General features: G+C 45.1%; 96 protein-coding genes, 2 tRNA genes, 1 other RNA gene and 1 pseudogene (1 of these 100 running past the window's edge). 57 read left to right on the top strand and 43 right to left on the bottom strand.

The window, feature by feature from the left end; all coding sequences use genetic code 11:
* Positions 1-314, top strand: the 3' portion of a protein-coding gene (locus tag QT998_RS00500; protein WP_333113642.1) for a diacylglycerol/polyprenol kinase family protein. The gene continues 385 nt to the left of window position 1, outside the view; only the last 314 of its 699 coding nucleotides appear in the window; the start codon falls outside the window, past its left edge; it ends in the stop codon at positions 312-314.
* A 366-nt stretch (positions 315-680) separates the two neighbouring features.
* On the opposite strand, the gene QT998_RS00495 is transcribed toward QT998_RS00500, so the two are convergent.
* Complete coding sequence (locus tag QT998_RS00495; RefSeq protein ID WP_333091302.1) at positions 681-830, bottom strand: isochorismate synthase; 150 nt, start codon at positions 828-830, stop codon at positions 681-683.
* Between the two features lie 541 nt (positions 831-1371).
* Between QT998_RS00495 and QT998_RS00490 the strand changes: the two genes are divergently transcribed.
* The 7 genes from QT998_RS00490 (at position 1372) to crn3 (ending at position 8031) form a co-directional block, all read left to right on the top strand.
* The gene (locus QT998_RS00490) at positions 1372-2775 is read left to right on the top strand and encodes a nicotinate phosphoribosyltransferase (protein ID WP_333113645.1); all 1404 of its coding nucleotides are present in this window, start codon (positions 1372-1374) and stop codon (positions 2773-2775) included.
* 104 nt (positions 2776-2879) lie between these two features.
* A complete protein-coding gene (locus QT998_RS00485) occupies positions 2880-3479 on the top strand; it encodes a nicotinate-nucleotide adenylyltransferase (RefSeq protein WP_333091299.1) in 600 nt (199 codons plus the stop codon).
* Positions 3440-4189 carry an NUDIX hydrolase gene (locus tag QT998_RS00480; RefSeq protein ID WP_333091296.1) on the top strand — a complete coding sequence of 250 codons (750 nt, stop codon included), beginning with the start codon at positions 3440-3442 and terminating at the stop codon, positions 4187-4189. The genes QT998_RS00485 and QT998_RS00480 overlap by 40 nt, the downstream gene beginning before the upstream one ends.
* 404 nt (positions 4190-4593) lie before the next feature.
* Positions 4594-4887, top strand: a complete 294-nt coding sequence (locus QT998_RS00475) for an isochorismate lyase (RefSeq protein ID WP_194012145.1) — start codon at positions 4594-4596, stop codon at positions 4885-4887.
* Between the two features lie 88 nt (positions 4888-4975).
* The gene (locus QT998_RS00470) at positions 4976-6709 is read left to right on the top strand and encodes an NAD+ synthase (RefSeq protein WP_333113648.1); all 1734 of its coding nucleotides are present in this window, start codon (positions 4976-4978) and stop codon (positions 6707-6709) included.
* Positions 6710-6728: 19 nt separating this feature from the next.
* Positions 6729-7658 carry a DUF192 domain-containing protein gene (locus tag QT998_RS00465; RefSeq protein ID WP_333091293.1) on the top strand — a complete coding sequence of 310 codons (930 nt, stop codon included), beginning with the start codon at positions 6729-6731 and terminating at the stop codon, positions 7656-7658.
* Between the two features lie 43 nt (positions 7659-7701).
* Positions 7702-8031 carry a CRISPR-associated ring nuclease Crn3/Csx3 gene (crn3, locus tag QT998_RS00460; protein ID WP_333091291.1) on the top strand — a complete coding sequence of 110 codons (330 nt, stop codon included), beginning with the start codon at positions 7702-7704 and terminating at the stop codon, positions 8029-8031.
* Positions 8032-8192: 161 nt separating this feature from the next.
* Here the strand turns inward: crn3 and QT998_RS00455 are convergent, their stop codons facing one another.
* Positions 8193-10592, bottom strand: coding sequence for an ATP-binding protein (locus QT998_RS00455; RefSeq protein WP_333113735.1), 2400 nt, complete (start codon positions 10590-10592; stop codon positions 8193-8195).
* 342 nt (positions 10593-10934) lie between these two features.
* On the opposite strand from QT998_RS00455, the gene QT998_RS00450 reads away from it, so the two are divergent.
* Positions 10935-11198, top strand: coding sequence for a hypothetical protein (locus tag QT998_RS00450; RefSeq protein WP_333091290.1), 264 nt, complete (start codon positions 10935-10937; stop codon positions 11196-11198).
* A gap of 429 nt (positions 11199-11627) precedes the next feature.
* Here the strand turns inward: QT998_RS00450 and QT998_RS00445 are convergent, their stop codons facing one another.
* The 4 genes from QT998_RS00445 to ndhL all read right to left on the bottom strand — a co-directional run bounded on the left by QT998_RS00445 (position 11628) and on the right by ndhL (position 14519).
* Positions 11628-12275, bottom strand: a complete 648-nt coding sequence (locus tag QT998_RS00445; RefSeq protein WP_333113650.1) for a DUF6658 family protein — start codon at positions 12273-12275, stop codon at positions 11628-11630.
* A gap of 609 nt (positions 12276-12884) precedes the next feature.
* A complete protein-coding gene (gene trpA, locus QT998_RS00440) occupies positions 12885-13676 on the bottom strand; it encodes a tryptophan synthase subunit alpha (protein WP_333091286.1) in 792 nt (263 codons plus the stop codon).
* Between the two features lie 321 nt (positions 13677-13997).
* Positions 13998-14303 carry a DUF3007 family protein gene (locus QT998_RS00435; RefSeq protein ID WP_333091284.1) on the bottom strand — a complete coding sequence of 102 codons (306 nt, stop codon included), beginning with the start codon at positions 14301-14303 and terminating at the stop codon, positions 13998-14000.
* Positions 14304-14519: an NAD(P)H-quinone oxidoreductase subunit L gene (gene ndhL, locus QT998_RS00430; protein WP_193972727.1), complete on the bottom strand. Its 216-nt coding sequence runs from the start codon at positions 14517-14519 to the stop codon at positions 14304-14306. It lies immediately after the preceding gene.
* Between the two features lie 198 nt (positions 14520-14717).
* On the opposite strand from ndhL, the gene QT998_RS00425 reads away from it, so the two are divergent.
* Positions 14718-14802: transfer RNA gene (locus tag QT998_RS00425), tRNA-Leu, on the top strand.
* 215 nt (positions 14803-15017) lie between these two features.
* Here QT998_RS00425 and QT998_RS00420 read toward each other — a convergent pair.
* The gene (locus QT998_RS00420; RefSeq protein WP_333091283.1) at positions 15018-15296 is read right to left on the bottom strand and encodes a hypothetical protein; all 279 of its coding nucleotides are present in this window, start codon (positions 15294-15296) and stop codon (positions 15018-15020) included.
* A 45-nt stretch (positions 15297-15341) separates the two neighbouring features.
* On the opposite strand from QT998_RS00420, the gene QT998_RS00415 reads away from it, so the two are divergent.
* The 7 genes from QT998_RS00415 to ureC all read left to right on the top strand — a co-directional run bounded on the left by QT998_RS00415 (position 15342) and on the right by ureC (position 22074).
* Positions 15342-16265: an SPL family radical SAM protein gene (locus QT998_RS00415; RefSeq protein WP_333113653.1), complete on the top strand. Its 924-nt coding sequence runs from the start codon at positions 15342-15344 to the stop codon at positions 16263-16265.
* On the top strand, positions 16258-17571 hold the full coding sequence (locus tag QT998_RS00410; RefSeq protein WP_333113655.1) for a photosystem II assembly protein: 1314 nt from the start codon (positions 16258-16260) through the stop codon (positions 17569-17571). Before QT998_RS00415 ends, QT998_RS00410 begins: the two co-directional genes overlap by 8 nt.
* A gap of 73 nt (positions 17572-17644) precedes the next feature.
* Complete coding sequence (locus QT998_RS00405; RefSeq protein ID WP_333091279.1) at positions 17645-18520, top strand: urease accessory protein UreD; 876 nt, start codon at positions 17645-17647, stop codon at positions 18518-18520.
* A gap of 112 nt (positions 18521-18632) precedes the next feature.
* A complete protein-coding gene (gene ureA / locus QT998_RS00400; RefSeq protein WP_015179363.1) occupies positions 18633-18935 on the top strand; it encodes an urease subunit gamma in 303 nt (100 codons plus the stop codon).
* A gap of 33 nt (positions 18936-18968) precedes the next feature.
* Positions 18969-19280 (top strand): urease subunit beta, encoded by a 312-nt coding sequence (locus QT998_RS00395; RefSeq protein ID WP_333113657.1) that lies wholly within the window; start codon positions 18969-18971, stop codon positions 19278-19280.
* A gap of 50 nt (positions 19281-19330) precedes the next feature.
* Positions 19331-20341, top strand: a complete 1011-nt coding sequence (locus QT998_RS00390; protein WP_333113658.1) for a DUF91 domain-containing protein — start codon at positions 19331-19333, stop codon at positions 20339-20341.
* The gene (gene ureC / locus QT998_RS00385) at positions 20338-22074 is read left to right on the top strand and encodes an urease subunit alpha (protein ID WP_333113661.1); all 1737 of its coding nucleotides are present in this window, start codon (positions 20338-20340) and stop codon (positions 22072-22074) included. The genes QT998_RS00390 and ureC overlap by 4 nt, the downstream gene beginning before the upstream one ends.
* Positions 22075-22167: 93 nt before the next feature.
* Here the strand turns inward: ureC and QT998_RS00380 are convergent, their stop codons facing one another.
* The 3 genes from QT998_RS00380 to QT998_RS00370 form a co-directional block, all read right to left on the bottom strand.
* The gene (locus QT998_RS00380) at positions 22168-22803 is read right to left on the bottom strand and encodes a hypothetical protein (protein ID WP_333113664.1); all 636 of its coding nucleotides are present in this window, start codon (positions 22801-22803) and stop codon (positions 22168-22170) included.
* Positions 22804-22953: 150 nt separating this feature from the next.
* Positions 22954-23949, bottom strand: coding sequence for a pentapeptide repeat-containing protein (locus QT998_RS00375; RefSeq protein ID WP_333091270.1), 996 nt, complete (start codon positions 23947-23949; stop codon positions 22954-22956).
* Between the two features lie 221 nt (positions 23950-24170).
* A complete protein-coding gene (locus tag QT998_RS00370; RefSeq protein WP_333113666.1) occupies positions 24171-25856 on the bottom strand; it encodes a hypothetical protein in 1686 nt (561 codons plus the stop codon).
* Positions 25857-26305: 449 nt separating this feature from the next.
* On the opposite strand from QT998_RS00370, the gene QT998_RS00365 reads away from it, so the two are divergent.
* Positions 26306-27805: a phytoene desaturase family protein gene (locus QT998_RS00365; RefSeq protein WP_333113668.1), complete on the top strand. Its 1500-nt coding sequence runs from the start codon at positions 26306-26308 to the stop codon at positions 27803-27805.
* A 245-nt stretch (positions 27806-28050) separates the two neighbouring features.
* Here QT998_RS00365 and QT998_RS00360 read toward each other — a convergent pair whose 3' ends face one another.
* A complete protein-coding gene (locus tag QT998_RS00360) occupies positions 28051-29064 on the bottom strand; it encodes a leucine-rich repeat domain-containing protein (protein ID WP_333113671.1) in 1014 nt (337 codons plus the stop codon).
* 350 nt (positions 29065-29414) lie between these two features.
* Here QT998_RS00360 and QT998_RS00355 point away from each other — a divergent pair, with 350 nt between their 5' ends.
* Positions 29415-29885, top strand: coding sequence for an ABA4-like family protein (locus tag QT998_RS00355; RefSeq protein WP_333091266.1), 471 nt, complete (start codon positions 29415-29417; stop codon positions 29883-29885).
* A 214-nt stretch (positions 29886-30099) separates the two neighbouring features.
* Here the strand turns inward: QT998_RS00355 and QT998_RS00350 are convergent, their stop codons facing one another.
* A complete protein-coding gene (locus tag QT998_RS00350) occupies positions 30100-33018 on the bottom strand; it encodes a sensor histidine kinase (RefSeq protein ID WP_333113673.1) in 2919 nt (972 codons plus the stop codon).
* A gap of 235 nt (positions 33019-33253) precedes the next feature.
* On the opposite strand from QT998_RS00350, the gene QT998_RS00345 reads away from it, so the two are divergent.
* The gene (locus QT998_RS00345; protein WP_333113675.1) at positions 33254-34417 is read left to right on the top strand and encodes a quinone-dependent dihydroorotate dehydrogenase; all 1164 of its coding nucleotides are present in this window, start codon (positions 33254-33256) and stop codon (positions 34415-34417) included.
* Between the two features lie 109 nt (positions 34418-34526).
* Positions 34527-35345 carry an FkbM family methyltransferase gene (locus QT998_RS00340; RefSeq protein WP_333113677.1) on the top strand — a complete coding sequence of 273 codons (819 nt, stop codon included), beginning with the start codon at positions 34527-34529 and terminating at the stop codon, positions 35343-35345.
* An 87-nt stretch (positions 35346-35432) separates the two neighbouring features.
* Here QT998_RS00340 and ygfZ read toward each other — a convergent pair whose 3' ends face one another.
* The 4 genes from ygfZ to QT998_RS00320 all read right to left on the bottom strand — a co-directional run bounded on the left by ygfZ (position 35433) and on the right by QT998_RS00320 (position 38619).
* Positions 35433-36479, bottom strand: coding sequence for a CAF17-like 4Fe-4S cluster assembly/insertion protein YgfZ (ygfZ, locus tag QT998_RS00335; protein WP_333091260.1), 1047 nt, complete (start codon positions 36477-36479; stop codon positions 35433-35435).
* A gap of 116 nt (positions 36480-36595) precedes the next feature.
* A complete protein-coding gene (locus QT998_RS00330) occupies positions 36596-36979 on the bottom strand; it encodes a hypothetical protein (protein WP_333091258.1) in 384 nt (127 codons plus the stop codon).
* Positions 36980-37047: 68 nt separating this feature from the next.
* Positions 37048-38304, bottom strand: a complete 1257-nt coding sequence (locus QT998_RS00325) for an RNA-guided endonuclease InsQ/TnpB family protein (protein WP_333091256.1) — start codon at positions 38302-38304, stop codon at positions 37048-37050.
* 243 nt (positions 38305-38547) lie between these two features.
* Positions 38548-38619, bottom strand: a tRNA-Val gene (locus tag QT998_RS00320).
* A 71-nt stretch (positions 38620-38690) separates the two neighbouring features.
* On the opposite strand from QT998_RS00320, the gene QT998_RS00315 reads away from it, so the two are divergent.
* Both QT998_RS00315 and mazG read left to right on the top strand, forming a co-directional pair.
* A complete protein-coding gene (locus tag QT998_RS00315) occupies positions 38691-39320 on the top strand; it encodes a metal-binding protein (protein ID WP_333113679.1) in 630 nt (209 codons plus the stop codon).
* Between the two features lie 172 nt (positions 39321-39492).
* Positions 39493-40320: a nucleoside triphosphate pyrophosphohydrolase gene (gene mazG / locus QT998_RS00310; protein WP_333113681.1), complete on the top strand. Its 828-nt coding sequence runs from the start codon at positions 39493-39495 to the stop codon at positions 40318-40320.
* Positions 40321-40447: 127 nt separating this feature from the next.
* Here the strand turns inward: mazG and QT998_RS00305 are convergent, their stop codons facing one another.
* Entirely contained in the window at positions 40448-40849 is a 402-nt protein-coding gene (locus tag QT998_RS00305) for a helix-turn-helix domain-containing protein (protein WP_172192721.1), read from the bottom strand.
* 323 nt (positions 40850-41172) lie between these two features.
* Between QT998_RS00305 and QT998_RS00300 the strand changes: the two genes are divergently transcribed.
* Complete coding sequence (locus tag QT998_RS00300; protein WP_333113683.1) at positions 41173-41457, top strand: hypothetical protein; 285 nt, start codon at positions 41173-41175, stop codon at positions 41455-41457.
* 128 nt (positions 41458-41585) lie between these two features.
* On the opposite strand, the gene QT998_RS00295 is transcribed toward QT998_RS00300, so the two are convergent.
* Positions 41586-42071 (bottom strand): allophycocyanin subunit alpha-B, encoded by a 486-nt coding sequence (locus QT998_RS00295; RefSeq protein WP_293336342.1) that lies wholly within the window; start codon positions 42069-42071, stop codon positions 41586-41588.
* 83 nt (positions 42072-42154) lie between these two features.
* The gene (locus tag QT998_RS00290) at positions 42155-42520 is read right to left on the bottom strand and encodes a hypothetical protein (RefSeq protein WP_333091248.1); all 366 of its coding nucleotides are present in this window, start codon (positions 42518-42520) and stop codon (positions 42155-42157) included.
* Positions 42521-42543: 23 nt separating this feature from the next.
* Between QT998_RS00290 and rlmD the strand changes: the two genes are divergently transcribed.
* The 4 genes from rlmD (at position 42544) to lpxD (ending at position 47576) form a co-directional block, all read left to right on the top strand.
* Entirely contained in the window at positions 42544-43956 is a 1413-nt protein-coding gene (gene rlmD / locus QT998_RS00285; RefSeq protein WP_333113685.1) for a 23S rRNA (uracil(1939)-C(5))-methyltransferase RlmD, read from the top strand.
* Between the two features lie 456 nt (positions 43957-44412).
* On the top strand, positions 44413-45528 hold the full coding sequence (locus QT998_RS00280; protein ID WP_333113687.1) for an SPFH domain-containing protein: 1116 nt from the start codon (positions 44413-44415) through the stop codon (positions 45526-45528).
* A gap of 549 nt (positions 45529-46077) precedes the next feature.
* Positions 46078-46392 carry a YkvA family protein gene (locus QT998_RS00275; RefSeq protein ID WP_333091243.1) on the top strand — a complete coding sequence of 105 codons (315 nt, stop codon included), beginning with the start codon at positions 46078-46080 and terminating at the stop codon, positions 46390-46392.
* A 143-nt stretch (positions 46393-46535) separates the two neighbouring features.
* Positions 46536-47576, top strand: a complete 1041-nt coding sequence (lpxD, locus tag QT998_RS00270; RefSeq protein WP_333113689.1) for a UDP-3-O-(3-hydroxymyristoyl)glucosamine N-acyltransferase — start codon at positions 46536-46538, stop codon at positions 47574-47576.
* A gap of 277 nt (positions 47577-47853) precedes the next feature.
* Here lpxD and QT998_RS00265 read toward each other — a convergent pair whose 3' ends face one another.
* Together QT998_RS00265 and QT998_RS00260 are read right to left on the bottom strand one after the other, a co-directional pair.
* On the bottom strand, positions 47854-53919 hold the full coding sequence (locus QT998_RS00265; protein WP_333113690.1) for an nSTAND1 domain-containing NTPase: 6066 nt from the start codon (positions 53917-53919) through the stop codon (positions 47854-47856).
* Positions 53916-55265 carry a P-loop NTPase fold protein gene (locus tag QT998_RS00260; protein WP_333113691.1) on the bottom strand — a complete coding sequence of 450 codons (1350 nt, stop codon included), beginning with the start codon at positions 55263-55265 and terminating at the stop codon, positions 53916-53918. The genes QT998_RS00265 and QT998_RS00260 overlap by 4 nt, the downstream gene beginning before the upstream one ends.
* A 293-nt stretch (positions 55266-55558) precedes the next feature.
* On the opposite strand from QT998_RS00260, the gene QT998_RS00255 reads away from it, so the two are divergent.
* A complete protein-coding gene (locus QT998_RS00255; RefSeq protein ID WP_333113694.1) occupies positions 55559-56428 on the top strand; it encodes a CPBP family intramembrane glutamic endopeptidase in 870 nt (289 codons plus the stop codon).
* Positions 56429-56571: 143 nt separating this feature from the next.
* On the opposite strand, the gene cbiE is transcribed toward QT998_RS00255, so the two are convergent.
* Positions 56572-57873: a precorrin-6y C5,15-methyltransferase (decarboxylating) subunit CbiE gene (gene cbiE, locus QT998_RS00250; protein WP_333113697.1), complete on the bottom strand. Its 1302-nt coding sequence runs from the start codon at positions 57871-57873 to the stop codon at positions 56572-56574.
* Positions 57874-58244: 371 nt separating this feature from the next.
* On the bottom strand, positions 58245-58985 hold the full coding sequence (locus QT998_RS00245) for a DUF1868 domain-containing protein (protein WP_333091350.1): 741 nt from the start codon (positions 58983-58985) through the stop codon (positions 58245-58247).
* A 179-nt stretch (positions 58986-59164) separates the two neighbouring features.
* Here QT998_RS00245 and holA point away from each other — a divergent pair, with 179 nt between their 5' ends.
* The 4 genes from holA to QT998_RS00225 all read left to right on the top strand — a co-directional run bounded on the left by holA (position 59165) and on the right by QT998_RS00225 (position 61758).
* The gene (holA, locus tag QT998_RS00240) at positions 59165-60142 is read left to right on the top strand and encodes a DNA polymerase III subunit delta (RefSeq protein WP_333113699.1); all 978 of its coding nucleotides are present in this window, start codon (positions 59165-59167) and stop codon (positions 60140-60142) included.
* Between the two features lie 75 nt (positions 60143-60217).
* A complete protein-coding gene (locus QT998_RS00235) occupies positions 60218-60379 on the top strand; it encodes a hypothetical protein (protein ID WP_333091231.1) in 162 nt (53 codons plus the stop codon).
* Between the two features lie 136 nt (positions 60380-60515).
* Positions 60516-61529 (top strand): hypothetical protein, encoded by a 1014-nt coding sequence (locus QT998_RS00230; protein WP_333091229.1) that lies wholly within the window; start codon positions 60516-60518, stop codon positions 61527-61529.
* 100 nt (positions 61530-61629) lie between these two features.
* Entirely contained in the window at positions 61630-61758 is a 129-nt protein-coding gene (locus tag QT998_RS00225; protein WP_333091228.1) for a hypothetical protein, read from the top strand.
* A 308-nt stretch (positions 61759-62066) separates the two neighbouring features.
* Here the strand turns inward: QT998_RS00225 and QT998_RS00220 are convergent, their stop codons facing one another.
* The 6 genes from QT998_RS00220 to rpmI all read right to left on the bottom strand — a co-directional run bounded on the left by QT998_RS00220 (position 62067) and on the right by rpmI (position 66847).
* Positions 62067-64259 (bottom strand): sensor domain-containing diguanylate cyclase, encoded by a 2193-nt coding sequence (locus QT998_RS00220; protein WP_333091226.1) that lies wholly within the window; start codon positions 64257-64259, stop codon positions 62067-62069.
* Entirely contained in the window at positions 64256-64864 is a 609-nt protein-coding gene (locus tag QT998_RS00215; protein ID WP_333091225.1) for a chemotaxis protein CheC, read from the bottom strand. The genes QT998_RS00220 and QT998_RS00215 overlap by 4 nt, the downstream gene beginning before the upstream one ends.
* Complete coding sequence (locus QT998_RS00210; RefSeq protein WP_194009996.1) at positions 64861-65238, bottom strand: response regulator; 378 nt, start codon at positions 65236-65238, stop codon at positions 64861-64863. Before QT998_RS00210 ends, QT998_RS00215 begins: the two co-directional genes overlap by 4 nt.
* A 239-nt stretch (positions 65239-65477) precedes the next feature.
* Positions 65478-66008: a tetratricopeptide repeat protein gene (locus QT998_RS00205; RefSeq protein ID WP_194009997.1), complete on the bottom strand. Its 531-nt coding sequence runs from the start codon at positions 66006-66008 to the stop codon at positions 65478-65480.
* A gap of 265 nt (positions 66009-66273) precedes the next feature.
* Positions 66274-66630, bottom strand: coding sequence for a 50S ribosomal protein L20 (gene rplT, locus QT998_RS00200; RefSeq protein WP_333091222.1), 357 nt, complete (start codon positions 66628-66630; stop codon positions 66274-66276).
* A 19-nt stretch (positions 66631-66649) separates the two neighbouring features.
* Positions 66650-66847: a 50S ribosomal protein L35 gene (gene rpmI, locus QT998_RS00195; RefSeq protein ID WP_194009999.1), complete on the bottom strand. Its 198-nt coding sequence runs from the start codon at positions 66845-66847 to the stop codon at positions 66650-66652.
* 262 nt (positions 66848-67109) lie between these two features.
* On the opposite strand from rpmI, the gene QT998_RS00190 reads away from it, so the two are divergent.
* Positions 67110-68108 carry an MrcB family domain-containing protein gene (locus tag QT998_RS00190; protein ID WP_333113702.1) on the top strand — a complete coding sequence of 333 codons (999 nt, stop codon included), beginning with the start codon at positions 67110-67112 and terminating at the stop codon, positions 68106-68108.
* A gap of 79 nt (positions 68109-68187) precedes the next feature.
* Here the strand turns inward: QT998_RS00190 and ssrS are convergent.
* The 3 genes from ssrS to QT998_RS00175 form a co-directional block, all read right to left on the bottom strand.
* A non-coding RNA gene (gene ssrS, locus QT998_RS00185) (6S RNA) lies at positions 68188-68375 on the bottom strand.
* A 50-nt stretch (positions 68376-68425) separates the two neighbouring features.
* A complete protein-coding gene (locus QT998_RS00180) occupies positions 68426-69742 on the bottom strand; it encodes a 5-(carboxyamino)imidazole ribonucleotide synthase (protein ID WP_333091219.1) in 1317 nt (438 codons plus the stop codon).
* Positions 69743-69824: 82 nt separating this feature from the next.
* Positions 69825-69962, bottom strand: coding sequence for a hypothetical protein (locus QT998_RS00175; RefSeq protein ID WP_333091218.1), 138 nt, complete (start codon positions 69960-69962; stop codon positions 69825-69827).
* A gap of 117 nt (positions 69963-70079) precedes the next feature.
* On the opposite strand from QT998_RS00175, the gene purD reads away from it, so the two are divergent.
* The 3 genes from purD (at position 70080) to QT998_RS00160 (ending at position 73938) form a co-directional block, all read left to right on the top strand.
* Positions 70080-71363 (top strand): phosphoribosylamine--glycine ligase, encoded by a 1284-nt coding sequence (purD, locus tag QT998_RS00170; protein WP_333091216.1) that lies wholly within the window; start codon positions 70080-70082, stop codon positions 71361-71363.
* 58 nt (positions 71364-71421) lie between these two features.
* Entirely contained in the window at positions 71422-71589 is a 168-nt protein-coding gene (locus QT998_RS00165; RefSeq protein ID WP_333091215.1) for a hypothetical protein, read from the top strand.
* Positions 71590-71772: 183 nt separating this feature from the next.
* Positions 71773-73938, top strand: a complete 2166-nt coding sequence (locus QT998_RS00160; RefSeq protein ID WP_333091213.1) for an ATP-binding protein — start codon at positions 71773-71775, stop codon at positions 73936-73938.
* A gap of 247 nt (positions 73939-74185) precedes the next feature.
* On the opposite strand, the gene QT998_RS00155 is transcribed toward QT998_RS00160, so the two are convergent.
* Positions 74186-75532, bottom strand: coding sequence for an O-antigen ligase family protein (locus tag QT998_RS00155; RefSeq protein WP_333091212.1), 1347 nt, complete (start codon positions 75530-75532; stop codon positions 74186-74188).
* Positions 75533-75566: 34 nt separating this feature from the next.
* Here QT998_RS00155 and QT998_RS00150 point away from each other — a divergent pair, with 34 nt between their 5' ends.
* Together QT998_RS00150 and QT998_RS00145 are read left to right on the top strand one after the other, a co-directional pair.
* Positions 75567-76997 (top strand): SLBB domain-containing protein, encoded by a 1431-nt coding sequence (locus QT998_RS00150; protein ID WP_333091210.1) that lies wholly within the window; start codon positions 75567-75569, stop codon positions 76995-76997.
* Positions 76998-77018: 21 nt separating this feature from the next.
* A complete protein-coding gene (locus QT998_RS00145) occupies positions 77019-79256 on the top strand; it encodes a GumC family protein (protein WP_333113705.1) in 2238 nt (745 codons plus the stop codon).
* A gap of 305 nt (positions 79257-79561) precedes the next feature.
* On the opposite strand, the gene QT998_RS00140 is transcribed toward QT998_RS00145, so the two are convergent.
* The 3 genes from QT998_RS00140 to QT998_RS00130 all read right to left on the bottom strand — a co-directional run bounded on the left by QT998_RS00140 (position 79562) and on the right by QT998_RS00130 (position 84000).
* Positions 79562-80461, bottom strand: coding sequence for a S1 RNA-binding domain-containing protein (locus QT998_RS00140; protein WP_333091208.1), 900 nt, complete (start codon positions 80459-80461; stop codon positions 79562-79564).
* 166 nt (positions 80462-80627) lie between these two features.
* Positions 80628-81374 (bottom strand): dienelactone hydrolase family protein, encoded by a 747-nt coding sequence (locus QT998_RS00135; protein ID WP_333091205.1) that lies wholly within the window; start codon positions 81372-81374, stop codon positions 80628-80630.
* Positions 81375-81543: 169 nt separating this feature from the next.
* Positions 81544-84000 (bottom strand): ATP-dependent helicase, encoded by a 2457-nt coding sequence (locus QT998_RS00130; protein ID WP_333113707.1) that lies wholly within the window; start codon positions 83998-84000, stop codon positions 81544-81546.
* A 165-nt stretch (positions 84001-84165) separates the two neighbouring features.
* On the opposite strand from QT998_RS00130, the gene QT998_RS00125 reads away from it, so the two are divergent.
* The gene (locus QT998_RS00125) at positions 84166-85182 is read left to right on the top strand and encodes a DUF4349 domain-containing protein (protein ID WP_333113709.1); all 1017 of its coding nucleotides are present in this window, start codon (positions 84166-84168) and stop codon (positions 85180-85182) included.
* A gap of 448 nt (positions 85183-85630) precedes the next feature.
* Here the strand turns inward: QT998_RS00125 and QT998_RS00120 are convergent, their stop codons facing one another.
* The gene (locus QT998_RS00120) at positions 85631-86725 is read right to left on the bottom strand and encodes a RuBisCO accumulation factor 1 (protein ID WP_333091201.1); all 1095 of its coding nucleotides are present in this window, start codon (positions 86723-86725) and stop codon (positions 85631-85633) included.
* Positions 86726-86881: 156 nt separating this feature from the next.
* Between QT998_RS00120 and QT998_RS00115 the strand changes: the two genes are divergently transcribed.
* From QT998_RS00115 to QT998_RS00085, 7 genes are all read left to right on the top strand, one after another.
* Entirely contained in the window at positions 86882-87826 is a 945-nt protein-coding gene (locus QT998_RS00115; protein WP_333091200.1) for a response regulator, read from the top strand.
* A gap of 309 nt (positions 87827-88135) precedes the next feature.
* On the top strand, positions 88136-88837 hold the full coding sequence (gene ubiE / locus QT998_RS00110) for a bifunctional demethylmenaquinone methyltransferase/2-methoxy-6-polyprenyl-1,4-benzoquinol methylase UbiE (protein WP_194066205.1): 702 nt from the start codon (positions 88136-88138) through the stop codon (positions 88835-88837).
* A 143-nt stretch (positions 88838-88980) separates the two neighbouring features.
* Positions 88981-90213 (top strand): DUF445 domain-containing protein, encoded by a 1233-nt coding sequence (locus QT998_RS00105; RefSeq protein WP_194010015.1) that lies wholly within the window; start codon positions 88981-88983, stop codon positions 90211-90213.
* A gap of 202 nt (positions 90214-90415) precedes the next feature.
* The gene (locus QT998_RS00100; RefSeq protein ID WP_333091197.1) at positions 90416-90721 is read left to right on the top strand and encodes a DUF3493 domain-containing protein; all 306 of its coding nucleotides are present in this window, start codon (positions 90416-90418) and stop codon (positions 90719-90721) included.
* Between the two features lie 453 nt (positions 90722-91174).
* On the top strand, positions 91175-91750 hold the full coding sequence (locus tag QT998_RS00095; protein WP_333113714.1) for an alpha/beta hydrolase: 576 nt from the start codon (positions 91175-91177) through the stop codon (positions 91748-91750).
* Between the two features lie 614 nt (positions 91751-92364).
* Positions 92365-93573 carry a DegT/DnrJ/EryC1/StrS family aminotransferase gene (locus QT998_RS00090; RefSeq protein WP_333113715.1) on the top strand — a complete coding sequence of 403 codons (1209 nt, stop codon included), beginning with the start codon at positions 92365-92367 and terminating at the stop codon, positions 93571-93573.
* 497 nt (positions 93574-94070) lie between these two features.
* The gene (locus QT998_RS00085) at positions 94071-95198 is read left to right on the top strand and encodes a glycosyltransferase family 4 protein (protein WP_333091192.1); all 1128 of its coding nucleotides are present in this window, start codon (positions 94071-94073) and stop codon (positions 95196-95198) included.
* 109 nt (positions 95199-95307) lie between these two features.
* Here the strand turns inward: QT998_RS00085 and QT998_RS00080 are convergent.
* Positions 95308-95989: pseudogene (locus QT998_RS00080) on the bottom strand (IS1 family transposase).
* A gap of 170 nt (positions 95990-96159) precedes the next feature.
* Positions 96160-99039, bottom strand: a complete 2880-nt coding sequence (locus QT998_RS00075; RefSeq protein WP_333113717.1) for a CBS domain-containing protein — start codon at positions 99037-99039, stop codon at positions 96160-96162.
* Between the two features lie 559 nt (positions 99040-99598).
* On the opposite strand from QT998_RS00075, the gene psbZ reads away from it, so the two are divergent.
* The 5 genes from psbZ (at position 99599) to QT998_RS00050 (ending at position 105510) form a co-directional block, all read left to right on the top strand.
* Positions 99599-99790: a photosystem II reaction center protein PsbZ gene (gene psbZ / locus QT998_RS00070; RefSeq protein ID WP_333091190.1), complete on the top strand. Its 192-nt coding sequence runs from the start codon at positions 99599-99601 to the stop codon at positions 99788-99790.
* A gap of 220 nt (positions 99791-100010) precedes the next feature.
* Positions 100011-100595, top strand: coding sequence for a 6,7-dimethyl-8-ribityllumazine synthase (gene ribH / locus QT998_RS00065; RefSeq protein WP_333091188.1), 585 nt, complete (start codon positions 100011-100013; stop codon positions 100593-100595).
* 426 nt (positions 100596-101021) lie between these two features.
* Positions 101022-101645, top strand: coding sequence for a Uma2 family endonuclease (locus tag QT998_RS00060; RefSeq protein ID WP_333091187.1), 624 nt, complete (start codon positions 101022-101024; stop codon positions 101643-101645).
* A 160-nt stretch (positions 101646-101805) separates the two neighbouring features.
* A complete protein-coding gene (rimO, locus tag QT998_RS00055) occupies positions 101806-103122 on the top strand; it encodes a 30S ribosomal protein S12 methylthiotransferase RimO (protein WP_333091186.1) in 1317 nt (438 codons plus the stop codon).
* Between the two features lie 933 nt (positions 103123-104055).
* The gene (locus QT998_RS00050) at positions 104056-105510 is read left to right on the top strand and encodes a DEAD/DEAH box helicase (protein ID WP_333091184.1); all 1455 of its coding nucleotides are present in this window, start codon (positions 104056-104058) and stop codon (positions 105508-105510) included.
* A gap of 335 nt (positions 105511-105845) precedes the next feature.
* Here the strand turns inward: QT998_RS00050 and QT998_RS00045 are convergent, their stop codons facing one another.
* A complete protein-coding gene (locus tag QT998_RS00045) occupies positions 105846-106406 on the bottom strand; it encodes a hypothetical protein (RefSeq protein ID WP_333091183.1) in 561 nt (186 codons plus the stop codon).
* A 215-nt stretch (positions 106407-106621) separates the two neighbouring features.
* Between QT998_RS00045 and QT998_RS00040 the strand changes: the two genes are divergently transcribed.
* Positions 106622-107821, top strand: coding sequence for a Coenzyme F420 hydrogenase/dehydrogenase, beta subunit C-terminal domain (locus tag QT998_RS00040; protein ID WP_333113720.1), 1200 nt, complete (start codon positions 106622-106624; stop codon positions 107819-107821).
* Between the two features lie 95 nt (positions 107822-107916).
* Positions 107917-109197 (top strand): leucine-rich repeat domain-containing protein, encoded by a 1281-nt coding sequence (locus tag QT998_RS00035; RefSeq protein WP_333113723.1) that lies wholly within the window; start codon positions 107917-107919, stop codon positions 109195-109197.
* 119 nt (positions 109198-109316) lie between these two features.
* On the opposite strand, the gene QT998_RS00030 is transcribed toward QT998_RS00035, so the two are convergent.
* Together QT998_RS00030 and QT998_RS00025 are read right to left on the bottom strand one after the other, a co-directional pair.
* Positions 109317-109688, bottom strand: coding sequence for a DUF2237 family protein (locus QT998_RS00030; RefSeq protein ID WP_333052718.1), 372 nt, complete (start codon positions 109686-109688; stop codon positions 109317-109319).
* Between the two features lie 52 nt (positions 109689-109740).
* Positions 109741-110301: a GNAT family N-acetyltransferase gene (locus QT998_RS00025; RefSeq protein WP_333217884.1), complete on the bottom strand. Its 561-nt coding sequence runs from the start codon at positions 110299-110301 to the stop codon at positions 109741-109743.
* A gap of 82 nt (positions 110302-110383) precedes the next feature.
* Between QT998_RS00025 and QT998_RS00020 the strand changes: the two genes are divergently transcribed.
* Entirely contained in the window at positions 110384-111016 is a 633-nt protein-coding gene (locus QT998_RS00020) for a Vat family streptogramin A O-acetyltransferase (RefSeq protein WP_333091175.1), read from the top strand.
* Between the two features lie 174 nt (positions 111017-111190).
* Here QT998_RS00020 and QT998_RS00015 read toward each other — a convergent pair whose 3' ends face one another.
* On the bottom strand, positions 111191-112423 hold the full coding sequence (locus QT998_RS00015; protein WP_333091174.1) for a methionine gamma-lyase family protein: 1233 nt from the start codon (positions 112421-112423) through the stop codon (positions 111191-111193).
* Between the two features lie 81 nt (positions 112424-112504).
* Here QT998_RS00015 and QT998_RS00010 point away from each other — a divergent pair, with 81 nt between their 5' ends.
* Both QT998_RS00010 and QT998_RS00005 read left to right on the top strand, forming a co-directional pair.
* Positions 112505-113317: an acyl-CoA desaturase gene (locus QT998_RS00010; protein ID WP_333091172.1), complete on the top strand. Its 813-nt coding sequence runs from the start codon at positions 112505-112507 to the stop codon at positions 113315-113317.
* 641 nt (positions 113318-113958) lie between these two features.
* A complete protein-coding gene (locus QT998_RS00005) occupies positions 113959-114774 on the top strand; it encodes an acyl-CoA desaturase (protein ID WP_194070899.1) in 816 nt (271 codons plus the stop codon).
* Positions 114775-115343 lie beyond the last annotated feature (569 nt).

The raw sequence follows: 115343 nt of genomic DNA, 5'->3' as shown, positions 1-115343 counted from the left end.
TGATGGCTTGGGGGGACGGATTGGCTGCTGTCATCGGTCAAAAATACGGCAAACATATTTATCGAGTTTGGGGAATCCAGAAGAGTTGGGAAGGTTCTGCAACTATGTATTTGGTGAGTTTTGCAGTTAGCAGTTTGATTTTGCTAACTGCTGGCGGCAATATTTGGCAAACTTTGGTTGTGTCGGCTATTGTGGCTTTGGTTGCTGCTACTTTGGAGTCGGTTTCTAAGTTGGGAATTGATAATTTGACTGTACCGATTGGCAGTGCGGCGATCGCCTTTTTCCTCAATCAATTTTGGGTAATTGGTTCCTAGTCAGGACTTGGGTTCCGATCGAACTCAAAACACCAACGCCACCAATAAGCTGTTGCTCATATAGATTGTGTATAGCGATTGAGGGGAGAGGGGGAGAAGGGGAGAGGGAGAGGGGGAGAGGGGGAGAAGCGCCCTTCGGCTTCGCTCAGGGTAAAGAGGGGGAGAGGATTTGACTATTTTTGATTGTCATCAAAATATACAATGTTTATTTGCACAACAGCTTATCTATTTTTCACAGCAAAATCCCAGCCAAACACAGTTTAGCTGGGAAAAATTGAACATATTTAAAAGTAGTCGAAAAACTTGGCGCTGTTGATTGAGGCAAATGTCTTTGCTTACCTCGCTAGAAACTACCCGCTCGCCCGATCACGGGTCTTTTTTATGGCCTTTGGGTGGGGTACCTTCAAAAGGCTGAACTCCTGTATTGGGATAATCGTCATCGTTCCGTTTAAAAATTCTCATCGCGGCTTCGGAAACGTAACGCATCGCATCTGCCAAAGATTTAGAAAGATTCATTACATCCGCCTCTCTTGTCATTGCTTCTGATACTTTTTATATTACTATTAATTTCGGTCTTGGGGTTTCTTTAGCAATATTTGTTTGAATTACTTATTAGTCCGCAACATCGAAGCAACCTGAAGCTTTTAAGATAGTCCAAGACGCAAAAAACGCGGTTTCTCTGAAAAATCTTCGCTCGATCCGAGAAATGCTTGATTCAGAAACCGGGTTTTTGACCCCGCATGCGTCCAGGAATGTAAAAATTGCGGAGCTTGGACGATCGCCCTCAAACCCCAAAAATACTTTCCCAAAAACTCCCGATGCACCCGCGCCTTTCTAAATCAACACGATCGCGCGCTGCACACCCTACAAACTCAAATTGGCTGTTTTTATTAAAAATACCATAATCTTAATCCGCAAATTAACCTGAAACCCTCTATGCAAGAGCGCAATCAAGAAAAAAGCAATATAGTATCAGCAATCTTTATCAAAGATTTACAAAAAGATATGGTGTTTATCACTATAATTAAATAAATAAGTTTGTCCGGGGTTTTTCGCTATGAAAACTGCGACAGAAAGCCTGCACCTCACAGGTTTTGAGAAAATCTTAGAAGACCAGGAACTGACCGTTTCCCCAGCAGATTACAGCCTGTTGACCGATCTCTACCAGCTAACGATGACGGCTTGTTATGTCGGGGAAGCGATCGACGATCGCCCTGCGAGTTTTGAATTATTCGCCCGCCGGCTACCAGAGGGTTTTGGCTATGCGATCGCGATGGGCTTGGCTCAAGTTCTCGACTATCTGGAGAAATTTCGGTTTTCCCAGTCGCAAATTCAAGCTTTGCAGTCCACTGGGATTTTTGCAGGTGCGCCGGAGCGATTTTGGACACTGCTCGCCACAGCTCGCTTTACTGGGGATGTTTGGGCGGTTGCGGAGGGGACGGCGGTATTTGCCAATGAGCCGCTGCTGCGAATTGAGGCTCCTCTGTGGCAGGCTCAGTTGGTGGAAACTTATTTGTTGAATGCGATAAATTATCAAACTTTGATTGCGACGCGGGCTGCACGGCTCCGGGATGTGGCGGGCCCTGACGCTAAGTTGCTGGAATTCGGGACGCGCAGGGCTTTTGGGCCGCAAGCTGCTGTGTGGGCGGCGAGGGCTGCTCTGGCTGCTGGGTTCGACGGAACTTCTAATGTTTTGGCTGCTTTGAAGTTGGGCCGCAAACCTGTAGGTACTATGGCTCATGCTTTGGTAATGGCTGTGGCAGCCCTCGAAGGTAGCGAGAATCAGGCGTTTGCAGCTTTTCACCGCTGTTTTCCGGGGGCACCACTCCTGATCGATACTTATAATACTGTGGCAGCGGCGCGGATCTTGGCCGATCGAGTAAACAGCGGTGAAATGCAGTTGGAAGGCGTGCGGCTGGATTCGGGTGATTTGGCGGTGCTGTCTCGGGAAGTTCGATCGATCCTGCCTGGGGTTCCAATTTTTGCTAGCGGCGATTTGGACGATCGAGAAATTGCTAAATTAAAAAGTGCGGGTGCTTGCATTGACGGTTACGGTTTGGGAACCAAGTTGGTGAGCGGTTCCCCTGTGAACGGTGTTTATAAGTTGGTGGAAATTGACGGGATTCCGGTGATGAAAGAGGCAAGCGACAAGGTAACATATCCCGGAAAAAAGCAAATTTTTAGACATATTGAAAATGGGCAAATTCTCGGAGATTGTTTGGGATTGTCGGGAGAAAATATTAATAATTGCGATTCTCATATACCATTAATGAAATTGGTTGTCAAGGACGGCAAACGAGTGCAAAAGCCTGAAAGTTTGGACGATATCGCGAAACGAACTGCTGCTTCTGTCGCCAGTCTTCGCCCCGAAACTCGCCAACTTGACAACCCGATTTCGCTGCAGGTGGAAATTTCTACAGATTTGCAGAGTCTCACCCAAAAAACGAAAAAGAGTCATTAGTCATTAGTCAGTAGTCAGTAGTCAGTAGTCATTAGTCAACAGTCATCAATCAACAGTCAACAGTCAACAGTCAACAGTCAACAGTCAACAATTACCGATTCCCTATGCAGAAGATTGCTCTTTTTGGAACCAGTGCCGATCCACCCACAGCAGGACACAAAACAATTCTGAGTTGGCTTTCTCAACATTTTGATTGGGTAGCAGTTTGGGCATCGGACAATCCTTTTAAGTCGCACCAAACTTCTCTAGAACACCGATCGGCAATGCTGCTGTTAATGATTCAAGAAATTAATTCGCCGAGACACAATCTTTGTTTGCATCCAGAACTCAGCAGTCCGAGGACGGTGGAAACCGTGGAACAAGCAAGATTGCTGTGGCCTAATGCAGATTTGACACTGGTAATCGGTTCTGATTTAGTGGGGCAACTGTCTCGCTGGTACAAATTTGAAGAATTGTTAAAACAAGTTGATCTGCTGATAGTACCGCGACCCGGTTATCCATCAGAGCAAATAGATTTGTGGCAGTTGAGGCGCATGGGTGCAGAGGTGGCGATCGCATCTTTGAGTGGTCCCAATGTTTCTTCTACCTTCTATCGCGAAACAGGAGACACCCAAGCCCTGACTCCGACCATCGAAGATTACATAAATAGGGAGCATTTGTACGCATGGCACGAGGCACAAAAAAGAGCGAAGGTTGCTCATTAGCTGACTTTAAAGTAGGAGTAGATAATGTGATTTTCTCCGTCGATACCGTGCAGAACCGCTTGTTGGTGCTGTTGGTAATGCGGCAAGACGAACCGTTTATCGACTGTTGGAGTCTTCCCGGTACTTTGGTGCGACACGGAGAGTCTCTCGAACAAGCAGCTTACCGAATTTTGTCTGAAAAAATCCGGGTTAAAAATTTGTATTTGGAGCAACTGTATACTTTTGGAGAAGCGGGGCGCGATCCTCGGGAATTTACCAGGGGCGATCGCTATCTTTCGGTGAGTTATTTTGCTTTGGTTCGGTTTGAAGAAGCTGAATTAATTGCTGGGAGTGTAGTTGCCGGTGTCAGCCACCGCGTCGGCGGCATTGCTTGGTATCCCGTCCAACAAGTTCCTAAGCTAGCTTTCGATCACAATCAAATTCTCGAATACGGATACCGGCGACTGCGTAACAAACTTGAATACAGTCCCGTAGCTTTTGAAGTTTTGCCGGAGCTTTTTACCTTGAGCGATTTGTATCAACTCTATACTACTATTTTAGGAGAAAATTTTTCGGATTATTCTAATTTTAGAGCTAGATTGTTGAAATTGGGTTTTTTATGCGACACCAAAGTTAAAGTTTCGCGGGGGGCCGGCCGCCCTGCTAGTTTGTACCGCTTTGATGCGGCAGCTTTTGCTCCTTTCAAAAATAAGCCACTGGTGTTTATCTAAATGTTTCTTGGATGACAAAGCCCAAAAACGACAGCCCCCGACTTATAGCCTTTTTCAAAAAGGTGAGAAGTATTTGTATGGTGTGTGGCTATCCAAAATTATGCCGTTCGTAATGCGGGCGACCGTCCGCACTGCGAACCTTTAGGAACCTTGCTGATTGCGGTCAATCGAACGGACAGGATATTACTTATCGGGAAGAATAAACGAGCCTAACAATTGTTTTGTTCCGCGAGTTTTGAAAAATGATATTAAGTAGTGGAAAGCCTAATTTTCAATTCTTGTTCAATGTCCCAGATTCATCTATGGAATCAATCTAAAATTCTTCAATCTAAAATCTAAAATAGACTGACATTCGGGGATCGATTTAGTAAGATAAGAATAGAAGCTATGAAGGAGTGACGGTTATGAAAGACCCTGATGAATGCGCCAATATTCACGAAGTGCGGGAGGAAATCGATATTATCGATCGAGAAGTGATCGACGCTTTGAGCAAGAGATTTAAATACGTCATCGCAGCAGCAAGGTTCAAAACGAGTGAAGCTAACGTTAGAGCAGCCGATCGCTTTCATGATATGTTACAGCAGCGGCGCGAGTGGGCTAAAGAATCGGGTTTGAACCCTGATGTGGTAGAAAATATTTACCGCGATTTGGTAAATTATTATATTGAAGAAGAGTTGAAACATTACAAGTCTGACTAATGCTTCCCTAAATTCACATCTAGAACTATTAGGAAATTGAGTCCGCGCCGGCGGACTGTTAGCAATATTTATGAGGTGAATTGGTAATATGAAAATTGCGATCGCACAACTCAACCCTACTATTGGTGATATCTTGGGCAACTCCAATCTAATTCTGGAGTGTGCGAAAAAAGCCAGGGTGGAAGGTGCAAATTTATTGCTAACACCGGAACTTTCTCTGATTGGTTATCCGCCGCGCGATTTATTGATCGAACCGAGTTTTATTGCAGCCGCCGCCGCACAGTTGCAGCACCTGGCGCGGAATTTGCCGCCGGATTTGACGGTTGTAGTCGGTACTGTCGTACCTAATGCTCATGCTGTTCAATTAGGCGGAAAAGCATTGTTTAACAGCGCTGTTTTGTTGCAAGATGGTGCTATTAAACAAGTTTTTCATAAACGCTTGTTGCCTACTTATGATGTATTTGATGAAGATAGATATTTTGAACCGGGAGAAAGTAGCAATTACTTTACTATTGGCGAGTTGAAAATTGGCGTGACAATTTGTGAAGATTTGTGGAACGATCGGGAGTTTTGGGGTAAACGCAGTTACTCGGGCGATCCGATTGCTGATTTGGCAAAAATGGAGGTGGATTTGGTGGTAAATTTGTCGGCATCGCCATATTCTGTTGGGAAGCGGAAAGTGCGATCGGCGATGTTGCAGCATAGTGTCATTCGCTGGGGAATACCGATTGTTTACGCTAATCAGGTAGGGGGAAATGATGATATTATTTTTGATGGCAGCAGTTTGGCGGTGAATCGAAAGGGTGATTTGATTCAGGTGTTGAATTCTTTTGAAACGGATTTTGCCGTGCTGGAATATCACGAAAAAAAACAAGATTTAATTAGCAGCGGGAAGGGGCAAAATTCCAGTTTTGCAACTGATTTAAGTTTCGATCCGCCCTTGGAAGATCCAGAAATTTGGGCTGCTTTGGTTTTGGGAGTGCGAGATTATGTTCGCAAGTGCGGTTTTTCTAAGGTTGTACTCGGTTTGAGTGGCGGGATAGATTCGGCTTTGGTGGCGGCGATCGCCTGTTGCGCGATCGGGCCGGAAAATGTGCTGGGGGTATTAATGCCTTCTCCTTACAGTTCGGATCATTCGGTTAATGATGCTTTGGAATTAGCCCAAAATCTGGGTATGGCGATCGAACTGTTGCCGATCGGCGACTTGATGAAATCCTACGATCGCACTCTCGCCGATTTGTTTGTCAATACAACTTTCGGGATTGCTGAGGAAAATATTCAATCCCGGATTCGAGGTAATCTGTTGATGGCAATTTCTAATAAGTTCGGACATTTGCTGCTTTCCACTGGTAATAAATCAGAAATGTCGGTGGGCTACTGCACTCTCTACGGCGATATGAATGGCGGATTGGCGGTAATTTCTGACGTGCAGAAAAGTCAAGTTTATTCGCTTTGTCGGTGGCTGAATGCTGGCGGATATGCAGGAAAAGTGCCTCCGTCTCCTTCCCCTAGCAAGGAGATAATTCCGGTTAATATTATTAGTAAAGCCCCTAGTGCTGAACTGAAACCTGGACAAGTTGACCGAGATTCTTTGCCGGATTATGATATTTTGGATGATATCTTGCAGCGATCGATCGAATATCACCAATCTGTCTCAGAAATTGTGGCGGCCGGACACGATGCAGCGGTGGTTAAATTTGTAGTAAAATTAGTCAGGCAATCGGAGTTTAAACGGCGACAAGCAGCCCCTGGCTTGAAAATTAGCGATCGAGCTTTTGGTACCGGTTGGCGAATGCCGATCGCCAAAGCTTCCTTTTATTAAAGCCATCATTAAAAACTAAATGGTTAACATCGGCGGTACTTTCGGCTTCGATTTTCTCCTAGGAAGCCCCAGCAGCGATACGATTAGAGGATTTGCAGGTAATGATACGATTCAAGGTTTGGCGGGAAATGACCTGATTTTTGGCGATCGCGACAATGACTTGCTCGCGGGAAATGAAGGTGCTGATACCCTGTTCGGAGGTCTTTCAAACGATACAATCTATGGAGGACAAGATTCGGATTGGATTAATGGCGATCGGGGTAGCGATTTACTAATCGGCGGTGAAGGTAAGGATATCTTGACAGGAGGCGCGGGCGATGATTTATTTGTGATTGACACAACTTCCGCCGCACCTACTATTAATGAAGCTGATGTAATTACAGATTTTGGCAGCGGCAATGATAAAATTGTCTTGACTGATAACATAAAGTTTAGCGATTTGAACATTTTTGTTTCAGACAACCAAACTGTTATGCAAAATAAAAATTCTGGCAACTATTTAGGAGTTGTTTCGGGAAACCCTAATCTGACTGAATCCAACTTTATTGCGCTGTTTGGCGGACTAGATATGGGTCAGCTTTTGCCAATTTCGGTTAACACGATTATAGCCGATCGCGCGATCGGACTGGAAGTGGCGAAAACTCCCCAAGAACAAGCGACAGGTTTAATGTTTCGCACAGAATTGCCAGACGACAGGGGAATGCTTTTCCCCATCGAACCCGCGCGAAACGTGCGTTTTTGGATGAAAAACGTGTTTATTGAGCTCGATATGGTTTTTCTGCGGGAAGGCGTAGTGCAGGCGATAATTCCTAACGTACCGCCGTGTTTGAGCGAAACCTGCCCCAACTACGGCCCGGATGTTCCCGTTGACGGAGTTATTGAACTCAGAGGCGGAAGGGCGGCCCAATTGGGACTCAAAGTTGGCGATCGGATTCCCAATTTACCCTAAAAAGCATATTATTTTACACAGCATTCAACATTATGTGCGTCCCATGAATCCTATTGAATTAAAAATCATCCCCAATCAAACTCAAGACGGTTTAGCTTACCAACATTTGCGTTTGCGAATTGCCACTCAAGATGGTATTATCACACCCGATGATTTACAAGGTTTGAAAATTCCCGAAGGCGTTCAATTCAGCCAAGGAATTGTCATTGAAGGTAGAGGAGCTATTTGGCTGTACGGGTATTTAGTGCACGAATGCCATCCTGCAGCTTGGGTTGGATGTTACGATCCGCGATTGGAAGGTGCGGTGGTGGTAGCAACTCACAAGCACGAAGTATTAGTCGGACAGGTATTGAAATTGAGTTTGCCAAATTAATAAATTAGATAATGTTGGGTAAATTACTCTTAGTATTTATAGGGGCGGGTTTTACCAACAATCTTTCAATCACATCCACAATATTTATTAACCCGCCCCCTCTCCCCACCTCATGTTAATTATTTGTAATAGCCTACTTACTAAACTGCTGTAATTAAAATTTATCCTTTCACCGGCAAAACGATCGCAAATTCAGTCCCAATTCCGTGTTCCGCACTCACCTCAATGCTGCCGCCATGTTTTTCTACCGCAATCTGATGGGCAATGGTCAACCCTAATCCAGTGCCTTTTCCGACGCATTTCGTCGTAAACAAATGGTCGAATATATACTTTTTAATTTCCTCTTGCATCCCAGTGCCGTTATCAGCAATTTTAATTTGAATCTGTCCTTCCCCTAGTACCTCAGTGCAAATAGTGATGCGGTTGGGATTGGTGGCAATTTCGCTAAAACTGCGTCCTAAGTTTGACTCTTCTAAGGCATCAATCGCATTGGCCAGCAGGTTCATAAAAACTTGATTTAATTGACCTGGGAAACATTGAATTTTAGGGAGATTGCCGTATTTAGTTATTACTTCGATCTGCGGGCGGCATTCGTTGGCTTTGAGGCGGTGTTTCAAAATTAAAATAGCGCTATTAATGCCATCATGAATATTAAAAGGAACTTTGTAGTCTTTGTCTCCTCGGGAAAAGGTGCGGAGGCTGGTACTGATGCTAGAAATGCGATCGCACCCGACTTGCATTGAATCAATCATCTTCGGTAAATCTTCCAAAAGATAATCGATGTCTACCTCTTCGGCATGATTAGCCTTCTCCGATTTTGGTGCATCGGAGCGATACAATTCTAAATGTTCTATAACATCTGCCAAGCTTCTTTTAGCTTCGCTTAAATTGCCAGAAATAAATCCAATTGGATTGTTGATTTCGTGGGCGACTCCGGCGACTAAATTGCCCAAAGCCGACATTTTCTCGCTTTGTACTATTTGCAGTTGCGCTTGCTGCAAATCTTTTAAAGTTTGTTCTAGTTGTTGATTTTGCTTTTGCAAAAGTTCATCTGCTTGCTTGCGACCCGTGGCATCAACACCCAAGCCAATAATCCCAACCGTCTCGCCTTGGGAATTTTTTAACTGCACTTTCGTGACTTCTATATAGTGTTGTTTGCCGTCAACTAATGTGAGAGTTTCACTGGAGTAATGCGGTGAATCTTGGACAAGACAGGCGGCATCTGAAACCAAACAGTTTGCTGCATTTTCCCCCAATATATCTTTGTAATGCTCGGCAGCTAAAAAAGCGCTTAGAGGCGCGCCGACATCTTGACAAAAAGTATTGTTAAAAAAATGTACTTTACCCTTCGGATTCACCATCCAAATCCAAATCGGAGCGACATCAAGTATCGCTTGCAACATTTGTTTCTGCTCGGCAAGCTGATTTTCAGTGCGGCTAAATTTTGTTAGCAATCGCTCTAATTGTTGACCGTAATCTTGAGATTTTTGATGAAGTATAGCGTTTGATAAACTGATTGCTGCTTGGGAACACAGGAGATTGAGAAATTGCAAGCGATCGCGCGTAAAAACTCCTGCTGTTAACCGATTTTCTAGATACAAGATGCCGACTAAGTTGTCTCGATCGAGAATCGGCCAACATAACAGGCTCTGCGGTTGGTATTTCTGGATGTAGGAGTCGGAATCGCGATCGCAATTTTCAGCAATGTTCCGCACAATCACAGGTTTCAACAAGTTTTTAACGCAGTCAACAATTTTTAGGGGCAGGATATCGCTGTTTTTATCGAGTGCTGCTGATGGTAAGCCGATCGCCCTTTCGACGCCCAAATTGTCGATCACGCTTGCTGCTGCCACTTCCCATTTACTGCCGTTTGGTAACAGCAGCGCTACTTTGTCAGCTTCTATATTTGCGATCGCCAGTTGCATCAGTTTGGCAATCAGCCGATCGAGTTCAATTTCACTAGAAAGCGCTTGACAAGCTTTTAGCAGAGTTGAAAAAACTCCGAAATCCGACAGGTGACGCGACACAGATGAATGAATAAATGGATGCACCGAGTGATGTTGATTAGGAGATATGACGACAGTTGCTAATGGATTTACAGCGACTGTTGCTGGCGGCAAAATCGGCGATAACAATTGAGGATAGCGTTTTTTTAAGTCTTCAATTTTGACTGCATCTCCGCAGCGAGCATAGCAATCGCAGGCATCTATCATGTAGACTAGGGCAATTTTTTCTCTACCGTGGGAGAGGTAAAACTTAGCAGCGAGTTCGCAGGCGAGAGCTTCTTCATTAACATATTCATTAGCTTTAGCTCCAGCAATAGCTCGATCGTACAATTCCATTGCTTCTGCTTTCTGCCCCAAAAGACCCCGCAATTCTGCCTCAACCAGATCGAACTTGTGCTGGTAATCTATCGGGGTAAGGTGCGCGGATTCTTTGAGTTTTTTCTGACTCGTCTCAACGCGCTTCAGGATTTGTTGGCGCTCCGTCGGTGCGGCCTCTGTATAGGTTGCCAAATGTGCCAGCGCATCGTAAAAGTCGTGCATCATTGTTACTAGCATCACAACAAAATTTTCCAAATAAAGTTTGTCTGCATCCCCCCTATCGATCTGCTTCGGATTACGGCGACAATATATCGCGCATCTTTCGCATTTTTTAAACCGATTTTATACCGCTCTATCTGGCTGACAAGAGTCAAGATAAATTGAAATATTTGGAGGTTTCATATATTAGTAAATGACTCTGATTTTTTCTAGTTAATCTAGAATTTCTGTTTGCTTAAGGACTATTTTGAGCAATGCAATTAACAACTGCGATGCAACTCAGTTTTGCATTTATAGTCCGAACACCTCAAGAATTCGCGTATTTTACAGATTGCGAGATCCCGAGGGCACTGTAAAAAAATGCTTCTTGCAAAACACAGATGCTCCCGTTTGCTGCTAGCCGGTTGCGAGTGTTTTTCGGGTGCCGCCGAGACAGCAGCCGATCGACAATCGGCGTATAATTGCGCGATCGGGCAATCTCCGGGCATTACTGTCAAATTTACTACCTCTACTGTTGCAGCCATTTTGACCGCTCCCAGTCGAGAGTTTAACTTTACCATAGTTAATGTATCTATCTTAGGGTATAAACAGCATAATTTTCTAGTTGCCGATCGCAAATTATAGTTATCTACCAAACAACATTTTATACTTAGGCGATCTAAATTGGAGCCTTTTACTTACGTATAAATTGCTGCTATCAATCTCAAATACAGTTAAATTAGCGCAAAAACAGTAGGAATACGGAAATATAGCGTCTTGAAAAATACAGTGTATAATTAAGTAAGTTTAATATAGTTCGATCGTGAAATCAGTAAAATTGCTCCTGCAAAAAAATACAGCGTATCCCAGGTTTATATGAGGTGTACATCATAAACCTGGAACACGCTGTATATTGCTGGTTCTTTGCGAACAACGAAGCAATCTCCAAAAGATAAATATTGCTTCGTTTCTCAACGTTATTTGAAATTAGTCTATCGCGTCTGCCGCTCGTTGAGTTCTGTCAATATCTCGATTCACTTTCGAGCGAAAATTGTCCGAGGCATCTTCAGTGTTCTATTTTGCATTTCGCGCTGCATCTGTGACATTCTCTTGGCCGCCGCTGGTATTATATCTCAGAGACTCAGTACCCTCTGCTGCTCTTTCTTTTGCTCCCTGGGTGGCTTCTTTAACAATCTCTTTTGCTCCCTTCAAGCCGTCGCGAGTGTTTTCTTTCAGGTTAGCAAAGCCTTCCTTGGTTTTGTCGCCAAAGTTATCAGCTTTGCGCTGAACCGTGCGAGAATTCTTATTCACCTTGTCGCCAATTTCGTCAAGTTTGTCAGACGCGTCTTCTTTTACCCGCCGCACATTTTCGCCCACATCGCTGCTAGATTTGGTGTCGATGCGACGCTGGGCTTCATCTTTGAGAAGCTGAGCTTTTGCTTCTGCTCCTGTAACAGTTGTGTTTCTTGGATCGTCATCGCTGTATTGATTCTGGCCGCCTTTATATACCGAAGTTACAGCCTCAGAAGGCACTTCTTCTCTAATTTGGTCGGAGGTTTTTGCTGCCATCACATCAGTTTTTGTTGCGCTCCCATCAGTTTTTGTTGCGCTCACATCAGGGCTACTGCAGGCCGTACTCACTAATACTAAAATGCCAGCCAGAAACACTGTTAAAATTTGTACAGCTCGAATTTTTTTCAGAAATGCAGTTAGTCTGTTCATAAAAATGATCCTTTCTATTTCTATTGTGATATGCTCTAATTCCTGGTAGTTGTGTAGATGGCTAGCATTACAAACTAGAGGAACTTAAACACTTTTTAAAATATATAAATAATAACAGGATGTTTTCATCTACCTCAAGTTAGATTCCTCAAGTTGTAGCAGGTATAGATGGAAGATGGAAGATCGAAGATGGAAGATCGAAGATGGAAGAAGAAAGATGGAAGATGGAAGATGGAATATTTGACAGCAGACAGCAAACAGTTGACAACTTGGCCGAAAAGCCCGTCGTTAGGTTGACAGTAGATTGATACAAGAAGCAAGATGGAACAAAAAACGGACAATCCTCCATCTCATACCAATTATTAAAAATCGTAGTTGTGTGCGCCGGATACGGCAATGCCTTTTCCCTGCTTGGCTGAGCGTTTGGCGGGAAGTGCGCGCTGGGTTGAAAGGTTTTGCGTTTTATGAGTAAAAAAAACCTTCTGGTCAAGAACCAGAAGGAAGGAGGTGTATGATCTCAAGTACAACAAGGTCTTTAATCCCAATTGTGGCGACACGGGGCGATCGCCCGCATCTGTCTAATGGCTGAAAGTATTTGCACAGTTGCTATCATTCAATCGCTGTTTTTAAGCTCTTGCAGAATTCGCCTATTGCTGCTAAACCCTCTTCTGGAGTGCCTTGGGCCAAGCGTTTAACAAAAGCACTGCCAACAATCACAGCGTCTGCACCCCATTCTTTGACTTGTCGAGCGTGTTCCGGTGTCGAGATACCAAAACCGACACCGATGGGTTTGTCGGTGATGCTGCGAATTTCTTGCAGCAACTCTTTTGCTCGCGTTTCTAAACCTTCGCGCACTCCCGTAACCCCGGTTACGCTGACTAAGTAAATAAATCCTTGAGACTGGCGGGCGATCGCTTCTATGCGATTTTTGGGACTTGTCGGAGCAACTAATAATGTTAGTTCAATCCCTAATTTGTTGGCAGGTTGGATGAGACTGTCAGCTTCTTCTAAGGGCAAATCGGGTACAACCAATCCCTGAACTCCAGCACTTTTGATTTGCTGCAAGAACGTTTCTATACCTCGGTACAAAATCGGGTTGTAGTAGGTGAATAGAATAATGGGCGATCGCAAATTCGGACTAACTTTAGCTACCATTTCCAGCACCGGATCTAACCGCGTTCCCCGCTGCAGGGCCCTAGTAGCGGCGGCTTGAATCACCGGCCCGTCAGCTAGCGGGTCAGAATAGGGAACGCCAAGCTCGATCGCATCTGCACCGTTATCATCCAAAACTTGCAGCGCTTTAGCCGTTGTCTCCAAATCTGGGTCGCCAGCAGTAATAAAAGGAATTAATGCACATTTGTTGCTCTTTCGCAACGTTTCAAAACAATTAGAAATAGTCATTAGGCAGTTGGCAGTTGGTTGTTGGCAGTTGGTTGTTGGCAGTTGGTTGTTGGCAGTTAGTTGTTGGCAGTTGGTTGTTGGCAGTTAGTTGTTGGCAGTTAGTTGTTGGCAGTTGGTATTAGCTAATAACAACTAATATCATGTCCGAGCGATTAACCATAATATCCCGGTCGGGGCGGGTTTTTGAGATTGTCAATTATTGGCAGGTATTGTTGGTGAACCCGCCCTTACAAAAATCGCGGTTGCTCGACCGGACATGATACAACCACTGACAACTGACAACTCACCACTAACCACTGACAACTGACAACTAACCACTGACTAATTATCTTTTTCCTGCTCAATTTCGGCTTGAAGTTTGGCTAACTCTTCAGGAGTGAGTGCATCTAGCTGCTTCTGCAAGACAGCATCTTTGTACTCTTTCAGTTGCTCGCTGTAGGTCATACTTTGAGTCAGGGCTCGAAATAAATAAGTCACCAGCCAGCCAATCAAGCCGGCAACCAAAAATAACTGACTCCAAATGCCTGCATTCATGCTGTCGAGTCCGGCGAATTGCAGTAGCAAGTAGACCAAGCCACCTGCTACAAAAAAGCCGAGACTGATTCCAATTACGTCAATACGTCGCATTTAGGCTTCAATCTGCCGCCGCTTGGGGCGAAAGTTCAAAAAGGGAGCTAGGAGAAACATACCGGGGAAGAAGAAGAACATCAAGAAGTACATGAAGCCGCGCTCAAAAGACGTGGCCACGTACCAGCGGCTGTTCAGGTAAGCGTAGGTGGCGGCCGGTACTACCAGGAGGTAGGCTCCTGCTAACACGGCGTAAAGCAGCAAGGTAATATACATAGATTTGCTTTAGGGGAATAATAACAGCGGTAAGGGGGCACAGACGCTCCGCTAGCTGGTTAACTATTGTACCGCTTGGGGAGATGCAGCGCGAGTTTTGAGAATTTTTAGATTAGGGGTTGCGTAAATTGGGGTTTTGGTTGTAGAATAAAAGGCTGTTGCTGTCAGTGAATCAAATCCACAGCAATTTGACTAAAGGGGGGTGTGGCGGAATGGTAGACGCTACGGACTTAAAATCCGTTGACCCGAAACGGTCGTGTGGGTTCAAGTCCCTCCACCCCCATCAAATTTAGGTTGAAAGTGCGATACACGCCGATTCTCGACTTCTGAAAAAAATCGTGAATTTGTGTGTATCGTATTTTAGGCAGCCACAAGCAAAGCAATCACAAATTCCGTACCCTGTCCGATTTGGGGATGGATCTCAATTTTGTCTTGATGCTGGGCAAGAATTGCAGAGGAAATCGATAAAAAATTTTACCTGGCAATTAGTATTTTCGCTTAATTAGGGGCTGTGGGCTCAACTATGGGCTGACCTTGTTTTTCGGTTTCTGCCAGTTCTAGGTTCAATTCCAGCAGTTTTGCTAAAATATCGTCGCTGTCAGTAAATCCGTAAGCTGCATTACATTCGCGATCGAGCTTAGCATGGAGTTTAAAGAGCTGACTTGTTGGCTCTTCAAAAAATTTATTGTAAAGTTGAGTAATTCCCCACTGTTTTGCTGACATTTGTTGAGTGCGGTAAAGTGAAGTAGTAAAATGAAGCGCCATAGCCTTACTCATTCCTAAACATTTTCCGTTTTAATACTGTAACAACAGGTTTTAATCATGGTAAAGTCTCAGTATGAGGGATATTCCGCCGACGAGCAACACACTGTCGCACGCGGAGAGAACTTTGGAACTGCCAAAGTGTATGCACAAAATGCACAGTCATTGCTCAACAAAGCGACTGGATTTATCAGCGCTTACGATTTCACGCTGAATCCTTATCGCGGCTGTCAGTACGGATGCAGTTATTGTTATGCTGCTGCTTTTAGCCCTAATTCACAGATGCGGCAGGATTGGGGAAATTGGGTAATTCTCAAGCAAAATGCAGCGGAAATTTTAAAGAAAGATTTGCATATTTGGTACAAGAAAAACCCCGACCGACCACCTAGCATTTACATGAGTAGTGTCACAGATCCGTATCAGCCCATTGAATCTAAAAAACTATTAACTAGGTACTTGTTACCAGTGATGCTTCCCTATCAGCCGACGCTGGTTATCCAAACTCGAAGTCCTATGATAATTAGAGATGTCGATATTTTACAGCAATTTCAGCGGTTGCGAATTAACATGAGCATTCCCACTGGTAGCGAAAAAGTCAGGAAAGATTTTGAACCAAAATCGCCGAGTATTCCTGCAAGACTCAAAGCTATGGCAAAATTAAGAGATAGTTTTCCTTACCGAGAAAATTGCGAAGTTAGATTTTCTATAACTGTGACGCCACTACTCCCTACCTTACCGGAAGATGAAGCTAATTTTATTAGCAAGCTGGCAGTTGTAGATCGGGTGGTGATTCAGGATTTTCATGCCAGCAACGGGCGATCGCTAATTGCGTCAACTCGCGAGGAAGCATTAGCTCTTAAACAAAAGTACGATTGGTGGTACAATAGCGAACAACAGAGTTATCGCAAGTTTAAAAATAAATTAACTGCGATGCTCCCGGATGTTGAGATTATGGAAGGTAAAGAGGGATTTGGCTATGAGTAATCCGCTAGTAAATTGGTGGCGTTCCCATCAGTTTAACGAAGCCGTTAAGAGTCAAAATAATCGACTTGCCAAACAACTGTTAAAACAAATAGAAAATTCCGGGGCAAAACTCTCATGGCAGCAGAAGCTATTTAAAGAGCGTCTACAGCTTGAAAAGTTATTGCAAAAAAAAAATGACCGCATCAAAGAAGGCGATCGGCATTTAGCAGAATTAAAACTGCAACTAAGCTTCGGGCAACTTGACGATTCTCTGGCGCGGATTGATGAATCAACCTTGTTTCCCGACAAAAAGCTTATTGAATATATTTCCAAAGCTTTCAAGTTGATAGAATGCGATGCAAGTATGATTCAATGCACTGGCATTGATGAGAAAGTTTTTAATAATTTTGAACAACATTTGGCTGGCTTCATCAAGAACGAAATTAATAAGTTGAGCCGCGAAAAAAGCAATATTGATTATTTACTCAAACAAGCTATTGACGACATACAAAAACTGAAAGAAGGACAAGATCCTCAATACAGTTTTGAGCTAAGTCCTCACATCTATTTAATGAGATATTTCCTAGATAACGTCTATTGTACATATCTAGCTTGGTTCCTGGTTTACAAAGCAGGGTTGTTGCCAACTAAACTCAATATCCTCGATATTGCGGCTGGGCCGGGTACTGTTGCTTACGGACTTGGTTTGTTGCTACAAAGCAGTAGCGACTTTTTTTCAATGCCACCAATGCACATATCCTACTACTCTTTGGAACAACAAAAAGCTTTTCAATATCGCGGACTCCAGTTTTGGCGGCAGTACATGGAACCCCAAGCGATGAATGCTTACTTTCGTTTTGATACTTCTAGTATCTTTGATGGGGAAAATCAATCTAAAAGACTGCCCAAAAAATTCTTTGATTTTATAGTGATTTCTCACTGTTTTTTTAACGATGAGGAGAGAAGAGAAAAATCCCTTCAAATTTACAAGGATATATTTACAAGCAGTCTGAATGATTTTGGTTACGTTTTGCTAATTATTCAAGAAAAAAAGTTGCTGAAATCGTACAATATTCGTCGAGTTGATGATTGCCAACAAGAGCTAAGTGTAGTACAAAATTTTCTTGATGAGCTGGGATTAAACTTAGTTTGGTATAAATATTTAAGTTCTACTGGCAGCAGGAAATTCCATCCTAGTTTTGCAAAATTTGCTAGAAAAAATCTACATTGCCAGCAATTTATTAGTCCTCTTTTTCGCCAGCACTTTAAGTTACCTTATGATTTAAGTTATGTAGTGGATGACTATGTAATATTGGCTAATAAATAAATTTAGAGAAAAAGTAAAAAACATAAAGTTAGCGACAAACAAGTATCAAATTAAACAATAATTCTAAAAATCTGTGATTCAAAACTCGACTGAACAACCTACAAATAACATTCAAACTGGATGGCACGGCTGCCTCAATTTAGTCTACGCCAACCGCAGCGGCTCAACTCAAATCATCCACAATCAAATGCAAGCGCCCCTCAAGGTGCAGCGCCCGTTTTATCCTGAAGGGAAAGAGGTTTGTCACAGCGTCATTTTGCACACGGCTGGGGGAGTTGTCGGGGGCGATCGCCTTTCCAGCAATTTTCATCTCCAACCCAACACCAAAGCCTTGATTACCAGCGCCGCTGCTAGTAAAATCTATCGCAGCAGCGGACTAAAATCACAACAAAATATCGACATCAAACTAGAACAAGGTGCTAATTTAGAATGGCTACCGCAGGAAACAATTGTTTTCGACGGTGCAATTTACCAGCAAAATCTGCGGGTAGAATTAGCACCGACAGCGAGGATTTTACTCTGGGAAATTACCCGGTTCGGACGCAGTGCTAGGGGTGAAAAGTTCTTGTCGGGAGAATGGCGATCGCACACCGAAGTCTGGCAACAAAACAGCCCTCTGTGGATTGACAGACAAATGCTCAAAGGTGGCTCAGAAATGCTCGAAAGTCCTCACGGTTTAGCAGGAAAATCCGTAGTCGCCACCCTCGCTTGGATCGGCGAACCAGTCACTACAGAAATAGTAAAAAAAGTGCGAAATTTGCCCTCTGAAGCAACAATTTATCCGGGTAATTCCACCGCCGGCGTGACTCGTATTCCTAACGGTTTGCTGTGCAGATATCGCGGTTCATCCACCACCGCAGCGAGAGACTGGTTTGTCAGCATTTGGCACTTGTTGCGCTTATCTTTTTCAGAACGCCCTTGCTGTTTGCCCAGAGTTTGGATAAAATAGGGTTTTCTGAATTCAAAAATTGTATCATTGACAGCTACTTCGATATCAAATTTGATGTATAATTGATAGCCGAACTGGAGCAAATAATGCGATCGCCCTTACCAGAATAAAAATGCAACTCACCCCCCAAGAAAAAGACAAACTGCTGATTTTCACCGCCGCCCTGGTAGCAGAGCGCCGGAAACAAAGAGGCTTAAAATTAAACTATCCAGAAGCACTAGCCTACATTTCCGCCGCAATTTTAGAAGGAGCTAGAGACGGCCTCACCGTCGCAGATTTAATGAGCTACGGGACAACTCTCCTGACGCGGGAAGATGTCATGGAAGGAATACCGGAAATGGTACACGAAGTGCAGGTTGAGGCCACTTTTCCCGACGGCACTAAATTAGTGACAGTGCACGATCCGATTCGTTAAATATTCCACCGCAACAACTCGCAGGAGATAGACATGATTCCGGGAGAAATGATTGTTTCAGCAGGCGAAATAGAATTAAATGCAGGGCGTGAAACATTGCGCTTGCTAGTCGCAAATACGGGCGATAGACCGATTCAAATCGGTTCCCACTATCACTTTTATGAAGCGAACGAAGCCTTGGCATTTAATCGAGAACAAGCAAAAGGAATGCGGCTGGATATCCCCGCAGGTACAGCAGTCCGATTTGAACCCGGAGATGAAAGGGAAGTGCAATTAGTACCGTTTGTCGGCAGTCGTGAAGTCTACGGCTTTAACGGGAAAGTGAACGGTAAGTTAGATGGATGAGACTTGTTTGCCGAGCTTAAAAAGAATAATTAGTAGGATTATAATTCGATATGTCAGATCAAATTAGATTGTGGCAAATATCACAGGATAAATTGAATGAAATTACCGAATCTAAGTTAGACTTAGAATCGCGTTTAGAAACCTGGCTAGAGAATGATATTTCAATCCTAGCAGATGATCTCTTGGTCATTGGTCGGCAAGTGATTACTGATTATGGTGGACAACTTGACCTTTTATGTATAGATAGGAACGGAGATTTAGTCATTGTTGAGTTAAAGAAGGACAAAACATCAAGAGAAGTAACAGCACAAGCCTTGGATTACGCCTCATGGGTTAAGGATTTGTCAAAGGAGAGAGTTACAGAAATTGCCAATGCTTATTTACTGACTAAAAATGGCAGTAACTTAGAAGATGCTTTTTGTGATAAATTTAGCTCAGAATTCCCTGATATCTTGAATTATCAGCACAACATTATAGTTGTAGCTGCACAGATAGATAGTAATTCTGAAAGGATTATTAAATACTTGTCAGAAACTTATGGTGTGAGAATCAATGTCGCAACATTCCAGTATTTCCGTGACTCAAGCGGTAGAGAGTTACTAGCAAGAAAATTGTTGATTGAGGCTGAAATAAAACCTGTAAATACATCCAAAAAAAATCTCAACTTGACCCTAGAACAATTATCTGAAATGGCAGATAGCAATGAAGTTGGAAAATTGTATAGACTACTTTATGACGAAGTTGTACCACATATATTTTGGATAAATACAACAACAAAAGGTCTGGCATTGAGAGAAAGATGTCGAAATGGCAAACTTATCTTAAATCTTTTGTTAACTGAAAGTACGCCTAGGAATGGTCTAAAAGTTAAAGTATACATAGATAGAATTTCAAACTATTTAAACATTGATGCAGAAGAATTTGCTAATTTGTTACCTAACTATCAAGAAATAGAACAAGATGATTCCTTTGGTTTAATTGCTGAAGGATTCTTTAAAACAGAAGAACAGGTTAACCAGTTTGTGGCAAAATTAAATCAAGTAAGGAGTGGATTAATATGAGTTACAGAATGGATCGTCGCGCCTACGCGGAAACTTTTGGGCCGACAACGGGCGATCGCGTCCGGTTAGCCGATACAGAATTATTCATAGAAGTTGAACAAGACTTCACAACCTACGGGGATGAAGTTAAATTTGGTGGCGGTAAAGTTATTCGCGATGGTATGGGACAGTCGCCTATTTCTAATGCGGACGGTGCTGTTGACACGGTAATTACTAATGCTTTAATATTGGATTGGTGGGGAATTGTTAAAGCAGATATCGGTATTAAAGACGGGAAAATTTACAAAATTGGTAAAGCCGGAAATCCTTACATTCAAGATAGAGTAGATATTATTATCGGGCCGGGTACAGAAGTTATTGCTGGTGAAGGAATGATTCTCACGGCTGGGGGAATTGACTCTCACATTCACTTTATTTGCCCGCAACAAATAGAAGTGGCGATCGCCTCTGGAATCACTACAATGATCGGCGGCGGCACTGGCCCCGCAACGGGTACAAACGCCACCACTTGCACTCCCGGCCCTTGGCATATGTACAGAATGCTGCAAGCAGCCGACGCTTTCCCGGTGAATTTGGGATTTTTAGGTAAAGGAAATAGCAGCCAACCTCAAGGATTGGTCGAACAAATATTCGCCGGTGCAATGGGTTTGAAACTCCACGAAGATTGGGGAACTACGCCATCGACGATCGACAATTGTTTGAGTGTGGCTGACGAGTACGACGTGCAAGTTGCAATTCACACCGATACTCTCAATGAAGCGGGATTTGTGGAAGCGACAATTGCGGCTTTTAAAAATCGGGCAATCCACACTTACCACACCGAAGGTGCTGGCGGCGGACACGCACCGGATATTATTAAAGTCTGCGGCCAAGCTAATGTTTTGCCTTCGTCTACTAACCCGACTCGCCCTTATACTGTCAATACTTTGGAAGAACATTTAGATATGTTGATGGTTTGTCACCATTTGGATCGGGGGATTCCTGAAGATGTGGCTTTTGCTGAGTCGAGAATTAGAAGGGAAACTATTGCTGCTGAAGATATTTTGCACGATTTGGGCGCGTTTAGTATGATTTCTTCTGACTCGCAGGCGATGGGAAGGGTTGGGGAAGTGATTATTCGGACTTGGCAAACGGCTCATAAAATGAAGGTTCAAAGGGGGAATTTACCCCCCCTAACCCCCCCTTATCAAGGGGGGGAAATAGAGGGAGAAAATGACAATTTTCGGGCGAAGCGGTACATTGCAAAATATACAATTAATCCGGCGATTACTCACGGAATTAGTCAGTATGTGGGTTCGGTGGAAGAGGGGAAATTGGCGGATTTGTGTTTGTGGCGGCCGGCGTTTTTTGGGGTTAAACCGGAACTGGTAATTAAGGGAGGGGCGATCGCCTACGGGCAGATGGGAGATGCTAACGCTAGCATTCCGACGCCGCAGCCGGTGCATATGCGGCCGATGTTTGGCAGCTTTGGGGGGGCGATTGGGGCGACTTGTTTGACGTTTGTAAGTCAGGCGGCGCGCGATCGAGATATTGCCGCACAGCTCGGTTTGCAAAAGCCAACTGTAGCAGTTTCGGGCACGCGACAAATTAGTAAAAGAGATATGAAACTGAACGATTATTTGCCGCATATGGAAGTCGATCCAGAAACCTATGAAGTGAGGGCGGATGGGGAATTATTAACTTGCGAACCGGCAACTGTTTTGCCAATGGCGCAGAGATATTTTCTGTTTTGATTGGGATACCAAATCCGGCTTTGTTATTCCCTCTTCGCAGACTAAAATATCGAGTAGGAACAGGCCGAAAAGCCTGTTCCACAAGCAGTAAATTTAATTGTGGAGTGTCCCGCCCGCCCCGAAAGCCCCATTGAGCGATCGCACGATCGAACCCTGACACACAAACCAAAAATAAAGTGCAATATTAATCCCGCTCAACAACTTCGGAATTCCCTCCAACAAGCTCGAAACAATCTCGTTTTTTAAAGGCAGCGCTTCTGCACAAAAGGCAACAAATAACAACCCAACGCCGCTCAACAGTAAAGGATAGGGAGTTAATTTAATTTGCCTCCTAAAAACCAATCCGTATACAATTGCCAGCACCGCATAAAATATGACAATTGTCACTTTAGGAAAACCCGCACGCCCCAGATGAACGTGGGTGCGAAAAACTTCATTGAACAGAAAGCAACCTGTAAACAGTGCCGAATATAAAATAAATCTATTTTCTGGGCGATTTGGTTGAATAATTCTCAGCAATCCAAAGGTAAAAACGCATACCATTACTGATAAATAAAATAACATTTGAAACGCCAAGAAAAAGAAACCAGCACCCGGATACGTGGTAGAGCAAGGCGGCAAAAATAACCCTTTTACGGAAGAACCGAATAAACTCAAGCATCCAGTCACCATCCCAACTAATAGTAAGGTTAGGCTGTTGAACAAAAAAACTGTTTGATAATTTCCCATGACTCATGAGTAAAAACTACTGTCACGCTCAGCTACTGTGGATTTAAATTGCACCTTGCAGGATGCGTCAGCTAGCTGTTTGACAGCATTGATAAACTAATCGCTGAGCCACCCTAAAAATTACCAATTCCCCTTACCAATTCCCAATTACTATCCGTGCAATTCTCCACTTGGCATAATTGTACCGCGCCACTGAGCTCCCGCTAAATTAGCAGTGCTCAAATCGGCTCTCATCAAATTTGTGCGGTGCAAAATTGCCTCCCGCAAATCTGTTCTAGCCAGGTAAGCATCAGTCATATCGGTTTCAGTCAAATTTGCTTGATTAAAATTAGCTCGACTTAAATCAGCCCTCACCAAATTAGCTCGACTCAAATCAGCCATAACTAAATTAGCATTGCTCAATTTAACATCAGGAAGAAATGCACCGCGCAAATTAGCACCAGCCAATTCAGCATCAATTAAAATAGCTCTTTCTAACTTAGCATTTGTCATAACAGCCCAAGAAAAATTTGTTTCTACCAAAGTTGCTTCAGTCAAAAATGTGCCATTTAAAATAGCTTCGCTCAAATTCGCCTGAGTCAAATTTGCTTCCCGTAGAGATGCTTCAGTCAAATTCGCTTGACTGAGATTAGCTTTAGTCAAATCTGCACCTAGCAAATTGACGCCCCGCAAATCTGCACCTTGCAAATTTGCACTCCGCAAATTTGCACCCTCAAAAATTCGCGGCTCCTTACGCAAATTTGCACCGCGCAAGCAAGCGCCTCGCAAGTCTGTAGCTTGCAAATTGACTCCTCGCATATCTGCATCGCTCAAATTTGCATCGATAAAAATTGCTAAAGAGATGTTGGCTTTGCGAAAGTCTGCACCTTGCAAAGTCGCTCCGTGGAAGTCTGCATCGGACAAATTTGCTCCGCTCAAGTTGGCCTGATTTAAGTTAGCACCGCACAACTTGGCATTAGTTAAATTTGCGCTCTGAAGGTTAATTCTGCTCAGGTATGACATCGTTAAGTTTGCACCCCAGAGGTCAGCACTGCTTAAATTTACGCCAATTAAATCCGCGCCGCTGAGGTATACGCCTCTGAGGTTCATACCTTGAAAATCTAGTTCTCCTGATGTATATCGCCTTAAAATTTCGCTGGCATTCATATTTGTTTTGAATCTGGGTAAAATATGCTATTACTTGAATTTTTGAATTTCAGTCTTTAGTCTTGCAAACTTAGTTTTTGTGGCCGCAAACTTCTGTGGGGAGCATCTCAGTTTAGCCTTTTATAGTGCGAGCATCCCCGATCGGGGACGCTCGCAGGCTCAACAAAAAAAAGCTTTTTGCCAAACTGAGATGCTTCCATTCTGTCGGGGATGTAATGAGTTTAATTCACAAATTCTTGAGTCCAAGCGACTGTTTTGTTGCCTATCTGTCGCCCGTGAATTTTCACACGAGTCAGATATTTTGATTTTAAAGTACACAGTTTTTTGTGAATGTATGTAGCTGTAGTCTCTTGGTTTGGTGACTCGGCAGACTCCAAAACAACGTGGAGCCAACCATCTTTAAATCCGGCTATAGCGGTAATTCCTTTAGGCTGTAGCAATTGATTGATCAATAGGGCGATCGCCTTTGGCTTGCCTTGTTGTGCCATTTCCACAAGCTGATACTGATTTGGTTTATCTGGGGAATTTGGCGGCTCTGTTGCTGAACTATTTTCGGCAATATTTTCGGAGGTTTCAGAAGGAGAGTACCCGCTTTCTTTTGATTCTACTTCCTTCAGGATTTCAATTAATTTGTCGGTAAATCCCTGAACTTTTTCTACATAATCTCTGAGATTTTTATATTTCAAATACAAACGTTCCTCTGGACTTTCCGTAGAAAATTTGCCGTTCAAAGCAGCTTCTAACTCGCTGAAGATCTTTTCTATTTGATCCGTTGCTGAGTTAGCGCTTTGACTGACCAATCCTGTCATTTCTTCTTCCAATCCCAACTTACGCTTGATGGAATCGCTAATATTGATAGTAACTGGAACGATCGGCTCGTAAATTTCGATAACTGTCGGGGTTTCTGAAACTGGTAAGGTTTCTACCAAGTCCTTTCCGAAATTAGCCGTAGAATTATTGCTGCTGGTTTCGGGTTGTTTAAACTTGGTATGTTCTGCCGTATCTGGCACTAAGCAAGTCTGCTCTGGGTCATAATAATAGTGAGTGGGAGCAGCTTGAATGATTTGAGTAATATCGCCAGACTCAAAATAATCGTTGTCCCTGTCAACCGGCTCGTTTTCTTGATAAAAGCTGTTGTTTAAATGGGTTCGATCGTAATCTTCGGTAACGGAATCTTCGGCTCGATCGTGTTCTTTCTGTGGAAATTTTGCGTAACAATAATTCATCGCTTTGATAATCACGCTAGCCACTTGGTCGGATTCGTCTGTGTTGTCGAGACTGCCGGCAGTTCTGTACAACTGAGATTCGAGTTCGGGCAGACTGCTGCAGACTTTAAACAGTTGTCGCAGCAGATTGTCAAGTTCTTGGCTTTTTAGCAGCATCCAGTCGCGCTCGCTAAAAGTGAACTGGTGATAAAGAGTAGAAAAAATAAGGATTTTCGCCCTCAGCGGATTTGTTTGCTGTAAAATTTTTTGTCGGACATCAAATAGATCTCCGGGGTCTCTTTCGTTCAACTCCTCTGGTGGCAGTTCCGAACTGAAGTGTTCGTCAAATGCAGGTGCTTCGTAACCGCCAAAATTAGATATGTTTGTTTCTAATTTTGTGAAGTCTTGGTATTCGTAAAGCCTGCTCAGTTGGCAGATGATTTGATCTGCCATTAAAGCGTACTCGTTTTTTTTATTTACCTTAGCAACTAGACTGCTTAAAACTGCTTCAATATCTTCTAACTTGTTGTATTTAGCGCAGAGTTCTTGGATTAAACTCTTTACATCGGCGCTAGCGAGTTTGGTCGAATCGTTTTCCCAACACTCTTTACAAGCAAAAAATATAATTTTTTTTATGCGCGAGAGATTGATGTCTTGTTCTAATTCGCGAACAACTTCATCTAAAATAGATAAAGCTTGCATAGTTTTCCTCTCCAAAAAATACCCTGTCAGTCGATTTGAGATTTGAGATTTGAGATTTACTTGCATTGCCAGTGATTCATCGGCACCCCAACTTGAGTCTAAAATTTTAGGACATCCACGACTGTCCTGCGGGGGCTGCCGTTTTTGGGCGGGTCAAGATGCAGTGGATTTTCCATTTTAGATTTTTCGACTTTGCGAGCGAACAAGTTTGAGATTTTGGATTGACTTGCAGCTTTGCGAATCACCGGATTTCAGCAAGGGTCTAAAATTTTGCGATAATTCACTACTTATAGCAGTTCTCACTCTCGATGAGGTATCGATAGATCCCTCAATCTAAAATCTCAAATCTAAGCCTGTTGCTCACCTTTTTGAAATAGGCTATAAGTCGGGGCTTGTACTTGTTTCTTGCGGGTCAGCAATAAATAATACAATTATACCACATTTGATAAATGCAAGACTTTGATGCGATCGTAATTGGTAGCGGTATTGGCGGCTTAGTCGCAGGCTCGATGCTTTCTCGCTACGGGAAGCGGGTACTCGTCTGCGAGAGCCACACCATAGCGGGCGGGGCGGCTCACAGCTTTTGGCGCGGGGGATTTCACTTTGATTCTGGGCCTTCTTTTTATTGCGGTTTGAGCGATTCGCAGTCGCTCAATCCTTTGTCGCAAGTCTTGAATGTGTTGGAGGAATCGATCGCAGTAATTGCCTACGATCCGCTGGGCCATTACCATTTTCCTGAAGGAAGTTTGCCAGTTTATGCTAATGCGAGAAATTACTTAGATGCTGTAGCTAAATTCACACCGCAAGGTGCTAGAGAATTGCAGCAATTTCAACAAAATCTATTAGTTGTGTATGACGCTTTGCGTGGAATTCCGGCTTTGGCGCTGAGATCGGACTGGCAATTGATATCTGTGTTGCTGTCTCGGTACTCGCCTGCTTTGCTGAAGCTGTTACCGTCATTGGGGGCGATCGCCAGTTCGGCTGGTACATTAATGGATAGAGACGTGCGCGATCCTTGGGTGCGGCGTTTGATCGATTTGGAATGCTTTTTGCTGTCGGGCTTGAAAGCCCACGAAACTGTCGCGCCAGAAATTGCTTTTATGATTGGCGAACGATCGCGAGTGGCGATCGAATATCCTGTAGGAGGCAGTGGTGCGATCGTCGATGCCTTAGTTCGAGGCTTGCAGCGGTGGGGAGGAAAATTGCGATTGGGAACACCAGTCGAGCAAATATTAGTTGAATCCGGCAAAACCACGGGCATTCGCTTGAAAAACGGCGAAATTATCCGCGCCCCAATTGTCATTTCAAATGCCACCGTTTGGGACACTTATACAAAGTTACTGCGGCCTGAAGATTTGCCAGCAAACTACCGAAAAACGGCTTTATCGGTGCCAGCAATAAACAGTTTCATGCACCTGCATTTAGGCATTAAAGCAGACAAACTCGAAGGATTGACCGGCCACCACGTCGTCGTTCACGACAGCACAATCGACATTACAGTACCCGGAAATACCTGCATGATTTCGATTCCGACAGTGTGGGATAAAACTCTAGCGCCGCCCGGACATCATGCCATTCACGCTTATACATTGGAACCTTACGCAGGTTGGGAATACGGCGGCGGTTATCAGGAAAAGAAACAAGGGCGATCGCAATCTCTGTTCAAAGCTTTAGAAAAAATTATACCGGATTTGCGATCGCGAATAGTCTTAGAGTCGATCGGCACACCGCTAACCCACGCCCGATATTTGCGCCGATATCAAGGAACCTACGGGCCTGCAATCGCCGCCGGAAAAGGCACATTTCCCGGGCCACAAACCCCAGTCAAAGGCTTGTATCGGGTGGGAGACAGCACCATGCCGGGAATTGGCGTTCCCGCCGTCGCAGCATCGGGTATTTTGTGCGCCAACACCCTGGTAAATTCCGATGTGACTGCACAATTTTTGTAAACTAGCAGCAACAGGTTTGTAGTGAAGACTTTAGTCCTCTTTAAAATTATCAGAGGACTAAAATCTGCAGGATCGAACACTTTATCCACCAGCGGCAAAACTGCCCATAATTGCGATCGACAAAGCCAAACCTGGCAACAGCAGCACTACTAACATCAAAGCATCGTGCGAACTCATAACTTTCTCCTGATACCAACGTTCGACATCCTATCACAAGAGCCCAGATTTCGCCACGTCCTTAACAATTAAAACCGACATATAGATTCAGGATTGACAGGACAAATCTTATTCACAATCGGATTGCCGCGCAAGTCAAGCGCCGTCAACCTTTGCAAATATTGCAGCCAACCGATTTCAGAAATTTGATTATTGTACAAATCGAGCAAAAATAAGTTATTCAAAGCTTGTAGCGCCCCAGCCTCCGAAATCCGATTATTGAACAGATAAAGTTGAGTCAAATTAGTTAACGATTTCAGCGGACTGATGTCTGATATTTGATTGTTACCTAGGTTTAGTTCAACTAAAGCAGTTAAATCTGCCAAAGGACTAATATCAGATATTTGATTTTGGAATAAAACTAATTTTCTTAAATTAGTTAAAGCTTTTAGCGGAGTTAAATCAGATACTTTATTCTCGAACAAAAATAGCGTGTGTAGATTTTTCATAGAAGCCAGCGGGCTGATGTCTGATATTTTATTTTGGTAAAGATAGAGAACTTTGAGCTCAGTTAAATTTGCTAAAGGAGCGAGATTGTGAATTTTGTTTGTGTAGAAAATTAACGATTTTAACTTGATTAAATTTTTCAAGGAACTGATGTCGGATATTTGATTGTCAAACAAGACAAGTTCCGTAAGATTAGTTAAAGCAGCTAGGGGAGTAATGTCTGATATTTGATTGGTATCTAGAACGAGTCTAGTCAGATTAGTAAGAGATGAAAGCGCGCTGATATCTGATATATGATTGACATCCATTACCAGAGTTTTCAGTTTAGTTAAAAATTGCAGGGGAGTGATGTCAGATATTTGATTGCTGTCGAGTATCAAACTCGTAAGTTGAGTGAAAGATGAAAGGGGACTGATATCGGTAATTTGAAGTTGTTTGAGGTTGAGCTCTGTTATACTAGAAAGCAGTTCATCGGCTCGATCGCATTCGGCAGTATCTGATATTTGCAACAGTATATCTACGGTATGTTTCGCACCGGGAGAGAGATTTTCTTTATGTTTGCACCAATCAGGAAAATTACTGTAAGTTGTTGTCATGGAATTTGATATAGCCTTTCTTAGAAAGATGAGGTACTATCCGGCATAGGGGATATGGCATGGCGCATAGGGCATAGGGCATATCTCACCACGCTTGAGAACCGCTATATTTCGGATTTTAGATGTCATTCCTAAACGCATCAGCACCTTCCAAATATAGTTTTCTAAGGTTCGTAGTGCGATTAATCGATCGCACATGACACAAGTCTTAGATTTGGGATCAGTATAGCAACTCTTTTTAATTTGTGAATTAAATTTTTGGCATATTTTGATAATTTTTAGCAAAAATTGTGTAAAGTAATCTTAACAGTCTTGATTGTATCGCATTTTGCAGGAGCAAACACCAAATTATGACACCAGAACTAATTTTCAATGCGGGTAATCTGTTTGTTTTACCTTTCTGGGCAATTATGATTTTATTGCCAAACTGGGGAATTACCAGAAAAGTAATGAATTCCTTTATTCCGTTTGTGGTACTCGCCCTCTTGTACATATATTTATTTGGTAGCAGTCTGACGGCGGAAAATGCGGCGGCTTTGTCCAATCCAAAACTAGCAGATATTGCTAAATTTTTGGGAGAAGAAACGGCGGCGGCTACGGGATGGATTCATTTTTTAGTGATGGATTTGTTTGTCGGGCGATGGATTTATTTGGAAGGACAGCGGACAGGAGTTTGGACGGTTCATTCTTTGGCTTTGTGTTTGTTTGCAGGGCCGATGGGATTGCTTTCCCATATTGTAACTGCTTGGATTACTGCCAAGTTTTTTCCGAATTCTGAGGCGGCGGCAAGTGTTATATCAAATCCGTTAGCATCGGAATAGTAAATTCAGGCGTTGACTGTTGACTGTTGACAGTTAACAGTCAACATCATGAGGATTGCAACCGGAATTGATATCACTTCACAGGACATTATCTGCGTTTATCGGTGTTGCATCTACCTGACATCTGCGGTTGCTGTATCAATTCAGTGATTCATGCAATTGTTCGTTTATTCAACAGTAGACACAAGGCGCGCCCTAGGAAGTCAACAGAATTTTAAGAAGTGGCTAGGGGCAGGACTAAGCGGGCGACAATTGCATTATTTTCTAACCTTTCTAAGGAAAATTCTCCCCCCATTAAGCGTACCACTCGCTGACAAATTAAAAGATTTTGGACGATCGACCTATGTGACGAAACGGCCAGTATATCGTGGTGAGAACCGCCGTTGAAAGCAGCAATTAACTGTCGATCGCACTTTCGACCGCTATCGAGCACAGACACCTCTAACAAATCTTCCCCCAACAGTACAGAACGAATCTCAATCTTGTCACCAACTCCAGAGCGCCTGCAAGCCAACGCCAGCAATTCGCACAGGATCAAATCCAGCTTGATGCTGTCAGCGCGAACGCTCAAAGTCTTGCCCGCAGACACCGACACAGCAGCCTCCGTGTTGACTTCCAGCAAGACTTGCGACTGTTTGATACCGGCGGCTGCGCGATCGAGCGATCGCCTCAACCAAGCGCTCACAGACACCGCATCTTGTGCAAATTGCAGCCGCCACTGTTCGTGTTTCAACATCAAATGAGTTGACCCCAAAGCATTGCCCATTTGTCGCAAAACCTGCTGGTAGCGCAAAGTTTTCAGAGCATCCTTTTGTTCCTTCGCCGACTGCAAAATCGACTGGCTCAACTCCCCCAACTCCTTCATCCCCGCTCCCACAGTGCGGTAAAAATCCTCAAAACGTCGCAGCTTGTACCAGTTGAGCATTTCCAGATCCAATCGCTGCGACTCAGTGGCAGATTGCACCGCCAAATACCTGTGCCACCAAGCCAACTGAGACACCATCGAACTCAGTAAATTCACCGACAACTCAGACCACTGGCGGCCCTGAGCGTCGGCAACCACCACAATACCCGTCGGAGCGTGTTCTGGGGCTGTCTGCAGTGCCACCGCCATAATTTCGCCAATTCCAGGACTGCGGAGCCACCGCTTCGTCGCCAGCGGGACTTGGCTCAAGTTCAGTTGCAGCAAGCCTCTTTGCGCCAGGGTTTGCTGGATCAAAGCATCCGTTTGCACGGGAATCTCGGCATCGGGATTGAGGGCAAATACGGGATTGGCCGCTACCGCTGCAGAGATTGAACCCAACTCCTGGCCCGGATGCCAAGTAATGATGGCTACTAAAGGACAGGAAATTATCTGGGAAATTTGTTGAGCAAAGTTACCATCGAGCTTTTGCAGCGGCAACTCTGGGAAAATTACAGGCGAAGCAGATTTCTGTTGCCCGAATTGCACCTCGCCAGAATGCTGCAAAACCGCTAACCCTGATTTGAGCGATCGCGAGAATTGCTGATATTTATCGATTTGGGAACTTTGCTGCCAAGAGTGCAAGATTAATCCTAGCTGTTGGCTGACTATTTCAACTAACTCTCGCTCCGCGCGCTTCCAAGTACGAGTGGCGCTGTGCCCAACAACCAGCAAACCCTCGATCGATTTTTGATTTTCGACGGGCGATTTGGGATGGCTGTTTTCGGACTTTGCCGTTTTCCCCCTAGTGTTCGATGCCAAAAGCGATCGTACCCCCGACTCCGCCAGCACTTCCCGCCAAGCTCCCAACCGCCCGTCTTCCTCCCAATTTTCAATCCCCAGAGGTTCCCCGCACTCTTGCAGCAGCAGCCTGTCAGCCGCATCGAGAGCTTTGAGCGGCGAAGGCACTGGCCTGCGGTTGCGGGGCAGATTTTGGGAGACAATTTCAAAGCAATTTTGTTCTTCACCGTACAGCAACAGCAAAAAATATTCGCATTTGAGCCGAGAGCACAACTTTTCGGCAGTATTTTTCAAAGTCGCCTCCCAGTCAGCATCGCTGTAAATGGCGCGAGCAATGCCGGCAGTTAAATCTCGATCGAGCTGTGTTTGCTCAATCTTCTCCTCCATCTCCGACAGAGGAGCAGTCAAAGCCACCAACTCCGCCACTCCCCGCAAGTAATGTTTTTCATTGTCTTGCCAAATCCGCGCCTCCGTCGCTTCCACTGCCAGAAATCCCAACAATTCGCCTTCGGAAACAATCGGCGCAGCCAACAGAGAGCGAGCGCGGATTTGCTGCATCAACCGCCCAGTCAGCTCAGTTTTCAGAGAACTGTGAGATTCACCGATCCAAACCATTTGTTCTGCAGTCAAAGCCTGATAAAATTCGCCCAAGTCTTGCACCGTGATGCCCGAAGCCGGTCGCTGGGGGCCCAAACCCGGAGACACTTGGCGGTTGCTGACTCTGCGCCAAAAATAGCGCCGCTCTGCCTCGAACCAATAAACATTAGTCCGCGCCGGCTCGATAAATTCATGGGCCTGTTCTACTACCGCTTGCAAGTATTGATCGAGCGATCGCAATTCCCGCAACTGCGAAATCAGCGCTAATAGAGACTCATCTGGGTGTTTGACTTGTTCTCGCTGCCAATCTTTTTCTATTTGATAAAGAGCAGTTGCCAGCGCTCCAAATACGATCGCCAACTGCGTTTTTTCCTCCGACTTTGGCGACGCTCCCCACTGGTCTGTCCCCAGTAAAATCACGCCGTAGCAGCGGTCTTTGTAGCGCAACGGAAACAGAGTCGTGCCTTGAACGTTGAAAGTTTGAGCTGCCTTGCGCCATTCTCCCGCTCTATTTTCCGATCGCAAATCCGGGACTCCCACCGGGCGCAGTTGAATCACCACTTGTTCGAGCAAATCCCCCGGATTCAGGGCAAACCGCTGTTTTAGAAAAGACAAGTCGCCGTTAGGAGTCATGCCGCCTTTCCCGAACAATCGGTGAGCTTGTCGATCGTACAACCCGATCCAAATCAACCGCCAATCAAATTCCGCTTGCAAGTAACCCAGAGTGGTTTCCAGCAACACTTCCACATTCTCCTCTTCTCGCAGAGTTTGGAGAACGCGCTCCAGGCCCGCCATTTGTTCGTCTAAATCCTTCGATCTTTGCTCATGCCCCATTTTCCAACTTCCCCACACCTTTGTCCAATTTCAAATTACCAACTCAAAAAAATTAAAAATTAAAATTAAAAACAATCAACCTATAATATAATCGTCTCAATTATGATTCAATCTCAAACATTAAATAAAGTCGATCGCAAGTTGAAGTAAAAATCTTCGCTTCATTGTCGTCGGCTCCTGAATATTTTTATTTCCCTTCTAATTTCTCATTTGTCAAGTGCCCCAGGACAAGTCATTGGATATATATCAATCGAGCGTGCGCCCGTTGTTGTTTTCCGTATTGAAAAGCGATGCCGAGTGGCTGCACAACCGCACTCTCCAAATTCTCGAACTCGCAGCCAGAACCCAGTCAAACCCAGCAACCAGCCAAATGCTCTGGCGATTGCAAAAATCTTTGGGAGTGCAAGATTCTCGCCTCGAACAATCGAAGTGGGGAATAAGCTTCAAAAACCCTGTCGGTTTGGCCGCCGGATTTGATAAAAACGGCCAAGCAGCAGACATTTGGGCAAATTTTGGCTTTGGCTTTGCCGAAATGGGTACAGTCACCAGCCAAGCGCAGCCGGGAAACCCCCAACCTCGCTTGTTTCGCTTAGAGGCTGACAGCGCAGCCCTCAACCGCATGGGCTTTAACAATCAAGGAGCCGCAGCAATGGCCGCCCGGTTTAAGGCTTCCCAGAAACACTCAAAATCCGAGGCCTCGCGTTCCATGCCTCAGTCACCTTACCCGATCGGCATCAATCTCGGTAAATCTAAGGTAACACCGTTAGAGCAGGCAGCCGCCGATTATTTGGAGAGTTTTAAGCTGCTCAAAGATTGGGGGGATTATTTTGTAGTCAACGTTTCATCTCCAAATACGCCTGGATTGCGATCGCTCCAAGATGCTGCGGGGCTTAGCACAATTTTGGAAATTTTACAACAAGAAAACCGGGGAATCAAGCCAATTTTAGTCAAAATTGCGCCGGATTTGGAGATGGAGGATATCGCATCAATCCTCGACATCGCCAAAACCTACCAACTAGCAGGAATTATCGCCACAAACACCACCATCCGGCGCGACGGATTGACAACCCAAATATTGCCAGAAACCGGCAAACCCATCACCGAAGAAGCCGGCGGAATTAGTGGAATACCAGTGCGGGGGCGATCGACAGAAATCATCCGATTTATCTGGCAATATACAAAAGGCGAACTACCCATAATAGGAGTTGGCGGCATTTTCACCGCCCAAGATGCTTGGGAAAAAATCGCCGCCGGCGCGAGTTTAATTCAAGTCTACACAGGTTGGGTGTACGAAGGCCCTTGGATGGTGCGCCGAATTTTGGAAGGTTTGCTGCAAAAATTAGATGAAAAAGGATTTAATTCAATTTCCGAAGCCGTTGGTTGCGAAAATATTAAATAATTCCTCCTTACCAGGAAGAACCTGGTAATGCACCAGAGGCGAGGCTATGCCTCTATTTGCCGGATACAATATCAATTTTATCCATCTTATTAAAATCAGGAAAATAATTATGAGCGCACAAGAAATAGGAGTTCCCAGAAACACCATGTCAGGTAGCTTGTTGCTGGCTAAAAACTTAGGTTTTGAACCTAAAACAGTCATAGATGTCGGCGCGGCATTGGGAACTTTTAACCTCTACGAAACCTTTCCGAATTCGCGACATTTACTAATTGAACCCATCGCCGAAAATGAACCTTATCTCGCCAAAATTTGCCGGAAACTCCCAAGTGCAGAATATATTATTGCTGCAGCCACCAAAAAATCGGGAGTTTTCACCCTGAATGTCAGTCCATCTATGTTGCATTCTTCAATTTCAGAAAATCGCGTTACCGACAGCAGCAATCCTTATTTGAGAAACATACCTGCAATTACGCTAGACGGAATATGCAGAGAAAGAAATTTACCAGGCCTGTATTTAATTAAAGTCGATGTAGACGGACAGGAATTAGATGTTTTAGCGGGAGCAGCGGAAATTTTGCAGCAGACGGAATATGTAATTGTTGAAGTTACTTTATTTGGTCAAATGTATGATGTCATGAGTTTTATGAAGTCCCAAGGATTCGTAGCTTACGATATTGTTGATTTGGGATATCGTCCGATTGATGCAGCTTTGTGGCAAGTTGACATGGCTTTTGTCAAAGAATCTGGGCGCTTTAGAAGAGATAGTCATTATGCGACAGGAGAGCAGGATATCGAACAAGTTAACTCGTATCTCAAAGCTTATCGGGAAAGTTTCATCAAGCATATTGAAACTCATTACAGCGATGCTGTAGAGCCGAAACTGCAGGTGAGTCAAGCTGTTTTGAACGATGAATATGTAATCATTTAACTCAAGTTTCTCGGAATGGGGAATTAATATCATTTCCGGTTAAATCGGCATTGTTCAAACAGCCAACAGCCAACAGTCAACAGCTTGCTAACTTAAAAAAGGTATATTGACTACTTCTCCGGCAATTTCTCCTAATTGCACTTTTAGCCCTGGGCCGCCTGCTTTTGTGCGGATGTAAGCAAGACCAAAAAAACCAGATTCTGTTTGCACAAAACTGGTGAGTTTGCCGACTTTTTCTTCTGCGATTGTGATGATTGTTCCGGGTGCAACTGCGCCGCTCAATTCCACGCCCCAAAGTTCCTGTTTTACTCCTTTGTAGGTGTTCAATCTGGCAATGGTTTCTTGACCGATGTAGCAACCTTTGTCGTAGGAAATGGTGTTTGACAAACGGGCTTCTAGGGGGTTGTAATCGTCGGTGAGTTCAAAATCGGGGGCGGGGCGACCTTGTTCGATTCGCAGTTGTTCCCACACGCGATCGCCCATCGGTACAGCCCCAGCTTGGACTAATTCATGCCACAAGCTTGCTGCATCGCTTGCTGGCGCAATTAACGTGTATCCGGGAGTTGCTAAACCGCTACCAACCGCAACTCGGACTTCCATACCTGCAAAATTTATCAATTTGTGAGTAGCGTAAGGTTGATTTTCTAGTTCGGTAACTCCGATTTTTTCTAATAGTTGAGTGCTTTCCGGGCCGAGGACACTGAAAGCAACAGTTGTATCGGTTAAATCTGTTAACTCGACGCGATCCATTGGGAAAATATAGCGATCGAGCAATTCCAGCAATTGGCGGCGGCGGTTGGCTGAAACTAACAACAATACGGCATCTTCTGTCGCGTAAGCGGTGGCGAGGTCGATCGTCCGGGCGGTGGAAGTCACGAAAACGGTGTCGCAACCTTGACCGGGTTTGAGTATGTTAAAGTTATTGGTGCTTTGATTGTGCAGGAATCGCAGGCGATCGCTGTCTGAGATTTGAATGCGTCCCCAGTGAGTGCGATCGTACAAAGCCACACCTTGTTTCGTTGCTGCGATCGCTTCTGCGTCGTTACCAAAACTGACTGGCACAATTTCTTTGGTTGTTAACTCTGCAAAAGTAGCACCGGCCGCTGCTTGAATGTCGTGCAATTCTTGAATCATAAGATTTTGTTTACTGTTAACTGTTGGCTGTTGACTGTTGACTGTTGACTGATGACTGTTCGCTGTTGGCTGGAAAGCTCATCACTGACAACAGATAACTGACAACTGTCAACTGACTATTTGCCCAAATTGGCGAATATTTCTTGTATTAATTGACTGGCTTTGGCATCAAGACGATTCCAATCTACATCGCCAGTGTCTTCTTCAATCAAGCTAGTGTCAATTACAACTTCTTGGCTTTGGATTTGACTGTGGGCTGGCGGGTAGTTGACAAAGCAGATTTGATAGCAAAGTTCCCAAATATCGACGGATTTTTGCTCGCCTTGATGCTCTAAAATTAGTTGATAGCCGGGAATTGGAACCTCCACGTTTTGATAAGTTCCCGTCCAAGGGGACTCCTCTAATTGTTTGCGGATGTTGTCGAGGACTCGGATCATGGCGGGCTGCATGAGCAGTTCAGCTTGCTGCCACGCGATCGGGCTAGTTATTTTAGGCTTCATATACAAGGTTCTAAAAAAGAAAATCATTGACATCCTCACCGCCCTAAAGGGAGGGTGATTCCCAAGAATCACTTCTTGAGTTTTCTGCTTCGTCCCGTGCCAGCTAGACTGACTTTACCACCAGTCCCCGCCGCATCCAGTCCACAGACAGTTTGTTTTACTTCCAGGCTATGCCCTAGCCCAGAAATTAGTTCCAACCCACGATTTCTAACCACCTGTGCCGCTGCCACATCACGCGATGCAGTAAAGAAACACACTGGACAAGAATGAATTCTTTCGTCTAGGTGCTTTTTGCCCGTATGCGTCCCACACTCAGGACATTGTTGTGATGTGTAGTCCTTGTCTACCTTGGCAAAGAAAACACCTCGTTTAAAGCACACCCATTGCAGTATGTTGACGAATTGACCGAATCCAGCATCGGCACTATGTTTACTCAACATTCCTCTGGCCCAAGAGCGAAAGTCGATGTCTTCAACAAATATCATCCCTACGCCGTCACTCATACGGTGGGCTAACTTAAAGTGCCAGTCTTTCCTGGTGTCAGTAATCTGTTGATGAATTCTGGCTATTTTTTGATTGAGCTTATGTCTGTTATTCGACCCTTTCTTCTTATGCTTTAATCTACGTTGCAGTAATTTCAACTCGCGTTGTAGAGTTTGCAGGAAGCGAGGTCTAGCAATTTGCTCGTTATCGCTAGTAGCTACAAACTTATCAAACCCTAAATCCAAACCTCGCGGATGACCGGATATGGGTGTATCTGGCACTGATACATTTAACTGTAATGACAACATGACAAAATATCCCGATGCCCGTCGTACAACCCTGGCTTGTTTAATTTCAAATCCCCCTGGGATTTGGCGTGACAAGCGCAAACGAATCCACCCTAGTTGAGGCAATTTCAGCAAACTTCCATTGATGGGATTTTTGCCCAATTGAGGAAACACAAACGATCGCATTCGGTATTTGTTCTTGAAGCGAGGGAAGCCTAGTTTCTTCGCTCTCATGTCCTCAAATGCCCTGTCCAGCGTTCTTAAGACTTGTTGCAATACTTGCGAATGTACGCTCGTGAGGAGGGGAAATTGCTCTTTGGCAAGAGTCAATCGTTTAGCCTGAGTGTGGTAACTAGGGTATGGCTCGTCAGCCCTGAGTATGTACTCCTGTTCGATGGAACAAGCATTTACAGGCGACTTGCGGGAATTCAACCAGTCTTTGCGCTCCCGCAAAGCAAAGTTCCATACAGAACGACACACAGCGAATATCCGCTCGATAGTATCGACCTGTTCTGGAGTTGGTTCTAGTTTGAATTCCCACGTCATGTTTAGCATGAAATTATTTTACACACTTACTGAGTATGTGTAAAGCCGTCCTCCACTTCGTTAAAGGACGGGGTTTTAGACCCAAATTTTCGATAAATTAATTTTCTAGCATTGGGTGCCAACTTTTGAGACATCCGCCACAGAATGTTAAATTTAGTCGTCACCCAATTTAACAGTCAACTCTCAACAGCAACAGCCGTTCTCGGCTTGACGGCTAAAAACGGCTGAAACTGTTGATATTGAGTTATCGGATGGGTAATGTAGGATTTGAACCTACGGCATCCTGCGTGTAAAGCAGGCGCTCTACCACTGAGCTAATCACCCAATTGCACTCACCGGGATTTATCATATCACAGTAACTCCGAAAGATCAAGTAAAAAAATCCTAAACTTTAAATGCCCTCTGGCCGCACCCACGATCAAATAACCCTGTGGAGTTTGCCCTTGGTGGCAGCCCTCACCTTTGGCCAGACTCAGAGCAGCAACCTGACTTTGCTCGTTTCCGGCAGTTTCTTATTCGGCGGGCTAATGTTTGGCCCCGACTTGGATATCTACTCCTGTCAGTATCAGCGCTGGGGATGGTTCAAACCGATTTGGCTCCCGTACCAAAAAAGCCTGCGCCACCGCTCTTTTTTGTCCCACGGCCCTCTAATCGGCACTGCTTTGCGAATCTTGTACCTCGCTATCTGGATCGCGGTTCTCGGAATGTTGGGATTGGCAGTTGCCGAAAAAGTCGGAAACTTAGGCTGGAATTGGCAGGATGTGGTTTTGAGTTATGGGCGATCGATCTGGGAACACCACATCGAAATTTTAGCCGTTTACATCGGTCTAGAATTGGGCGCTATGAGCCACTATCTGAGCGATTGGGGCGGCTCTGCTTACAAAAGATTCAAAAAGAAAGGATTGAGCGGATTGCGCCCTCCTGGCACAATTAAGAGGCGCAAACGCCAACCAACCCGTCGCACTTCCAGCAAATCTATAGCAGAAGGAAGAAGGAAGAAGGAAGAAGGAAGAAGGAAGAAGTAATAAAATCAGCAGAAGGAAGAAGGAAGAAGGAAGAAGGAAGAAGGAAGAAGGAAGAAGGAATATGTAGTAAAATCAGCAGAAGAAAGAAGGAAGAAGATGTAATAAAATCAATGGTTGGAGCCATTAACAACGTTATAACCGTCTTGGCGGTGGATATAAAAGGTAAATTATTATGTCTAATTCCCACAGCCGATCGCTCACAGCACTCGAAGAACTTATAGAAGTTGTGGCTAAATTGCGATCGCCAGACGGCGGATGTCCTTGGGATTTAGCCCAAACTCCCCAAACTCTAATTCCTCACATCATCGAAGAAGCTTATGAAACCGCCGACGCGATTCGCAAAGGAGATAAAGATGCGATCGTCGAAGAATTGGGCGACTTACTGTTACAGGTAATTCTGCAAGCTCAAATTGCCAGCGAATCCAATCAGTTTACCTTCGCCGAAATCGCTGCGGGCATTACAGAAAAACTAATTCGGCGACATCCCCACGTCTTCGGCGATGTCGAACTCAACAGCGTGGATGAAGTCAACGAAAACTGGGAAAAAATCAAAGCAGCAGAAAAAGGCACAACTTCGGAAAAACCGCCAACTTTAGCCTCGAAAATGAGCCGTTATGCCAGCACTTTGCCGCCGATAACCGCCGGGATGAAAATCTCTCAGAAAGCTGCGGAAGTGAGTTTTGATTGGGACAGTGTAGACGGCGTTTGGGATAAATTTCACGAAGAAATGGCAGAATTTGAACACGCTCTCAAACACGAGGATAAGGCAGCGCAGCAGTCAGAATTGGGAGATATTATGTTTGTGTTGATTCAATTAGCTCGCTGGTACGATTTAGATCCGTCGGCTGCTTTGCAAGGAACAAACGATCGCTTTGTGCAGCGGTTTGCTATGGTGGAGGCTGCGTGCGATCGACCTTTGTCAGATTATCCCGCAGAAGAGTTAGAATCTCTGTGGCAGCAAGCTAAAGCTTTAATTGCTAAACAAAAGGGCGATCGGTAATCAATCACCGCAGATAAACACAGATAAAATGACATCAGCGTTCATCAGCGTTCACCCGCTAATATCTGCGGTTCCAAACTCCCAATCTCAAGAATTTGGTTGCATCAGTTCAGATATCAGCAATCAACTACTCGTAAAGCTTCGCATCGTTGTACGGCGGATGTTCGCAAGCGATATAAAGCGCATTTGTCGGTTCCAGGGCTTCCCCTGTCACCGGGTCGATCGGCTTGAGGACAAAGCATAACAGAGAGAGCGATCGCCAATCCAAATTATCCAGCTTCCCGCGTTCGTAGCGGTTGACTGTGGCGGCACTAATACCCACATCTTTGGGTACGGGTTGATTTGTAGCTGTGAACAGCGCCTCTTCATATCCCTTGGTTTTAAATTCTGTTTCGCTGACAGACCAGCCTGTTGTCTGTCTTGCTGCTTTTAAAATCTTCCCCAAACGCATCCGCCCCGTTTCAGTGAAGCGAACGGGACGCAATTCCTGCTCTTTGTCTACCACAGCTTTGTTAGAGAGTCCTGACATTTTTCCCACCTACGTTAACTCTCAAACTAGCACAGCATCAATGATTGAGGGTTGCACGAGCAACATCTGAGCTGAAGAAGTTTAAATTAATTTCATTGCACTTGTGCAATAAGAGTCTGATATAGTAATATGTAATTGACTCTAAACCGAACTTGCCTCTCAAGCCCTGAGTATACAGCCATGACAGCACTGTTTCGCCGCATCCAACCCTCAAAAAAGCTCCGCATCACCGTCAGGTCGTAGGCGTAAGCCGGGGCGTAGCCATCGCCCAACTGCTCAAAATCAGCCAAAACCTGATTAAGCGAGTCGAATCGTGGGCTTTCGTGGTTTTCGTCCACCATCGGGATAGAGGCGGCCTGTTTGTCAGCTACCGCAGGCTGGAAGAATGGCAAAATGCGTTAGCGAAGCCCTCGAAGAGGATCGCCCATCAGATCCAAACCTGCCCCACCCTTGGAGAACTCTCGCAGCTCAAAACATCGATTCAGTACGACAGCCGGAAATTCAAAAAACAATCTCTCCCAAAAACCCTTGACTTTTTAAATCAAATGTGCATTGAAAGACAAGACGAACTCAACATCTGGGAAAGCTTAAACAGCATTGCTTCCTAGCAGAAATGAGGCAGATTTCCTTGCCAAAAAACAGAAGCGAAACATTTGCGAGCAATTGCGAGATCAAATCACCCCAAAAATCACCCGCGAATGCTCCGCCACATTCATGAAAGCAATCACCAAAGCAATTAAGACATTGCCTGAGCGATATAATCAAAATAAGGAGCTGCTTCCTTAGCATCATCCTGATTGAGCAAAGCCAAAGAAGCTTCCTTCAAACAGCGGATAGCTTCGACCATGCCAGGAACAGGAACGCCCAGAGAATTATACATTTCCCGAACGCCAATCAAACCGATGCTTTCGATCGGCTCCTTGTCACCCGCCAAGATACCGTAGGTAATCAGGCGCAAGTACCAACCGTAGTCGCGCAGACACAAAGCCCGTTCGCGCTGGCCGTAAGCATTGCCCCCAGGAGAGATAAAATCAGGTCGTTTTTTCCAGAGTTTTTTACTAGCTTCTTCAACAATTTTCTTCTCACTGTCAGACAGCGCAGTAGCAATACGCACCCGCTGTTCTCCGGTTTTAAAGAAATCATTGATACTTTGGAGTTCGCCGGTACTGGGATAACGAAGTTCGTCGTCGGCTTGGAGAATAAATTGGCTAACTACGCTCATTGTTATTCAAATTTGAGGATAACATTAATAAACATTCCCATCCGTTGGCGACGGGATTCTTGGTTCGCAGACTTGCCTTGCTCCTAACATTTATCAATCCTAGAAGTAGAGGGTAAATCTCCCCAAGCGTTATGCTTGATGTTCAAGCCAGTTTCCTTGTGTTCCAGGGTACTGCGGGAAAAACTCAAAAATTGCGAGTGAGAGTTTTGATGTCGGCAGACACTTTGACTGTTTAACGAGTTTTTGCTAAATCGCCCCAACAGCATATCGCACCGACGATATCGAGGCCACTCGCGACAAGCTCGACTCCCCGGTTGAAGTTTGGCTTTAGCAGCAAGACGTTCAACAGCAGGAAGACAGCCTGCAATTGAGTTTGAGTGCGATGGCTTACGCCCCGCTTCTTCGCTACGACTTATCTCAGGAAAGAGAGAGCGATATTGCATTACCATATTAAATCCTACCACGACTACTTGTGACCAAATCTAAATTCCCGACCCCAAACTCGACGAAATTGGCAAACCCTTGCCAGCAAGGTCAACTGATTGAGATAGAGATTACCGACTTGACAGACACCGGCGACGGAGTTGGTCGTTTTGGTGAGTTAGTGGTGTTTGTGCCCGATACCGTGACGGGCGATCGAGTCCTTGTGCGCCTCGTGCAAGTCAAATCCACCTATGCTACAGGCAAGCTGGACACACTTCTGGAAGCATCCGAACACCGCATCCGAGCTAACTGCATTGTCGCCGACAAGTGCGGCGGCTGTCAGTGGCAGCACGTAGATTATCAATATCAGCTTGCAGCCAAGCAAAATCAAATCATTCAAGCCTTGGAAAGGATTGGCGGATTTAGCAATCTGCAAGTCGATGAAATTTTAACGGGAAAAATCGAGGGATTTCCCCAATTTTTGGGATACCGCAACAAAGCGACTTATCCCGTGGCAATATCTGCAACAGGTCAAGTCCAAGCAGGTTACTATCAAAAAAGCACCCACAAATTAGTCAATCTCAATCAGTGTCCGGTGCAAGACCCGCGCCTCAATCCTTTGTTAAAAGAAGTCAAAGAAGACATCCACTGGCGGGATTGGCAAGTCTACGACGAAAAGAAACATACAGGAGAATTGCGTCACTTGTCCTTGCGGATCGGACGGCGCACCGGCGAGATGCTGCTAACTTTAATAGTTCGCACTGGAGAGTTGCCGGGACTCGAAGAGCAAGCATCAGAGTGGCTGAAACAATATCCTCAACTGGTAGGGGTTTGTTTGAATATAAACCCCGCTCAAACTAATGTGATTTTTGGTTCCGAAACTCGCTGCATTGCGGGTCGTTCTTATCTGCGAGAAAGATTTGCTGGGATGAATTTTCAGCTAAGAGCAGATACTTTTTTTCAGGTTAATACAGAGGCGGCTGAAGCGTTGTTAGATGTGATGGTAGGCGAATTAAGTTTGCAGGGAAACGAGGTTTTGGTTGACGCTTACTGCGGCATTGGTACTTTTACTTTACCCCTGGCAAAACAAGTAAAAATAGCCATAGGTTTAGAAGTGCAACCGGCGGCGATCGAACAAGCCAGATTAAATGCTGAGTTAAATGACGTGAGAAATGTCGAGTTTCAGGTGGGAACTGTAGAGAGTTTGTTGCCATCCTTGGGATTGACACCGGATATTGTGCTGCTAGATCCGCCGAGGAAAGGGTGCGATCGCGCGGTTTTGGAAGCTATCAAGGAAATCAAACCAAGTCGCATTGTTTATGTTAGCTGCAAGCCTGCTACTTTGGCTCGCGACCTCAAGATTTTGTGCGAAAATGGGGATTATAAGTTAGCGCGAGTGCAGCCGGCGGATTTCTTTCCTCAGACTTCTCATGTTGAGTGTGCGGCGTTTTTGGTGAGGTGAATGAAAGGGCGATCGACCCACTAGACTTATTGCATAAATCTTTGATTTATAGGGAAACCCCAGAGGCAACGCAGATAATTTAAAGATTTTTTGCGAATGTATGCAATTTAAGCCGAGTGAGTAAGTGAGTACAAATAGATATAAACTGGGGTGGGGTTGACCAACTGAAGCAGCGTTTACTATCTTAGAATACGGGTTTAAAACTCTCGGAATCGATCGCATTGTAGCGCTTCCTAAATCTTAAAATAGTGCTTCCCGGCGGGTGATTGTAAAAATGGGAATGCAGTAGAAACAGAAGGTGGATTGCTGGGGTCAAAACTAGATCCAGTCCCGCCTGAATCGGGGGGAGTCCAGAAGTATAGAATAGAGGTTGCGGAACCGGCACACCCCCCGATCGCTCGCCCCCAGCAATTTGTTACCCTAAAAATAGAATCTCCCCTCCCTCAACTCCCTCCCATGAACAACGCTTCTCCACTAATTCAAACCGTCACACCCGAACGCTGGGCCGGCTTTAGCATGGACTTTATAGGGGCGGGTTACACGGGTTTGTTGGTCAAAAACGGCCGCGCCGTGCGTACCCTAAAACCCGGGCGACATTTCAGCTTTGCCCTTCCCCTGCTGGAACAGTCTCAAATTGTCCTCGTAGACACCAAACTCCGCAATTTGGATGTACAGTCGCACGGAGATTTTTTGTCTAAGGATCGATTTTTAATTGATGCTACTCTGACTGTTATTTATCAAGTTATAGATCCGAAACGGGTAGCTTTGGAATTGTCAGATCCTATAGCTGTTTTAGCAAGTGCAGTTAAGGATTGTATGGGATTAGCGATCGGGCAAATACCCCTACAACAGCTTATCAGTCAAGGACGGCTGTTGCTGCGCCAAAATTTGCTCGATCGCGTCCAAGATTTTTATACTCTAGGTTTTAACTTAGAAGACGTGCGAATTGGCGATGTCAGCTTTCCCGAAACCAACGGAGTTATTCGCCAAGTTGAAGGAATGAGTGCCCGACAAGAAGCAGAAAATGCCGCCGCCCTGCAAATGAGAATTGCCGAAGCAGGCCGCCCGATTGTTCCTCAATCTCCCGTACAGCAGTTAAACTTAATTTCAGGTAATTCTCCTGCAAGTCTTCCAGCTTCAGACACAGCAGCCGGGTTCGATCGCGATTTGCAACAACTGACAGAACAACTCGCCCAAAACAGTCTCCCACCTGCGAGAAATTCACCTTCACTTGCACCGACGGTACTCGCCAGTAGCGATCGCAAAAACACCGCATATTTAATCTACAAATTTTCGGGACAGGCGATCGGTTTAACGGCAAATCCTTTTACAATTGGACGCGAACCGACTAACACTTTAGTATTGCAAGATCCGCAAAGTTCGCGCTACCACGCCCAGATTCGCAGGGCCACTGACGAAGTTGGCAAACAGCGATATCAACTTGTCGATAGCGGCAGTTCCAACGGCACTTTTGTGGGCGGACAGAGGTTGGCTGCTAACGACCCTTTTTGGTTGGCGAACGGTTGCGAAATTGCGATCGGCGACCAAAAATGGGTGTTTCAAGATTCGTGATTGAAAGATATGAAGATTTGTTTAAACAGGAGATAAACACAGATAAATCCCATCAGCGTTCATCTGTGTTTATCTGTTAACATCTGCCGTTTAAAAATCCCAATCTAAGTAACTTGCTTTAATCACGATATACAACTAATAGATTCCGAATCTACCGTCAACAATAGAACTCTTGCAAAAATCCAAAGCACCCCACCCCAACCCTCCCCTTATTAAGGGGAGGGAGCAAGATTATTCTTGTTTCTCCCCGCGGGAGGGGGGACTAAGGGGGGTCAATTTGACTTTTGCAAGAGGTCTAATATGAATGTTTTTTTAAACAGCAGATCGACGCAGATCAACACAGATTAATTCCATCGCCTTTCATCTGTCAGGTTTCTGTAGGGGCGTTGTCAAGAGTCCCCGCCTTTGGGACACAGATTGACAAATTGTCCCTCCCCAATTCCCTATACTCCCAGGTAGAAGTCTCTTCCCAATCTTAGGGGGGATATCTCCACAAGCGTTTCGAGCGATAATTTGTCAAGATTGAAAATATAACGAGAGGACAACCCCATGAACTTTTCTATACAATCTGTTTACAACTGGTATCGCGACACCCTCCGCAACCCCAAGTACCGCTGGTGGATTATTCTGGGAACGTTGGCATATCTGGTAAGCCCGATCGACATAGCCCCAGACTTTCTCCCCGTCGTCGGACAAATTGACGATGTGGCAATTGCTGTCTTGCTGATTTCCGAAGTTTCGCAAATGGCGATCGACTACTTTAAATCCCGCCAAACAGACACAGCCTCAGCATCCGAAGCCACCGGCAGCCCCTCGGACACTACAGCGAGTACCGTTGATGTAGATGCAGTTTCCGTTCAATAGTTGACAAAAACAATCGATCGCTACAACCCCGATTTCTGTGAGAAGTCGGCGTTTTTGTTTTTTCAATGCCAACTGCTCGGATCGTGCTCCAAAGCTGGTACTTTTAACTATGATCCATCTGTGTTAACAACAAATTTTTATAAATGAAGTTTAGCGAAATAGTACGAAAACTGAATTTAGCCAACAGTCGCAGCCTCACAGCGTCGGTTGCTGCCGATCGAGAAATTACAGGCCCCGCCCCAGTCGATGAAGCTGAATCGGGCAAAATAAGTTACATAGAAGGAGCTAAATTTGCCACTCATACAGCCACTACAAACGCTTCGGCTTTAATTTTGCCCTTAGATGAAAGCCTCCAAGCTCAATGTACGGAGCGCAACATCGCTTGGATAGCCGCAGCAGATCCCCGATTGTTATTTGCTCAAACGATCGCCCTTTTCTATCAACCGTTTCGCCCACCATCCGAAATTCATCCCTCAGCCGTCGTTCACCCCTCAGCAGAAATTGGTGAAAACGTCTATATCGGCCCCCACGTCGTTATTCAAGCAAAAGTCAAAATTGGCAGCAACGTTTGCATTCATCCAAATGTCGTAATTTACCCAGATGCGGAAATAGGCAAAGGCACTGTTTTACACGCTAATTGTGTCATTCACGAACGTACTCGCATCGGGGCAAATTGCGTGATTCACAGCGGTGCGGCGATCGGTTCCGAAGGTTTTGGGTTCGTGCCGACAGCCTCCGGGTGGGTAAAAATGGAGCAGTCTGGCTGCACTGTATTAGAAGAGGGTGTTGAGGTTGGCTGCAACAGCACGATCGACAGGCCCGCTGTTGGAGAAACCCGCATCGGCCAGAATACAAAAATCGACAACTTAGTACACGTAGGTCACGGCTGTCAAGTAGGAAAAAATTGCGCGTTTGCTGCTCACGTTGGCATGGCTGGAGGAGTAAAAATTGGCAACAATGTAATTTTGGCAGGTCAAGTGGGAATTGCTAATCAAGCCAAAATCGGAGATGGGGCGATCGCCACTGCTAAAGCCGGAATTCACAGCGACGTGCCCGCAGGTGCGATCGTGACGGGCGTTCCAGCAATTCCCCACAAACTATTTCTCAAAGCCGCAGCCGTCTACAACCGTTTGCCGGAAATGTACCAGTCTCTGAGACAAATTCAGCGCAAGCTCGATCGGTAGTCATTAGTTATATACTTAAGCATCTTGATTCATTCTTGTATAATGTCAAGTTGTGTAGGGGCGGATTCACGAGTATTCTTAATTTTAAAGCCCACAGCTTTATAAACCCGCCCCCCATATAAGTACGAATCAACGGGACATGATATGACGTGTTAAAAGAAGAAGATTTAACGATCGCCCGCCACGAATTTTCGAGAGTTTGAGAGTCTTCTTCACGCGCGCGTGACAGGACACACTTAATTCAGTATACCGAAATTATTGACTATCCATTTCAGAGCTAGTCGCAAAGAGAGCGATCGTTCTTCTGTAAATTCGGGTTATTATTCAGATAATCCCGTGCTTTCTGACAACCGATACCTAAAAGATCATTGAGATTCATACTCCAAAGCAAGGGTTTACCGTAATAGTAATTCTCTTTGTCCCGAATCCAGGCAAAAATCTGCTGCCCATCAGAGTTGAAGCTGATGTTATCACCAGCCAAACTTTCCTGGTTAAAACTTTTTAGCATTATCCCATCACGGCTCCAAATTTTAACTGCACCACTATCATCAGCCGAGGCAAGCATCTCACCATTTGGGCTGAAACTAAGACTTTTAACAGACGCACTGTGTCCTGATAGGCGATGCTCAAGCTTGCCACTTTGATAATCCCAGAGGATAACAGTGCTGTCATCGCTAGCTGAGGCGATCTTTGAACTATTCGGATTGAAAATTACATCCCGAACAGGACTTTTATGTTTTTCAAGAGTTTTAATAAATCCACCTTTTAAGTTCCAAAGTTTTACGGTTTTGTCATCACTGGCAGATGCAAGTATCTTACCGTCGGGACTAAAACGGACGCGATTTACTTTATCTGTATGCTTGTCTAAAATATGCAGTGAATTACCATCAAAATCCCACAGTCTCACTGTTTTATCATCGCTGGCAGAGGCAACTAGCTGACTGGTAGGGCTAAAACTGACACTATTGATGCGATCGCCGTGGCCTTTTAAGGTAGCAACTATCTTTTTGGAATCCCTATTCAAGAGTTGCACCACATCTTCAACACCGGAAACAGCAAATGTCTTGCCATCCGCTCCAAAATCCACACGTTCAACACGGTTCCCGTGTCCCTTAAGAGTTAGAACGAGTGTACCGTCGCTCTGCCAAAGCTTGACAGTATTATCTTTGTCCGCAGTGGCAAGATTTTTACCATCAGGGCTAAATTGGACTAAAGTAATTTTACTGCGATGTCCCTTCAGGGATTGAATAAGCTTACCATTACTACTCCAAAGGTTTACTACATTATTCCGATCGACAGAAGCAATTAGTCTTCCATCTTGACTAACCCTAATTTTAGGAACGTCATCGCCGTCATTATTAATAGTTCTAATTACCCGACCTGCTCTGTTGTAAAGTTTGACGTTATCCTCAGCTATCAATATAATGGTTTTGCTGTCAGGACTGAAATTAATTTTAGGAGAATCATCGCTATTGTCTGCCAGAGTCGCGATGTCTTTCCCGTCAATACCCCAAAGTTTGACATTATTATAATTAACCGAGACAACCAATCGGCTGTCAGGGCTAAAACTGACATCAGCTTTATAGAACTCTTCCGGTAAAGTGGTAATCAAAGTCCCATTCCGCCTCCAAAGTTTCACATTGTTATCGGAACTCGTGGTAGCAATAATCTGACTGTTGGGGCTGAAACTCGCGCTATAAACTGGCCCATCATGTCCCTTAAGGGTTGGAATAACTGTACCATTTCGACCCCTGAGTTGCACGTCATTGTAATTGCTAGGGACAAATAACATTTGACTGTCGGGGCTGAATCTTACTTGACTATTATCGGAAGAAATCCTTCGATTTAAGCTGCCACTCGACTTTTCAATTGTTTGAATCAGTAAACCGGCGCGATTCCACAGCTTCACTGTGTTATCCAAACTGACAGTAGCAATAAGCTGACTGTCACGACTAAAAATAACTTCTGAAATCTTTTTTGTATGACCTTGCAAAGTGCCTATGAACTTAGCATCTTGGTTCCAGAGCTTTACTATATTATCTTGGCTGACAGTAGCAATAAGCTGACTGTCAGGACTAAAAAATACCTTTGTAATACTTGCTTTGTGACCTGGCAGATTTCCAATTAGCTTGCCATCCGCTCTCCACAGCTTGGCTGTATTATTTCTCTCTACAGTAACCATGAGCTTACCATCAGGACTGACTTCGGGAAATGACGAATTCAGCTCAAAGGTATTCAGTAAGTTTTCTGTAATGTTCCAGAGTTTTGTGGTAATCTGAGTACCGATTAAAGCAATTAGCTGACCGTCGCGATTGAAACTTACGTTTTCCATGCGATCGGCAAGTTCTAGGGAATTTTTGCTTGTCCCGTCGCTGTTCCAAAATTTCAACTGGTTATCATCAATAGAGACGGGCAAATTGTTATGACTAAGCCCTACAATATTGCTTTTATTCATTCCATCTTCACGAATATCAAAAGTCTCTGAATCAAGACTCACAATTTTTACTACATTATCCTTACTCGCTAGGGCGATAGTTTTAGCGTCAGGACTGAAACTGCCACTTGTCGCAAGCGGAAGCCTAAAATCTTTTCCCAAGCGTTCAATTTTACTACCTTCTATTTTCCAAAGATTCCTATTCCATTTATCAAAAGTGGCTAGCAACTTACCATCAGGACTGAAACAGGCAAAAAAAGGATTATTTGAGTATATATTATTATATGTTGTGAGCAAAATACCATCAATTTTCCATATTTTGACGGTATTGTCCCTACTAGCTACACTCAGAGTTTTGCTATCTTGACTGAATGCCAGGTCAAGAACGCCAGGACTATTGATAGTTTGAAGTTGCTTGCCATCTGAACTCCACAGTTTGATAGTACCATCCTCACTAGCTGAAGCAATCCTTTGACCGTCCGGGCTAAAACGCACGATATTAACAGTAGAATTATGCCCTTCCAGTTTTTTAATTGGAGTGCCATCGATTTTCCAAAGTCTTACACTATTGTCCCGGCTAGCAGAAACAATCGTCTTACCGTCTGGACTAAATCGAATATTTGTCACCCAATCCCTGTGTCCTGTTAAAGGTTTAATTAATGTGCCATTCAGACGCCAGAGGTAAATTTTACTATCCTTGTTTCCAGCGGCAATAATTTGACTGTCGGGGCTAAACGCGACGCTTGTAAATTCATTCCCATATTTTCCTTGCAAAGCAGGTTTTTTCTCGCTACCGTCGCGGTCCCAAAGCTTCACAGTTTTATCTTTACTACCAGAAGCAATAAATTTGCCATCAGGGCTAAAACTAATATCTGTGATAGTATCGGTATGACCTTCCAATCGGTTGCGCTCTCTGACGTTATAAACAACCTCTTGCAATCTCGACACTACTTGATTCTTAGTATTCGGTTCTATTTTCCATCCATATTTAAGCTTTTTTCCAGCTTTTAAACCTTCTACCAGCGCCTCTAACTCTTTATTTGAAGCCCAGAGAGATTCGGAATTGGCGCTAATTTGCTTGAGTTCAGCATTAGTTTCACCGATTTTTGCTTCAACTCCAAATATACCTGCGATAACTGCGAGAACTGCCATCATAGCTCCGCCGGCCATCGCCAGTTTTAATTGTCGTTTTAGCACCCGATTTAACTCAGCTTCACTGCGCTTTCTTTGCGCTCTTTCTTTTTCCAATTCTTCTATCAGTTCATTATTTTTTTGGCGACGCACGAAATCAGCCAAATAATCGTGAACCAGTTGATAGCGATTGTCGGGAAAACTAGGTAACAGCAATACCAACCCAGACTTAACAAAAATTTCCAGAACTAACTCTAAGTGACTGATCTCTGTTAGTAAGTCTTCTAAACCTTTTTTTAAATCATCACGAGTTCTGAGGGGACGAGTGCTATTTTCATCTGTTAGTAACCACAAAACAAGTTCAGCAAGCTGCTTATTCTCTGAACCGCAATCTTTAATAACTTCTTCTAAAAATCTCGCTACCAGTGCTGCTTTCGGCCCTTTTTTTTGATATTGGGCTAGGGTCGTAATATTCTCAGATTGTAATTGTGCACCCACAATTTGCAGTTCGACTGGACGCACCTCGTTAACTTCTCCTGCTAAATCTTTGACAAGTTCATCAATCAAAGCAGGTTCTAACTCAAACTGAGTTCTTTCAGTTAAACTTTGAATAACTAACTTTGCCTCATTGGGCTTAAAGTTACCTAAGTAAAAAATAATATTTTTATCCAAAATATTATCATGAATTACATCAAATCTAGTGAATCGCGTACACTCTAATAAATAATGCAGGTAATCTTCTCGAAGCGAAAGAATTACTTTTACATAAGGGATATCTAAACAAGCGCGCAAAAAATCATAAAACTTTTTTCTTTGTCCGCTGTCTTTACAAATAAAGAAAAATTCTTCAAATTGGTCAAAAATCAGAATGGTTAACAGATTATGCTCCGCATTTTTTCGCAACTGAGCGAGCAGAGAGTCTGTTAAACTCAAGGTAGGAGAGTTAAGCCCAAAATCAGATTCGTCATCTTCTCTTTCTTTGACACTAGAAATAATTAAAGAAAATCCTTTTTGAATAGTTGCCAGTTCCTTTGCCAAACACTTAGCCAGTTCATCAGCCCAATCTGCATAAACCTGCTGTAAAACTGGCAGAACACTGCGGGCATTTATCGGCTTTTGTTTTAAAGCAGGGATTAGTCCAGCCTGCTCAATCGAGCTTTTGCCAACCCCTGATTCCCCGTGGATGATCGTGAGTTTGCAGTCATCTCGCTCGATGCGTTCCAGCAAGCGTTCGACACTGTGCAACCGTCCCGAAGCAGCTATTTCCTGGGCAACTTCGTCTTGCGGTTCAGCAGAGGGTAACGCTGGGTTGGCAATCTGTTGTTTTGGCTGCAACCTCCCTGCACCGATAAAAGCTCGAAAACCAAACTGACTTTCGATCGCCTGTCGCTCTTGTTTAATCCGAAAGGCATTGAGGTATTGTCCTTGTTGGAAATAGTTTTCTCGCAAACTTGTCAAAATTTGGATGTAAAGCTCTGGGTCGTATTGAGGTTTGGTTTGACTTCTTGCAGCTTCTAAAGTGGCGATCGCCTCTGATAGCTGACCGAGTTGCTGTTGTGCTTTCGCTAGGGAAAACAAATACCAACCCTGATGAAAAAAAAGTTCTAAATCCAATAAAGCACTTTGTTCCGGTGATGGATTTGATATAGTCTCTGTAGCATCATTTAGTATAAACAGAGCCTGCCCGGCCGCTTGTTTTGCCTCAATCCACAAGGATTTAGACAATGCCACTTCAGCGAGAAAGCCATGAATGCGAGCTTGTCTGAATTGGTCGTAATGGGTTTGATGGAGAACTAAGGCTTTTTGCGCCACGAGTTCTAGTTCGCGCCAATGCTTCAGCCGATGCAGCACCTCTGCCAAGAAATTGATAAATTTAGCCGCTAAGTCGGGGCGATCGGCTTGTTCAAAAGCCTCTATTGACTGCTGAAAATAGTCTCGGGCGCGATCGGCAGCTTGCTGATACTCCACGCGATGTCGTGCTGCATAATTTCGCCACCACAGTCCAATATAAAATAGTAAAAGTCCACAACGAGCGCGATCGCCTGTTTGCTGCCACAAAGCCAAACTCTGTTCGTAATGCTGGCGAGATGCAACATCGGAATTATCCGCAACTCGACCCAGGATAAATTCTAAACCAGCTTCCAACTCAGAGTCTAACGTCACCCCTCGATGTTGCAATTCTTCACAAGCTGACTTCAGCTCAGCGCAACGCGGAGAACCATTTTCAATATCTAGTGCAGCATTATCTAAAAATACGTTCTCGCGAGAATTTAAAACCTTAGCAAACACCTCATCAACAGTTTGCCGAATGAATTGAATCAACTCGTCCACGGTCATTTGAAACTCCACCGTCGTTGCCCAACTGTGGAAATCTGGAATCAACCGAATCAGCTTGCACAGGATCGCATCTGTCACCCATAGCACTACAGGAAAGTTAAAGTTGCGAAACTCCTCTCGAATCTGATTGGTGGCCGTCAAAACCGCGTCGAGTTCGCGCACTGACTCCAGACCAACTATCATTAGTGCATTAGGTTGTTCTGTACCCAGTTCTTCTTTAATCCTGGTGTAGAGAGTTTGAACGGACTTTTCTAGCACCAATTCCCGCATCTGAACCGGACATTGTTCCCGCAACTGCTGCACAATTTGTTCCCGCAATGTTCTGTAGTTGCAAACGGCTAAAATTAAGGAAAACTCTTCTTGAAAGCAAGTAATTCCCCGGATCAGGGTTTTCAAAGACTCTTGATTAATCTGTATTAATTCGGGTGACGAATCATTCATAATTGCAACTCCTTTGCCTCTGCTAAAATAGGGTTGATATCAAACCAACTTTCATCTGCATCGCGATACTCAAAGACAAATAAACTCCGCAGTAAAGTTTGATATTCTTCCTCACCTCTGACAGTTTTTTGTTGCGCTACCAGCCGTAGCAGTTCCCATTCGTGGGGCGTGATTGCTTTACTCAGTTCGCTGCGCCGCTGGCTAATGACTCGCTCTACCAAATCGCGCGAAAAAGGCGGGTCGTCTTTTTTCATACAGCTATTAAGCAGCACTAACAAGTTTCGCACATGACCGCCGCTGACTTGACAGAGGTAATCTAACGTTTCTGATGCGTCAAACACTTCTGAGATTAAGCTGATGCGTTGCTCTGAATCTACATTAGGGAAAGCTCTTGCTAGAATCATTTTTCGGAGCAAAGTAATGCCTTCAGAGCATTGACTGCCATCTCGTTCATGCACTCGCACCATCGGCAACAGTTGAGGATCTGAGCCAAAGCGATTAGTCAAATTTTCTTTGTCATTGGAGAAAGCTAGAACTAAGGGGACGGTGTAGACAACGTGGCACTTGAGTTTGTTCAGTTGTTCTCCTCGGTCTACAAAAAGGTACTCAGGTTGAGTTCTTCCTGATGACCTTGGCTTGCTATCAATCCGGTCTAGATTGTCAACAATCACGACCATTCCAGCTTTGCCTTGCTGCTTTAGCTGCTTTTGGGCGGGTTCAATTAGTTCCTGATTAATGGCTTCTAAGATATTATTGACTCGCGGCTCCAAGTGTTGTCTTAACAGAGAGCGAATATCTTTACTATCCTTTGCTTTGGTGGTGATTTCTCCTATTCCTACTGCTAGGGAAAACTTTCCTGGTTCTGCATTTATCCCGATATCGCCCACGACAGGAACTTTAGCTTTGATTCCCGTGATTTCTGAGTTTAAAAGGTTGGCAGCTCCTTGGAGTAAATTCTGGAAACGGGTTGGTTGGAGTTGGATTTGAGCTGCCTCCAAACTCTGGCTCACTTGACGGGCGATCGCCAGTAAGATATCGCTGATATCCACATCTGCCATATCTAAGTCTTGAGAAGACTCGAAATAGACTACGTGGAAGCCTTTTTGTTCTAACTCTGCTTTTAGTCGGGATAACTCGGTGGATTTACCGCAACCGATATGTCCGGTGAATAACTGACAATTTGGTTCATCTTCAGAGAAGATTATAGCGCGTCCCAGTTCTTTAATTAAATTGCTGCCTCGCACTTCTGAAAAATCGATGTAATACTGTCGATCTTCAGGTTGGCTGATATCGAGAGTCCGGCTGGGATTGGATGCTTTAAAGAATCTGTGTAAATCTATTGCCATCAAAGTCTCACTTATATATTATGCTCGATTATATTCTGCATTTAGGTTCTCAGCACTCACTGGCTCGATGCTGGCTGTGTGGGGACACTTACACCCCTCAAACTCCAAGTGTCGAAAGTTACCGTCAGGAAATCGGGTGCTTTTGATTTGACGGTGGAAAAGGTATGCTTGCAGAGTATTCGTTGGAAACCCTGCCACGCCCATTCACCATTTTGATGGTTACATTTATTGCCATTTGTCCAGTAATGTCAAGTTTTTCACTGATTAGAAGCGTACCGATCGCAACCCATTAAATGTGGAATAGTATAACTAACCTGCGACTGCTGTCGCCGTCAATACCAGCAATTGTCAAAATAATCTTGTTTTTCTCGACTTGGATTGTTGTGTGGCTTCCCGCAGCGATTGTGCTGGCGATCGCCCTCAAATGGCATCCACCCCAACCCCTGGGAAACAAAAAACTACCTTTACTAGCTTCTCTATACGTGATTGTTCCATTCATTTTGTGGGCGACAAGTTGGATCGAAAACACAACTTTTGCTAGTTGGGGTTGGGATTGGCAACCCGCAGTTGTGATATCATTAGTGGGGGGATTAGGATTAGGAATAATCAGCTTAGTAATTTTATTCGGTCTACAATTAACCGCAGGCTGGATCGAGTTAAAAAAAGGTGAAACTTCCACCGAAATAGGCGAAAAAAACATTAATTTTTGGGCATTAATTTTTAATCCTGCTAGTCTGCTGACTCTGTTATTAGGACTGTGGATTAGTGCCACAGAAGAGTTAATCTTTCGCGGCTGCTTGCAAACAATCCTCCAGCAAGATTACTCAATATTAATAGCAAGTGCGATCGCCAGTTTCATTTTTGCGATCGCCCATCTAATTTGGGCAGCCAAAGAAACTCTACCGCAACTGCCCGGATTGTGGCTGATGGGGATGGTTTTAACATTAGCCCGCATCGCCGACAATGGCAGTTTAGGATTGGCGATCGGCATTCACGCAGCTTGGATTTGGGGTATAACTACCGTAGATACAGAAGGCGCAATTAAACCTACTTCTAGGGTATCAGAATGGATTACAGGAATAGCCGCAAAACCCCTAGCCGGTGCAGCCGGAATATTGCTACTGCTAGCAACAGCAGCCGTACTTTTGTTAATTAAAAATTAAAACCTAATATCCCCAACCCCTTGAAAATTACCTATTCTCTTCCTCTGCGCCCTCTGCGCCCTCTGCGGTAAAAAAAGATTAGATTCAATAAAAAAACAAAACATAGATAACACAGCCATTAATCTGCAGTTAAAAATCAGACATTAATCCAAATGTCGATCGATAGTCACAATCGAAATTGGATTCAGCGCCTCAAAACGAGTCAAACTGCCCGCAGAAATAGAACGCGACAACTGCACCTGCAAGATGCGGTAACTCCAGTGCGGTTCCCGGCGCACCCGATCGCCAATCCAGCTCAAAACAGTAGCAATATCCTCAAAAACATCCAAAGCTAGGACGATCGATCCTCCAGCGAGCAGCCGCAGGGCGCAAACGCCCAAAATTTTGGTCAGCCCTTCACCGTAGCAGCCAATAAAAATCCGGTGTGGCGGGCGCAAGCGGTGCAAAATTTCCGGTGCCCTGCCATGAATCGAAAGCACGTTTTGCAGCTCAAAACGACTACAATTAAGTTCGATCGCAGAAGTACCAGAAACCGTTTGTTCGATCGCGTATACCTCAGACTGCGGGAATAAACGAGCAATTTCGATCGACACAGAACCGTTACCAGCACCCACATCCCAGACAACTTGTTCCGGCCGCAAAGCCAACTGTGCCAGCACCAACACCCGTACCTCCCGTTCCACCGTCAAACCAAGCCTGTCGCCGCCACCGATAAAAGCTGCATCGGGAATCCCCAACAAAGGCAAACTTGCCAAATCCAAAGCTTCTGCAGGCGGGAACACCCTCTGCATTACAACCACGCTCAGAAGTGAAAAAGACTCTCCCAGCAAAGCTTCTAGAGAATACAAGCCAACCTTCTCCTCTGGAGAACCCAAATTTTCGCAAACCCCAAACTGATAGCGTGCCGGCAAATCTAGAGCTTTCACCAAATTTGCTAAAGCCGCCGGAGTAAGAGTTTCGTCCGCGAGCACGGCAATTTTTTCCACACCTAACTTGAGTTTTGCCGTCAATTCCTCAAAATAACGTCCCTGGGAGGCCACAAAATGAGCATCCTGCCACGGGATTTGCAAGCGGTTGAAGGCCAGTTGCACCGAGCTCACATGGGGGTGAAATGTCAATTTATCTGGCGGAATTTGGGAAATTAGTAACTTTCCCCAGCCGTGGAACAGGGGGTCGCCTGCTACTAAAAGGACGATCGACCCTCGCCCCCTTTCCACCGTTTCCGCATCCGCCTCTAACTGCGGTTTTTCCGCCAACCAGCGCCGAATTTCGAGAATTGCTTCGGTTAAATCTTCCAACACCCAGCGCTCTCGACCGCGATCGGGAAAATAGCTCAAATGTCGATCGCTCCCTACCAGCAGAGCGGCCGTTCCTACAATCTGCCGTGCCGATTCGCTCAGCCCAGCAGCTCCATCTAAACCAATACCAACAACGTGTACAGTCACTATTTAAGCAAAAAGTAAAAAACCAGAATTACTGATTTTTCCGGGTTTATCATAAATTTTTTGCTTGATTTTGTTACCAAGCCAGAATAATTAAAGCATTTAATAGGCAGTATCCTGATACTTAAAACAGAGGAGATGGGAGAGGCGGAGAATGGAGAGTGGGGAAAATGGAGAGTGGGGAAAATGGAGAGTGGGGAGAATGGAGAGTGGGAGAATTTTCCTTGATTGAGTCCTCTGAATTCTGACTTGTATCCGTTAAAATCCCTACCTAGCTCGTTGCCGAACTTCCCTCTTCCCTCTTCCCTCTTCCTTCTTCCTTCTTCCTTCTTCCTTCTTCCTTCTTCCTTCTTCCTTCTCCCCTCTTGCTTACGTTAAAATTCAAAAACAGGCCAATCCGGTTGCCGCACGTAGCTAGTCATATCGTCAAACTTCCGCAGTTCGGCTCGGTGCACGCACAGTTCTTGTGGCGTGTCAAGCCATTGGTCATTTAACTCAGACATCACGGCGACCAAACGATCGCGGTCTAAATTCGGCCCGGTGTCGCCAAAATAAGCCAGAGTAATGTGTGCCGTCAAATGATATTGCTGTTCAATTCCTAAAGCAATTAAATCGGGATTTTGATAGATCGAGCGCCGAAACTCTAGAATTTGCTTGTAAGAGTTTTCGTCAGTCGGTGCCAAACAAACACCCACAGCCCTAGTCATCACCATCAACCCCAGCACAGTCCAGCGAATCTCCGGGCCTCCCGCCAAGGGTTTGCAGGTGGCAAAACACTCTTTCATTCGATCGCGCAGTTGCTCTTCAAATTCTGGATTGTTCTCAGAAGCATCTTGAAAAGCGCTGCTCCAAATCAGATCTGCCACGGTTAAATGGAAGCTATCAGGAGGCAGTGCTACGATCGCACCGTCCGCGATTTCCTGCAATAGCCGTTGTTGGACTGACTGCAAATTACTATAAAGAGCAGTATTTTCTGCATCTTCCCCCGCAGGTGGCGTAATCACCGAATAACCCGGAAAAGGTACAGGATTTCTGTGACCGGCTTCATCAGGCTTAAATTTTGGAGATTCCTGGATGTGTTCCATCTGGGACTTATAGGAGTCCAGCAGCGTCATTCGCGCCACCCGGTTTACGTAAGCTTGATAAGTATCATCCAATCTTGATTTCCTCGCGGTGAAATACTCCCACACCAAATTTTATATTATGGTGCGGGCTTCCAACAGTCGGATTCAGGATATGTTGGACAAGCCGACGATCGTGCGACTCAAATTTTTTCCTGTACAGAGCTTTAAATATGCAGTTTTACCTATTTTGGGGGGAAGACGACTTTGCGATCGCGCAAGCAGTCACAAAATTGCGCCAAACAGTCCTCGACCCCAACTGGGCTAGTTTTAACTATGACAAGATAATTGCCGATCGGCCCGAAGCAGTGATCGAAGGACTCGATCGAGCCTTAACACCGCCCTTCGGTAGCGGCAGCCGTTTTGTCTGGCTGACAAATACGACTCTCACCCAGCAGTGTTCTCCAGAACTGTTGGCCCAATTGGAACGGACGCTGCCGGTGATTCCCGCTACAACAGTGTTGCTGCTGACATCCATCAAAAAACCCGACAGCAGGCTCAAATCTACCAAGTTACTCAACAAGTCCGCCGAATTTCGAGAATTTTCACCGATTCCGCCTTGGAATGACAAGGAATTAGCCCAGCGGGCGCGCCAAGTTGCTGGCGAAATGAATGTCAAATTGACCGCCACGGCGATCGAACTTTTGGCCGAATCCATCGGTAGCGATACCCGTCAGCTATACAGCGAATTGGAAAAATTACGACTCTTTGCCGGCAACCGCAGCCAACCTCTCAACCCGGAAGAAGTAGCAGCATTAGTGCACTGTCACGCCCAGAATACCTTCCAACTAGCCGATGCAATTCGCGAGGGCAATACGGGAGGTGCTTTGGAGTTATTGGCGGGCTTAGCGGCCAAAAACGAGCCTGGTTTGAGGATTGTGGCAGGCTTGACTGGTAAGTTTCGGATTTGGCTGTGGGTAAAGGCAATGATCCAAGCGGGCGAGGGCGACGATAAAATTGCTCGATCTCTAGACCTTGGCAATCCCAAACGCATATACTATTTTCGTCAAGAAGTCAAGAACGCCAGCTTAGAAAAACTGCAAAAAAGTTTGCCGTTGCTCCTAGAATTAGAAGCTTCTTTAAAACGGGGGCGGGAAGAAGTCTCAACTCTGCAAATCAAAGTTATAGAACTTTCTAGCTTGTTTCACTGATGTCTTATTTTTCCTGCATCTGCAGCCCGAAGCGTCGTTTTTAGATTTTATTTAGATTTTCAATGCACTCCACAAATGAATCAAGGGAGCTTGCAGGAAATACTAAAAATTGGGGCGGATGGCGACTCTGTGACAGCAAATATCAGTGTTGGGCGGGATGAGTGTAAATTTTTACAACAAATTTTGCTGGCGCGTAGGTGCTTAATGCCCGATCGCAGGTCAAAAGGTTTTGAATAGATACGAGAAATAGTCTCAGAATGCCACACTAGAAGCTAATGTGGTAAATAAATATTGTCCGCGGCCTAACGCCGATCGGTTAATAATATTATTTGCCGGCTCTCCACCCCCCCCCAAAAAAAAAAGAGCGCTACCCATGACACAACAAAACCTGCAGGAACTTCTCAAGCAGGGCGATCCAGATACGATCGCATCTAGCATCAACCGTACACTCCAACCCAAAGGCATCAAAGCCGACGTGACGCGGGACAACGGCTGCCTCCACATAATTTTGGAGTCCAGCAAAGTACCGAGTCAAATGGCATTGGTCGATTTCATCCGCAACGGGATGACGAATTTGGGAGTCGAATCAATTCATACTGTCAAGGTTTACGGACGTCGAACAGGTGACGGCTCGGCTGCGTGGGAAGATGAAATAAATCTAATGCCCGAAGAGTCGCTTTACCCCTCCGAGAGTGGAATACCTGATGATTCTATAGGTTTAGATGATGTCGAACCCGAAGACGAAGACTATTATCAAGAATCAGAATTCGATCGAGATGACGGCGACGAAGACGAAGACGAAGACGAACACGAAGATATAGCCACGCCTGCGAAAAAACAATTCCCCAAATGGGTAATACCTGTGGGTATCTTAGTGCCTGTGGTGGCGATAGCAGGGCTTTACTTCACGGGAAATTTGCCCTTCGGCGGCTCGAACCCAGAACCAAGCGTCCCCGAAGCTGCTTCCCCCTCCCCCAAAGCCTCATCTGGCGCATCAAAAACCCCCACCGCACCCTCTCCAAACGCATCTGGCGCAACTCCAAAGCCAGTCTCTCCTGTACCCAAAGCCTCTCCCACAGCAGCGCCCGCCAGCCCAGCTCCGACATCTCCAGCGCCCAAGGCAGCTTCTCCTGCACCAAAAGCCGTCGCGCCTAAGCCAGATCCTTGGAGAGAAGGCGTTAACAACGCTCAGAAGGCGGCTGTGTTGGCCCAGACGGCTCAGTCTCAAAATGAGTGGATTGCAGTAGCAAGCGAGTGGCAGAAAGCAGTTGGGCTGATGAGAGCCGTGCCGTCAACTAGCCCGAACTATCAAAAGGCTCAGCAAAAAGCGACAGAGTATCAGGCTAATCTGATTGTGGCCAACCGCAGGGCGGCGGCAGCGCCTTAAGCTTTTCTGTTTCAAGATGCACTCGTTGGGTGGGGGATTTCTTGGGATGATGTGAAAGCCCAAAATTAGACTGGGTATGGGCAGACGGGGATACTGCTAAATGTATCAATGGGTAGGAGCATCTGGTGTTTTGCAAAAAGCATTTTTTGATGATAGTGCGATCACATCAAGTGCTCGCACGCTAAAATGCAAAACACCAGATGCTCCCCAATGGCTTTACTGGATTTAAATCCTATATTTCTGGAATCCATCAAAAATTGTTAAGCCCGCTCCCGATCGCCATTTCGATCGCCACACACAATCTTTCTGACGCAACAGCTTATATGGTTTCCAATCGATTGACCGAGCTCGCGATTGGTTCCTAGGCTCACACCAGGATGCACTACGAACCGTTTTTGTTATGTTAAATCGATCGCCCAGGATATTATTGCCAATTATTCAATTATTTAATTTTTAATCTAAAGTCTTCAATCTCAGACGGTATTGCTCCGGCATTCTTGCCAGTGTCTCTTCCCAATGCACAAATATTGGCAGAAGTCAAACGCTTGTGGGTGACGGGAAATTAGTATTGGGCCGGGAAAACTCCTCCCGGTGCGCGGGAGTTGCTGTGCCGTTGGTTTTGGGTGAGGCAGGGTCTACTTGGTAAACTTGGATGCGATCGCGCCCAAGTCGTTTAGCTTCATATAGCGCTCGATCGGCTGCGGCAATCAGAATCGAGGCCCCCGATTCAAAGGCAGGAACCATACTCGCTACACCCAGACTGACGGTGACGTATTGGCTCACCTGAGAACCAGCGTGAGGAAGCTGCAAAGCTGCGATTGTGAGCTGTATGTGTTCCGCTACTCGCACGGCTCCTTGAATCTCGGTATTTGGCAAAATTACGGCAAATTCTTCGCCTCCGTAGCGAGCTACTAAATCGGCGGGACGATCGACTGAACGGCCGATCGCGCTGGCGACTTGCCGCAAACATTCGTCTCCCCCTGGATGTCCGTAGGTATCGTTGTAACTTTTAAAAGAATCAATATCGCACAGAATCAGCGACAGAGGCGTTTGTTCCCTGGCTTGTCTGCGCCACTCAATGTCTAAATACTGATCGAACCGGCGGCGGTTTGCTAGCTGGGTGAGTGCGTCCAAAGTAGCCAAACGCTCTAACTTGAGGTTGGCTGCTTGCAATTGCTGGTAGAGTTCTGCTTGCTTGATCGCGATCGCCAACTGGGCGGCCAGATTCGACAGCAACTCCACCTCTAACTGCATCCACTGTCGGGGACGAGACTGGTGCGCCATCAGCAGCCCCCACAACTCCTCTCCTTGTACTAGTGGCACTACCAAATAAGCTTTCACGGCGAATTGTGCGAGCCAGTCAATTTGATATGGCGGCAAATCGGCCGCCGAGACATCGGCCACGGGTCGGATTGCTCGATGTTGGTACGCTTCGATATAGAACTCGTCAAAAGAGAAATTGTCTAGGGTTTCGCCCAGCATCGGCTTGCAGTTGGGAGCTACCGATTCTACTGTTACTGACCCCGTGGGTGCAGCGCAGAGATTGCCACTACAGGGGTGGAAGCGGACGATCATCACTCGATCGGCTTGAAGGAACTGGCGTACTTCGTTGACAGTCGTGCTGAGCACTTCGCCCAAATCCAGAGACTGGCGGATGTGCTGAGTAATTGTCGCCATCAGCAGTTCCCGTTCGTTTTGCTGTCGCAGCGCTTCTTCTGCCCGCTTGTACTCGGTAATATCTTGAGCGGTGCCGAAAATTTGTTCGGGTTCACCTGATGCTGTGCGGGCGAACACTTGATCGCGACAGCGGAACCAGCACCATTCGCCCGATCGATGTTTCAGTCGGTACTCCAACTCAACAATGCTGCCGTCTTGAGCCTGGGGAAATTTTTGCAGGTGGGCGGAAACCTTCTCCAAATCTTCTGGGTACACCAAACTGGAAAACAAAGCCGTTTCCATCTGTAAAATTTCTTGGGGATGGTAGCCGAGCAATTTAAAAGCCTGACCGTTAACGTAGACGTTACGCTGTTCGGTCAAATCGTAGATGTAGAGCAAATAAGGTGCCGCGTCTGCAATCTGCTGGATGAAATGTTGGCTCTCGCGCAATTCTTCCTCGACGCGCTGCCGCACTTGCACTTCTTCCAAAGCTTGATCCCGCATCGTGCGGTAAGCTTGGATGCGGTGAGTGAGGTCGGTCACGTCTTGAATCACCAACAGGGCGTAAAACGATTGGCCGTTCGATCCCAAAAAGTCGTAAGGCCAAATTGAACTCCCACTCTTTGAGGGCGCTGGAGAACCAACTGCTTCTGCTGGTGGTGCGATACCTTCTGGTTCCAACTCCACAGTCGATCGAACCAAGCCGATGACATCCAGTTCGGCAACGCCCGGTGGGAGTGCAGGGACAGCCGTCACAGTAGTTTGCTGGATGCGCTGCTGGCCGTCTTGCCAAGTTGCTGGAATCAGGTGCTTGTGAATTTGAGAAGAAAAAATTGTTGGCGGGCCTCCTGCAAAGATTTGCTCGAAGCGAGTTGCGTACTTTAGCTGGCTTAGGTGAGGAAAATGAGTTTTGATATTTGTTCCCAAGATTTGGTCGCGGGGAATTTTCGTCCAGTCTTCGAGACAGACATTCCAAAACAGCACCACAAAATCGTCTCGCAGCAAACACGCGCCGACTGGTACGCTGTCGAGAACTCCAAACTTTTCCTCAATAGTTTTGCTCTCTTGGATCATAGACCCCCGGCAAGTTGATTGATTGCAGTCAATAAGGTGTCAAAGGAATTGACATTGAAAATGAGGATGATATCTCCTTCAACGTGGAGTCTTTCAATAATGAAACGGGTCTGGGCTAATAAAACAACTGTATCAGTAGCCACACCGCCAGATGTCAGCAAAGTAGCGATCGTCCCTTCCATGTAATTGGGAATTGAGTAATTCAGGCGTTGTTGAAGTACGTTGCTGATTGCACCCATTACCCCGTTAATAACAATATTTCCCACTTCACTCAGCGTACCAATTTTGACTGCATCTAGGTCGTGAGTTCCGGCTTCTTCCCCGGTCAGCATGGTGACTAGACTGGCTGCGCTGTTGGTAGGAAAGACTAGCTGAGCAATGCCTCCAAAGGAGCCTGTAAATTTGAGCTGGACGGCGGCGATTTGTTCGCCATTGAGGTGTCCCTCTAATTGTGCTTGTACATCGGCGGGACAAAGGATTTGGAGGGAGGGGATTTGCAAGCGAATGGGAGATTCGATCATATCGTTCAAAATCCCCGCAGCTTGACCGATACCGATGTTAACAAGTTCTTGCAAAGCATCGATCTGTCGATCGGTTAATTTCATTGGGTACTCTCCTCGCTGGGACTGAGAGCTTTTTTGATCCACCCGAGCAGTTCGTCTGAGTTGGGCATTTTGTGTATGACTGCTAGGGCTCCGAGATCGATACACTCGCAACGGGTGGTGGATTGAATGTCTGCGGTAATTACGATGACTGGAATTTTATATCCTCGATCGCGCATGGCTTGCAGGACTTCCCTACCTTCCATTTCCGGCATCAACAGATCCAAGAGCATACAGTTTGGGGTTTTAGTGGCCAGCAGTTCTAGAGCTTCCGGGCCGCTCGATGCTTCCCAAGTCTCGTATCCTTCTGCTCGCAGGATTTTGCAGATTACCCTGCGAGTCAACCACGAATCTTCGACAACGAGAATTGATGTCACTACGTTCTCCTCCTTCTATTGTTTAGGACTGACCGGCGTTGCAGGTACTGTTTTTATCTTGACAGTAGTTTAAACTGCACCGAGGGCGCGCGATCGAGCTATCGGTCGAATTGCTGTTCTTAAAAATTAACGCATTAATGTATTGAATAGTTGAGTATCTTTTTCTCTGAAAATAAAAAACCCGGTTTCTGAGAGAAACCAGGTTTGCGGGAACTGTATTGCTCCGTGCGAACCGGCGCTCAGTTATAGATTACCAAACGCTTTTTGAGGGACTCTACTCGTCCTTTAGCAGTGGCATTATCTGGATCGCAGGCGAGAGCTTGTTCGTACATTTCCAAGGCCTGAGATATTAATTTTTTGCGCTCGTAAGCGTGACCCAGATTATTGAGAGATGTAACGTATTCGGGATCCAACTTCAGGGCTTCTTTGTAATTGCGGATCGCGATGTCGTACTGTTCTTGGCCGAAGTGTGCAAAACCCAGAGCGTTGTAAATAAACGCTGGATTTTCATCGCCTTCTAATTCTTGGGCTTTCAGAGCTTTTTGAAACAGTACGGTAGCCTGCGAATAAAGCTTCTTATCTACATAGATACTTCCTAGTTGGTAGTATTCCTGTGCTGTGCCTTTTTCGGTGGTCAGCTTATTTTCTAAGCGTTCCAGAGACATTTCCAGCTTCCGAGTTTTGAGAATTTGGCGGACAATAAACCAGGAACTGCTGCCAAGTATAGCCAGCAGAACTGACAGGTAAACAATCAGCAAATTACTATCCATGTTTTTTTTAAATTAGGTAGGTCTGTGGAGGGTTTTATTTATTTTAATGCGCGAGCAATCTTGAAAATTTGCTGCAACTGTATAAAAAACACGTAGCGATCGAATAGGGCGATCGCGATTGCGGAAAAAGCAAGAATTCAGAAGTAAGAACAAAGAAGGAAAAGTTAGTCTCAACCTCCTAAATTTATCAGGAGTTTTCCTTCTCTGGCAGATAGCTAAATCTTTCCTACTTCTGCTTTTTTCCTGCTCAAAACCGATCGAGCTTTCAAGCAGCAGCTCGGTTGGCCATTTCTACCACTTTACCGAAAGTTGCCGGGTCAATGATTGCCATTTGTGCCAGCATTTTGCGGTTGATTTCGATATTAGCCTTCTTCATGTTGCCGATCAGCTTGCTGTAACTTGTACCGTGTAGGCGAGATGCGGCATTGATCCGAGCAATCCACAGGCGGCGGAAATCGCGCTTGCGTTTTTTGCGATCTCGATAACTGTTACGCAGGGCCTGCATCACCCGCTGGTTAGCTGTGCGGAACTGTTTCGACTGTGCGCCTCGGAAACCCTTGGCCAATTTGAGAATTTTTTTGCGGCGCGCTCTGGCGACATTACCGCGTTTTACCCGTGTCATTTTTAATTTCCGTTAAACTTTACAAGTATGGAAGCATTAACCGGACGTTAGCGTCGTTGGTCTCATCAATGACGACCAGCTTAGATAGACGGCTTTTGCGAGCTGAACTTTTGTGTTGCAGCAAGTGGCTTTTGTAGGCTTTGCGGCGCACAATTTTACCGGTGCCGGTCGCTCTAAAGCGCTTTGCGGCTGCTTTGCGAGTTTTGAGTTTTGGCATGAGCTGGTGTTATTTGGACACAAGGCTCAAAGGTATCACGTTTTTGGTACTTTCTGCAAGGGAGATTTGCGGCGATATGTCAGGATGGGCGATCGGCTAATCTTGCAGTTGTTGGTGGCAGTTGACACCGCGCAAACGAATGTGAGACCGCAGTAGCGGTATAATTAAGGGTTATACCCCTGGGTTATCCGCAGGGTTAATATTTGAAAGCTGCTGGTGAGGCACGATAATTAAATTGAAGATGCAACATTAATTATTGATTATGGCGCTTAGAGAGTCCCTTGAAAAAATCATGTTTGAATATCCAGTGGTCAGTAACGACAACTTCAAGGGACATTCATTTGCTCGTTATGTCAGAAATGTAGTGCCGAAATCAATAAGTGGTTCGTTAAAATTACCAGAAATCTATAGGGTAAAAGCTTCTGCAGGTAATGGCTCTTGGGCTAAAGTTCCTTGGATAGCAATATTTAACAAGCTTGTGACTGAGAGTGTCATGTCGGGGTTTTACTGTGTTTATTTATTTCGCGCTGACTTCTCTGGCGTTTATCTTTTTCTCAATCAAGGAATAGCAGATAAAAGAGATCAGTTCGGACTTGGGGTGTCGAGAGAAATTTTAAGGGGTCAAGCAAAACTATTTAAAGATAAGCTTGGTTCTGACAAGCTCAGGGAATTTTCAGATCCTCTCGATCTTAAGCTTGATTCGATTCCAAAGACAACTACTGCTCGAAGGCTTGGAGTTGCGTATGAAGCAGGAAACATAGCATCGAAGTTTTATTCAAGGGAATCACTTCCTGACGATAAGAAGTTGGTAGGCGATGTTATGAAAATGCTTGAAATTTACTTCTCCCTGTTTGAGGAGGTTTCTTTGAAGAAGGAGGCTGATTCTGATTTGTTCCAGGAGGTTTCGTTGAAGAAGGAGGCTAAGAACAATGAAGCAGAAAGAGAATGGTTTGAAGATCCGACAAAGTATAGACTTCATCGAGTAACAGAACGAAATCAGACGTTATCTAGAAAAGTTAAAGAGTTGCAAGGATATGAGTGCAAAGCTTGCGGTTTTGATTTTGAGTCTCGATACGGAGAAATAGGCAGAGGATACATAGAAGCTCATCATAATGTTCCAATTTCCAACTTGAGCGGGGCAAAGATTCAACTAGATCCGCTTAATGATTTTACTGTGCTACGCTCAAATTGCCATAGTATGATTCATCGAATTAAACCAACGCCAACCGTAGAGGAGTTTAGGCAAAACTTGAAGATGTAGTATGAGTAAAGGCGTTTATATCAAAAAAAAAAAATAGGCTAGCCGTATTTCACAGCGCCTATCTCAATCAAAATTATAATGGCTCCCCGCAACGCCGTCTTACCTCAGCTTTTGACCTGGTATTTTACCAGGTGGGCACCGTTGGCTCGGACTTAAAGTTTCTGGGTACAAGCCCAGTTTACTGCTGTCCAAACATCTTGATTCCCGAGAGTTAAGAGTTATAGATCAAAAAAACATTATTGGCAGTCACCAACGTCGCAGTAGAACCTTTATTTAATATACAGCAACTAACCAGATTTTGGCAAGCTTTGAGCAATTTAAGCTGCATACCAGATGGATTCTACGGTTTGAGCGATCGCACTCGCCGAAGTTTCCCCATTTTGCACCGATTCTGCGTCGAGTACAACTGTAACGTGACCGAGTTTGCGACCGGGACGCGATAGTTTCTTACCATACCAATGTACAAAAGCGCCACTAATTTGTGCCAGTTGTTTTCGTTTTTCTACATAATCGGACTCGGCAGACTCGTAGCCGAGCAAATTTACCATTACAGCACCTGCACATTTCAAATCGCAATTGCCTAAAGGGAGTTGACAAACTGCGCGCAAATGCTGTTCAAATTGTGAAGTTTCGCAAGCATCGATGGTGAAATGTCCCGAGTTGTGGGTGCGGGGGGCAATTTCATTGACTAACAGCTTATTGTCGGCGGTTAAAAATAATTCTATGCCGAATACGCCGACAGCTTCCAAACTGTTGAGGAGAGTGCGGGCGATCGCACCAGCTTCGGCTTTCACATCTAAACTAATATCGGCGGGCGCGATTACCACCCGACAAACCTGATTTTGCTGTTGGGTTTCGACAATCGGATAGATCGCTATTTCTCCAGCGGGCGATCGAGCAGCAATCACGGCCAACTCGCGATCGAACGGCACATACTCTTCTACCAGTAAAGACTGACCTTTAAGTTTAGCACTAATCGACTCAAAGCTCTCCCGATCCTTGACAATAAAAGTACCTTGGCCGTCATAACCGTGGCGGCGAACTTTGACGACAAAGGGAAAATCTCTCGCCCAAAAATCCGAGTCTCCTTGCATCTGTGCGCTGTCGGAAACAGAAATTGCCAAATTGTCGATCGCCACTTCACTCAGGATGCGATCGTCCCCCGCACCCGTTTGCATCTGCTTCCCCTGCGATTTCCGCCTCAAATCTAGGTGCAAAGAAGCCAGATTGTCGATCGCCATAAACCTCGGAATTGGCAAACCTAAATCTTTTAAATAACAGCGCTGCACGTACTTATCCAACAACGGAGACAGTGACAACAAACCAGGCAAGAATAACACACCTTGCTGTTCCAAAACACGCAAACCATCCAAATCTACAAACTCATTTTCAAAAGTAACAACATCACAGTCATCCGCCAAATGAGCCGTAGCCAAAACATCATCAACAGCCGCCAAAACAGCACCCGCAGCCACAGCAACAGCCGGGTCAGTAGCCTCGGGAGTTTGCACTACCAATTCCACGCCAAGCGCCCTAGCAGCATCCCCCATCATCGCAGCTAGCTGGCCGCCACCGACAACGCCCACCCGCTTAAATTTGGCAGGCGAACTTGCAGCGGTTAGATTTGATTTCATCTGAATAAAATTCCTTGTATCAACCTGACTATTTTATCCCAATTTGTCCCCAGATGAATTACATTAATTGAACATTTGATAGCTAGAAAATAGTTTGATTTACTAGCTGTTTTAGAAGTTCTACCTCTAAAATATCTGCGGTGAAACTCTTTAAATATTGCACGAACCCAGCCGTTGGGAAACAGCGGTTGAGTCGCAGCATTGCAGGAAAGTGCCACATCTAGCAATTGCCTAGCGCCAAGCATGGCATAATTGAGGGCGCTGCAAAAAGCAGATAGACAGGTGCAAACACTGAAAATCAAACATTCAGAGAACAAAATTTATAGGTGAGGATGCTGTGAAAGTTTTGGTTGTGGGGAATGGAGGTCGCGAACACGCGATCGTAAAAAAACTGCTAGAATCTACGCGGATTAAACAAGTCTTCTGCGTACCGGGCAACGGTGGCACAGCTACCACCAAAGGCTGTCAAAATCTGTCGCTCAACATCGACGACTTCCAAGGCATCGAACGCTTTGTGATGGTCAACAACATCGGATTAGTGATCGTCGGGCCCGAATTGCCCCTATCGCTAGGCATCGTTGACTACTTCCAACAAAAAAAAGTGATGATTTTTGGCCCCACTAAAGCCGGTGCCCAAATAGAATCGAGCAAATCCTGGGCCAAACAATTGATGCTCGACGAAGGCATCCCCACACCCAAAGCTGCGGTATTTACAAACGCAGAAGCCGCCAAAGCCTACGTTGTGGAGCAAGGAATTCCCATAGTCATCAAAGCAGACGGACTCGCATCAGGCAAAGGAGTCACCGTTGCTACTACCATCAAAATGGCTCACAGTGCCATCCACACCATTTTCCGCGGCGAATTCGGCAGCGATAACATCCGAGTCGTTGTCGAAGAATTTTTAACAGGTCAAGAAGTCTCGATTCTCGCCCTCACCGACGGAATCGTAGTAGAACCCCTGCTGCCGGCCCAAGACCACAAAGCCATCGGCGAAGGCGACAAGGGAGCCAACACAGGCGGTATGGGAGCCTACGCCCCAGCCCCAATTGTCACCCCGGAACTGATGGAAAGGATTCAAACAGAAATTCTTGAACCTACCGTCGCAGCGCTGCAAAAACGCAATATCGACTACCGGGGCGTTCTCTACGCAGGTTTAATGATTACAGCGGAAGGAGAACCGAAAGTCTTAGAATTTAACTGCCGTTTCGGAGATCCCGAAACTCAAGCGGTTTTGTCCCTCTTGGAAACTCCCCTGGAAGATTTGGTGCTGGCTTGCTGTCAGCAGCGTCTCGGCGAATATCCCAACATTCGCTGGAAGTCGGGGGCTGCTGTGTGCGTAGTTTTGGCTTCGGGGGGCTATCCTGGAAGTTACCAAAAAGGCAAAGTTATTACAGGTATTGAGGAAGCTGAAGCCAAAGGTGCAGAGGTGTTTCACGCCGGTACTCAGTTGAAGCAGCAGTTAGTTACCGAGGGCGGCCGCGTTTTGGGCGTGACTGCGACGGGGGAAACTTTGGAACAAGCTATAAACAAAGCTTACACAGCGGTAGATTGCATCCAATTTGAAGGTGTCTACTGTCGCCGCGACATCGGCCGTCGAGCGTTGGGCGATAGCAGCAATTAGGCATTGCGCGATCGACCGCCATCGGAAAGCCAAGCATTCTCAAAGTAGAAGTGTAACAATGAAGTTTGGCATCTCTGCGGTGGCGGTAGCGGACAAGTCGCAGCAGAAAATTCGATCGACCAAAAACTCTATTAAGCAAATTTACCTAATTAAACGTGAAATATCGATCGCTAAAAAGATTGCTGTGTATATCTTCTTCCCTTTTACCTTGTTGCCCGATCGCTAATGACCCATGACCCATGACCCATGACCCATGACGAAAAGCGAGCGGGGACACCCGCACTACTGTTAACTGTTAACTGATGACTAATGACTACTGACTAATGACTACTGACTACTGACTACTGACTACTGACTACTGACTAATGACTTAATCTTGTTTTTAATATTGAACTGGTGAACTGGTAAAATGCTGGCCATACTAAACAAAATCGGAGAAATTATTGCCCGCTGGTGGTCTGATTTTACCCTCCAGACTCGCCTGATGGCTGCTGCTACCCTCGTAGTTTCGTTAATTATGAGCGGCTTGACTTTCTGGGCCGTGAATACTATCCAGGAAGATGCCCGACTTAACGATACCCGCTACGGTCGCGACCTCGGCTTGCTGTTATCGGCAAATGTGGCGCCAATGATTGCGAAGAACGATCGCTCCGAAGTCGCCCGCTTTTCCCGACAATTTTACAGCAGCACCTCCAGCGTCCGCTATATGCTGTACGCCGACGAAGGAGGAGATATTTTTCTGGGGATACCTTTCTCCGAATCCGAGGTGCGTACTTCCCTGACACTGCGCCGCCAAATTAAACTCCCGGATAATTTTATCGCCGACATTGAGGCGAGAAATTTGACTTCTGTGCCTTTGGTGCGGCAGCATTTGACGCCCGATGGAGAAGTTACCGACGTATTTGTGCCGCTAATTCACGAAGACAAGTATTTGGGAGTTTTGGCGATCGGCATTAACCCCAATCCCGCAGCAGTTATCTCTTCAAATCTGACTAGGGATGTCACATTAGCAGTATTTGTCACGATTTGGGTGATGGTAATTTTGGGCGCTGTATTTAATGCCCTGACAATAACTCACCCGATCAAACAATTAGTTTTCGGAGTCAAAAATATCGCGGGCGGGAATTTCAAGCAGCGAGTTGACCTGCCTTTAGGAGGAGAATTGGGTGAGTTAATCGGCAGTTTTAACGAGATGGCTGAAAAACTCGAAAGTTATGAAGAACAAAATATTGAAGAGTTGACAGCGGAAAAAGCGAAGTTAGAAACTTTGGTTTCAACTATTGCTGACGGGGCGCTGTTGTTGGATGCGAATTTGCAGGTAATTTTAGTCAACCCAACGGGCCGACGGATTTTTGGATGGGAAGGTAAAAATGCGATGGGAATTAATGTCCTGCAGATTTTACCAGCAGAAGTGCAGCGCGATTTGGCAAGACCCCTGCAGGAAATAGCTGCGGGCGATCGCGAAGGCGGCGAATTTCGGATTTCTCTAAAAGAACCAGTCAACCGCACAATTCGGATTCTGCTAACCACCGTAATTCTCCACAAAGCCCCTGGTGCAGAACCGCTTTGCAAAAGCTGCGTCCGTGACGAAGAAAATACCTGTACCGAGTCGCAACGCCCGATCGCAGTAGAGTGTACTTTCTACGAAGAAGCCTCCAAAAATCAAGGTTCTGGACAGTACCGAGAAAGTCTCAAAGGCATCGCCATGACAGTTCAGGACATCACCCGCGAAGTAGAATTAAATGAGGCTAAAAGCAATTTTATTAGTAATATTTCTCACGAATTGAGAACGCCTTTATTTAATATCAAATCTTTTATTGAAACTCTCTACGAGTACGGAGAAGACCTGCAAGAAAGCGAACGCCGGGAATTCCTAGAAATTGCCAATCGAGAAACCGATCGACTCACCCGTTTAGTCAACGACGTGTTAGACTTGTCGCGCCTGGAATCCTGCCGAATCTATGAATTAGAGGCGGTTGACCTCCCGCAAGCAGTTGAACAAACCCTGCGGACTTATCAGTTAAATGCCAAGGATAAAGGCATCGAATTAGAGCAACAAGTTGACCCGTGTTTGCCGCCCGCTTTAGGTCATTACGATTTGCTGCTGCAAGTATTTGCAAATTTAGTAGGAAATGCCTTAAAGTTTACCGAGGCTGGCGGCAAGGTGGCAATTCGAGCGTATTTGATAGAGTCGGAGGAGACAACCCACAAAGACGACACATCCGGGAATCACAACTTATTACCTAATTCCATAGATTTTCCGGTAGTGCGGATAGAAATTTCTGATACTGGTATTGGTATAGATACCGCAGACCAAAAAGCAATTTTCGAGCGCTTTTTCCGGGTAGAAAACCGAGTTCACACTCTAGAAGGAACGGGATTAGGTCTTTCGATTGTCCGCAACATTATTGACAAGCACCACACTAAAATTAATTTAGTGAGCGAAGTTAATGTGGGTACGACTTTCTGGTTTGACTTAGCAGTTTATCAGCCGAAACAATCACTAGATATGGAAAATACTTGGCCGGTGCAAGCACAGGTTGAGACTGAAACAACTTCGAGTCATGTTAAGTAAACTAGACCTACGCACACCATTCTATATATAACAGTTCTCAAAAAAATGAGGTCTTGACTGACCGATATACGTCAGGTTCGATCGTTCGGAATGCGAGTTTTTTCTACATCAGACTCGCATTCCGCACGTGCGATCCGCTTTTGTTATGGTAATTAACCGGACATGGTATTAGTTATTATTGGAGTTCAGGCTAAACGTTGTGCGATCGAGTCTCCGGATTAATCAGTCTGACAAAATACGGACATCATCATTTTTTATGATCCTTATCTGTCGTATCTAAGCTCAATTTTACCGATAAAACTACATACCAACACCAACAAGTCCCAATCCCAAATAATCCCGTCTCTGTCAAATTAGTCATTAGCATAAATGTTAATAAATACAAAGGCAAAGCTGACTCGGGAAAACTTTCTTTAACTAGGTACTTTATACCTCTAAATATATTATTAAAAAATGATAAAATAAACAACAACAATCCGACCCAACCCAGTTCGCAAAGTAGATCGATAAAACCATTGTGAGAGTGGGGTGGCACAAAACCAGTTTTAACTACCACAATTCCGTAAGCTGGATTGTCCAAGCCACGCCAAGGCTGCCAAAATCCTGCCATCCCATAACCAAATAGGGGATTATTTTGATTAATTCGATCAATAATTAAAGGCCAAAAATCGGTTCTACCCGTTAAAGTCATATCTTTTTGCAAACCATCGACAACAATAGCCTCTAAATTATTTAATACTAAAATACTTATACCTATACTCGTCACCAAAAATAATATAAAGCAGACAAAAGCCCATTTTACAGGTAATTTTTTTAATAGGGCTAGATAACTCCACAAACTGATTAATACCACTGTCAAAATTCGACTAGCACCACTACAACCTTTTTGCAACCCCACTAAAGCTATTAGGGTTATAAATAAGGAGAAATATCGATATTTCTTTTCTTTAAAAGCATATAATATCCATAAAGAAGCAGTATTAGCCATTTGAAAAGAAAAAGGGTTTTTATGACCGACAACTCCTCTCCAACAACCGTCCGCTGCTTGATTTGTTTTCACAACTCCCCACAAAGCTAATATAGCACTTAGCCATCTCAATAATCCATAAATTTCCGACCAACTATACTGTTTACCGACATAAATAGAAACCAGTGTTATTTGCCACAGAGCACAAACAGCCCGTAAAGTAATTTCAGGAGTTTGTGACCACAAGCCAGATAGAGTCACCATCAACAAAAACAAACCCAAAAAAGGGTCTCCTGATATCCATTTAATGACTAGATAAACTGTTTTATGGAGAGTTTTAGTTAAGCGAGGAAATAACATTAATATCATCGCACTATAAATAGCAATTTGACCAATAATTGTTGGGGGTGTAGTGTTAAAGTTATATAAAACGCTAGGATGGAGTTTAGGAAAGGGCATGGCAGTGATACCAGTGAAGGTTAAAAAAAATATCACCACAAAAATCTTTTCTAATGTGACACCAAATTTGGGATAGCGTGCGACTAAAATATAAAGAGTTACACAGAAGATGGCCGCTAAACAGAAAAGCATCAACGCAAACATCGGCACCCTTAAAATATCTTTCATGGCTTTACCTCTATCATCAAATGTGTTACTACCTATGAAATGGCTTACCGTTCGTGCCTTAAAAGTGCCACTGCTGGTGCTGGTACTCACTCTCTCCTACCCTCAAACCAACTTCGCTCAGTCCGGCTCCCCCGCAATCAGGATTAATACTGACTATTATTTAGGTGGTGGAGACAATATCAAAATTGATATCTACGATTTGCCCCAGCTTAGTGGGGAGTATCAAATTCCCGCTGGGGGAGCTATTCAAATCCCGATTATTGGTAGTGTTTCCCTTCAAGGATTAACTTTAGAACAGGCCGCCCAAGTTATCACTAAAGCTTATGGTCGCATCGTCAAAAGACCTTTAGTTACCATCAGCTTACAAGCTGCCCGCCCGCTAAATATTTGGTTGTCTGGTGAAATAAGTCGTCCTGGCTCCTACTTATTACCTCTAGCTAATGGAGGTGGAACTAGCCCATCGGTGCAGTTTCCCACACTTCCTCAAGCTTTAGAAAAAGCTGGGGGTATTCGAGCTAGCGCCGATATCCGCCGAGTAATTGTCCGACGTCGGGTCAATGGCAACCAACAAATAACTATAACTTATAACCTATGGGATTATTTACAAACTGGTCAAACAACCCAAGATATAACGTTGCGAGATGGAGATCAAATATTGGTTCCCCCTCAAGAAACAATTAACTTAGCAGAAGTAAATCAAGTTAGTGAATCTAACTTTTCTCAACCAGCAGAGCAACCCCGTACTGTGTCAGTATTCGGAGAGGTGAAGCGCCCGGGTAGGTATGTAGTGATCGGTGGTGATACCCAAAATGGTCAAAGAACCAACGGACAACCGACCATCATTCGAGCTTTACAACTAGCTGGGGGCATCACATCAATCGCTGATATTCGCCAAATCCAACTTCAACGTTATACTAGAAGCGGCAAACAACAAATCAGCACTATTAACCTCTGGCAATATTTGCAAGAACAAGATACATCTCAAGATACTATGCTACAAGAAGGGGATATTATTTTTGTCCCGACCGCGACGGCGATCGACCCAGGAGAAGTTTCTGTTCTAGCTAATGCTAGCTTTGCTCCGGGGACTGTGCAAGTGAGTGTTATCGGAGAAGTCAATACTCCGGGGGGACTCAAATTACCTCCTAATACTACTTTAAATCAAGCAATTATGAGTGCGGGGGGTTTCAGAGCAAGTCGCGCTAACTCTAGAGCTGTGGAACTGATCAGGCTGAATCCTAATGGCACTATATCCCGTTCCCAAATACAAATTAATTTGAATCAAGGAATCGATGCTCAAACCAACCCACTTATTCAAGATAATGATATAATTATAGTGGCACGTTCCAGGGCTGCTATCTGGGGGGACAATATTAATACGATTCTCGCACCATTTGGTAATATCATTGGTGGAATTCTCGTTCCTACCAGGCTCATAGAGCTGTTCAAGCTATTAGGAAATTAGTAATCAAATAACATTTGTCTTATGGATAAAAAACTGTTTTCTTCCATCAAGAATGACCTTAATGCTCAATATCTGTCTGTCCCCTCCGCTAATTACCTAGCTGGTACCCCAGAAGAGGATGACCAAGTCCTTGATATGAATTGGGTAATAGCTGTCGTCAAGCGTCGTCTTATGGTGATGACCATAGTAGCTGCTAGCATAGCTACTTTGAGCGGTAGTTTCATTATCTGGAATGCCAAAAAGATTGTTTCTGATTACGAAGGAAAATTTACTGTTTTAGTAGAACCTCTTACGACGGACGATCGGCTATCAAAGCTCTTAGTCCAAGCTCAAAATAATAGTTTAGGTATAACAGACTTGAACAAAATCAAATCATCAGCGGAAGACGGTTCCTCAGTGGATTATCAAAGTTTGACGCGGGTTTTGAAAACTGCAGAAGTGCTAATGCCATTAATTAATAAATTACAAAAAAGATATCCAAATATTGAATATAAAACTCTCAAAAATCGCTTAACTATCGAACGTGTGACTTTCTTGCGAGATGGAAAGCAGGGGGGTACTAAACTCCTAGATATTAGATACCGCGATCCAAACCCCAAGCGCATAAAATATGTGCTGGAAGAAATGGCCAAATATTACGTAGAATATATGGGCCAAGAGCGTTTAAGAGTTGGCAAACAAAGTATAGATTTTATTGCTAAACAAATATCACCCCTCCAGCAGAAAGTAGATAACTTGCAACAAGAATTACAAGTATTAAGAGTTAAGTATAACTTTAATCAACCAGAACTACGCAGCCGCAGCCTATCAGATCAACTAGATAGTTTAGCTAATCGTCGCCTCGAAGTACAAGCACAACTAGCAGAAAGTAGGCAGCAATATGAAAGCTATAAAAAAATATCTTTAACGGGCGATAATCGCTGGATTGTTGATGTTAGACCAAAGTCTTATGAAAGTTTAATGAGCAAAGTAAATGAAATAGAGTCGCAATTAGCTTTAAGCTCTACTCAATTTTATGAAAATAGCCTTCCCATTCAATCTTTGCGGGAAAAACAGCAAAGTTTGCGCGATTTAATGCAAAAAGAAGCTGAGTCTGTCCTCCTTCAGATGAAATCACAACTAGAACAGTTGGAAGCTCGCGAGCGATTGATAACTAATAGCCAAAATTCACTGCAAGCAAAAATCACTCAAATGCCCCAAGCTCAACGTGGCTATGATGACATACAATTAAAACTAGAACTAGCTAAAGATACTCTCAAACTGTTCCTAGAAAAACAAAAAACCTTACAACTAGATGCTGGTCAAATTGATGGCTCTTGGCAAATTATATCTAAACCACAGTTACTCACGGAAGACAATGGCGATCTCCATGTAGTCATACCAAAACCAACCAAGCGCCACTTAGCTATAGCGATCGTGATTAGTAGTTTACTAGGTATTGCTGTAGGTTTCTTAGTAGAAGTTTTAAATACTGTTTTCCATACTCCCGAAGAAATTAAATCCTTAGCTAAACGTCCCCTTTTGGGAGTTATCCCGATCGCCAAAGCAATGAAAATTAAATCTCGTAGGAGGCAAAGGATATCAAGTAAGTTCACTAGCGTAAATTCAACAACTCACAGCGCAGGTTTAAGACAAATAATAATGTCTAATGATAAGGATTTTCCTTTAATTGAAGCATTTCATTACTTATATGCAAATATTCAGTTATTAAATGCTGAAGATCCGATAAGTTCTTTAACTATCACTTCGACTGCTAAAGGTGAGGGTAAATCCACTGTAGCAGTTTATTTAGCTAAAACTGCTTCTGCTGTAGGTAAGCGAGTATTATTAGTAGATGCTAATATGCGTTTCCCTCAACTGCACACATACCTTGGCATATCAAATATGAGAGGTTTAAGTGATGCTTTGACTTCTGATTTAAGTTTAAATGAGGCTATTCAGCGATTACCTGACGATGAGAATCTTTTTGTCCTCACTGCTGGTACTATTCCCCCAGATCAAATTAAATTACTTTCTTCAAAAAAAATGCACTATTTAATGGAGCAGTTCCTGGTATTATTTGATTTAGTAATTTACGATACGCCACCTTTAATTGGTTTAGCTGATGGTCATTTAGTAGCTTCTCAAACTAATGGTACAGTGCTGATAGTAAAAATAGAAAAGACCGATAGAGACATGGTAAGCAAAGCTTTAGATCAACTAAATGCAGCCGATATTAAAGTATTTGGAGTAGTAGCTAATGGGGTTAAGGGAATATAAATGAGAGCCCCGACTGCTTTAAAAAGTGGGGTGATAAGCAGGGCTGATTCATTCTACAAAAAATGATAATTTTGTAGGGTCGTGTCCCGTGCCGACCCTCTTCACCGACGATTTGTCCTCATTTCATGGGCTGGAGTAACCACGGGGTGATTACCCCTACAAGAGAATAAATCAGTCCTGGGGTAGTAAGCTGTCGCCCATTTAAATTGCATATTCGGGACGCTGCTCAGAGCAACATCCCACTAATGGTTTGATTGATTCTTGACACACAATTTAAATGGAGAACAGCTTAATTATATTAAGACCTAAGAAAGAGTCTTTCTAGCACGTTCCGATCGCTCTTCTGCGGTATCCATCACATCAGCCATTTTATCCACCATTTCCCCTGGATAATTTTCCAGTACCCGAGTGGAAAGGGAAATCCGCCCGCGACCTTCGTCGAGGTCAACTACCAGCGCCTTTATAGGTTGACCGGGAGCAAAAACCTGTGCCAGGTTATCAATATATTTTTGGCTGATTTGCTTGATGTGGAGTAAACCGCTAACTCCTTCCAAGTCCACAAACACGCCAAAAGGCTTGAGGCTGCTAACTTTTCCTTCCACTAACTGACCGATTTGCAACTGACTGAAGGCGATCGATTGAGCGGCCATCCGCTGGGAAAGTACGAGTTTGTCTCGATCGCGATCCACTTCCAAAAAATTCACCGTCAAAGATTGACCAATTAACGATTCTATGTTATCGCGTTGAGCTAAGTGCGATCGGGGAATAAAACCGCGCATTCCCTCAACGTCCACCGTCACCCCGCCCTTATTCGCGCCAGAAACCCGCACCTGAAGCACTTTACCGGTTTCCTGCAATGCAACTAAATCTTCCCAAGCTTGCTGAACTTGTAACTGTTTCAGAGACAGAGTAACTTGGCCGTCTGCGTCTTGTTCCCGGATAATTAAAAAGTCCTGTTCCTCGTTTAGCGGAACCACTTCCGACAAATCCGTTACCGTTCTCAAAGCAGCCTCTGCGATCGGCAAAAAAGCCGAAGACTTGCCACCGATATCAACATACGCACCGTTTGAGTCGTACTCGAACACTTTGCCGCGCACGACTTGTCCCTTTTGGAACTCGTAATTGTGCTGTTCGAGGGCTTTAGCAAAATCATCCATTGAAAAAGATGCTTTTGCGCTTTGAGAACCTGTAGATTTGGAATTCATGTCAGTTTATTTATCAGTTGTCAGTTGTCAGTTGTCAGTTGTCAGTTGACAGTTGTCAGTTGTCAGTTGTCAGTTGTCAAAATATATTGAAGGAAGAAGGAAGATGTTCCCCCACTCTCCCACTCTCCTATTCTCCCACTCTCCCCATCTCCCCATCTTCCACTCTCTAAACAGGTTGAAGTTCCTGTTGAAATAGGTGCTTGACTTGCACCCACGACTCAGCTGCGGCGGTAGCGTCGAAACTGCCGCGATGGTCGCAGAAAAAGCCATGATCCGCATTGTACTGGAAAATTTGGTGAGGAATTCTGTGTTTTTCCAATTCGGCGGCGATTTGGTCAACTTGTTCTTTGGGAATACTGGGGTCTTGAGTGCCAAAAAAGGCGTAGAGAGTGCCTTTAATGTCGGCTGTACGGGCGATCGTCCGAGTATCGCCACCGGGGGTATTCGTAGCGATACCAGCGCCGTAGAAAGACGCTGTAGCCTTGATTTCGGGCAAAGTAGCGGCAAGGTAGGCTACGTGTCCGCCGAAGCAGAAACCGATGCAGCCAAAACCTTGTTGTTTGACGAAGGGTAAAGTTTTGAGGTAATCGATGGTGGCTTGAATGTCACTGAGGAGTTCGGATGCGGTAGTTTGTTCTTTGTATTCTCTGCCGATTTTGATATCTTCCGGCGCGTAACCGGTTTCAAAGTTGGGGGCTTGGCGCTGGTAGATGGCCGGGGCGATCGCCACATATCCTTCCTTTGCTATTCTGTCAGTAACTTCGCGGATGTGCGAGTTAACACCAAAGATTTCTTGAATCACAATAACTGCGGGAAATTCGCCGGAGGTGGCGGGTTGGGCTAGGTAAGCGGCAATTTGTAAATCTTTGTTAGGAATTGTGACGTTAGCTGTGCGAATTTCTGGGTTGGCCATAGTGAGTTTGAGTGCAATTATATTTCATTTGTGAATGAGATTTTTTTTAAAACGAACCGCGAAGGCGCTAAGAACACAAAGGAAGAAAGAGAAGTTTTTTTGGGCGCAAGTCTTTTTTTTATTCTCTTCGCGTCCTTTGCGTCTTCGCGGTTCGTTTCAAAAATCTATTTTACAACATCACATTCCCAGGAAATCTCTGTTTCAAAACTGGCATCACCGGACAAGGTTTTTGAGTTTGCAAATTCTCTGGTTTGTTCCAAGTAAAAGGCCCTTTATTCTCCGCCGCCATCCACAGCAAACTTTTTGCCCTAGTCATTGCTACGTAAAGCAATCTAAACTCTTCTGCTGTTTTCAAATAACCTGCTTGTTCCCATGCTTCACCGAGATTTGGTAAAGGATATTTTTCGTGCAAACTCGCTCTAATTTTTGCTCTCGCTACCTCTGCTAAGGTGAAATCTCCTAAAAATCTAGTTTGTGGCAAAACTCGCAAACTTCCGGGGATAGTTTGTTCGTGCAGAAATGGCAAAAATACACAATCCCAATCTAAGCCTTTAGCTTTGTGCATGGTAATAATTGTGAGTTGACCTTTGCTGGTATAACGTTCTTCTATTTTGTCGTCTGCATCTACAGGTTCAAATCTTTCGGAACTGACAATTTCGCTCAGTACGTCTAATATATTGTGCATTGAATTGTTGCCGGCGGTTTGGATTGCTACTCGTTCTGCTAATTTGTCGGCTGTGGCTAATTCTGTTTGGTCGTATTGCAGCGCTAAGGCTAAAAATGAGATAATTTGGTATGGTGGTAATTCTAAGCGTGCTTGCAGTAAACTGCAGCAAAAATAGCGACATTTCTGCACGGGATCTGACTGCTGCGGGTCTAGGGGGCCTGGGTAGAGGAATTGTTCGGGGCTTGTGGTAAAGGCATTGTAGTCTTGTTTGGGGATGAGTTGCCGATCGCTCAAAATCTTTAAGGCTGCTTTCAGGTAATCTGGTGAGTGCGGGCGATCGAGAAATTGCAGCAATGTTAAGATTTCCCAAGGTACTTGAGAATGTCTGTCGCGTTCTCCCACATCCTCAATTTTAATTCCGTATTTACGCAAATCAAAGCTTAATCCGTGTTTTTGCGGATTTTCTAGAACTTCTTTGATAAACTTGCCTTGTTTGTTTTCCCGCACCAAAACTGCCATTGATTTGAGATGTTCTAAGGGCAATTTAGGGCTATTCTCTGCATCCCTTGCTTCACCGCCTGATTCGATATTTTGGTCAGGGTTTACCCATTCAAAATTCGCAGGCAAAAATTGCTCAACTAACTCAATTACCCGCTTACCAATTAACTCAACACTATGGTAAATATCCCTGGGATTACACAATTCTAAACCGCGCCCAATGGGATCGGGATTGGCATTTTGTTGGGGGTCATCGCTGGGAACTGTTTGAATAATTTGGTTGCGAAAAGGCTGTTCGGTTCCGGCTAATTCCGAGCGATTTACCCATTGCAACATAAAGTTAGCTGCATCGATAATTACCTGGCTGCTGCGGCCTGCGCCGTCCATTGTCGCTAACTTATTTTCAACTTCGCACTCGTCACAAAATTTGTTAAAATAAATCGGGTCTGCGGGAGTGAATGTAGAATTAATCGCTTGATTTGGATCGCCAACTCTGATAAAATTTGGAGGTGAGTTACGATTGTCTGGATCTTGAGCTAATGTTTGCAAAAGTTCAGTCTGCAAAGGTGTTGAATCCTGGGCTTCGTCCTCGAAAACGGCAAATACTTGCTTTTGCTCGATCGCCTTTGCTCCCGGATTGTCCAACACTCGCAAAGCTGCTAAAATCATTTCGTCGTAATCGATAAATTCTCGACTCCTCAACAAAACCTGATATTTTTGATATAAACCGCCAGCTACGGCTAAAATTCCATAGGCGTCGTCTGAATCTAAAGCGCTCATTTCTAACAACTCTTGGGGAGACAAACCAGAAGATTTTGCCTCGTGAATCACAGTTTTAGCTAACTGCGGCAAAATCTCCGTTCGCAAAACCGATTGTCGCCGCAGCCTCTCTGTTTCCTCTCCATCAAATTGCTGTCCTTCTAGCAAAATTTGATATCGGCGGGGATTTTCTGCGATCCAAAGTTCTACACAAGTGCGAATTAAGCGGTGACTTTGAGTCGGAGTCACTAAGGTAGAATTTTCTAAATTTAAACCCGATAAATCGGGATGGCGCATGGCAATGTTTAAAGCTAAACCGTGCAATGTGTGTACTGCAAAACCGCCTTGAGATAAAGACAATTCTCCTAATCTTTGGCGAATTTTAGCTTTAATATTAGCAGCAGCCGATCGCGTAAATGTCACCACAATTAACTGGCGGCGGTTGTGAAGCCGATGGCGGGCGATCGCAATTGCGGACGCAGCGGCCATTCCCGTAGACTTCCCGGCCCCTGGAACGGCGGAAACGGCAAGGGGGCCGCCTGTCCAATCTGCCATCTCGTGCTGCCCCTTACGCAGGCTGTCACGAATTTTACCGCAAGCTGCAGCCAAAAAAGCCGCCGGCTCTAACTCGGAGAAAGCGCTGTCAGGGCGATCGAGCTCAGTAGTCGATCGGCTAAAATCAGAATCAAATTCATCAGTCATTATTACATCCGCGTTTATCTGCGTTCATCTGCGGTTAAAAATCTAAAAATCTTCAACCCCAACCGTTTCCATTTTTGTATCGGCTAAACTAACACCATCTATCCGAGCTTAAATTAAAACCAGCATAAAATTCAATACCGAAACCTGTTTACAGGAAAAACCCTAATGAAAACTCAACTCAAAACCAATTCCCGGCCACACCAGCCCCACCCAAACCAACCCAACAACAGCACAACTCGTTTTGCTGTGGCGGCATTTTTAACTTTATCTTCAGCTATTGCTTTACCGAGTTGTGCCGCAAATTCGCCCTCCAGCGCTGGAGGTAGCGCGGATTCATCCAGCAGTCGCGAAAACCAAATTGTCGCATCTGCACCCCAACAGGCGCCCGCCCCAGTCACAAGACAAGGCGCACAGCCAAAAACTTCTGCTGTATCCAAAACAGCACCTCCAGAAACTCCAGCAACTACTCCCCAACTGATTAAAAAAGCCGAGCTCAGTGTCGTTGTCAAATCAATTGACACTAGCACTAAATCTGTTACCGAGATTGTGAAAAAGCAGCAAGGCGATATCTTGGGTTTCCAAAACCAAAAGCCACCGGATTCTAGTATCCGCCAAACCGCAACGTTGGAGATTCGAGTACCTCAAGCAAAGTTAGAAACTACTTTAGATGCTTTAGCAAAACTCGGAAGCGTACAGAATCGAGGGCTTACGGCTGAGGATGTTACTACTCAATTAGTTGATAATGACGCTAGGCTGCGGAATCTTCGCAAATCGGAAGAAGTTGTGTTAAAAATTATGGAGCGATCTGGTTCTGTGGGGGATGTGTTGAAAGCTGCTCAAGAGTTGAGCAATATTCGGGAGTCGATCGAGCGGATTGATGCTGAGTTAAAAAGTTTGCGGAATCAAGTAGCTTATTCGACAATTAGTTTAACTTTAGAAGCTGCAGTCTCGGCTCAGCAAGATCCCGAACCTTCTCTCGGTTTGCGGGCGCAGGAAACTTGGGGGAAAGCGACTCATTCTGTGGGCGAATTGACGCTCGGTTTGTTTGCTTTGGGTATTTGGATGTTGGCTTACAGTCCTTATTTTCTGCTAATTGCTGCTGCGGTTTACGGTGTTGTTCGATTTAAGAAACAGCATTCGGCTGCGAAGATTTCTGAAGGGAAACCGCCTACTGTAAATTAGTTATTTGTTATTTGTTATTTGTTATTTGTTATTTGTTAGTTGTTAGTTGTTATTTGTTAGTTGTCATTAGTCATTAGTGCTGTCGCCTCCGAGCTTTCCGTACAATGTCATCAGGAAGATGGAAGAAGTTTGTAGGGTGTGTCGTTTGCAGACCAGATTTGGAACAAATCGACAATCGGTAGCGACGCACCAAACGCCGAAATGTTGCGATAGATAGGACTTGATATCCTTCCTAATTTAAAATCGCCAATGGTAGAAGGTGCGTCGCGCGGAGATTGCCGATTGGCTCCAAATATCGTCTGCAAGCGACACACCCTACTGCTACTAATGACAACTAACAACTGAGGGCGGGCACGGGGCACCGCCCCTACCAACTAACAACTACCAACTAACAACTAACAACTAACAACTAACAACTAACAACTGACAACTGACAACTAACAACTGACTAATCGTCTATTTGCCATCCATCTTTGGTATAATCTTCATCCAGAATCTTCTTCGGTCTCATCACGAGCACGACTCGTCCCAAAATCGACAACTGCGGGGATGTTTCAAACCATTGCAATTCTAAATTGCCTGCGTTGTCGGTGAGGAAATAACTCTCAGCATCCCACTGTCTTTGGGCCCGATCGGCAATAATCAAAACTTCTTCAACTTTACCTTGCAGCGGTACCGGCAATCGATCGCTCATTTCCAAAATCGCCACTGGATCTTCGGCTTTCAAAATTACCTGCCATCCGGGAATCGCCACCCAAGCTCCGGCTCCGGCAAATTTTACCATTCGGAACGGCTCGATTTCCTCCGGTAAAGGCACTGCTATCAAATCTGACGCAGTAAGCGGCAATTTGCCGGCAACCGGGACAATCCGGGGCAGTTGTTCCTCAGAATCGACTCTGTAGGTAGGTAAGCGGGGCGCTTCGCGTCTCGGAACTACGGTAAAATCTACGAGCAATTGCTCGATTTGCCCCCTAGCTGTTTGGCTGCTAGCTAATTTTAAGCCGCGAGCAATTAAGCGCGATCGCTCTTGCAAATCGCTTTTCTGTCTCGCCAACTGCCAGCACTGGTATGCTACAGCATCCCCTGGAGTGTCTGTGAACCCCTGCGGGAGACTCCCGAAGTGCGAAAACTCCTTCATGGCTTTGGCAACTTGACGAGCATCGTCAACATCCAAATTGTGGGCTAGGATCAAAGCTGCTGCTCCGGCTCGCTCTGTCTGAGACAAAATCCGAAATTCGTATAAAATATCACTTCCTTTGCGTAGAAAGTGCGATCGAACTTCTTCCGAACCGCCAGCGTTGACCATGCTGGTGTAAACTTGGGCTGCGACGCTGACTTGATTTTGCTGAATTGGCTCAAAACCAGTTGCTTCAAAAATCTTCTGAGAGCTCCAGCCTGCTTGCTGCAAGGCGGTGCAGGCTTGTCCCCACTCTACCCAAGTGCCTTCCTTGCGGCGGAGCGATCGAATTAACTTTTCGACATCCACAGCATTAGTGGAGGGTGCAGGTGCAGAAGGCAAGGAATCTTGAGGTGTATCAGTCATAATTTAATCAAAAACCAGTGCTAATTTATGTGTGATTCGATATCAGCAAGCATCGTGTCGCGGCAGAGCGATCGATTGATAGTAAGGGAAGTATGAGACTATTGTTACAGAATAGTTGCTCGCCTAAATTTACCAAGGGGAGTTTATCGTATTGTTATGGATAATGCCATTCCAGAGCTCGATCAAATTAAACGCCAGCTCATGACCCTACACCGACCGAAAAAACCCAAAATGTTGGTAGTAGACGATGAACCAGACAATCTGGATTTACTCTACCGCACTTTCCGACGAGATTTTAACGTACTCAAAGCTGATAGCGGGATTCGCGCCTTGGAAGTCCTCGGTATCGAGGGCGAGGTCGCCGTCATCATTTCCGACCAGCGGATGCCTGAAATGAAGGGAACAGAGTTTCTCAGCAAGACCGTACCACAGTTTCCGAATACCGTCAGAATTATTTTGACGGGTTTTACTGACATTGAAGACTTAGTGGATGCAATTAACTCTGGACAGGTTTACAAGTATATCACCAAGCCTTGGGACCCTAACGAATTGAAAATGGTGGTGCAAAAAGCTGCCGAGACTTATGAAGTTCTCAAGCAGCGGACTGAGGAATTGCACCGCGCCCAAAATCAAATACAACTGTTAGCAACAATCATGCAGGCGGCTGTGGATTATGCGAATTTGGAACTTAGTTTAGAACCAATGGCTACTGCTGTTAGCGATAATTTTTTGGCGGATGTTTGCATTTTGCAAATGTTGGAAGAAAGTGTTTTAATGCCAGTCCAAGGCACTCACACCAGCGGACAAACTGTGGAAAATTGGCTGGCTGATGACCCTCTGGTGGGAGAGGCAATTTCCTCTCAAACTATTCAGGGTGCTGTTAATATTGCCAGCGACGCAGCCCTAGCTAGTCTGCCGCACTATCAAAAATCTGGCGTTCAAGCTCACTTGATCGTGCCGGTGATTCACAAAGGTCGATCGCTCGCCCTGATGTCCCTCCAGTGGAAACAACCTTGTTCCCTGCGCCCCGACGAACTCACAACAGTTCACCTCGCCGCTCAAGAAGTTGCTTTGGTACTGACGAGTTTTCAAGGTGGTTAGTCATTGGTCATTGGTTATTGGTTATTAGTCATTGAGTCATTAGTCATTAGTCATTAGTTATTAGTCATTAGTCATTAGTCATTGGTCATTGGTTATTGGTTAGTTGCTACCAATTCCCAATTCCCAATTCCCAATTCCCAATTCCCAATTCTCAATTCCCAATTCCCAATTCCCAATTCCCAAATAACAAACAACCAATAACAAACAAAAAACAACCACTAACAAACAACCAATAACCAATGACTAATAACCAATGACTAATAACCAATGACTAATAACCAATGACTAATAACCAATGACTAATAACCAATGACTAATAACGCCGAACAAATTAAAAATATCTTTAACCGAATTGCACCAGTTTACAACCAAATGAACGACTGGTTGAGCTTGGGGCAGCACCGGATTTGGAAGCAAATGGCGGTGAATTGGAGCAGTGCGGGCCCGGGAAATACTTGTTTGGACTTGTGCTGCGGTAGCGGGGATTTAGCTTTGCTGCTGGCCAAACAAGCAGGGCCTACCGGCTGTGTGTTTGGAGTAGATTTTTCCGCCGAACAATTGGCTGTTGCGGCTTTGCGCGATCGACCTTTGCTTACCCAGACAAGTCCCATAACCTGGATAGAAGCTGACGCCCTAGACTTGCCTTTTACCGACAATTACTTTGACTGCGCCACAATGGGTTACGGCTTGCGTAACGTGACGGACATCCCCCGCAGCCTTCAAGAATTGCACCGCGTGCTCAAACCGGGCGCAAAAGCGGCGATTCTTGACCTCCACCGCCCCAGTAATTCCCTCATGCGGAGCTTTCAGCAGTTTTATCTCGACAGTCTCGTGGTGCCAATTGCTCAGCAATTTGGGATGACTCAAGAATATGCCTACATTAATCCTAGTTTAGAAAAATTCCCGATCGGTCAGCAGCAAGTCGCGATCGCCCGCGAAGCCGGATTTGCCCGGGCCACCCACTATCCCATTGCTGGAGCTATGATGGGAGTATTGGTATTAGTCAGTTGACTGTTAACTGTTGACTGTTAACTGTTGACTGTTAACTAATGACTACCAACTACCAACTACCGACTACTGACTGCTGACTGCTGACTGCTGACTGCTGACTGCTGACTACTGACTACTGACTAATTCCCAATTCCCAATTATTGATGAACCAGTCTGACATTTGGCTGTTGTTTGCTCCGCCTGTAGTGGGAGGCATTATTGGCTATTTTACTAACGACATAGCCATCAAAATGCTGTTTCGCCCCTATCGAGCTATTTATATCAAAGGGCGGCAATTGCCTTTCACTCCCGGCTTGATCCCCCGCAACCAAGAACGCTTGGCCAAGCGAATTTCTGACACAATTATGGGTTCGCTGCTGACACCACAAGAATTGCAAAATTTGGCGCGCCGCCTTTTGCAAACCGAGCGGATGCAGTCGATAATTCTCTGGCTGCTGCAGTTGGCGCTGGATCAGGTAAAAGCAGATGCAGAACAAAAAACATCTAAAATTCTCGCTAACATTCTGCGAGATTTGCTGGGAGAATCTGTGCCGCGAATTCTCAAAGTTTTGGCGCGCCGGGAAGATTTTTTAGAAGCTCAGCTAAATCAAATTTTTGACCAAGTTTTGCTAGAAATTCAGCTAACAGAAGCTCAGGCGGCTCAGTTGGCTGATTGGCTGTTGCAGGTAGTAATACCGCCGGAAGTGCTGCGGCAGGCTTTAATTGACTTTTTGACCGATCGCAATATTTCGATTATCGATGAAGGGTTTAGAGAAAAAACCAGCGGCACTTATTGGGTTGTTGCCAATTTGTTTGGTTTGCGGAACACTTTAACTCGGCTGCGGACTTTTTGTCTCGACGACAGAGAAGCAACAAATAAGCGGTTAGCAGAGTTAACAGTTTCTTTGGGAATTCGCGGGCGACTTCAGGAATGGCTGCAAAATTTGTCAATGCAAAACTTACCGGTTTCCACTGTAAGACAGTTGCGAAAAACAATGCGCGACAGCGTTCGCACCTACGTTCAACAGCGGGGTACAGAGGTACTTGATGGGTTGAGCAAATCTATTGACTGGGAAAATATTTCGCGGTTGATTCTGAATCGATTGCAAACTTCAGCGGTAATGAGCGCTTCGCTTGAAATTGTCAGCAAAGAACTAGCTTTGGTTTTAGATCGTTATTTAGAGCGGGATTTAGAAAAAATTGTAGCTCAGGCTATCCCGATTTTAAATATCGACCAGGTGATTGTCGATCGAGTAAAAGGCACTTCTCCCGAAGAATTAGAGCTAGCAATTCAGGGAATTGTCAAAAGTGAGTTGCAGGGAATTGTAAATTTAGGGGGCATTTTAGGTGTTTTTGTGGGCTGTTTGCAGACAGTCATACTTTTGCTGCAGCGATGATTTCTCTCGGCAGTTGTGAGATATTTAGTTGTAATATGATATAGAGCGCAGAATTGGCACGCACAGTAGAGTTGCATTGAATTCCTACGCTTTTCTCAGCATCAAATTATCTGCGTTTGTCTGTGTTGCATCTGCCTTTCGCCTGCGGTTAGTCGATCGGTTATTTTTGACCCAATCCCTAATTTACTTATTTTCTAAATCTATGCCACTTCCCAATTCGGACGATCGCACCGCCCCCAAAAACCCCCGCAACCTCAGCCGCCAACAATACGAGCGTTTAACCGCAGAAATAGCCACTCCCTACCGGCCTCTGCGACAGTTGGTCTACGTAGCTTGTGGCGCTTCGGGCTTTATCGGCGGTCTGGTTTTCCTCGCTCAAATTGCCTCTGGCCGGGAAATAGGCTCTGCTTTGCCAAATTTTGCCCTCCAAGTCGGAGTCGTCGCTCTGATGGTCTTCCTGTTTCGCCTAGAGCAACGCGCCGAAGCCCGATCGCCCAAGTCGAAGTAACAAAAATTTACCAATCGACACAAAAATATATTTAAGGTAAAGAAAAGTTAGAATAATAAAGAAATTATTACGAAATCCTGGTTTGCGATCGATCCCTGTCATGATTAAAGGGTGGGTTCAATTGGGGTCAGCACATTTAAAGACCCTAATCATAAGCCGCTGTTACTTCGTTCAATTGGGGTCAGCTTTGATAAAGACCCTAAATATATAAAACAAATTTCAGCCCAGCGCCAGCCTTCATTGATAGAAAAGCTGGCGTTTGGCATTTGGGGCAGTAGGGCGCGCGCCAAGCCAAGCACAGTTCCCCAAAAATAATGCCACAGCAGGAAAGCTGCAAATCCTGGTTATCGTCTGTCATCCCCAATCCCGAATCCCCAATCCCCAAATCTAAAATCTAAAATCTAATCAGATGTGTCAAAGTCTAATTAGAAAAAGTTGTTGGGAGATTTTACTATGAGCAGGTCATTTTACAAAGTGCGGTGGACGCTATTTTTAGCTGCCGGTGCGGGAATTGTATTTTACAGCAGTGCGGCGGCGGCGGCCGAAAAGGTAGTGCTCAAATACAGTGTGATCCGAATGACTTTACCAGTCAGCGAATTAGAAGTTTTTGCAGGAACTGGGAAAATGTCGCCCGGGTTAGAAATGCTGTTGTCCCAGGCAAAACAAGACCCGGAAGCGGTTCGCAGAAATCTTACGAGACCGGTCAAAGTCAATCAAAGGTTTTTGGATGGGACGCTTAACAGTAAGGTTGGGGAAATTATTCTCGATGAAGTGGGTCAGGTAATTCGGACTCCTTCTGGGAATGCAAATCGAGAAGCTTTGAAATCGGCTTTGGTGCTGTCTGCCACTAATGATAACGAGATTACGCTGCTGGAAGCAATGAGGAATTATCCGGCTGCTGAAGTTTATGTTGAGGGCGATCGTTTAGTTGAAGCTTACGGCAAACTGGTGGCTTTGTCAGAACAATTGGGCGGCGTTTCGGAACGGCTGGAAAACATTTTGAACAAGATTCGTCTGCCTAGATTGTAGGGGATTGTGTCAAGGAGCGTTGATTTGCGCGATCGTACAATTTTTCGGAACCTGCATAAACCACACCAGACTCACATTTTATTTTTGCAAAATTTCCTGATTTTAACACCAGTCTAAAACAAGAATGCAGCGGTAGACAAGCTCCCAACCCAACGGGAATCAATTAGTCCCAAATCTCATATCGAAAAGCAGCAAATCTCACATAGTATAATTTTGCTCTTAAATCTATCCCTGGATAGATGTTATACAGTTAATAAAAGTTGATAATGATGTTTCTTTTTGGGGTATTTTGAGCAAAAAATGCGGCTGAGAGCTTCTGTATCTTCCATAAATAGAAATACGATCTGCTGGACATTACAGATTATGTGTTTTAAGATATGGAAATGCTGTCAGAATTAGGCACTTGCAGAAAAACGACCAGTCATTAGTAAGCTAGTGCTATCACAGATAACATTACGCAACGCATTCCCCAAAACTTTTGACAAAAAAAAGTTAAAAACGGAAAGGGTGAGAGACTGGATTAATTAACAGCACCTCACATCCAAATAAAATCGTAATTTCAGGGTAGTACACTTTCATTCCATCGACTCTATATACTGGCTAAAAATAGCAACATGAAAAACGATCCTATTCGTCCAAAAGACCGTTTCTTGGTGTTCGGCGCTCCGGCGATCGAAGATGCTGAAATTCAAGAAGTGGTGGCAACCATGAAAACAGGTTGGTTGGGTACCGGCCCGAAAGTCAGGCTTTTTCAAGACGAATTCAATGCTTACAAGGGTTCCCAGTACGCGGTTGCGGTTAATTCCTGTACGGCGGGACTGCACTTGAGCGTCCTCGCTGCTGGCTTGCAACCGGGGGATGAAGTCATTACTACTCCAATGACTTTTTGCGCTACAGTTAATGCGATTATTCACGCCGGAGCAACACCGGTACTGGCGGATGTAGATCCGGTGACAATGAATATTGACCCGGCTCAAGTCGAAGCTAAAATAACTCCCAAAACTAAGGCAATTTTGCCGGTTCACTTCGCCGGTCGTCCCTGCGATATGGATGCGCTTTGTTCCATTGCTAGCCATCACAATTTGAAGTTGATTGAAGACTGCGCTCACGCGATCGAAACACAGTACAAGGGACGGAAAGCAGGCACTTTTGGCGACTTCGGATGTTTCAGCTTTTATGTCACCAAAAACATCACGACGGGCGAAGGAGGTATGATTCTGGCTCGCGCTCAAGCAGACTCTGACAGGCTCAACATTTTAGCGCTGCACGGTATGAGCAAAGATGCTTGGAAGCGCTTCAGCGACTCGGGTTACAAGCACTACGAAGTGGTGGAAGTCGGCTTTAAATACAATATGATGGATCTGCAAGCTGCGATCGGCATTCATCAATTAAAACGAGTCACCCCTTATTGGCAGCGGCGGGAGCAGATTTGGCAGCGCTACAATGAAGCATTTGCGGATTTGCCAATTACTGTGCCAGCGAACCCGGAACCGGATACCATTCACGCTTATCACCTGTACACAATTCTGGTAGATGAAGCCAAAACAGGTATCAGCCGCGACGAGTTTCTCAACGCTATTAATGCTGAAAATATTGGTGTCGGCGTACATTACATGAGTATGCCGGAACATCCTGTCTATCAAAAAATGTTTGGATGGCAGACTGCAGACTATCCGAATGCTAGCTACATTGGGCGGCATACAGTTAGCTTGCCGATTTCAGCTAAATTAACAGATGCAGATGTGGAAGATGTAATTGCTGGTGTTAAAAAATGTTTGGCCCTGGGCAAAGCTAAAAATCCTGTTTTAGCAACTGTCGGCTAAAGTCCTGAGATAGGATGATTGATTCTCTCCTTAAGAATTAAACATCCTAGTCCTGACTTTTGACTCCCGCTCTCAAATCAGGCTGCATTTAGATGATTAGCTTTCTTTGTAATTCGTAATTGGTCTGTAAACCTACCGAAAAAACAGAATACCCAGATCCCGGCGGTAGTTAAAAACATCGGGTATCTGGGAGGAGATAGCTTTTTAGCTTTAATTGGTTTACCTATAGGCTTTCGAGTTAAAAATGAGGTAATTTGTTGGGTTTGATCCATCTTTAGAGTTGTTATATAGCAATAGGGCAGCGTCTAATAACTTTATTTACAGTCATTTGCGAATCTAAGGTGTTATACATTTAAATTGTGCATCAAAAATCCATCAATATATTGTATGATGGGTACGCGAAACCGTTCCGAATATCCAATTTAAATACAAAATAGCTTATGTGAGAATAGCTATACTTCATTATCCTGATTCCTTGAGTAATATTGCTGATTAATATGTTAAAATTGAGTGCTTTATTCCCAATACATTCCCGAAACCGAGGAATTAGCGACGTATTTTTTTCAGTGTGCAAAGAATGGCAAGGCCCTGAATTGAAGGCTCGCATGGTTGTCCCGAGTTGCGATCGCGAATGTCGCGGCCCCAATGTAGTGGAAGCAATTCCTTCATTTCTGACAAAACTATATTACCGCAGCCCTAGTCTTCCCATAATCAAGACAGAGAAGCGTTTTCTCAAAGATTTCAAAGATTTTGATCTGGCATACTTGTGGCCTGGTATATCATTAGATTTTGTAAAGAGGGTTAACAACCAGAACAAGCCAATTGTTTTGGAGCGAGTTAATAGTTATCAAAGCGAATCTAAGAGAATCCTTGACGATGCTTACTCTCGCTTGGGGTTGGAACCTCAACACAACGTTACTCCAGAAAATATTCAGGATGAAAAGGAAAAACTCAAGCTAATTGATTTTCTGTTTTGTCCTAGTCCGATAGTAGCAAAATCGTTTCAAGAAGTCGGGGTTCCTGAAGAGAAACTACTGGTAACGACAGAAGGTTGGTGGCCCGATCGTTTCCCCAATTATCAATCTCAAAAACCGCCGCAGGATGAAGTTAACGTCCTTTTCCTAGGTTTTGCCTGCGTTCGCAAAGGGGTTCATTTGCTTTTGAAGGCTTGGGAGCTAGCTGGGATTAAGGGAACGCTGACAATTTTTGGAGCGATGGAGCCTGCGATCGCTCAAACTTGCAGTCATTGGCTGAAACGTCCTGATGTAGTTCAATTTGATTATGCTGTTGACTACAGTTTTGCCTATCGCAAAGCTGACTTTTTTGCCTTTCCCAGTCTTGAGGAAGGTAGCGCACTCGTCATCTATGAAGCAATGGGTCATGGTTTGCCGATTCTTACTTCGCCGATGGGAGGAGGCGGTGTGGTGCGTGATGGTATTGACGGCATAATTCTCGATCCCTACGATACGGATGCCTGGGTGGAGGGACTGCGAAAATTATCTAATTCTCCTGATTTGCGCGCTCAGATGGGAGCCTCCGCCCGCCAGCGAGCTTTGGAGTTGACTTGGCCCCAAGTTGCTGCTAGGCGCAAAGAGCAGATTCTGCAAAAAATGAAAATTAAATAACCCTTTACCTGGGTTCCCTTTAGATAAATCTGACGTAACAGAAATACTGTCCCCTGCAATTACTCCGAATTTGAAAGTGGCACTCACCTAGCTTTTTGGCGTTGCTGAATTAAGGTATGAATGCCCCGGTCATGGGAATATCGTCAAATTTCAAGTAATGTATTAATAATTTAATAGAATGCTTGAGCATTTGCTCACATTTAGAATAACAAAGAGTCTTGGGATGTAGCCTAGCTAAATAATGTCTTAGTCTTGTATTTTATCATTCTAAGGAGTGTCAGATAAGTCTTGCTAACAATCCGATCTCCATCAGGAATAAACATGGGATATACAGACAATCCATCAGTTACATAAAAATAGCATTTCCATGCACTTACTTTGTCCCATAATGCTTCAAATGTCTTAGTGCTACGATCCCCTAATACCAATCCTAAAATTCCTGGACTAAAGTGGTCAACCGCTGTCCAAAGCCAGATTTTGTCTGTTTTTTGCATAATTTTGTAATTCATCGAGTTCACCAACTTCTGGAATTACTTCCGAATCATAAACATCTGGTAACAGTTTCCCGATTTATTTTACCAAATTTATTACCGTGGTATTATGAACTTTATTAACTCGTTCTATCGCCCGTAAACCTATGCCATTAACGTACATTTTTAGGCAATCACTTTTGATGGTTTCGCGCTTGACCTCGCCCTGGCTCATACTCATTGATGAATTGACAACCGCATTGGACACAAAATGCGGTTCTGTTTTCCTTTTTTCGTGCCATTTTTACGGATAGGGTTGATTTACATTCGCTGGCGCTGCATAAATTATTCCTCCTATTCATACTCTAATATCAATTCCGGTTGCACCGGAATGATGTTAACTGTTGACTGTTAACTGTTAACTGTTAACTGTTAACTGTTAATTTACTATTTTGATGAAGAGAGGATTTGATATAACTCAGCAACGCCCCCTAAGTTTGAGGATAATGTTGTGCTAAAAAAGCGATCGCACTAGCCCGATCGCCCAAATGGCCATCCAACAAAGCCGCCAACAAGTCATCTAACATCCGTTTAAATGCTGGCCCGGGCTTGTAACCCAAAGCCTTCAAGTCGTTACCGTTTAAAGGCGGCTCGACATTCGCCCATTTGGTGAGATATTCCAAAATCTGACGGCGGATACTGCGGGGACTTTGGAGGGCGATCGCAATTAATACCGGCAACTCATAATTCCTCAGTAGCAGCACCAATTGACTAGGTAACTTGCACTTCGGCAAATTTTCTGCTAATTCCTGATTTGCCGCTTCCAAATTTTGTAGCCGCTTGATACTGTCGGCAGGTAACAGAAGATTTGCAGCTACTTTACCCCGATATTCTGGTGCTAAATAAGCGATCGACACTTCGAGCCGCATCAGCCAATCAGGAATATTGATCATGGGGAATGGGGAATGGGGAATGGGGAGTGGGGAATTGTCTCTTCCCTCTTCCTTCTTCCCTCTTCCTTCTTCCCTCTTCCTTCTTCCCTCTTCCTTCTTCCTTCTTCCCTCTTCCTTCTTCCTTCCATTCAAACATCGATCGAGCAAACGCAGCCGCCGCCACAAATTTCGATCCAACTCCAAAGTAGGATGAATACAGCGCAAAGCCTGCAAATCTCCCAACATTTGCAGAGCAAGCTTCCAGTAAGGAGCTTGCAAAATGTACCTCAATTCACTTTTGAGGCGAGTTTCCAAAGCCGGAGTTCGGCCGCTTTCCCCTTGAATGCGGTAATAAATCCCGCTTTCGGTAGCGTGGCGGATGTATTCTTCAGTTTGCGGCTCGATCGCAAATCCCAACCGCACCGCAAACCTTACAGCCCGATAAATTCGCGTCGGATCTTCAATAAAACTGTTAGCGTGCAAAACTCGAATTTGGCGCGCTTTCAAGTCTAGTAAACCGCCAAAAAAATCTAACAATTCGCCACTACGAGGCTCTCCCAACCGCACAGCCAGCGCATTAATTGTAAAATCCCTGCGGTACAAATCTTGACGGATCGAACTAGCTTCAACTTCAGGATTTGCAGCCGGATAAGGATAAAATTCAGTACGAGCCGTAGCGATATCCAGCCACAGGGAGCCGAAAACAGAGTCTTTGTGCCACAATAGCGCGGCGGTTTTAAAATCACCGTGAACGTCCAAACGCGAGTCTGGGTATAGTTTTTGTAGCGATGAAGCTAACTCGACACCGGCACCGGAATCGTCGGCGCTGCGGTTTCCATCGACTACCAAATCAATGTCTGTTAGCGCCACTTTATCGTCCGTTGCTAAGAGTAAATCCCGCACTGCTCCGCCGACAATATAAAGTTGCCACCCGCGCTCTCTGGCAATATTGGCTGCGATCGACAATAACTGCCATAATTCTGGACTAATGCCCGATCGCAACAACTGTTCAACAGATTCGGGCAAGGGACAATAGGATAATTCAATATTATTTCCCCTGTCTCGCGTTTTTTGTTGGTGCAATTCCCGCAATACGTCGGTGCGAGTCACAATTCCCAGGAGTTCGCCGTTTTCCAATACTGGCAAACGCCCGATATCATATGTCACCATTAAAGCTTCAATTTCTGGCAGCAAGGTATCAGGGGCGATGGTTTTTAGCTGCGGAGTCATGTAACCCTTAGCCGGGGCGTGGCTGAAACCGTGGTGCAGGGCAATGTCAATGTCGCGGCGGGAAATAATGCCCGTCAGCCGATCGCCCGCATCGACCACAGGCAGCCCAGAATGCCCGTAACGTAGGAGGATGCGGTGAGCTTCTCCCACGGAGGTTTCCGGGCGAATGCTCCGCACTGGAGAGGACATTAACTCGCGGGCGGTGGGAGGGTGGGGAATTTGAGCTTTTAATTCATCAGCTAACTGATTTAAAATCAGCATGGGGTCAACATCGCGGGTGGCGAGGGATGCGGCGCTGGCGTGGCCTCCGCCGCCAAAAGGTTTGAACAGTTCGCTGAGGTTTGTGCCTTCGATGCGCGATCGACCGATAATAGCTAAGCGGTTGGAAACTGTCGGTTCAGCGATGTTGCGGTTGCTGTCGTTTTCGCTAAAGTTATAAACATTGCCTAAAAGTAGAGCATCGGTTTCAGTCAAATCGAGCAAGCGGGAAGCTAGGGAAGAAAGCCCGGGAACATAGTTGTCAGTAGATAGCAGCACCCAAGCTACTGTACAACCGTGCAAGGTTTCCGATCGCAAATTCTTGAGCGATTCTTGCATCAAATCCTGCAATTGAGGAGACAAACCGGGTTCTACATACTCAGCGATGACCCCCAAACTCGCTCCCTGTTCCATCAACCACGCCAAAGCCATTGCATCTCGCGCCGTTGCGCCCTCAAAGGTGAGGGAACCAGTATCGACGTGGATACCCAGGGCCATGACTGTGGCTTCTGAAGGTAGCAGGCGGGATGCTGTGTCGCCGTTTTCTGTTGAATTATTGAGCTTTTCCCGCAGTTTTTCGACAATTAATGTAGTGGTTGCTCCGACTGCTTCTATCTGGGTGAGTGTGGCGGGTATGTCTAAATCGGCTTGCAGGTGGTGGTCGAAAACGGCTATTTGCTTGATATGTGGCAAGTCTAGCCATTCGGCGGCTTTTCCCAAACGATCGCGCTGGGAGGAGTCTACTATACTAATCGATCGAATTTGTGACGGATTGACCGATCGGCGTTCGATCAGCGGATACTCGTCGCGGTGTAGCGCCAAAAAATCCCGCACTGTGGGGTGACACCCCCCCGTCAGCACAATTCTGGTACCTGGGTGCAGCACGCAAAGTCCCACCGCCGCGCCCAAGCTGTCAAAATCTGCCGTTGTGTGGCACAAAACTAAGTCCATAGCCGAAAATTCCCCTTCTCTCACTCCCACAGTAGCAATTTCTCGCGCTCTGATACGTGATCGGGCGATCGGGCTTTCACTCTTGGTTTCAGCTTAGCCCGAAAAGCCGCCAGGAATTGAATGTCCCCTCTTATAGCGAAAGTCCTCAACCGAGGACTTCAGCTTTGAGACAGGGACTTCACTCCCTCTCCGAATGCGGGTTTGGCCTAGTTGTTGACACCGCCTGGGACTGTAACTTAACCTTTCCAGTTTTCTGTGGAGTAGCGAACAATGATAAAATTAGTCAAAATCTCAAGAGTCGCTGACTCAACCGACAATTTCTCGATCGACCATCAGGATACTGTCATTCGATTTTAGATTTTAGATTTTAGATTTTAGATTTACTCCACGGATAAATCTGCGAGCTTAAATTTTTATCTGAAATCTTGAGATATCCACTCAAAAGTGTCGGGGTACGATACCCGTTTTGGGCGGAATCAGAAACTATAATCTGGAATGTTTATCCAGATTATGGGCAACTATTTGTCAACAACGCACGGCTATATCGACAGGAGAAAAAATGTTATCAATTCTGTTTCAATTGGTTTTACTGGCTTTGGTACTGCTATCTTTTGTGATGGTAGTTGGCGTGCCGGTTGCCTATGCAACTCCCCAAAACTGGAATCAGTCTAAAACTCTGATTTATGCAGGTTCTGGTCTGTGGTTTTTGCTGGTTATTGCAGTGGGCGTTTTAAACTTTTTGGTGGTTTAATATCGTCCGAAGCGATCGAAAAAAGAAGGTAAAAGGTATAAGATAGAAGGCATTTATCAGAATCTTGAAGGTATCCGGCGTTCGGAAAAATCTAAAATAATGACCGAACGCTGGATTATGTATGTTTTTAAACTTGAGATTAAGATGAGATGTTTCTGTTGTATAACTTTTGCCTTCAGGTCTAAAAAAATCTAAAATCTAAAATCTAAAATCTACAAATATGACAGTTTTCGAGGGAACTTTTACTCAAACAGAATCTTTGCGCTTTGCTATTGTCATCGGTCGTTTTAACGATTTGGTTGTCGGCAAACTTTTGGAAGGATGTCAAGATTGTTTGAAGCGCCACGGGGTTGATATTGATCCTCATGGGGATCAAGTAGATTTTTATTGGGTTCCGGGATGTTTTGAAATTCCTTTGGTGGCCCGCCAAGCTGCTCTTTCTCGTCGCTACGATGCCGTAATCTGTCTGGGTGCGGTGATTCGCGGCCAAACTCCGCATTTCGATTTTGTAGCTGGTGAGGTTTCTAAGGGAATTGCTGCGGCTGCTTTTCAAACAGGTGTGCCGGTGATTTTTGGGGTGGTGACGACAGACACGATGCAGCAAGCTTTGGAAAGGGCGGGAATTAAGAGCAATTTGGGCTGGAATTATGGGATGAGTGCTCTGGAAATGGGCAGTTTGATGCGTCAAGTTAATGGTTTGGGCGCAAATTCTTACGGCCAATTGGCTGCTGCGTCTGCTTCAGTGATTTCGGGTGAGGCTAATCGGGCGATCGCCCCTGATGTATCCTCGAATCAAACGGTGTAGTTTCGCCGCAGAAACCGGGTTTCTTGGAGTTTTGTCGCCAGTTACGAGAAATTAAGGCAGAAACCCGGTTTCTTCAGACTACCGCCGCGCCTAGAAACCGGGTTTCTTGGAGTTTAATCGCCAGTTACGAGAAATCTACAGAAACCCGGTTTCTCCAGACAATAAAACCGACACCTGGCAAAAAAAATCGCCTTGTGTGGTACGAAAAAACGTTCTTAGAAATAGCGCAACACTAACAATTACTTCATCGCCTAGATACTGATTTCTGATTCGGTCGATCGGTGCGATCAGTATTTTGATATTATGGACGCGAGATCATACCAAACTTCACTTCCTATGTCAAGGATTACGAACAACGTTGTCCTAAGTCCTTGTGTAATATTTGAGCTTTCCGCATACTAATCACCAGACAGAGGAAACCACAACATGATCCAAACCATATCCAAAACAATCACGTTTGATGAGTTCGTTGCTTGGTATCCAGAGAACTCTGTCCATAAGTACGAATTACACAATGGAGTAATTGTTGAAATACCTTTAGGAACCGGCGACCATTCGGAAGTTACGGGTTTTATAACCTCAAAACTAGCGGTTGAAATTGACCGTCGTGAATTACCCTACTCAATTCCAGGTGACTGCTTACTCAAGCTTTCCCGTGACGAAGCAGGTTATCAGCCAGACGTAATAGTCCTAGACAGAACCGCACTTGCAAACGAGCCGCGCTGGAAAAAAGAATCTATCATCACGATGGGGTCTTCGGTGCGACTGGCTGTAGAAGTAGTCAGTACGAACTGGCAAGATGATTACCTGGTTAAAGTAGCTGATTATGAAAGACTGGGTATCCCGGAATATTGGGTTGTAGATTATGCTGCTTTGGGCGGCAGACGCTTCATTGGCAATCCGAAACAACCTACTATCTCGGTTTACCAGTTGGTTGACGGGGAATATCAAATCAACCAGTTTGGGGGAGATGACATAGTTGAGTCGCTGGCTTTTCCAGAGTTGAGGTTGACGGCCGACCAGATTTTTGTCGCTGGCTTGCCGAACTAGCGAGTCGAAATTATGCTTGCGGGCGATCGATATTCTATGTGACGATCATCGCATACGGACACGACAACAGTCGATAGCTTTCACTTACACATTGCAGATTATCAAATTGTGTGGTACGATAAAACGTTCTTGAAAATAGCGCAACACTAACAATTACTTCATGGCAACGAAGCCAACGATCGCATTTACTCACCTCGGCTGCGAAAAAAATCGCATCGATACCGAACACATGATTGGCTTGCTGGCTCAAGCGGGCTATCAAGTGGATTCTAATGAAGAATTAGCCGATTATGTTGTAGTCAATACTTGCAGTTTTATCCAGGCCGCGCGAGAAGAGTCAGTCCGCACTTTGGTAGAATTGGCAGAAGCTAATAAAAAAGTAGTCATCACTGGCTGCATGGCACAGCATTTTCAGCAGCAATTGCTCGACGAATTGCCGGAAGCCGTCGCCATAGTCGGCACGGGCGACTATCATAAAATAGTCGGCGTGATGGAGCAGGTCGAAAAGGGCGATCGAGTTTCCCTCGTCTCTAGCGAACCTACTTACATCGCTGACGAAACAACTCCCCGCTACCGCACGACATCGGAAGGTGTCGCCTACCTGCGAATAGCAGAAGGCTGTGACTACCGCTGTGCATTTTGCATTATCCCGCACTTGCGCGGAAATCAACGATCGCGCACGATCGAATCAATTGTCGCCGAAGCTAAGCAATTAGCATCCGAAGGTGTCAAAGAAATTATCTTAATTTCTCAAATTACCACGAATTACGGCAAAGATATCTACGGCGAACCGAAGCTAGCCGAACTGCTGCGCGCTTTGGGCCAAGTAGATGTACCCTGGATTCGGATGCACTACGCCTATCCTACAGGTTTGACTCAGCAAGTTGTCGCGGCAATCCGCGAAACGCCGAACGTTCTACCCTATTTGGATTTACCCCTGCAACACTCGCACCCGGAAATTCTGCGGGCGATGAACAGACCTTTTCAAGCTGGGATTAATGATGCTATAGTCGATCGGCTCAAAGCAGAAATTCCCAACGCCGTGATGCGGACAACTTTTATTGTCGGCTTCCCCGGCGAAACAGAAGAACACGCAGCACATTTGCTGGAATTTGTCAAGCGCCACGAATTCGATCACGTCGGAGTTTTCGTGTTTTCGCCAGAAGAAGGAACCCCAGCCTTCAGCTTGCCGCAGCAAATACCAGCAGAAATCATGGAAATGCGGCGCAATTCGGTAATGGCGGCACAACAAGCTATATCATTGAAAAAGAATCAAGAGTCTGTCGGTCAGGTAGTTGATGTCCTGATAGAACAAGAACAGCCAGAGACAGGCGAGTTGATTGGTAGATCCGCCAGATTTTCCCCAGAAGTAGATGGACTCGTCTATGTGACAGGAGAAGCACGGCTGGGATCGATCGTATCGGTGAAAATTACGAGTGCCGATGTCTATGACCTCTACGGTCAAGTAGAAGTATAGCTCGAACTGTCCCGCCCGCCAAAGCAGCATCAGCCTCGCGCTAAGAGTGTAGCCTCGCGTCGGGATGAGTGCCAGTGAGTTGACGATTCCACTCCCGTGAGTCGAATTCCAAGCCGTGCTGTGGAACAGCGACGGGGTGGATGAGGAAACGAGCAATTCTTCTGATAAAATTGGTACATCTTGACCACCAATGCCGTAAGCGAAAACCAAGCTCAAAGGTACGTGTTGCCAGAAAAAGTATGGGTCTTGGGAACCAGGACTCCTGCCCTTGGAGGCAATGTAAGACCAATAGAATTACGGAGTTCTGGCGGTTGTTGCCAATGAATTGGGAAGCCCGTGGTGTAACGCAGGTCACCGTCGGGTAGTTCACTGTTTTGTTTCTGAATGTAAAGAGTTATGCTAATATAAAGTCAGAAACCAGCGGGGAGAATTTGAGATTGCTTCGCCGTCCGCCCTACACGACAACGGTATCCCGAAAGAGTGTTGAGATGGATAGGCAGTAACGGTCGCTGCATCCCCTGTTGAATCCCGCAGACGACGGATTGCGGGATAGCGCCTGAACTAACAAACCTGTAACTACTACTATTATGTAGTGCAGTTCAGTGGGGCTGGTCATCATCCTCACTATAAAACGCCCTAGAGAGAAAGCTTGCAAGTACCTCAAAGGAAGTCCAATGTACTATTTTAAGAATGTTGGAAGTCGATAACCCGATCGCTGGCGGTTGGTATCGGTGATGTCACAAAATCAAAGACGGCTGTCGAATTGGTAAATTAGTCACCATCGACGGAGCTGCCCTATACTCGATTGCTATTTAAAAAGGTGCGCGCAGGCGCAGCACCACACAGAACTCATAATGAGTTCCTGCCGCCGAGCAGAAATCCGCATCCGAGTTGGGCGACTTAGAAGGCTAAGACTCGTTATTAGGAGCATTAATGAATTTATTGTTTGAAGGCTTAGGTCTTTCGGAAGAACTCGTTCTCCATCTGGAAACACTAGGCTTTACAGAACCTACTCCCATCCAAGTACAAGCAATTCCGCACTTGCTAGCAGGTCGCGACGTTGTGGGTCAAGCCCAAACAGGAACGGGCAAAACGGCAGCATTCTCGTTGCCAATCTTGGAGCGGATCGATCTAGATTTAATTGCGGTGCAAGCACTGGTGCTGACACCGACCCGCGAATTGGCGATGCAGGTAACAGAAGCTATCCGCGATTTGAGCGGTATCAGCAAGGAAGGCCCGGTAAAAGTAGGTCGCTCTCTGCAAGTTCTGACAGTGTACGGCGGTCAATCGATCGATCGCCAAATGCAGCGTTTGAAGCGCGGCGTTCACATAGTTGTCGGGACACCCGGACGCATATTAGATATGCTCAGCCGTGGCAGCCTGAAACTAGACAAAATACAATGGCTGGTTTTGGACGAAGCTGACGAAATGCTCAGCATGGGCTTTATCCAAGATGTGGAAAAAATCTTGGATGCTGCACCAAAAGATCGTCAAACGGCATTTTTCTCGGCGACGATGGAAGCTTCCATTCGGAAATTGGTAGCGCGCCATTTGCGTAACCCAGTCAACGTCACCGTCGAACAGCCAAAAGCAACGCCGAAGCGCATCAGCCAAGGCGTGTACATGATTCCCCGCGGCTGGTCTAAAGCAAGAGCTTTGCAGCCAATTCTAGAAATGGAAGACCCGGAATCGGCGCTGATTTTTGTGCGGACGCGGCAGTCGGCGGCGGAACTTACCAGCCAACTGCAAGCAGCAGGCCACAGCGTGGACGAGTATCACGGTAATTTGAACCAGGCACAGCGGGAACGCTTGCTGCATCGGTTCCGCCAATGTCAAGTCCGCTGGGTAGTAGCGACTGATATTGCGGCGCGGGGCTTGGACGTGGATCACTTGACTCACGTAATTAACTACGATTTACCCGATAGCGTAGAAAGCTATGTGCACCGGATCGGACGCACGGGTCGGGCCGGTCGCGAAGGAACGGCGATTACGCTGATTCAACCGGTAGATCGCCGCAAATTGCGTTTGATTGAACGCCACGTTCGATCGAGCTTGACAGTGCGGAACATTCCGACACGGGCACAAATTGAAGCACGTCAGTTGGAAAAAATGCAGGGTAAAGTTCGCGAAGCTTTGGCTGGCGAACGGATGGCATCTTTCTTACCTCTGGTGTCTGAGTTGTCCGAGGAATACGACTCCCACGCGATCGCCGCTGCAGCATTGCAAATGGCCTTCGATCAAAGCCGTCCGGCTTGGATGGGCGCGGATTACGCTCAACAAGAAGATCCCCCGATTGGTGGAGAAAACAGCGTCAAGCCAATCTTGATCAAGAAGCGGGCTAAGGTGGGTGCGCCCAGCGTTGGTTCTCCTGTTCCTCAGAACAGCTAATTAGTAGGGTGCGCCTCGGCGCGCCTTATTTTCTAATTGAAAAGGTACGCACTGCGTACCTTTTTTTTATCAGAAAATTGGGTTGAATGAAAACCCTGCGACTTTAGTCCAGGGATGAAAGGGCATTTCTAATCGCAAAGATGCAAGTCCTGACTGCAAACCTGTACGCGGGAATTCTTGGACTGTTGTGTAATATCGTTTCCCGTTGCATCGGAATAATAAAATCGAGTCAACAGTTAACACTCAACCATGCAGTTTTTTGACCCACCCGTCAACAGTCAACAGTCAACAATCAACAATCATTGTATGAGTGCAACCAGAATTGATATAATATTTTAGTCTAGCTGCGTCCCGACAAGAATCTTTTGCACGCGATCGCCCTTAAGTTCCAAAACCAAATTAGAAGCCTTTTGGTCATTCCTGTAAGTCAACCGAGTGGCTTCACCATGCACAGATTGCCACCCGTAACCGTAAGTTTTAACAACTTTTTGCCTGCCATCTCCTACCTTGATACCATCAATTGTCGCCAACTTGGGATTAGTAGTAGAAATTAAATAAACTTTGCCTTCCCATGCTGCTACCGTCAATTTTGAGTAGGTTAACGTGCGAATCTTGCCACCAATTACAGAACCAGCAGATTTAGTTTCGTCTCGCTGCGGTTTTCCCAACTTGCGTTTAGCTTCTTCTACAGACATCCCCAATTTCATGCCGCTAATCTCCAAGCGCGAATAGTCGATCGCTGTGGGCTTTTGTGTCGCGCTCAGCATTGTTTCTAGGGCGATAACAGTTTTATTCATACCCGCCACAGGGCGAACTAAAGCAGCAAATCCTAAGCTCGAAATTGCGATATTGAGTATGATGCTAGCGACGGCTGTTGTCAGGAACAATTTTACCATTTTTTTATAGCTTTATTTAGAAAATTCTTCGCCCGATCGCCCGATCGATCCGGAGCAATACTAATAATTTCGAGCCGAGAGAATTCGCACAATAGGTAAAGCCCGCTTGCTGCTGGCTGTTGTTTGCAGGGCGATCGGGCGTTGATGATAATTAATCACCGGAATTGGTGTGATATCCTAACAAAAGCCATTGCTCCATAAAATCCGCAATTTAGATGACCGCCATAGATTCCACTAAACACCAAAAATCTAAAGCCCTCAAACCCGGAAGCCGCCGCCCCGCTAAAGAGCTTTGCAGCGAATGCGGTTTGTGCGATACATATTATATCCATTATGTCAAGGAAGCTTGCGCTTTCTTAACACAGCATATCGCAGAACTAGAAGCAGAGATTCACGGGCGATCGCGCAATCTCGACAATCCCGACGATTGGTACTTCGGAGTCAGTCAAAATATGATGGCGGCTAAGAAAAAAGAACCAATTGAAGGCGCTCAGTGGACGGGAATTGTCAGCTCAATTGCGATCGAAATGCTAGAAAAAGGCATTGTTGAAGGCGTTGTCTGCGTCCAAAACACCAAAGAAGACCGCTTTCAACCTCTGCCAATAATTGCTAGGAATCGCGAGGAGATTCTCGCAGCAAAAGTCAACAAACCAACTCTATCTCCCAACCTTTCAGTATTGGAACAAATCGAAAAATCTGGGATGAAGCGACTGTTAGTAATTGGCGTCGGCTGTCAAATTCAAGCTTTGCGAACAGTCGAGAAAAAACTCGGTTTAGAAAAGCTCTACGTTTTGGGAACTCCCTGCGTAGATAATGTCAGCCGTGCAGGCTTGCAAAAGTTTCTAGACACGACTAGCCGCTCTCCTGAAACGGTTGTTGCTTACGAATTTATGCAAGACTTTAACGTTCACTTCAAACACGAAGATGGTTCGGAAGAAAAAGTGCCGTTTTTTGGCTTGAATACTAAGGAATTGAAAGATGTTTTTGCTCCTTCTTGTTTGAGCTGTTTTGATTACGTCAATTCTTTAGCAGATTTAGTTGTGGGCTACATGGGCGCACCTTTTGGCTGGCAGTGGATTGTGGTGCGAAATGACACCGGGCAAGAGATGTTAGATTTGGTAACGGATCAGTTAAATACTCAGCCGGTGATGTCTCAGGGAAACCGAAAGGAAGCCGTTCAGCAAAGCATTCCGGCTTATGAAAAAGGGGTGACTTTGCCGATGTGGGCGGCGAAGTTAATGGGAGTTTTTATTGAGAAAATTGGGCCGAAGGGTTTGGAATATGCCCGTTTTTCAATTGATTCTCATTTCACTCGCAATTATCTGTACGTGAAGCGGAATTACCCTGAGAAATTGGAGGCTCATGTGCCGGAATATGCTAAGCGGATTGTCGCGCAGTATAAGTTACCTGAGTGAGGCGGATAGACAGAGTTTTTAATAGCTCTTTTGCAGGGACACGGTATTACCGTGTCTTTGTTGTATACAGTTCAGAAAATTAGAGGTACAAGATTATGACACTTATATTTGCAAACAAACACATGAATTTACCAAAGTCGATCGCACTTACTTGTTGTGCAATTCTAGCATTATCTGGAAATGTGCTATCAGCGAAAGCAGCAGAAGTGCGATCGGGAAACAGCAAACGAACATTTGCCGATTGGTGCCGCCAAAAAGCTGATTTGAGTCCTGAAGCTAAATATACTGTTGAGGCGCTGTTGGAACGAGCTGAGACTACAGAGTGCGATGCGGCTAATCAGAAACTTTCGAGTCTCACAGAACTCTACCTCAGAGATGATAAAATCAGCGACATCAAACCGCTAGCATCCTTGACTAATTTGACACAGCTCGGTCTCTACGACAATCAAATCAGGGACATCAAACCGCTAGCATCCTTGACTAAACTGACTACGCTCGACCTCACCTACAATCAAATCAGTGACATCAAACCGCTAGAATCCTTGACTAAACTGACTCGGCTCTACCTCAGCAACAATCCAATCAGGGACATCAAACCGCTAGAATCTTGGACTAACCTGACGGATCTCCACCTCGGTGGCAATCAAATCAGTGATATCAAACCGCTAGAATCCTTGACTAACCTGAATGATCTCAACCTCAGAAACAATCAAATTAGTAATATCAAACCGCTAGAATCCTTGACTAACCTGACTGTACTCTCCCTCGGTGGCAATCAAATCAGTAATATCAAACCGCTAGAATTCTTGACTAACCTGACTCGGCTCTACCTCAGCTACAATCAAATCAGTGACATCAAACCGCTAGAATCCTTGACTAACCTGAATGATCTCAACCTCAGCTACAATCAAATCAGCGACATCAAACTGCTAGAATCCTTGACTAAACTGACTAGGCTCGAGTTCAGCGTAAATCAAATCAGCGACATCAAACCATTACAATTTTTGACTAACCTAACTTGGCTCGACCTCAGCAGCAATAAAATCAGCGACATCAAACCATTACAATCTTGGACTAACCTAACTTGGCTCGACCTCGGCGGCAATCAAATCAGCGACATCAAACCATTACAATTTTTGACTAACCTGACGGAGCTCAACCTCAGCTACAATCAAATCAGCGACATCAAACCGCTAGCATCCTTGACTAAACTGACTACGCTCTACCTCGGTCGCAATCAAATCAGTGATATCAAACCACTAGAATCCTTGACTAACCTGGCTCGGCTCGACCTCACAGGAAATCCGCTCGCCCTCAAAACTTGCCCTCTCAAGGGAGAGTCTATCTGTAGCTGGGAACCCGAAACTCAACCATAAAACTTTACAGTGACGCCCGATCGCACTTAAATATTTCATTCGCGAATAATAAATTTGATATTCACCAGAAAAACCCGATCGCCCTTATTGACTAAAAGCGATCGCACACCCACATCCTCCTACAAATCAGCAGCGTGCTGCTTCAATTCATCCAAAGAAACGTATTCCAAAGTCAGGGCGTGAGTCGCACCCAAAACCACAAGCGGCGCACATCCCGCATCCATTGCTTCCTTCCAGCGAGAAGCGCACAAACACCAGCAATCCCCAGGCTTCAAACCGGGGAAATTAAATTCAGGAACCGGAGTGCTCAAATCATTTCCATTCGACTTGGTGAATTGCAAAAACTCTTCTGTAAGTTGAGCACAAACAGTGTGAGCCCCAAAGTCGCCACCACCTGTATTGCATTTGCCGTCCCGATAATATCCTGTCATTGGGGAAGTGCAGCAAGTCTCTAACTTTCCGCCCAGCACATTTGTAGCTTCCGTCACCATCGCAACTCCTCCGCAAAACTCTTCGATCTAATTTTACACAAAAGCTAGTTGTTTATAGATATTTTTCCATGACAAAGTTGATTAATTTTTGATCCCTCCGTTCTACTTCTTGCTTTTTAATCACCATAAATCCCTGGGTTTCAAAAAAAACTCTAGCTGTAATGCTGGCTTCGGCAAATAACTTGTTAATTCCTAAATCTTTGGCTTTTGACTCAATTTGTGTTAAAATAAGCTTGCCAACTCCTTGTCTTTGAAAGTCTTTGTGACAGTAAAAGCGATCGATGTGGCCGTTGGCTTCTAATTCTCCAAAACCTGCGATTATATCGCCCTCTTCTGCTACAAAAGTAAATTTACTGCTTAAACTTTGCATCCAATTTTGAATGTCGGTGTCTGCCGGTGCCCAAGCATCTACTTGGGCTGTTGTATAATCGCGGATATTGACTTCGCGCACTGTGTCGTAAAAGAGTTGGGCAATTTTTTCGGTGTCGCTGATTTCGTAGTTTCGGATTTTCACTTGCAGGTGCAGATTGGTAGGATAGGTAAGTTTTGTATGAGGATTGATGGCGTGTTTGGGATGCGAGGGCGGGTAAGCGCTGCTAGAATATTTTAGCAAGGAAATGATTCCCAAAATTAGGGATATAAAGAATTTTGCAGGTATAATTAACAATTAAAAACTAAATATTTATTTAAAAAAGATGCCAGAATTTGGGCCAGATCCAAACCGACCTTATCCGATGGTAGACCAGCGCCGGGTTTGCTTTATCAAAAATTTTGTTAAGTCGCCAAATATTATTGTCGGCGATTACTCGTACTACGACGATCCGATCGCCCCGGAAGACTTCGAGAAAAATGTACTTTACAATTACGGAAATGAGAAATTAATTATTGGTAAATTTTGTGCGATCGCCACCAACGTCAAATTTATCATGAACGGTGCAAATCACAAACTAGATGGCATTTCTACCTACCCATTCCCGATTTTTGGCAACGGTTGGGAAACAGCGATGAATTTATTGATGGAACTGCCAAGTAAAGGCGATACTGTCATTGGTAATGATGTTTGGATTGGTTACGAATCGGTGATTTTGCCGGGAGTTAAAATCGGCGACGGTGCAATTATTGCTGCTAAATCTGTTGTCACGAAAGATGTTCCCGCTTATCGGGTTGTTGGTGGAAATCCTGCAGGTATAATTAAGCAGCGTTTCAGCGATGCCGAGATTGCACAATTGTTGAAAATTGGTTGGTGGGATTGGGAAATTGATAAGATTTCGCGCAACATTCACTTAATTATGCAATCCGATCTTCAAGCGCTGAATCATGCTGAGTAAAATTTATGCAGATTGATTTTGACCGCAGTTACGCATACCGGTTCACGATCGATCGCCCTGCACAAACTCCAAACAGCACACCCTGCAGACATCTTCTAATCTGCCTTTGTCAGCGTAAATCTGCCAGCATCAGCGCTCAAAACACTGCAAAATCAGGTCAACAATCAAAAAAACTTACCTGGCCGGGCCTACAGCATCGATCGCAGCTTCGAGGGCGATAGATACATGAGTCCAATGAGTTCCCCCCTGACAAAAAGCCACATAGGGCTCGCGCAGAGGCCCGTCAGCCGAAAACTCGGAGGTACTCCCATCAATAAAAGTACCTCCAGCCATCACCAATTGACTCTCGTACCCCGGCATCGGTGCCGGCACCGGATCTAAATAGGAACCCACCGGAGAATTTTGCTGAACTGCCCTACAAAAAGCAATTAACTTATCAGCAGAACCGAATTCGATCGCCTGAATCACATCCCTGCGCCTCGCCAAGGGAATCGGATTCACCCGATAACCCAACTTATAAAAAACGTAAGCCGTCAAATGATTGCCCTTCATCGCCTCCCCCACAAACCCAGGGGCCAAAAATAAACCCTGAAACAGCAAGCGATTCAAATCAAAAGTTGCGCCTCCGCTGCTGCCAATTCCCGGTGCCGTCAAGCGACAAGTTGCCGCTTCCACCAGATCGGCCCTCCCGGCGATGTAACCTCCTGTGGGGACGATCGTACCCCCCGGATTTTTGATCAAAGAACCAGCCATCAGATCCGCACCCACAGCAGTAGGTTCGCAATCCTCAACAAACTCGCCGTAACAATTATCCACAAAGCAAATTGTGTTAGGATTCTGATGTTTGACTAGATCGATGATTTTTTTAATCTCTGAAATAGACAGACTCGATCGCCAAGAATAACCGCAAGAGCGCTGGATCAAAACCAGGCGAGTCTTTGCTGAAATAGTAGAGCTCAATGTCTGCCAATCCACACTTCCTTCGCGAGTTAGAGGCAACTCACGGTAACTAATGCCAAACTCAATCAGTGAACCTTGACCTTGCCCCCGCAAGCCGATCACTTCTTCTAAAGTATCGTAGGGAGAACCAGCCACTGCCAACATTTCGTCACCGGGACGCAGGATGCCAAAAAGAGCACAGGCGATCGCGTGAGTACCCGAAACAAACTGTACCCGCACAGCCGCCGCCTCTGCCCCTACCACCGCGGCAAACACCGCGTCCAAAGTTTCCCGACCCAAATCGTCGTGGCCGTAACCCGTAACCCCTGCAAAATGCTGGACTCCAACCCGGTGGCTGCGAAAAGCTTTTAAGACTCGTTGAAGATTTTGCTTGACTGTCGCGTCAATACCAGAAAAAATCTGAAAGAGTGCCTGTTCTGCTTCCTGTAGCCGTGAAACGCTATTCATCTATAACCTCGCTCACCATTTGCGTGCGCGCCGTCGATTATCGCGTAAATACGGCCTCTAGTTTGTAAACATAATATATTCATGACGATTGCAACTTCCAAAAAAACTTCTCCTGATTGGCCTGTCATAGGCTTTATGGCCTTTCTGCACATCGGCGCTTTATTTGCTTTGCTGCCGAGTAATTTTAGCTGGTCTGCTGTCGGCTTAGCAGTATTCCTGCACTGGGTAACAGGTGGTTTAGGGATTACTCTAGGATTTCACCGTCTCGTTACGCACCGCAGTTTTCAAACACCCAAATGGCTAGAGTATTTTCTAGTTATTTGTGGCACCCTGTCCTGTGAAGGCGGCCCGATCGACTGGGTAGGAATGCACCGATTACACCACATACATTCTGACACCGAAACAGACCCCCACGATTCTAATCAAGGCTTCTGGTGGAGCCACATGGGCTGGATGCTCTCGGATCTACCGATCAGAGTTGAAATTCCTCGCTTTACCAAAGACATCGGCGACGACCCAGTATACAAGTTTCTCCAAGCATATTTTATACCCATCCAAGTCGTGTTCGGTGTGTTGCTTTATTTATTAGGCGGCTGGTCTTTCGTGGTTTGGGGCGTATTTATGCGGATCGTGGTGGTGTTCCACTGCACTTGGCTGGTTAACAGCGCTACCCACAAATTTGGCTACCGCACCTACGAGTCGGGCGATGGCTCGACCAACTGCTGGTGGGTTGCTGTCCTCACCTACGGTGAAGGCTGGCACAACAACCACCACGCCTTTCAATACTCCGCTCGCCACGGTCTCCAATGGTGGGAAATCGACATCACTTGGATGACTATTCAACTGCTACAATCGCTGGGTTTGGCAACCAAAGTGAAATTAGCAGAAAAATAGGGCGATCCGCACTTAGTCATTGGTTGTCGGTCATCGGTTTTGGATTAATGGCTCGTTACCGCCCAAAAAATAGGTACCGCGCCCCCGACGCTAGCTTAGGCTCGATGATCGGAAAATTTTAGACGATAGTTCAAGCTGCGATGATTCAATGCTGCAAGTAAATCTAAAATCTAAAACTTGTTCTGAGCGAAGTCGAAGAATCTAAAATCTAAAATCTAAAATCTAAAATCGACTGACCAATGTCTAATGCTTTTTTGGCGATCGGGTCAGGTTGCGTTGAACACAGATTGAATCATCTGGCGCGATCGACCCAACCAACACCACAATCAGTTATAATAGAACCAGAAACAAAAAATTTTGTTTTGCCGCCAAAATTTTTAATTTCACAATTAAATCGTAAATCTTTTTCGATCCTCATCCAAAATCTAGGGGAGCATCTGATTTTTTAAAAAAAGCATTTTTTACAAAGCGTGGTGTCGGGAACTCCCGATAGCACTATTAAATGCAAAACACAGATACTCCCAAATCTATCATTCATTCTCGCTCAGTTTGGGCAAGCGTGCACCAAAACAGTTCGCGACTCAATCCAAACTCTTATACGTGAATTCCAGTCTGCATCTCATCAGAAATCAAAAAAAAGAATGACAATAGCAACACAAGAAAAACTCCAATACAATTGGAAGCACGTTATTAGTTTAGCAGGACTGCATATCGGAGCTTTGTTCGCATTTTTGCCGAGTAACTTCAACTGGACAGCAGTTGGTTTAACAGTATTCATGCACTGGATCACCGGCGGTTTAGGAATAACTCTCGGATGGCACCGCCTACTCACCCACCGCAGCTTTCAGACACCAAAATTCGTAGAATACTTTCTAGCATTTTGCGGAGCCCTGGCCTGTCAAGGAGGAATAATTGATTGGGTTGGGCTGCACCGCTTGCACCACACCCACTCCGACCAAAATGCGATCGACCCTCACAATGCCCAGAATGGTTTTTGGTGGAGTCACCTCGGCTGGATGCTTTATAAAGGCCCCGCCCACGCTGAAATTGCTCGCTGCACAAAAGACATTTCCAGCGATCCGTTTTACCAATTTTTGCAAAACTACTTTCTCCCCATACAAATCGTCTTTGGCGTGTTGCTTTACTTCGCCGCAGGCTGGCCCTTTGTAGTTTGGGTGATTTTTGTCCGCTTAATTTTGGTGTATCACTGCACTTGGTTTGTAAACAGTGCAACTCACAAGTTTGGCTACCGCACCTACGAAACTAAAGATAGTTCTACTAATTGTTGGTGGGTTGCGGTTTTGACTTACGGCGAAGGCTGGCACAACAATCACCACGCTTTTCAATACTCTGCCCGTCACGGTATGAAATGGTGGGAAATTGACTTTACTTGGATGACAATTCAAGTCTTGGAAGCGCTAGGTTTGGCTAGTAAGGTTAAATTACCAGCAAAATAGCAGTAATTCAGTCCTAGAGGCAGAACCTCTTTAGGGTGTGCCGAACCGCGCACCTTACCGCTTCAGAAACCGGGTTTCTTTAATAAACCCGGTTTTTTTGTGACTAACAACCAGTTATAGCCTTTTTCAGAAAGATGAGGTACTATGCGGCATAGGGCATAGGGCATACCTAACTTTTTTGATAACCGCTATATACAGCACTTCCGGATGTTATGAGGTACAGTAGCAGCAATTAGTAAACCAGTTTTTAAGATGTTTCGGATTAATTAAGTCAAGAGCCACAGCAATTATCGTATCAACCATTTTAGTGGTGGTTGGCGAAAACTGGATCAATAAAGATTTAAGTTGTGACCACCATAATTCAATCGGATTAAAATAGGCGTGAGTATGGGGACAAACATAAAATAGAAGCACCCACAGATTCAATCATCGATGTAATTGAATCTACTTTATGCGCGGGTAAATTATCAATTCACGTCTACTGCTCCAGACCACAACTGTGGCACTAAACATTGCTCAATAAATACCTCAAATGCTTTGCCATCCATTGAGTTATCCATTGTCATGAG

This window comes from Microcoleus sp. S1D4 (genome assembly GCF_036700765.1).
In the GTDB taxonomy this organism is placed as follows: Bacteria; Cyanobacteriota; Cyanobacteriia; order Cyanobacteriales; family Microcoleaceae; genus Microcoleus.
This window is presented reverse-complemented; position numbering and strand designations above follow the sequence as displayed.

Coding starts and splice junctions, on each gene's coding strand:
- QT998_RS00255 (WP_333113694.1), top strand. CDS start 55,559: ATGTGGAATAGTATAACTAACCTGCGACTGCTGTCGCCGTCAATACCA.
- crn3 (WP_333091291.1), top strand. CDS start 7,702: ATGAATCCTATTGAATTAAAAATCATCCCCAATCAAACTCAAGACGGT.
- QT998_RS00315 (WP_333113679.1), top strand. CDS start 38,691: ATGCCCTCTGGCCGCACCCACGATCAAATAACCCTGTGGAGTTTGCCC.
- QT998_RS00470 (WP_333113648.1), top strand. CDS start 4,976: ATGAAAATTGCGATCGCACAACTCAACCCTACTATTGGTGATATCTTG.
- QT998_RS00280 (WP_333113687.1), top strand. CDS start 44,413: ATGAACAACGCTTCTCCACTAATTCAAACCGTCACACCCGAACGCTGG.
- QT998_RS00160 (WP_333091213.1), top strand. CDS start 71,773: ATGCTGGCCATACTAAACAAAATCGGAGAAATTATTGCCCGCTGGTGG.
- QT998_RS00370 (WP_333113666.1), bottom strand. CDS start 25,856: ATGCAAGCTTTATCTATTTTAGATGAAGTTGTTCGCGAATTAGAACAA.
- QT998_RS00220 (WP_333091226.1), bottom strand. CDS start 64,259: ATGATCCAAGAGAGCAAAACTATTGAGGAAAAGTTTGGAGTTCTCGAC.
- QT998_RS00265 (WP_333113690.1), bottom strand. CDS start 53,919: ATGAATGATTCGTCACCCGAATTAATACAGATTAATCAAGAGTCTTTG.
- QT998_RS00120 (WP_333091201.1), bottom strand. CDS start 86,725: ATGACTGATACACCTCAAGATTCCTTGCCTTCTGCACCTGCACCCTCC.
- QT998_RS00360 (WP_333113671.1), bottom strand. CDS start 29,064: ATGACAACAACTTACAGTAATTTTCCTGATTGGTGCAAACATAAAGAA.
- QT998_RS00145 (WP_333113705.1), top strand. CDS start 77,019: ATGGATAAAAAACTGTTTTCTTCCATCAAGAATGACCTTAATGCTCAA.
- QT998_RS00490 (WP_333113645.1), top strand. CDS start 1,372: ATGAAAACTGCGACAGAAAGCCTGCACCTCACAGGTTTTGAGAAAATC.
- rpmI (WP_194009999.1), bottom strand. CDS start 66,847: ATGCCAAAACTCAAAACTCGCAAAGCAGCCGCAAAGCGCTTTAGAGCG.
- psbZ (WP_333091190.1), top strand. CDS start 99,599: ATGTTATCAATTCTGTTTCAATTGGTTTTACTGGCTTTGGTACTGCTA.
- QT998_RS00165 (WP_333091215.1), top strand. CDS start 71,422: ATGAAGTTTGGCATCTCTGCGGTGGCGGTAGCGGACAAGTCGCAGCAG.
- QT998_RS00040 (WP_333113720.1), top strand. CDS start 106,622: ATGACCGCCATAGATTCCACTAAACACCAAAAATCTAAAGCCCTCAAA.
- QT998_RS00330 (WP_333091258.1), bottom strand. CDS start 36,979: ATGAAGCCTAAAATAACTAGCCCGATCGCGTGGCAGCAAGCTGAACTG.
- QT998_RS00215 (WP_333091225.1), bottom strand. CDS start 64,864: ATGAAATTAACCGATCGACAGATCGATGCTTTGCAAGAACTTGTTAAC.
- QT998_RS00095 (WP_333113714.1), top strand. CDS start 91,175: ATGAGCAGGTCATTTTACAAAGTGCGGTGGACGCTATTTTTAGCTGCC.
- QT998_RS00085 (WP_333091192.1), top strand. CDS start 94,071: ATGTTAAAATTGAGTGCTTTATTCCCAATACATTCCCGAAACCGAGGA.
- QT998_RS00415 (WP_333113653.1), top strand. CDS start 15,342: ATGGTAAAGTCTCAGTATGAGGGATATTCCGCCGACGAGCAACACACT.
- QT998_RS00275 (WP_333091243.1), top strand. CDS start 46,078: ATGAACTTTTCTATACAATCTGTTTACAACTGGTATCGCGACACCCTC.
- QT998_RS00290 (WP_333091248.1), bottom strand. CDS start 42,520: ATGGTAATGCAATATCGCTCTCTCTTTCCTGAGATAAGTCGTAGCGAA.
- QT998_RS00115 (WP_333091200.1), top strand. CDS start 86,882: ATGGATAATGCCATTCCAGAGCTCGATCAAATTAAACGCCAGCTCATG.
- QT998_RS00050 (WP_333091184.1), top strand. CDS start 104,056: ATGAATTTATTGTTTGAAGGCTTAGGTCTTTCGGAAGAACTCGTTCTC.
- QT998_RS00390 (WP_333113658.1), top strand. CDS start 19,331: ATGTCAGATCAAATTAGATTGTGGCAAATATCACAGGATAAATTGAAT.
- QT998_RS00075 (WP_333113717.1), bottom strand. CDS start 99,039: ATGGACTTAGTTTTGTGCCACACAACGGCAGATTTTGACAGCTTGGGC.
- QT998_RS00125 (WP_333113709.1), top strand. CDS start 84,166: ATGAAAACTCAACTCAAAACCAATTCCCGGCCACACCAGCCCCACCCA.
- QT998_RS00020 (WP_333091175.1), top strand. CDS start 110,384: ATGCCAGAATTTGGGCCAGATCCAAACCGACCTTATCCGATGGTAGAC.
- QT998_RS00235 (WP_333091231.1), top strand. CDS start 60,218: ATGAATCAAGGGAGCTTGCAGGAAATACTAAAAATTGGGGCGGATGGC.
- QT998_RS00190 (WP_333113702.1), top strand. CDS start 67,110: ATGGCGCTTAGAGAGTCCCTTGAAAAAATCATGTTTGAATATCCAGTG.
- QT998_RS00150 (WP_333091210.1), top strand. CDS start 75,567: ATGAAATGGCTTACCGTTCGTGCCTTAAAAGTGCCACTGCTGGTGCTG.
- QT998_RS00205 (WP_194009997.1), bottom strand. CDS start 66,008: ATGGATAGTAATTTGCTGATTGTTTACCTGTCAGTTCTGCTGGCTATA.
- QT998_RS00465 (WP_333091293.1), top strand. CDS start 6,729: ATGGTTAACATCGGCGGTACTTTCGGCTTCGATTTTCTCCTAGGAAGC.
- QT998_RS00410 (WP_333113655.1), top strand. CDS start 16,258: ATGAGTAATCCGCTAGTAAATTGGTGGCGTTCCCATCAGTTTAACGAA.
- rimO (WP_333091186.1), top strand. CDS start 101,806: ATGGCAACGAAGCCAACGATCGCATTTACTCACCTCGGCTGCGAAAAA.
- ureA (WP_015179363.1), top strand. CDS start 18,633: ATGCAACTCACCCCCCAAGAAAAAGACAAACTGCTGATTTTCACCGCC.
- mazG (WP_333113681.1), top strand. CDS start 39,493: ATGTCTAATTCCCACAGCCGATCGCTCACAGCACTCGAAGAACTTATA.
- ribH (WP_333091188.1), top strand. CDS start 100,011: ATGACAGTTTTCGAGGGAACTTTTACTCAAACAGAATCTTTGCGCTTT.
- QT998_RS00100 (WP_333091197.1), top strand. CDS start 90,416: ATGCCACTTCCCAATTCGGACGATCGCACCGCCCCCAAAAACCCCCGC.
- QT998_RS00485 (WP_333091299.1), top strand. CDS start 2,880: ATGCAGAAGATTGCTCTTTTTGGAACCAGTGCCGATCCACCCACAGCA.
- QT998_RS00135 (WP_333091205.1), bottom strand. CDS start 81,374: ATGGCCAACCCAGAAATTCGCACAGCTAACGTCACAATTCCTAACAAA.
- QT998_RS00015 (WP_333091174.1), bottom strand. CDS start 112,423: ATGAATAGCGTTTCACGGCTACAGGAAGCAGAACAGGCACTCTTTCAG.
- holA (WP_333113699.1), top strand. CDS start 59,165: ATGCAGTTTTACCTATTTTGGGGGGAAGACGACTTTGCGATCGCGCAA.
- QT998_RS00480 (WP_333091296.1), top strand. CDS start 3,440: ATGGCACGAGGCACAAAAAAGAGCGAAGGTTGCTCATTAGCTGACTTT.
- QT998_RS00340 (WP_333113677.1), top strand. CDS start 34,527: ATGAGCGCACAAGAAATAGGAGTTCCCAGAAACACCATGTCAGGTAGC.
- QT998_RS00420 (WP_333091283.1), bottom strand. CDS start 15,296: ATGAGTAAGGCTATGGCGCTTCATTTTACTACTTCACTTTACCGCACT.
- QT998_RS00035 (WP_333113723.1), top strand. CDS start 107,917: ATGACACTTATATTTGCAAACAAACACATGAATTTACCAAAGTCGATC.
- trpA (WP_333091286.1), bottom strand. CDS start 13,676: ATGACTATTTCTAATTGTTTTGAAACGTTGCGAAAGAGCAACAAATGT.
- QT998_RS00305 (WP_172192721.1), bottom strand. CDS start 40,849: ATGTCAGGACTCTCTAACAAAGCTGTGGTAGACAAAGAGCAGGAATTG.
- QT998_RS00495 (WP_333091302.1), bottom strand. CDS start 830: ATGAATCTTTCTAAATCTTTGGCAGATGCGATGCGTTACGTTTCCGAA.
- QT998_RS00180 (WP_333091219.1), bottom strand. CDS start 69,742: ATGAAATCAAATCTAACCGCTGCAAGTTCGCCTGCCAAATTTAAGCGG.
- QT998_RS00365 (WP_333113668.1), top strand. CDS start 26,306: ATGCAAGACTTTGATGCGATCGTAATTGGTAGCGGTATTGGCGGCTTA.
- ubiE (WP_194066205.1), top strand. CDS start 88,136: ATGACTAATAACGCCGAACAAATTAAAAATATCTTTAACCGAATTGCA.
- QT998_RS00005 (WP_194070899.1), top strand. CDS start 113,959: ATGACAATAGCAACACAAGAAAAACTCCAATACAATTGGAAGCACGTT.
- QT998_RS00130 (WP_333113707.1), bottom strand. CDS start 84,000: ATGACTGATGAATTTGATTCTGATTTTAGCCGATCGACTACTGAGCTC.
- QT998_RS00295 (WP_293336342.1), bottom strand. CDS start 42,071: ATGAGCGTAGTTAGCCAATTTATTCTCCAAGCCGACGACGAACTTCGT.
- QT998_RS00225 (WP_333091228.1), top strand. CDS start 61,630: ATGTATCAATGGGTAGGAGCATCTGGTGTTTTGCAAAAAGCATTTTTT.
- QT998_RS00375 (WP_333091270.1), bottom strand. CDS start 23,949: ATGAATGCCAGCGAAATTTTAAGGCGATATACATCAGGAGAACTAGAT.
- QT998_RS00380 (WP_333113664.1), bottom strand. CDS start 22,803: ATGGGAAATTATCAAACAGTTTTTTTGTTCAACAGCCTAACCTTACTA.
- QT998_RS00010 (WP_333091172.1), top strand. CDS start 112,505: ATGACGATTGCAACTTCCAAAAAAACTTCTCCTGATTGGCCTGTCATA.
- QT998_RS00060 (WP_333091187.1), top strand. CDS start 101,022: ATGATCCAAACCATATCCAAAACAATCACGTTTGATGAGTTCGTTGCT.
- ygfZ (WP_333091260.1), bottom strand. CDS start 36,479: ATGATTCAAGAATTGCACGACATTCAAGCAGCGGCCGGTGCTACTTTT.
- QT998_RS00395 (WP_333113657.1), top strand. CDS start 18,969: ATGATTCCGGGAGAAATGATTGTTTCAGCAGGCGAAATAGAATTAAAT.
- QT998_RS00355 (WP_333091266.1), top strand. CDS start 29,415: ATGACACCAGAACTAATTTTCAATGCGGGTAATCTGTTTGTTTTACCT.
- QT998_RS00155 (WP_333091212.1), bottom strand. CDS start 75,532: ATGAAAGATATTTTAAGGGTGCCGATGTTTGCGTTGATGCTTTTCTGT.
- QT998_RS00450 (WP_333091290.1), top strand. CDS start 10,935: ATGCTTCTTGCAAAACACAGATGCTCCCGTTTGCTGCTAGCCGGTTGC.
- QT998_RS00350 (WP_333113673.1), bottom strand. CDS start 33,018: ATGGGGCATGAGCAAAGATCGAAGGATTTAGACGAACAAATGGCGGGC.
- QT998_RS00445 (WP_333113650.1), bottom strand. CDS start 12,275: ATGAACAGACTAACTGCATTTCTGAAAAAAATTCGAGCTGTACAAATT.
- QT998_RS00090 (WP_333113715.1), top strand. CDS start 92,365: ATGAAAAACGATCCTATTCGTCCAAAAGACCGTTTCTTGGTGTTCGGC.
- ndhL (WP_193972727.1), bottom strand. CDS start 14,519: ATGTATATTACCTTGCTGCTTTACGCCGTGTTAGCAGGAGCCTACCTC.
- QT998_RS00435 (WP_333091284.1), bottom strand. CDS start 14,303: ATGCGACGTATTGACGTAATTGGAATCAGTCTCGGCTTTTTTGTAGCA.
- QT998_RS00325 (WP_333091256.1), bottom strand. CDS start 38,304: ATGCTAAACATGACGTGGGAATTCAAACTAGAACCAACTCCAGAACAG.
- QT998_RS00030 (WP_333052718.1), bottom strand. CDS start 109,688: ATGGTGACGGAAGCTACAAATGTGCTGGGCGGAAAGTTAGAGACTTGC.
- ureC (WP_333113661.1), top strand. CDS start 20,338: ATGAGTTACAGAATGGATCGTCGCGCCTACGCGGAAACTTTTGGGCCG.
- QT998_RS00230 (WP_333091229.1), top strand. CDS start 60,516: ATGACACAACAAAACCTGCAGGAACTTCTCAAGCAGGGCGATCCAGAT.
- QT998_RS00105 (WP_194010015.1), top strand. CDS start 88,981: ATGAACCAGTCTGACATTTGGCTGTTGTTTGCTCCGCCTGTAGTGGGA.
- QT998_RS00245 (WP_333091350.1), bottom strand. CDS start 58,985: ATGACGCTGCTGGACTCCTATAAGTCCCAGATGGAACACATCCAGGAA.
- rplT (WP_333091222.1), bottom strand. CDS start 66,630: ATGACACGGGTAAAACGCGGTAATGTCGCCAGAGCGCGCCGCAAAAAA.
- QT998_RS00455 (WP_333113735.1), bottom strand. CDS start 10,592: ATGCTAGTAACAATGATGCACGACTTTTACGATGCGCTGGCACATTTG.
- QT998_RS00260 (WP_333113691.1), bottom strand. CDS start 55,265: ATGGCAATAGATTTACACAGATTCTTTAAAGCATCCAATCCCAGCCGG.
- QT998_RS00175 (WP_333091218.1), bottom strand. CDS start 69,962: ATGTGGCACTTTCCTGCAATGCTGCGACTCAACCGCTGTTTCCCAACG.
- QT998_RS00140 (WP_333091208.1), bottom strand. CDS start 80,461: ATGAATTCCAAATCTACAGGTTCTCAAAGCGCAAAAGCATCTTTTTCA.
- QT998_RS00475 (WP_194012145.1), top strand. CDS start 4,594: ATGAAAGACCCTGATGAATGCGCCAATATTCACGAAGTGCGGGAGGAA.
- QT998_RS00045 (WP_333091183.1), bottom strand. CDS start 106,406: ATGGTAAAATTGTTCCTGACAACAGCCGTCGCTAGCATCATACTCAAT.
- lpxD (WP_333113689.1), top strand. CDS start 46,536: ATGAAGTTTAGCGAAATAGTACGAAAACTGAATTTAGCCAACAGTCGC.